Below are 115,343 nucleotides of genomic sequence, written 5' to 3'. Positions count from 1 at the left end.
TTCTTTAAAATCTTTAAATGTTCCATTTGAATGACCTAAAGATATTACAATGTTTTCCTTTTTTGCAAATTTTATTAATTCATTGAACTTTTCCACTTCAGGTGCCGCAGTAATTATTTTCACCTTATCTTTCACTTCAGGCAATCTATCTTTTGAAAAACTTGTAATATATTTTTTATTTTGTGCTCCGGATCTTTCAATATTAATAAAAGGACCTTCAAAATGAAGAAAATTAAGAACGGGATGATTAGCTTTAGAAAAATTGGCAACCACATTTTCTAAAGATTTCTTAGAGGAAGAAACAGTTGTAGGAAAAAGATAGGTTACTCCTTCTGTCCTTACGTGCTCAGCCCAATTTTCAAATTCTAATGATGATGCAGTCATGCAGTCAATACCTGCTTTTCCATGAGAGTGGGAGTCAACAAACCCTGGCATAACGATGTACCTTGGAGCAGAATTATTTTTTATAATATCCACTATAACGCCGTTTTCTATTACCACACTTCCACAATATTCTCCATCAATGGGATCAACTATTAATACTCTTTCTATAACCATGCAACCCCACCTGTGTGTTTTACCACCACTTCCCTAAAATTGACCGAAAATAAAGTATTACACCAGATGCCTTTATAACTGGTAATATGTCCGTTACCAAAAAAGTACTTACATCATTTCCAATGTAAACTGACTCTAAAACAATCCTATTTCCTAGATCTGTTGCTTTTATCAGATATTTTGCCAAATCAGATTCTTTCATGCTATCTTCTAAATATCCTTTATCTTTTAATAACAAAATTGATAAGTTTGAAATATCTCCAGGTTTCTCAACATTAATATATGTCTCTCCTGATTTAAGTATATTTCTAAGATTCCTTGCCACTTTTGTTGCCTGAGCTTTTTTTACAGCCTCCAATGCATTTGGAGTTACAATAACTAGCAAAAAAGCTATAATAGCTATTACAGCGAGAAGTTCTATTAAAGTAAATGCTTTTTTCATAATATCCCCCTAATTAAGAAATATTATCTATTCTAATATTAAATTATATCATAAAAATTTTAATTTTCCCAAAAAAATCATACTAACAAAAAAAGCCCCTATTAACAGGGGCTTTTACATATCTTTTTCTTTATTTTATTTTAATTAACTTGCTATCTTACCACCATTTTTGGAAAGTAACTGCGATTCCTGAAGCTGCTCCTCCAGGTAGTATTACTGTCTTTACTTCTGGATTAACCTTCGCTACTAAATTTATATCTATATCTCCTGCTGTATATGTTATCGTTGCTATTGCTGTTCCATTGACATCAAATTTATCTTCATAAATGTAACTAAATCCAGAAGGAATAGTATTTAAATATCCAGCGTCTTTCAACTGATTCAAACTAAGTGGCATGTTTTGTTCAACATTCACATAACTTTCTAAAGCTGCTTTGATGTTTCTAAAGTTTGCTGCTACCTGTGTTGCTTTTGCTTTTTTTACCGCGTTCAACGCAACTGGTGTAACAATACCCATTAATGATGCTATGATAGCAAGAACAATTAATAGTTCAATAAGTGTAAAACCTTTTCTCATTCTCATAAATCCACCTCCTATTTTAGCTTTTGTAGTTTTATTTTATCATACAAACAAGCTATATTGGTAATTTTTTGTAAATAAAATTATTATATTTTATTTATTTTATTAAAAAATTTTTTGTTAAAACAATTTTTTACTAATAATCACTGAAAATTACTATATCATTTTTCTTATTTAATGATTGAGTCTAATAATCGTTTTGTATCATTTGAAATAATTTATTGGTTTGATGTAAAACAATATTAAATTATGTATGGAAAAATTTACAACAAAAAAGCCCCTAATATTAGGGGCTTTTTTGTACTTTGCCTATATCCTAAATTTATATTTCAACTAACTTACCATCTTACCACCATTTTTGGAAAGTAATCGCTACCCCTGATGCTGCTGATCCATTTGCTATTACGGTTGTTACTTCCGGATTAACCTGTGCTACCAAATTCATATCTACGTCTCCTGCAGTATACGTTATCGTTGCAACAGCTATTCCGTTGTTGAAAGTATTATCAACTTCTAAACTAAATCCATCAGGTGTTCTATTTAGATATCCTTCACTTACAAGAATGTTTAAACTTTGCGGTAAAGCCTGTTTAACGTTTACATAATTTTCTATTGCTGCTTTGATGTTTTGAAAGTTCGTTGCTACTTGTGTTGCTTTTGCTTTTTTTACTGCATTCAATGCTATAGGTGTAACAACTCCCATTAATGCTGCAATGATAGCAAGAACGATCAATAATTCAATAAGTGTAAAACCTTTTCTCATCCTCATAAATCCACCTCCTATTTTAATTTTTCTGTTTTATATTTTACCACATAAAAAACAAAAAAAGCAAGTTTTTTAAATAAATTATAACTTTAAAGAATTTTTCCCTTAAAAAAACATTTATTAATACGGGTTTCTACAACTTATATTGTTAAAATACATTGATGATATTTTATTAACAAAGCAAAAATAATCTTTTTTTTCAAGTTAATTCATCAAATTCTATATTCTATAACCAATTTTTAAAGTTTCAAATGTTTTATATTAATGATAGAATAGAATAGAATAAGTTTAAAAATAACTCTCAAGGAGGTTTTAAAATGTGGAACTTTGTAAAACAAATTGACCCCGAAATATATGAAGTACTGTTAAAGGAATGGGAAAGACAGGAATATGGTCTCGAGCTTATTGCCTCAGAAAATTTTGCTTCTCTTGCCGTAATTGAAACAATGGGGAGCCTTCTTACAAACAAATATGCTGAAGGGTACCCTGGAAGAAGATACTACGGTGGTTGTGAATGGGTAGATGTTGCTGAAAGATTAGCAAGAAAAAGAGCTAAACAATTATTTAATGTAAAATATGCAAACGTCCAACCCCATTCTGGTTCTCAAGCAAATATGGGGGCCTACTTTGCAGTATCAAATCCCGGAGATACTCTCATGGGTATGTCATTAAGTCATGGGGGACACCTTACACATGGCGCTCAAGTTAATTTTTCTGGAAAATTGTACAAAGTTGTAGCGTATGGTGTTGATCCAGAAACAGAGGTTATAAACTACGATATGGTAAGAGATTTAGCTCTTACTCACAAACCAAAAGTTATTGTTGCAGGAGGAAGTGCTTATTCAAGAATTATAGATTTCAAAAAATTTAGAGAAATAGCCGATGAAGTTGGCGCATACTTAATTGTAGATATGGCACATTTTGCTGGATTAGTTGCCGCAGGTATATATCCAAATCCTGTTGAATATGCTCATATTGTAACAAGTACAACTCACAAAACATTACGTGGTCCTAGAGGTGGAATGATCTTAACAAATGACAGTGAAATATACAAAGCAATTAATAAGAGTATTTTCCCTGGAATTCAAGGTGGGCCTTTAATGCACGTTATAGCAGCAAAGGCTGTTTGTTTCAAAGAGGCATTAACAGATGAATTTAAAGAATATCAAAAACAAGTTGTTAAAAACGCAAAGAAACTTGCTCAAGAACTTGAAAAAAGAGGACTTAGAATTGTTTCAGGAGGTACAGATACACACTTAATGCTCGTAGATCTTAACCCACTTAATGTTACAGGAAAAGCTGCGGAAATAGCTCTTGGAAAATGTCATATTACAGTCAACAAAAACACTATACCAAACGAAACAAGATCACCTTTTGTTGCTAGTGGAATTAGACTTGGAACACCTGCATTAACAACAAGGGGAATGAAAGAACAGGAAATGGAAGAAATTGCCGAACTAATTGTAACTGTACTAAAAAATGTTAAAGATGAAGATGGTAATATCTCAGAAGAAATTATTGAAAAAGTACGAAAGCAAGTACTTGATCTTTGCAATAGATTTCCTCTTTACAAAGACAAAATTAAGTTATAAACTTAACATAAAAAACACGCAGCGTAGTGCTGCGTGTTTTTTTTACGCTTGTAAAACAAATTATTCTCCCACAACAAACTTAACAAATCTTGAAACTTGAATGTTTTCTCCTATTTTTGCAATTGATTCTTTTATAAGTTCTTCTACTGTTTTTTCTTCATCAAATGCAAATTTTTGCTCATATAAACAGTTTTCTTCAAAGAATTTATTTAGTTTTCCTTCAACAATTTTTTCAATTACATGCTCTGGTTTTCCAGAATCTTTTAGTTGTTCTTTGTAAATTTCTTTCTCTTTTTCTATTACATCTTGAGGTACATCTTCCCTTTTTACCCACCTTGGTGACATTGCTGCAATATGCATTGCAATTTTATTACCAAGTTCTTGAAATTCCTCTGTCCTTGCAACAAAATCGGTTTCACAATTAAGTTCTACAAGAACTCCTATCTTTTTGTTGAAGTGTACATATGATGCAATTATTCCTTCACCTGTTGCTCTAGAAGCTTTCTTTGCGGCTTTTGCTATACCTTTTTTTCTCAAAATTTCAATTGCAAGTTCCATATCACCGTTTGCTTCTTCAAGTGCTTTTTTACAATCTAACATACCAGCACCTGTCCTATCTCTCAATTCTTTAACCTGTTGTGCACTAATCGCCATCCTTTCTCCTCCCTTTTATTTTATTTAGCAACCAATTTTTAACATATTCCATTCACCTTTTAATACTCCTATATATCCAAATCCTATTTCTTTTAACATTTGTGCTACTTTTTCTACATTTTGGCCGACATCTTCAATCCTATGAGCATCTGATCCAATCGTAATAAATTCCCCACCAAGTTTCTTGTAAATTTTTAGTAAATCATACGAAGGGTTCGGCTCTCCATATTTTAACATACTAGCAGTATTCACTTCAATACCCTTTCCTTTTTCAATTACTAGTTTAAATATCTCTTCCAATATGGGATAGAGATTCTTTGAAAAAGGTTCAAAACTTTCCGAATACCTTCTTGGAAAATCAAGGTGTCCGAGAACATGATAACTATCAAATTTTGTTAGAATATTTAATATTCTTTCCAAATATTCTTTGTAACTTTTCTGAGTAACAGGTTTCGAAAATTCATGAAGTGACAAAATAACAAAATCGAAATTTTCAAGATCTATTGATATGTCAGTCACTCCGTCCCAACCTAATTCCACACCGACAGGTAAACAATACTTTTCCATTGTCCTTCTATATTCTTCAACATCAAATTTAAAATTATGTTCTCCTTTTACTACTTCAAAATGATCCGTTATTATTATATGATCAATCCCTTTTTCTTTTGCTTTTTTTAGTATATCTTCAACCTTTGCTGTTGAATCTGGAGAAAACACACTATGCAAATGATAATCTATCATATTTTATTCCCTCCTGCAACATCAACAAGAGCTTTAAACAACGGATGAGGGGCTCCTACTTTGGTCTTATACTCTGGATGATACTGAACTCCAACAAAAAATGGATGTTCATCAAGCTCTATTGCTTCCACAAAATCGGACCTTGCTGAAATAGTTAATTTATATCCTTGTTCCCCTGGTTTTTTAAATAAATCTGCATAGGCATCGACGTCAACTTCGTATCTATGTCTGTGCCTTTCATATACTATTTCCTGTCCTTTATAAACTCTACTTAAGAGAGTTCCTTGTTCAATAATGGTTTTCTGTGCACCTAATCTCATCGTACCTCCAAGATTTAATATTTTCTTTTGGGATTCCATCATATTTACTATAGGATAGGGTGTGTTTTTATCAAATTCCGTAGAATTTGCCTCTTTTAATCCTCCAACATTTCTAGCAAATTCAATTGCCATTAATTGCATTCCAAGACAAATACCAAGAATCGGTTTTTTATTCTCTCTTGCGTACTTTATAGCCTTTATTTTTCCTTCTATTCCTCTTCTACCAAATCCACCAGGAATAATTAGAGCATCAAACTGTTCAAGATAAGCCTCAATCTGGTCATCAGACATTTCCTCCAATTCCTGGGCATCTACAATAACAGGTTTTTGTGAACCAGAAAGGTAAATTGACTCTATTATGCTTTTATAAGCATCATCAGTTCCCAAATATTTTCCAATTATTGCTATTTTTAAAAGTTCAAAAGATTTTGGATAATGCCAGGTATAATTATCTCTAATTTCTAAGTTTAACTTTCTTGCCACAAGCCTATGAAGACCAAGTGAATGTAAAATGTTTGGAACTTCATACACGTTCGGAGAATCTGGAAGATTTATAACCATATTTCTAGGAACACCACTAAATAACGCTACCTTATATAAACTATTTGCATCAATAGGACCTTCAGTTCGTACAACTATAGTATCAGGGTGTATGCCTATTTTTCTTAATAATTGAGTTGATTGTTGAGTTGGTTTAGTTTTAAACTCATTTGTAGTTCTAAGAAAAGGCACATACGTTACATGGGCAAATAAAAAATTCTCTCTTCCTATTTCAAATGCAAGTTCCCTAACTGCTTCAAGAAAGACTTCTCCTTCAATATCTCCAACGGTTCCTCCTATTTCAATAACTAGAAGGTCTCCAGACATTGATTTTATTCTTTCTTTAATTTCAGCAGTAACATGAGGGACAATTTGAACAGTTGAACCTAAGTACTTTCCTTCTCGTTCTCTTTGAATCACTGAAAGATAAATTTGACCAGCTGTAATATTATTTTTCCTTGAGACATCTATACCTAGAAATCTTTCATAATGCCCAAGATCAAGATCTGCTTCATATCCATCTTCCGTTACAAAAACTTCTCCATGTTGGTTTGGATTCATTGTTCCAGCGTCTACATTCAAGTATGGATCTATTTTTAAAATATTTACATTAATTCCACTATCTTTTAAAATCCTTGCTAAAGATGCTGAAAAAATCCCTTTTCCTATACCACTTAAAACTCCTCCAGTTACTACTATAAACTTTTGAGGCACGCTCAAAATCCCTCCTTTACAAATTTATTCTACTATCTTATTTTATAATTAGTGTTGCTTTAAAGTTAAATAAAGTTACAGGTTTTATATTTTTATGATATTATATATTTGGAACGTTTCCAAATCTCTCTAATATAATAATTTACAATCGAGGTGTTACAAATGAAAAATGCTATAATACTTGCTATCGGAAATGAACTTGTTGAAGGAATTATTGTTGATACTAATTCAAAATATGTAGCAAATAAACTATTAGACTATGGTTTTAAAATAATTGCCATTAAAACCTTACCAGATGATTTAGAAATTCTTGTTCCGGAAATAAAAGAATCATTAGATAAAGCCGACTTAGTTGTAACAACTGGAGGACTTGGACCAACAAATGATGATTTAACTCGCGAAGCCATATCTCTTGCTACAGGAAAGAAGCTAATATATAACGAAAAGTTAGGAGAAAAAATCCTAAAAAAAGCAGAAGAATATTACAAAGAAGTTCCAGAAAACGTTAAAAGACAAGGATATATTTTCGAAGGAGCCATTGTTATTGAAAATCCTGTGGGAACAGCTCCAGGACAATTGTTAAAACTCGGAAACAAAACCATTATCATTCTACCTGGTCCTCCCACGGAATTACAACCTATCTTTCAAAAAATATTAAAATATCTTGAAAAAGACAATCCTATATACGTTAGAAGAATAAAAACAATAGGAATTCCGGAAGCTGTTCTCGTTGAAAAATATAAAAAAATCATATACTCGCGACCTGACATAACTGTTGCAACAATGGCAAGTTATAAATCCGGAGTTGAATTAAGATTTTCTGGAAAGTATTCGTTAAAAAATGAAATAGACAAAATCGTCCAAAAGCTTTTAGAAAAAATTTCTGAATATGTTTATGCTATTGATGAAAAAAATATTGAAGAAGTGCTTTTTGAAAAATTGAAGATGCTTGGCAAAACTGTTTCCTTTGCCGAATCTTGTACAGGAGGGCTTGTTTCTTCAATCTTCGTAAATGTTCCTGGAATTTCAAAAGTTTTTAAAGGTGCAATTGTTGCATATTCTAACGAAATAAAAGAAAAAATATTAAACGTAAAAAAAGAAACTTTGCAACAATTTGGAGCAGTTAGCAAGGAATGTGTAATGGAGATGGCAAAAGGAGTCTCCTCTTTGTTTTCTACAGACTATTCGATCGCAATTTCCGGTATAGCAGGACCTACAGGAGGCTCGAAAGAAAAACCTGTTGGTACTGTTTGGATTTGTGCTTATAAACTTGAAAGCAATGAATACTTATATGAAAAGTTCTTATTTAAAGGGAATAGGGAAATAATTAGATACAAAGCTGTTTTACATTCTTTCAATCTTCTAAGGAGGTTAATCCATGAGGAAAAAAAGAAAAATAACAATTAAGGATGTGGCAAAAAAAGCGGGGGTAGGCGTTGGAACAGTTTCAAGAGTAATTAATAATAATCCACATGTTAAAGCTCAAACCAAGGAACACGTCCTAAAAGTTATACAAGAACTTGGTTATTTGCCTAATCCACATGCAAGGAGGCTTTCAAGTGGACACACAAAAATAGTAACTACTATATTTCCTCAAATGGTTGGAGAATTTCATCAATTACTATTAAGTGGTATTGACAGTGAACTTGAAAAGGAAGGATATACTTCATTTGTTTACCCTCTATACAGTGAGAACAGGTATAACTTTGTCCGTGAAAGTTCAGATTTTGTGCTAGGAACTGATGGTTTAATAGTTGATGCATTAAATGTTGATCAACTTCTTTTACAATTTATTCCCAAAAATATGCCAGTTGTCTCTGTGGAGTACGAATCTGAAATGTATGATTCTGTTCTAGTAGATAATTATTACGGTGGAATGCTTGCAGGAGATTATCTTGCAAATTTCGACGAAGAAATTTATATTATTACTCATAAAAAAGAAGGTCAACTTGAAAGTACTGTTTTTGAAGAACGAGTAAACGGATTTATTGAATCTATCGAAAGAAAAGGAAGAAAAGTAACGCAAATTTTTGAAATCCAACTCGACTGGCTTCAAGCGTTTAACACAGCTAAAATAATCTTTTCAAATTCAAAAAAGTGTGCTATCTTTGCTGCTACTGATTACTTTGCCTTTCCTGTATTAGAATACGCAAGAGTTGTGGGGTTAGAACCAAACAAAGATTTCCACCTTTGTGGATTTGATAATCTTACACTTTCTGATATTTTAAATATTACTACTATAAAACAACCAATTGTAGAAATGGGATCAATTGCAGGTCAAATACTTCTGAGGAAAATTTTAGGTTATGTTAGAAAACCCCAAACAATTGTTTTAAAACCTGAACTTATTTTAAGAAAAACGTAAATTTTAAAAGGAGAGGTTAAATGCTTGAATTAAAACCTATAGTTTTTACAGAATATATCCAAGCTCCAATAGAAAAAGTATGGAATACTTTTGTAAATGAAAATGGTTGGGATCCATGGTTTACAGATGGAATGAAAATGGAATTAAAAGAAGGAGGAAAAATTTCCTTCAGATGGGTACGTCTCACAAATGGAGAAATAGTTACCGATAGTGGATACACCGTTTATTTAGTTCAAAATAAACTTTGGGAATTTTGGTGGTATGAATATGAAGACGGTTTTAGATCAAGAGCAACGATGAAGTTCCAGAGGGATGACAATAAAGGAACTTGGATAACAATAACAGATCACACTCTAGTTAAAAATCTAAATGAACTTGAAATAAGATACGGATGTGCGTACGGTTGGGGACAAATGATGGTATATGCTAAAACTTATATCGAAAAAGGACTGATAATTATATAAATGTTAGAATTTGGTTAGTTTTTTGGAATTTTTCACAACAATATATTGTTGTTTGGTAAATAAGTAATACAATATATTGTTTTTCTTACCAGCGGTAAGAATTTTAGATTTCCAAAACCTTAGTTTCTTACCATTTTATTTATAGACGTTACTAAATAATTCTTGGATTTAAAACAACATAGAAAAATAACCGCAATAGAAGCTTTTATATTCTAATTTTCTAAATTTCTTACCACTATCAACTACTATAACTTTCCATGGTTGCGGTAAGTTATAAAATTATATATAGCAATGTTTAGAAAGACTTTATTGATATAACTTTCCAAGAACACAACTTACCTATTATTACTACTAAAAAAGATTAAATAATAGAAAGGAATGATCTAATGATAGAAGAAATTTTAAAAAACGAACTTGACCAAGAACAATTCGATGCTGTAACAAAATCCGAGGGTAAAACACTTGTTATAGCAGGACCAGGCAGTGGAAAAACAAGAGTCATAACCTATAAAATAGCCTATTTAATTAGTAAAGGAATAAAACCATCTGAAATAATGCTCGTTACCTTCACAAAAGCAGCAGCAAAAGAAATGTTACAAAGAGCAAAACAAGTATCAAAATCAAAACTAGAAGGATTACTAGGAGGAACTTTTCACCATATCTGCAACCTATTCCTCAGAAAATATGGGACAGTTATTGGTATAAAAAACAACTTTACAATCCTAGATACAGAAGATTCAAAAGACGTCATGGAAAATGCAAGAGCACAAATAATTCCAAAATCTGAAAAAAAACGGATGCCTACAGCCAAGCAACTCCTTGCAATCAATTCATACATGAACAACACACTTTGTTCCATAAGAGAAGCTATCTCTAAATTTAACCCAGCTTTCCTTGAACACGAACATATCATAGAACAAATACTCATAAAATATCAACAAGAAAAATCTCTTCAAAATTCTCTAGACTATGATGATCTTCTAATTAATACATTACATATTCTTTCTACAAACAAAGCAATTAGACTCAAAGAGTCTTCAAGATTCAAATGGATACTTGTCGACGAATTTCAAGATACTAACATAGTTCAATTCCAAATAGCAAACCTTCTTTCAGAAGTACATGGTAACTTAATGGTTGTTGGTGATGATGCACAAAGTATCTATTCTTTCAGAGGGGCAAGATTTGAGAATGTTCTTGAGTTCCAAAAAGAAGCCAAAGTTTTTAAAATTCAAACAAACTATCGCAGTTCTCAAGAAATAGTCAATCTTATTAACGAACTCCTTCCAAAAAAAGCTATCCCTAAAGTTTTACGTGCTACACGTAAAACAGGAACAAAACCTTTTCTTGTTCAAGTCTTCGATCACTATGATGAAGCTGACTTTGTTGCTAACGAAATATTAAACTACCACAATCAAGGTATTTCATTAAACGATATAGCAGTATTATACAGGGCTCATGCTCATTCCCTTGAACTCCAACTTGAACTTTCGAAACACGGTATACCTTTTAAAATATTTTCTGGTCTAAGATTTACCGAAACAGCCCATGTAAAAGATTCTCTTGCTTTCCTTAAAGTTACAGTAAATCCATCTGAAAAAATTTCATGGACTAGATTACTTAAATTGTTATCAGGTATTGGAAAGATTAAGGCCAATAGAATAGCCGAAAGCATTGTCAAATCACAAAATCCATTCAAGGAATTAGAAAATATAAAAGAAAAAAGTGAGGAATTCAAAACAGTTAGGAAAATTATTCTGGAGAGTTTAGAATTCGAAAATCCTGGAAAAAGACTAGAAAAGTTTTATTTAGAATTTTATAGAAGCTATCTTGAACGATCGTATGATGACTACAGAGAAAGACAAGAAGATTTAGAAAGATTAATTGAAATGGCAGGATTTTACCAAAATACAGAAAATTTTCTTACAGACATCTTAATCAGTGAAAGTTACGAAATATCTCAAGTAAATGAGTTTGAAACTGACAAGGAAAAAGAAAAAGTTACTTTAACAACTGTCCATCAAGCAAAAGGACTTGAATGGAAAGTTGTTTTCATATTAAGTATAAATCCCGGGGACTTTCCACACATTATGTCTTTAAGAGAAAATAATTTAGACGAAGAAGAAAGACTATTTTATGTAGCAATTACTAGAGCAAAAGATTACCTATATTTAATTTACAGCGTCGGTGGATCTTCACGAATATTCTACGGAAATGACTACATCATGCGTCGAGGAAAAAACTTTATTGATGATATTCCTTTTCATCTTGTCGAACATCTAGAATATGGAGTGGGAAAATGATTTTTGTTGGTACAAGCGGTTATCAATTTGACGATTGGATTGGCGAAGTTTATCCAGAAAACATAAAGTCGAAAGAACTTTTAAATTACTATTGGATGCATTATGGTTTTAATACAGTCGAGCTTAATTTTACTTACTATACATTGCCAAGCTACAGATCTATAGTAACTATTTTGAGGAAACTTCCGCATAATTTTTACATTTCAGTTAAATTATATGGTAAGATTACTCATGAAAAGAATCTTGAATATCTGGATAAATTTCTCGAAAACACAAAGATACTTATGGAAGAAAATCGATTAATTGGTTATTTAGCACAATTTCCATTTTCTTTTATGAAAACAAAAGAAAACATATTATTTGTAAATTTAATAGCAGAAAAAGTCCCTAGGCTGTTCGTCGAATTCCGGCATGCTTCTTGGATTTCATTTGACTCAGAAAAATTTGAGATCGTAACAATTGATCAACCAAAATTGCCCAATTTTTATCCTTTTATTATAAAAGCAAAAAAGTTCTTATATGTAAGACTTCATGGCAGAAACAAAAATTGGTTTAAACATGATGTTAAAACAAGATACAATTATAATTACTCAACAAATGAAATGATAAAAATATGGGAAACGATAAAAAAATTTAGAGGAGATAAAGCAATCTATTTTAACAATTGTTTCAAAGGAAAAGCACTAAAGAATGCATTACTTTTTAGAAAACTTGTTGGTGGTGAAAAAATTGACATTTTTCAATAAAAAAGAACATATAGAAAGTAGTAATAGTCAAAAAAAGTGGAATGATGAAAAAGAATTTATAAAGGCCTTAAAACGTGGTGAAGAATTGGCTTATAGAAAACTATACAGAGAATATGCACCAAAAATAGGTGCTTTTGCAAGAACGTATTTTGGTACAGACGATATCGATGATGTTGTTCAAGAGGTAATGTTGAGAATTTTTAAAGGAATAAAGAAATTTAAAGGCAATTCATCATTGTCAACTTGGATTTATAGAATAACAATGAATGTTTGTAATACATTGTATGAAAAATATAAGAAGAAAAATGAAAAAGTTTTCAGTGTTCAAAATGACGAAGATGGGGAAAGAGAGATTGAAATAGTAGATCCAAGAAGAGATGTTTACAGAGAAGTTCAACAGGAACTACTGTATGAAAAAATCTTAGATATTTTGGAAAAATTACCTGAAAAAGAAAGAATTTTAATTAAACTAAGGGATATCGATGGACTTTCATACAGTGAAATTGCCAAAATTTTGGACATTCCTGAGGGAACAGTAAAAAGCAGATTACATAGTGCAAGAGAAAAACTTAAAAAGGCTTTGAAGGAGGAAGGTTTCATATGAGAATTGAAGAAGAAATTTATACTAAAGCTATTAATGCTCTTGAAAAAAGAATTTATTATAATCCAGGAAGTATGCTTGAAGAAAAGATTATTAGTCGGATAAAAAAGAAAAAAAGATTTAGTGTAGCAAGAGTGGCAGTATTAATAACAGCTATTGTAGTTATTGCTACAATTTTAGTATTCAATAACATGACTACTACCATAAAACAAAGACCGTTATACTCAGCTTACGAAAATTCTCAACAAATTCCAAAAAAATATGAGCCTATTTTGGATATAAGTCTTGTTAGTGATGGATTTTGAGAGGTGAAAAAGTGAAGAAATTTGTTGTTATATTACTTTTGTTTTCGGTTTATATTTTTGCTATAAGCTATCATGCGTATCGTTTTGTAATTGAGTACACTAAAGATGCGCAATATACAAGATATGAAGAAGTTTTTTACAAAGATGGAGATAAAATTGTTTTTGTGAAAAGTCCAAAGAAAGTTGTTTGGGTTAAGCTGGGGGAAAAATATTACATTGGAACTACAAATGAATTAAAATTATGTCCTCCCATAAAGGATTTAGAAGATATTTTCTATGACTATGCTAATTTTCATAAAATTTCCTTGGACGTTGATGGAGAAATAACAATTTCCGAGAAAGCTTTTACAATGAAAGCGATAAAAATTAATGGCATGTTAGAAAAGATTATCAGAAAATTCGAAAATGTTATTACTGAAATGATATATATATACGTTCCATCAAGGTATACGTTTGAGGATATTCTTTCGTCTTTTAAATTGATTGATAAAAGTGAGATACCTGAAAAAATATATGATGTCTTTAATTTACTCCTATGGTTTAATGTAGAATACGAAGACGATAAGTTAAAAGTGTATGCTGTAGACAAAAATGGTGAAAATGTTATATTTGAGATTTCTGATAAGAGTGGGGATTTCCAAGTTGAAAATTATTATATAACAATTCTAGAAGCTTCAGATGACACTAGGAAGGAAATAGAAGATGAAATCAGCAGTAATAATTGATGGATATGTTGATGAACCAGCAGTTTTAGGAGTACCTCCATATATAAGTACATATACCCGCTACATAGCGGGTACTTTGTTTATTAAAGGATTTGATGTTGATTATATTACAATTGATGAAATCAGAAAAAGAAACCTTTGGCAAAGGTTTAATAACTATGATGTTTTAGTTATTCTTTCTTCTATTACTGTCCCTGGAAAATACATAGGTGGTATTCCTATAAAATTGAACGAAATCAATAAAATTTTTGAATTGAATAAAAAACCTTTAAGAATTTTAACCGGTGCTTCAGTAAAAGTTGTAAATATCACAGAAATAGATGACATAGCAGAAGATTTTGTGTATTATGCTTTTGAGAAAAAAGATTATAACATTATTCGAAAAGTATCTCTTGAAGGAGCTAAGATTGTAAAGAAACATCCTAGGTATCCTGAGGTTATTTGTGAGATAGAAGTTTCTCTTGGTTGTGAACGGAGAACTTTTTGTACGTTTTGTAGTGAACCAATTTTACATCCAGGTTTTATTTCAAGACCCGTAAAAGATATTATTGATGAAATTGAAGAACTTTACAAAAACGGAGTTAAAGCTTTTAGACTTGGAAGAAGTGCAAATATACTCGCATATGGATTTGAGAAAAATAATAAAAGAATTAATGTTGCATATATTAAAGAATTATACGAAGGAATAAGAAGGGTAGCACCAGATCTAGAGGTGTTACATACAGATAATGCTAATCCAGCATTTATTGCACAGAATTATCCAGAAAGTGCAAAGGCTTTAGAAATCATTGTGAAAAATAATTCCGAAGGTGATGTTTTATCATTTGGTATAGAAAGTTTTGACGAGATTGTAAGAAGAAAAAACAATATTCAAGGTGGTATAGATGATATTGATTTTTCTATTAAATTAGTTAATGAAATTGGTGGTATTAGGGTAAATGGTGTTCCAAAATTATTACCAGGATTGAATTTTATATTCGGACTTCCGGGTGAAACAAAAAAATCATATGAATTATTATATTCAAAATTAAAACAGTATTTAGATGAGGGGATTTTACTTCGTAGAATAAATTTAAGGCAATTAATGATAGTTCAAGATACACCACTGTGGTATTTAGCTAAAAAGCGTAGAGTAAAAATTAATCATAAGTTGTTCAAGCATTACAAATACTTGATTAGAAATAATATAGATTCAGAAATGATAAAACGTGTATTTCCAAAAGGTACAGAAATAAAAAATGTTATACCCGAATTTTCTGAAGGGAATATTAAGTTTGGAAGACCACTTGGTACTTATCCTATCCTTATTGGAGTAATTGGGAGATTTAATGAAAAGAGTGATATAATTGTAATTGATCACGGAATTAGGTCAATTACAGGAATTGTAAAAAACTTAAGAGTTCATGAATTATCATTAAGTGAGCTTACGAAAATTCCAGGAATAGGAAAAAGAAAAGCAGAAGAGATAAAGAATAAATATCCAAATCTTTTGGTTAAAGATTTGATTTTAGGGTGATTAAATTGAGAATCAACTTAAGTGAATATTGTGATTTAGTTACTAGTAAAATTATTTTAGAAACATCCATTGAAATATTAAAAAAAGGGGATGTTCCTGTATTTTTTGAAACACTTTCGGAAAAATTGAAGAGTTTCTTAAATTTTGATGGTTGGACAGTTGTTGGTATCTTAGAGAACAAACCGAAATTTATCGCTTATTCAAAACATTATGAAAGATTGAATTTTGAGAAAATTGAGGAGAAAATGTCTAATAGAGAGAAATTTATTTATATGCAGGTTAAAAGTAAGAGAAGATGGAGATATATAAAAAATTTACAAAAAGAAGAAATATGGATTCCTAGGGGAAATATATTATCTTCTTGGATTGGAATTCCTCTTATATTCAAAGATATTGATGTTTACACAATTTTAAACTTGGAATATTTCACACCAAAAAAATTAACAACTAAGAATAAAATATTTTTAGATCATTTTCAAAAGAATTTTTTTGTATATGCTTCAAAATTTTTGGATATAAAAGCACTTTTTGATCAGAAATATATTGATCCTCTCACTGGACTCAAGAATAGATTTTATCTGGAAAAGGTATTTAGTGAGATAGATAACTCTGAAAAGATTGGAATTATATTCTGTGATTTAGATGGTTTTAAAAATATTAATGATAAGTATGGTCATAAATTTGGAGATGAGGTATTGAAAATAGCATCAAAAAGAATTAAAAATATTGTTAAATCTACAGATGATGTTATAAGGTATGGTGGAGATGAATTTGTTGTTTTAACAAAAAACACAGAAGGAGTAAACAAAATTATAAATAGAATTAAGCAGTTTGTTAGTAAGAGAGAAATATCTATAGATAATCAGGTGGTAAATATAGGTATATCTTGTGGTTATGCAATATTTCCAGATGAAACGAATAATCTACAAGAGGCTCTTAACATATCTGATATGAGAATGTATAAAGAAAAAGAAAAGAATAAGAATATTTACAAAAGGAGATAAAGTATTGACAACGGACTATGAAATATTTGAAAATTCAAATCTTATAGAAAAAAATTTTAAAGAATTTAAATTTAAAGAAAAACTTGGTAGATATAACATTTTTATTCTGGCAAAATATTATCCTTTGAATAGCTTTCCAGATGAAATACTTGAGAATGATGAAAGAATTTTAAGGCAAAAAATTTACAAGTTTAAAAATGGTGAAAGAGAGACAATAAATAGTTTCGCTAAAGTTATTTCAAATTTACTTAGTAAAAATATTGATAAAGATACAGTTTTTTGTGTAATACCTGCTTCTACGAAAAAAAGTAATAAAATTAGATACAAGAAATTTTCTAAACTTGTTTCGAGAAAACTAGGTATTAATAATGGTTATAAATTCTTAAGAATTTTGAAAGAAAAAAAACCTAAGCACATTTCTGGAAAAGAAGAAAACATTTTGAAATATGTAAAAATCAATTCTAAAAAAATTAAAAATAAAACAGTAATTTTATTTGATGATATCATTACAACTGGTAATTCATTTCAAAAAATAGCGGATACTCTCATTGCATATGGTGCAAAAGATGTAATTGGAGTATTTCTTGCACAAACTATAAGGAATAACGAAAAGGTTTCTTCATTAACGAGTTATAATTGTCTTTTTTATCCAAAGTTTTTTGATAACATACTAAGTAAATTAGATATGAATTTTTTTATTGGATTTTCAAACTTTTTTATAGATGACTCTTTTATTTTCACACCAGAAGAAGACAACACCCCCCTTATTTTGACTGCAAAGATATATAATAATATTCTTCAAAGAGGTGTTCCTACTTATTCCTCACTTTTCTTTGAGAGGAAATTAAGCGAAAAAGTTAATAAAACGTCTATAGACAGATATATAACAGAACTAAAAAATCTTCAGGTTTCAAAAGATAACATTTTCGCAATTTCTATCCTTTCTTCATGGCTCCATAAAATTCTTGTTAAAGAAATAGTATATGGTGGTTTAAATGAGAAAAAAGAGTGGAGAATAGCAGTTATTGAAAATGATGCTTCCTTTTCAAAGATTGCTATGGAAGATTTTTCATTGTACATGAAAAATTTATCAAGATTGTTTGATTCCACATTTCCAAAAATTAATTTAACAGTTTTTAGAGAAGAAGACGTAGATTTGTTGGAAAATAGTGAGTTAATTGAAGTTCAGTACAAGAATTTGCCGGAAATTGAAAGCGATGAAAAATTTGACCTCATTATTGATTTTGGAATGAATGTTAAGAGGAGACAATATAACATAAAGAATAATAAGTACATTAAAGTTTTTCCATTGTATTATGCTTTATCTGATAACTCTAAAGAATTTTATGATTTTGAAATTCAAAAATATACTATAAATAAGGAAAAAGAGAATTCTTTAAAATTTATCCTTGAAAATGTGTTTAGAAAGAAAGATTTTAGAGAGGGACAACTGGAATTAATATCAAATATCTTAGGAACAAAATCAGTAATTGGTCTTTTTCCTACGGGAAGTGGAAAATCACTTACATACCAATTAAGTGCTTTGTTGCAACCAGGAACCATTGTTATAGTTGATCCAATAAAGTCTTTGATGGAAGATCAAGTTAAAAAGTTAAAAGAATTAGGTATAAATTCCTGTGCATATATAAACAGTGATCAGAAAAAAGAAAACAAGGAATTAATTTTGAAAGATTTAAAATTTGGTAGATATAAATTTTTATTTATTTCTCCTGAAAGACTACAAATAAAAAGTTTTAGAAAATTATTAAATGAGATAAACTTGAAGTTACCTTTTTTGGTAATTGATGAAGCTCATTGTATCTCGGAGTGGGGACATGATTTTCGACCATCTTATTTAAACGTTTCTAAAAATTTAAAACAAATTGTAAATGACAAAAACCCTAAAATAATAGCCCTAACAGGAACAGCATCGTATGTTGTTTTAAAAGATATCCAAGAGATTTTAAATCTTAAAGATAACGTTTCAATTCTAACTCCTAAAACATTTGACAGAAAAGAATTACATATGGAGGTTATCAAAACATTTGAAAAAGAGCAAGTTTTAATAGATATTCTATATAAGAGGTTACCAAAGTTGTTAAATGTAGAAAACACTTTTGAAGTGGCTGGAATAATTTTTTCAAACACTATTTCCGGGGAAAATGGGGTTTATTCTATTTATAAAACATTAAAGAATTGTGGTTTAAAACCAGGGATTTATTCTGGTAAAAAACCAAAAAAGTTAAAAACGAAAGATTATAATAGGTACAAACAAGAAATACAATCCAAGTTTCTAAATGAGGAAATACAATTATTAGTTGCAACAAAAGCTTTTGGAATGGGAATTGATAAATCAAATATTAGATATACCATTCATTATAACCTTCCTTCATCTATTGAGTCTTTTTACCAAGAAGCAGGAAGGGCGGGAAGGGATAGGAAAAAATCATATTCTTTTTTGATTTTTACAGAAAAGAATCCCGCGCTGACTGATGTTATTCTTAATACAAAAATTTCTAATAAAATTGCTTTAAAAATATTTGAGAATTATAAATTTATAAATGATGATATTTTTTCTCAATTACATTTTCATTTTAATTCGTTTAAAGGTAAAAGTTATGAAATAGCAAAAACTCTAAATTTTTACGAAAAAATTAAGAAATACATTTCAACAATAAATGAAGGGAGTTACAAATTCATTGAGGTGAAATCTAAGGAGAATTATTTTGAAAAGATACTTTATAGACTAAACGTTTTAGGGATTATTGACAATTATACTGTGGAATATAAAGCTAATGAAAAGATATATGAATTAAAAATTTCGAAAAAAACGCAGGAAGATGTGGCTTTTAATTTAAATAAATTTTTATTTGGAGTCAAAAAAATTGAGAATATTGATAAAAGGGTAAGAGTAGAAGAAGCTATAAAGATATTAATTGACTATATGTATGAGAGAGTGGAAAAACAAAGGAGAAAAACATTATTTAATTTAGTTCAATTAGCTAGAAATGCAAGTAGTAACGAAGAAGTAAAGCGATATATTTTAAATTATTTTAATGAATCAATTTATACCAGAAAAATTATAGAAATAATTCAAAAAAAAGATGAGAGAAAATTATTGAGTTTTATAGATGAAATAAATGAAGAAGCAAGCAGAAAAGAACTGGAGTTTTTAAGCTCAAATATTGAAAGACTTTTTGAAAATTACCCAGACAATTCATATTTATATTTAATCAAAGCTCTTTTGGGGTTGAAGAACCAAAAGGAAAAAATTGTTATTAATAATCTTAGAATCTTTTCATTGTATTCAAACAAACTCTTTGTGGAAAAAGTTCTGAAAAAAATTCAAAAAATCGCAAGGAATTATTGTATGGATATTAATGAAAAGAAGTTAAAAAAATCGGAATTTAAGAAAGCAAAAGTAATATTAAGATAGTAATAATCGTTTAAGCTTTTTAAATGTGGTAATTGATATAATTACAGCAACAGTAATAGAACCAATCATAGCAAGTAAAGAAAAAAGTTTGGTTGAATAAGATGCCTGAGGATTACTTAAAAATATTAATGGAAATATTGCTCCAAAACCAGTTCCCATAGTAATACCTTCAATTGTTAGAGTCTGCCATATCCCGAAAATTTTACTCATGTTCTCGGTACTTGGAGGATTCTTTACGACAAAGTACATTCCGATTATGGAACTCATTGTAAATAGAAGGAAAGAAATAGGGAGAATAATTAAAATGAGTGGAGAAGGACTCATTTTAATAGATGAAATGAGAAACACTCCTACTACGATTAAAAAATTTAAAATAGTTGGAATGCTTATTTTAGGAACCATTAAATTAGTAAGTTTTATAGGATATGTGAGAGTAATTTTAATATTTGAAACTTCCGCAGTGGTTAGTATAGCAGTTTCAAACGCGACATAAAAAGTAGTTATAGGAATTATAGTAAAAATAGTTACAAAAGGATCTTTGTTAACAAGAGAGAAGAAAATTCCAAAGCCTATTGGATATAATATAAAGTATAAAAATTGTTCGTATCTTTTAACAGCTTTAAAGTCTTTATAAAAAATTGCTTTAAATACTGAACCTGAACCTTTGATTTTATAGTTCTTTTTAGTTTTTCTTTCAATAGATTCAAAAGCCATATTATTTGCTAAAATTGAGAAAATAATTATAAGGAAGAAAGCAGTTATAAAAGCAAAAAGTAATGTTTCAGATGAGATAAAACTCCATACTAGAAAATTGTAAGCTTTATTTGAAAAACTTAGTAAATTAGCTAGTGCTTGAAACTCCATTACATTTATGTTTTGAAAGCTTATAATAAAAAAATAAAAGAATATTGCTGAAAGAGAAATTAATAAGTTTATTTTTCTTACAATTCCTTTGTTTGCTTTTTTACCTAGTAAAATTGCAATAACTGAAGAAAAGGCTAGTAAAAAGAGAAAATGTGTGAAGATCTTAATAATTGCCAAGAATAAATTTTCTTTTGTAACTACAGAATAAGCAAGGTAGATAAAAAAGTAAAATGAAAGAACAAATATTTGTGAAATTGTTGAAACAAATATTTGATAGATTGTAAGAATTTTTCTTTTAATTGGCATTGTTAAAAGAAGTTCTATCTCTTCGTTTCTGGAAAAGGCATACATTGCCATACCAATGTATCCAATTATAAAAAACAAAGAAAGAATAGTCATCCAAAAGAGAAATAAGAGTTTAGTAATTTGTGGATCAACTGAATTTAACTTAGTAAAAAAACTTTTGGAAAAGAAAAAAACTATGATACCGAGAGGCAAGGAACCAAATAAAGATAAGATCAGGGTATTTTTGAAAGAATTGTATTTATTTTTTTTGGTTGAACTTCTTTGAGGTTGAAAGCTAGTAATACCATATTTAAGTAAAATAAAAAATTCTCTCATTATACGATCACCTCTACAATGATTCAACAATACGTTTTATATCTTCTTCTTGAGCAGTTAATTCCAAAAATAAATCTTCAAGGGTTTTGTTTTTACTACCGCTTTGTTTTTTTAAACCATCAATTGTTCCCTGAGCAATTATCTTTCCTTTATTTATTATTGCTATAACATCACACATTTTTTCTGCTATTTCGAGGATGTGAGTGGTTAAAAATATTGTTGTTCCTTGCTCTGAATATTTTTTTAAAAGTTCTTTCAATATTTTTGCACTTTTAGCGTCAAGGCCAACTGTAGGTTCATCAAGGAAAATTACTTCAGGTTTTCTCATTAACACACTAATTAGAATTAGTTTTTGCTTCATACCATGCGACATATCAGAAATTAGTTTTTCAAGATAATTTACTTCGAAAGCTTTGCAAAGCTCGTTAATTCTATTAAGTGTTTCTGAATTATTGGTGTTATATATATCCATTACAAATTCCAAGTATTCAAAACCTTTAAGATGATTATAAATCTTTGGTTCATCAGGAACAACTCCTATTCTTCTTTTTATTTCAATTTCGTTTTTTTTCATATCAAGACCTAGAATTTCGATTTCACCTTCCGTAGGTTTAAGAGTACCAGTTAACATACGAATTGTTGTGGTTTTTCCAGCTCCATTTGGTCCTAAAAAACCAAATATTTGTCCTTTGGGAACTTCTATGTTTATGTGATCAACGGCTATAAAGTCTTTGAACTTTTTGGTAAGATTTTTTGCTTTTATCATTTGTACCCCTCCAAAGTAGAAAAAGATCATTTTCTAAAATCATATATTATTCTTATATTATAAGTTTTATTTTTAAATTCGAGTGAATAGAACATAACTTTCCGTAAACCTGTATTTTTTTCACCGTTGTTTTCAACAATTGTAAAATTTTCCTCTGACAATTTTACAGAAAGCACTTTTAGTTCCTCGAAGTTATAATTAAAATTATACAAACTATCCCAGAACACATTTTCTGCATAAAGTTGTACAATTTCTTCCTGTTTAATTTTTTCATACACAATTTTTTGAGCATTTATAGTTGGAAAAATAACAGTAATTGCGATACCTAAAATTAAAATGGCAATAAGAGCTTCAATATAATTAATTTATCCCCCTCCTATCTTTCTTCAAGCCATTCTTTTGCAGTACCAACTATAAAATCTCTTTCAATTTCCACTTGTTCACCGGTTTCAAGATTACGTAATATTACTACGTCTCTTTCAAGTTCATTTTCACCAACTATAATACAAAGTTTGCAATTTAAACGTGAAGCGTGTTTTAATTGGGCACTTAAACCGCGTTCCATAGTATTAAAGACAACAGAAATCCCGATTTCACGCAATTCTTCGGATATTTTCAAAGCTTCAATTTTTGCCTTTTCTCCAAGATGAGCCACAAATATTTCATTATTCTTGATATTTTCTATGGGAATGTTTTCTTGTTTTAATGCTATTATCAATCTTTCTATACCCATTGCAAACCCTAAAGAAGGGGTGTTAGTTCCTCCTAATTCTTTTATTAACTTATCGTATCTTCCTCCTCCGCCAACAGCACTTTGAGCACCAAGTTTTCCATGGTGTATTTCAAAGATTATTCCATTATAATAATCAAGTCCTCTAACAAGTCTTGGATCTTCTTCGAAATTAATTTCCATAAGTTCTAAGAATTCTTTAGTTTTTTCATAATGATTTTTACAATCTTCACAGAGATAGTCTGTTATATTAGGAGCATTTTCTGCATATTTTGTATCTACTTTACAATCTAAAAGTCTCAAAACGTTTGTATTATATCTTTTTTTACAATCATTACATACTTTATCAAGAATATTCCTATAATATTCTTTTAGAGCTTTTCTATATTCTTGTCTATCTTTTTCACAACCTAAAGAATTAATCTTAATCTTATAATTAACAAGCCCGAGATTTTTGATGAATTTATCTGCAAGAATTATAGCTTCAACATCTGCAAGTGGAGAAGATGACCCGATCAATTCAACCCCAAATTGATGGAATTGTCTTTGTCGTCCAAGTTGAGGTCTTTCATATCTAAACATAGGTCCTATATAAAAAAGACGTTTTGGAAGACCTGTAGTAACCATTGAATTTTCAACAAACGCTCTAATGGTAGGGGCTGTTCCTTCAGGTCTGAGAGTAATACTTCTACCACCTTTATCTTCGAATGTGTACATTTCTTTTTGGACAATGTCGGTTTCTTCCCCAACACTTCTTACAAATAGTTCTGTTTGTTCAAATATAGGGGTTCTAATTTCCGAATAACCATATAATCTTGCAGTTTCTCTTGCTTTGTTTTCTATAAAGTACCAATATTTCATATCTTCCCCAAAAATATCCTCTGTGCCTTTTATTTTTTTGTACACTTTTTTTTCACCTCCAAAAGTCTTTCGTTTGCTACTTGTCTTCCTTCCTCATTTATATATTTCCAGATAACTTCTCCTTTCACTTTTAAAGCTTTTGAATACATTTCAATCGCTTTTTGACAGTTGTTTGTTCTCTCGTAAAATTTTCCTAATTCTACATAAGTATACACATGATTTGGGTTTAACTCAAGAGCTTTAAAAAGATGATATTGAGCTTTTGAAAGATTTCCAAAAGGTGTTTCAAGGTTTAATATTCCAACTAAAAGATGAGCTAGATATTGATCAGGACCGTATTTTACGGCATTTTCCGCAAATTCAAAAATTTTCTTGTAATAAATCAAAGCAAGCAAAAAATTCTTTTGGACGTAATGCCCATAAACCATCGCAGCGGCATATTGACATTTCCAATAAGTGGGGAAAGATTTTAAGAGGTTTTCAACATATTTTTTAGCTATATCTTGATATATCTTGACATTTCCGGTACCCCAAACATAAAGATCAGTATATGCAAGAACTACTTCACATTTGAAATCGAGAGGAAGTGATTGATAGTCAAGAGAATTAATTATTTTTAGAACTTTTTCTTGATTTCTTTCTCCCACAGCAATTTGAAGTTCAAGCTTAGTATATGCAAAAGAGATTATAGAAGTAATTAACAGTATACTAAAGAACAAATTTTTCAACCGCAAAACCCACTCCCCCATCATTATTTGAAACACTAATAAATCTTGCTAATGATTTAACATCTTCAGGAGCATTTGCCATAGCAACAGGAAATCCAACAATTTTCATTACTCCAACATCATTGTAATTATCTCCAAGAAACATAGTTTCTTCAGGTTTTACATTGAAGTAGTTTAATAAAAAAGATAAAGCTTCTTCTTTAGAGGCACCTCTGCCGAAAAATTCAAAAAAAGCCAACCCCTCATTTACACTGTTTTTTACTAAACTGAATTTTCCAGGAAATTTTTTTTCGATAATTTCTTTTATTTTTAAAATTTTCTCTTCTTTTCCAATTAAGACGACTTCCGCAACAACATCTTTAATAATGTGCTTTAGAACATCATCTACATAAGTTAGTCTCCAACTATTCTGTTCGATATATTTTTTGTATCCTCCTTCATGCCTTTTATCCATGTACATATCTTTTTTATCAAGAAAATCAGAAAATAGAATGTAATCAATTTTATTTTTTCGAGCGAGAAGAATAATTTCTTTTGCTATTGATGATGGAAGAGGAGATTCATACAAAATTTTGTTTTCAAAAGGCATATATATAAAAGCACCATTTTGTAATACTATTGGAACATCAAGTCCAAGTTCTTCTATATACTTTTTTGCAGAAAAATAATTTCTACCTGTTGCGATGCTTACATGGATACCTTTGTTTATTGCTTTTTTTAGAGCATTTATATTCCTTGGTGGTATATGTTTTTCATCATTCAAGAGAGTTCCATCTAGGTCACTAACAATGAGTTTAATCAATTTTTTCACCTCACAATTTCAACTTTTCCCATGTCTCCAATAACTAATCTCATAGCTTTTGGCTTTTTTTCGCTTTCAACAATTTGAACATGTTTTCCTATGAGAGAAGAGTCGATTGGATATGGCAAGTTTAAAAGTTTTACGTTATCCATGATTATACTATTTTGAATTTCGCAGTTTTCAACGATTACGTTATTCCCTATTGATGAATATGGTCCAATATAAGAATTTTTAACCACACAATTTTTCCCAATAATTACGGGACCTCTTATAGTGCTATTTATAATTTCAGTATTTTCCCCTATTGAAACTCTTCCTTGAATATCAGACGACGAGTCTGATACTCCTTTAATCTCGTGTTTTATGTAACTATCATCTAAAATTTTTCTGTTAGCTTCAATTAAATCTTCAGGTTTTCCAGTATCTTTCCACCAACCATATATTATATGACCTTTGACTTTAAAATCATTTGTAATTAAATAACCTATTGCGTCTGTTATTTCCAATTCTCCACGCCAAGAAGGTTTTATATTTTTAATTCCTTCAAATATGGTTTTTCTGAATAAATATAGTCCAATAATTGCAAGATTGGAAGGTGGTTCTTTAGGTTTTTCAATAACTTGAACTATTTCTCCATTCTTAACAACAGCAATACCAAATCTGGAAGGATCTTTTACGGGAGAAAGAAGTATAGAAGCTTGTAAGTTAGTATCTTTTTCGAATTCCTCAACAAATGGGTTAATGTTATCTAAAATTAGGTTGTCACCAAGATACATTAAAAAATCTTCGTCTCCAACAAAATCTTTTGAGATCCAAACAGCGTGAGCGAGCCCTTTGGGTTCTTCTTGAATTATATACTCCACTTTTAGACCAAAATGGTTACCGTTACCAATAAATTTCTGAAAATCTTTAATGTTTTCTGGGTTTACAACAATACCTATTTCTTCGATACCAGCATTTTTAATTTTTTCAAGGCTATAGTAAATAACGGGTTTGTTTGCAATAGGAATAAGATGTTTTGCTATTGTAAAAGTCAAAGGTCTTAATCTGGTGCCTTTACCAGCGCATAATATAAGAGCTTTCATTCTTTGCCCCCCTTTTTTACATTTACCCAATTTGATTATAACACATAGAAGATGAGCTTATTTGGTTTTTTTAAATTTTTTAAAAAATGAGATAATTAAGTTAACAAAAGTTAATTTAGAAAAATTTTTGAATGAGTTTTTAACAAATAATAGGAAACTATCAGATGTTAGAATAAAAAAACCGAGGCTGAAACTAGTAATAATAAGAACAAGAACCCAGTAATTGATAACAATAAAAGAGTATATATACAACCAAATAAAAGCCCCAACTCTATCTATAAAATTAAAATCTGGAGAGTTCATTTTAATAATTTTGTAGCTTACCCCTTTACTTGAGACATGAACTTTTATGTAATGATAAAAATAATGATTAGGATCAGTTCCAACTAGTTCGGCACCAGCTCCTCCAGTTATCAAATAAGGAACTCCATCCCAATTACCTTCAAAAAATCCATGAATATGGCCAAAAAAGAGCATAGTAACTTTGTATTTTTTAAACAGATCCAACAATTTGTTTGCATTTTTAAGATTTTTCATAGAATGTCCTGGTTGTTGTTCGAATCTGGGATCAAACAAAGGAACATGCATGAACACAAATCTGTATTTATATTGTTGAGAAAAATTGAGATTTTTTTCAAGCCATAACATTTGGTAAGGATCTACTTCTGTTTGATTGGCGTTGTTGAGTATTATGAAATATGAGTTTTTTATTGAGAAAGAATAATAAAGTGGTCCAAAAAAATTTATATAATTTTCATAACCATTATCTGAAATATCGTGATTTCCTGGAACGACTAACAAAGGAACTTTAAATTTTTTTATTTGTTTTAAAAAAAAGTCGTATTTAATAGGATTTCCATCAAAAACCATGTCACCAGTATTAATTACAAATTTTACTGTTGGATCGTTATTAATCTTTGAAATAATTTTTTCAAAAGTCGAAACAGAGTTTTTGTTATCACCAAGAACAACGAATGTAAAATCCTCAGATGTCATCTTGATTTTCATTAGGTTGTTGTATATTAAATTGTTATCATGTTTTTTTTCAATAAATGGTCTAGAAACCTTAAAAGCAGAGATGATAAAGAGCAGAAGAAAAATTGTAAAGAAAACTTTTTTCACGATAGTTCCTCCTTATCTTTTTTAATAATAACATTTAAAGACATTTATTGTAAATAATTTGAATAAATAAAAAATTTTTTGTCAGAATATTTTACATAAAATTATTATACATTATCTATATATATCTTTGAATTGCTTTTGTTTTCTGGATGAAAAAAAAATAAAAATTTTGTGTATAATTAGTAACACACAATTGGAAGGGAGGGGTATACATGAAAAAAGTATTAATTGTTATGCTTGTTTTAATTAGTATCTTAAGTTTTTCAAAAGTTACTATTGAATTTTGGCATGCTATGAGTGGATGGAGGATAGAACTTTTAGAAAACATGGCTAAGGAGTTCATGGCAACACATCCTGATATACAAATAAATGTTCAGTATACAGGATCTTACAGAGACACGTTTAACAAAACTATTGCTGCGGTAAAAGCAGGGAAGCCACCTCATGTGGTGCAAATTTATGATATTGGTACAAGAGCTATGATAGATGGAAACATTGCGGTACCAATAGGAGATTTAATTGCAAAGGATCCTTCCATTGATTTAGGAGCATTTTTACCTCAAGTACTCAATTATTACACAGTTGGAGGAAAACTTTATTCAATGCCATTTAATTCATCTAATGCAATTTTGTTCTACAACAAAACCTTTTTCAAGGAAGCAGGTCTTGATCCAAATAAACCACCAAGAACTTTTGAAGAATTAATTGAGTATAGTAGAAAGTTAGTAAAGAAAGATGAAAAAGGAAACATTATTAGATATGGTCTTACATGGCCAACACATTCATGGTTCTTTGAGCAACTTATGGCTGTTCAGAATGCTCCATTAGTAAATAATGATAACGGTAGAGGCGGTAAAAGACCAACTGAAGCAGTTTTTAACAGCCAAGCTGGGAAAAATATATTCGAATTACTTGCAAAAATGACCAAAGAAGGATTGTTAATTAATACAAAAAGGGAAGATTGGAGTGGAGCAAGACAGATATTCCTTTCTGGAAAAGCTGCTATGTTATTCTATTCAACATCTGATGTAAAATTTATTACTGAAACAGCAAGAGAAAATGGTTGGGAAGTTGGTACTGCGTTTTTACCAAAACCAGATTTGTCTGTACAAGGTGGAGTAGTAATTGGAGGAGGTTCATTGTGGATATTAAAAAATCATCCTCAAGAAGAAATTGATGCAGCATGGGAATTTGTAAAGTGGATGACTGAACCTGCACAACAGATTAAATGGCATCTTGAAACGGGGTATTTCCCAGTAAGAAAAGATGCAGTTGAACAACTCCTTATGGAGGGTTTTTATGCTGATCATCCTAATTACTTAACAGCCATCTTCCAATTATTACTTTCAAAACAAACTCCAAATACAAATGGAGCAATTATAGGAGTATTCCCAGAAACAAGAGAAATAATAGAAACAGCATATGAAAAAGTTATAAACGGAGAATTAACTGTCGATCAAGCACTCGACTGGGCAGCTAAAGAAGTGACAAGAGCGCTTAAGAAGTATAACAGACTTTATGAATAATAAATATACCGGTTGTTTACATTAAACAAAATAAATTAGCGCCCCATTTTGGGGCGCGTTTAAAAAATTAGGAGGTGTTTTATTTGAAAAGATTAACACCTTACATTCTTTTAATACCAACTTTTGTAATTATCATATTTTTTATTTATTTCCCTGCGTTTAGTTCATTCAAGTTAAGTTTCTTTCAGGAATCCCCATTTGGTGATAGGTCTATTTTTGTAGGATTGGATAATTACATTGACTTGTTTACAGATAGCGAGTATTACAAAGTTTTAAAAACAACTTTTATTTATTCATTTACAAGTGTTGGAATAACAATATTTTTAGCCTTTTTAATTTCCCAACTGTTAGTGCAAAATTTGCCGGGTACAAGAGTATTTAGAACGTTAATGTTTTCTCCATATGCTGTATCCCCAGCGATTTCTGCAACATTGTGGGCTATGCTTTTTACTCCAACCGCAGGCCTTTTGAATTATCTATTTCAAATAACCTTTAATATAAATGTAGATTGGTTAACTACAGTGCCATATGCAATGATAGCACTTATTGCCGCTACTGTTTGGAAGATGTTGCCTTTTGATTTAATCTTTTATATTGCAGCTCTTCAGAATATTCCTGATTCAATTTTAGAATCTTCAATGTTAGATGGAGCAAGTACTTGGACAAGAATGTGGCGAATAAAATTCCCGCTTGTTACTCCTATAACTTTTTATTTGTTCATCATGAATTTTACAACTACCATGTTTTCATCATTTGGTATTATTGATATTATGACTCGAGGTGGACCTCTTGGAAGTACAACGACCATGATTTATCGACTGTATCTTGATGGCTTTGCTTTTCAGGATAATGGACTTGCGGCGGCACAGTCTGTGGTTATGTTTGGAGTGATGTCGGTTATAACATATATGTATTTCAGGTTTGTAGAAAAAGGCGTACATTATCAGTGAGGTGATAATATGAGAAGAAAAAATAAAGTGTACTTTATAATTTCTGAGGTTCTTTTGGTTGTTATTACGTTCATGATGTTTTCTCCTATTTTACTTGCTTTTTTAATGAGTTTTATGAAACCTGCAGAAGTATTTAGTTTTCCTCCTAAAATTGTACCAAGCAGTTTATACTGGCAAAATTATAAGGAGGCTTTGAGACTAGTTCCACTTGGTAGAATGATTATTAATTCGGTTATAGTAGCTGTTTTTATAACTTTGGGAAAGTTAGTTACGGGTATTCTAGCAGGTTATGCTTTTTCTAATTTTAATTTTAAAGGTAAAAAAATAGCATTTTCTACTTTATTTATAACTTTGTTTTTACCTGCTGAAACGGTAATGATTGTACCTTTGTTTTTACTCATGAAAAGTTTAGGGTGGGTAAATACATATTTGGCTTTAATAATTCCATTTACTGCAAGTGCAACAAATACGTTTTTAATGAGGCAACATTTTAAGACAATTCCTCAAGAACTAAGTGATGCAGCAAGAATAGATGGAGCAACTCCTATGCAATATCTTATAAAAGTGTTATTACCACTATCAAAAGCAATGATAGGAGGTGCAGCATTAATTAACTTTGTTTATGCTTGGAATATGTATTTGTGGCCTTTAGTTATAACTATGGAGGACAAAATGAAAACAGCCCAGATTGGCGTAAAAATGCTAATTGATGCAGAAGCGGCAAACAATTGGGGAACAATAATGGCAGGTACTATGATTGTTCTTGCTCCAACTTTATTAGTTTTTTTCTTAATTCAAAATTTGTTTGTTAAAAGTTTGGTTAGCAGCGGTTTGAAGGGATAAAAAAATGGTCGGGGTGACTGGACTTGAACCAGCGACCTCTTGCGCCCCATGCAAGCGCGCTAGCCAACTGCGCTACACCCCGACTGCAAAAATAATTATATTATATTATGATTGAGATGTCAACTGACATTTAGTTTTTTGAGAAATACGATATTTATGAATATTCGGAAGAAAAAAACCTGGCCCATAAAGAGCCAGGTTTTTAAGTGGCTATTGTTCATATTTCCACATAAATAAATGTTCTTTCCTTGCTTTGTCTTTTTCCTCAGGACTTAATCCCCAATTATAATTATAAATTGCTCCCTCCCAGTCTCCATAAATTGGATTTGGAAGAACTATAAATTTTGTACCCCACATTTCTTTCATTTTATCAACAAGAGCGGCTCTCTCTTCTACACTTTTTTTCGCAAATAGCGAAGAGAAGTCGTTTAAATTGTCTCCCATTAAAAGTACAATTCTATATTTTTTTGCAACCATCTGTCTTCTGGGTTCCTTATCTGAAGTTGTTGTTCTAGTCAACACATGTTCTTCATCAGCGAATGGAAAGCCAAGCATTTTTAAATTATCTATAGTTGCTTGTTTAACGTTTTCTTTCCTATTGGTAATATAGAAAACTTCTCCGCCAGTTTTGGCAACATAATTTAAAAATTCAACAGCACCAGGAATTGCCGTTGCAAGCCTTGCTTCACACCACTCTGTCCAGCCAACTGGATACGCATGTTCTGTACCAATATGTCCGGCGTCATATGGACTGTTATTAAGGACTGTTTCATCGACATCTACAATTACCGCCCTTGTTTGCGTTGCTTCTTCTTTTAGATCCATGTCATAAATCAATTTTGCAACATTAAACGCTTGATAAGCAAGTGCTCTCATTTCTCCAGAATTTTGGTACCAAAGAATAGACATTACTAGTTGTTCATTTAAATCTTTTTGGGTGTATTTAGGTGTTAGACGAAGTTTCTGACCAACGAAAATTAAATCTGGATTTTCAAGATTATTGTACTGCACCAATTCCTCGACAGTTAAACCGTTTTCTTTAGCGATTTTCGATAAGGTATCTCCCTCTTTTACAATATAAAACTCTGTACTCAATAGAAGAGTAGCAAACAAAATGACTAATAAAACAACAATAAGTTTTTTCATAAAAGCACCTCCTTTGTAATAAAATACAAATAAAATTTTATCACACAAAGAATTTAAAAGTGAAATGAGAAAATAATAAATTTAAAAATCTAAACAAGCATAACCAGGTTTAATGTTTTTATTTTAACTCAGAAAGCAAAATTCTATTCTTTTGTTAGAATGTTTCAGTTTGTGAGTTTTTAATTTCACATTAATTTTAAATAATCATTTTAGTTAATTTTAGAAAAAGATATGGTCTACTTTTAATACTTCTTTTTTATCAGAGAATGTACTTAATGTACTTAACAAATGATAAGGTTTTGAAAGCATTGATTATTTGAGGATTTTATTATAAATTATCTTTACAAATAAGAAAGGAATTTACTGAATTTATGAGTGAATCTTTATTGCATAATCTTTCGGGGAATTTATATTAGCATTAAAAAATAATTTTTATAAGCTAAAACATTCCGTTTTATCTTCTTCTTTGGAAAAGTTAATGGAAAACAAAGGCGTGGATCTTTCGAGGTTGTTATATTTTTTTCCGTTGCAAGTGATAAAATATTTTGCTTTTTTCAAAAGAACTCCAATTTTAATAAGATTATCAAAATTGAGAGAAGACAATTTTCTTGCTTTTATTATTAGTTTTGCAGTTTTAATCCCTATCCCTGGCACTCTGATAAGTTCGTCATATGAAGCACTGTTTATTTCTATAGGAAAGAATTCCGGATGGTTAATTGCCCATTTTGTTTTTGGATCTATTTTTAGATCAAGCCTTTCAGACTTTTCGAAAAGTTCTTCTATTCGGAAATTATACAGTCTTATAAGGAAATCCGCTTGATAGAGCCTATTTTCACGTATTTGTGATTCACTTGTTGTGGGAAGTTTTTTATCATAATTTACAGCAATGTATGCTGAATAATAGACTCTTTTCAATTTATAATCTTTATATAACTTATCAGCAAAAGAAAGTATTTTCTTATCTGATTCAGGAGTTGCACCGACTATTAATTGTGTAGTTTGGCCTGCTGGAGAAAAAAGTTTCGCATGTTTGTATTTTTTTACTTCAGAAATTGTTTCAATATATTTTTTTGAAGACACAATAAGAGGTTTTTGTATAGATTCAGGTTCTTTATCTGGAGCGAGAAATTTAAGAGATTTTTTTGTTGGAAATTCAACATTTATGCTGAGTCTATCAGCGTATAATCCTGCCTCTTCAATTAGTTTTTCGTCAACCCCTGGTATAATCTTTAAATGTATATATCCATTAAATTTTTCTTTTGTTCTAAGTTTTTTTACAACTTTTATCATTTGTTCCATAGTGTAATCAGGATTTTTAATGATAGCAGAACTTAAAAAAAGACCTTTAGTATAATTTTTTTTGTAAAAGCTTATTGTAATATTTACAAGTTCATTAACAGAAAAAGTTGCGCGTGGAATGTTATTTGACTTTCTATTAATACAGTATGCGCAATCGTATATACAAGCATTTGAAAAAAGAACCTTTAAAAGAGGAACACATTTACTACTATAGCCTAAGTTTAGGAAGTTTCTGTTTTTTAGGTATATTGAGGAACAAGCAACGTCGTATTTTGCTGAGGAAATGAGGATTTTGAGTTTTTTATCCAAATTCATAATTTCCCCTCCGATGTGTATATATATATATACATATGTATATTATATCATAGTTTTAAATGCTTCAAAAGTAAAATTTAGTATAAAATGATAATGTAAGTTTGAAAGGAGGAAAAAGAAAGATGGAAATATTTGAAGGAGAAATAAAGAATGAAAATTATTTTTTGCAATTAAAAAAGGAAAGAATATCTCACGGAATAATAGTGAGAGGAAAAGTAAAGGGAAAACCAGGAAAAGTGAAATTGTTTGAAATAGATCTGGAAGGTAAATTGCTTATAAACAATTGGCAAAGCTGGGGTCCAACAAAAATAATTGATGCGAATGATGTTTTAAACATCCCAAAAGAACTTTTAAAAAAGAATGCTTTTTCTTTGAATCCGAATCCACAATTATTGTTAGAGGCAATAGTTAGTGATTACTTTGTAGGAAATGAAAATATGTTAGTTGGTTTTCTTTCTTCCAAAATAGGGCACCCATATTTTGTTATTAAACGAGGAAAAATAAAAGGCTATATAGACTATTTTAATACCGAATTTGATGATTATGTAGAAATAGAACCGATGGTTATTTTGTTTGGAAATATTGATGTTTTATTACACGTGTATGCAGAGTATGTAAAGCAGGAAATGAAACCGAACTTTTTAAATTGGAATCCCATAGGTTGGTCTAGTTGGTACTATTATTTCCAAAATCTAACTTGGGAAGATGTATTAAGAAATTTAAACTTTTCTATAAAATATCCCTTTGAAGTATTTCAAATAGACGATTCTTGGCAAAAAGATATAGGAGATTGGGAACCTAAAGAAAATTTCCCTTGTTTTAAAGAAATGGCAGAAACGATAAAAAAATTTGGTTATAAACCAGGAATTTGGCTTGCACCGTTTAGTGTTTCGGAAACCTCAAAAATATTTAAAGTACATAAAGATTGGTTAGTGAGAAATGAAGACGGAGAGCCTCTCGTTGCCTATGAAAATTGGAATAAAAGAATTTATGCACTTGATTTGACTCATCCTGAAGTGAAAAAATATCTTGAAGAACTTTTTATAAAATTAAAAGATGCAGGTTTTGATTATTTTAAAATAGATTTTCTATTTGCAGGGGCAATTCCTGGAAAAAGATATTCAAATATATCTCCCATACAAGCGTATAGAGAAGGATTGAAAATAATAAGGAAAGTGGTAGACAAGTCATTTGTTTTAGGATGTGGTGCTCCTCTTCTACCATCAATAGGTTATGTTGATGGAATGAGAATAGGACCAGATACAGCACCATTTTATAACAAAAACGCACCAGATGTTATGATTCCAAATGCGTATTATGCCTTGAGAAATGTCATAATGAGATATTTTACTAATGGTGTTTGGTGGTGGAACGATCCTGACTGTTTGTTATTGAGAAATAGTGAAACAGAACTTACAAATCAGCAAAAGAAAATGTATGCCTTAACAGCTGGTATTTTAAATAATATGATATTTGTAAGTGATGATTTAGGAAAAGATCTAGAAAACTATTTATTTTTCGCGTCGTTGAAACTTAGAAATGGAAAACCGTTCATAAAAGGAATTATGTCAAAAGGATTTGAAATAAAATCTTTTGGGACAAAAATTGGTAATGTTAAATTGCGAATTTGCCTTGAAACCGAAAAGTCGGAGTTTTATCCCGATGATGAATTTTTAAAATCACGAAGAAAAAGTTGAGCTAAAATTAATTTCAATAATTATACTTTTCTTTTATACAAAATTATTTGAATTCTATCAGAAACGTCTTCCGCAGTGTCAGAAATATCAGCTATTCTATGAACAAGTTTTTTTAGTTGTATTTTTTCAGCAAGAGGAAGATCCATAGAAAAAATTTTTCTTATAGTATTTCTTTCAATTTTATCTGTTTCATGTTCAAATTTTTCAGTGTCTGTTATTTTTAAACTGGCACTTTCAAAATCTTCAAACATTTCTCTTGCAGCGTCTTTTAATGCCAGATAAGTTTCAAGAGATTTCTGCACTAGATTTTCAAAATCTTTAAAAAGTTCTGCGGGAATTTTTAAATTTTGGAGATCTATTTCGTCTGCGACAGATTCAGCTTTATTGGCAATTTTATCAAGAGATTCAATTGTACCTAACAAATCTCCTCTAAAGTTTGGTAAGAATGCTCCAGAATACATTTCTAATTCAGCTTTCCTTCTTATTTTATCAGCTATTGTTTCTGATTTTCTTACCTCTTCTGCAAGTTCTTTTACTTTATCATTATTATTATTTTCCATACTTTGAATTAAATCTAATAATTTTTTAATTGTATCTTCTACAGCATCTAGATGTTGGTGGAATAGTTCTATAACTAGTTGTTCTTTTTTACCAAAGAATAAACTCACTTTGAACACCTCCTAGATGTTAACTTTGAAAACTCCTTTCAATAATAAGTATAGCAGAAAAGTTATAATTCCAGAAGAGACAGGTGTATTAACCCAGGCACCAATTATTTTTAAAACAATTTTTTTATTTATTAACTTTGAACCTCTTGCATAGCCAGCCCCTATAACTGCTCCAACAATTGCCTGAGATGTAGATACCGGTATTCCAAGTAAAGCGTATATCCAAACCGTTATAGATTCTCCTAATACAGCAATTGTTGCAGAAAAATAATCTAATTCTATTATTTGAGTGCCTACTGTCATCATAACTTTATAACTATAAGTTAAAACTCCAAACGCTATACTTAGGCCACCAATCAATGCAGCCATTTCAACTCCTATTTCATTTGCAAAAACCCCGGTTATGTTTGCAACATTATTTGCACCAAGAGAATACGCTCCATACGCTCCTATTATTATCGTACTAATTAAAATAATCCTTTCTTTTACATAGATTGATTTGATTTTATTAAAGGGAATAGCAAATATCTTATACGCCAGGAATCCGAAAAGCATACCTCCAATAGGCGTACCAACCCAAGCAGAAATAAGTTTTAAAATTATTCCCCAATTTACTCCACCTTCTATGAGTCCCGTTGCTATGATGGAACCAACAATTGCTTGAGAGGAAGACACAGGCACACCTAAATATGTCATAATTGTCATAGTTAAAGCAGCAGATAAAACAGATATGGATGCCATAATAATGTTCGTACTTGAAACACTACTTATTGTTTCTATACCTTTTGCCCCACCAAGGACTGCTCCAATGACAATAAAGATGGCTGATATTATCGTTGCCACCCTGTATTTAATGATTCTATTTGACACCGCTGTTCCAAAAATATTTGCAGCATCATTAGCTCCTAGGGACCAACCAAAAAAGATTGCTGGTAAGAGAAACAAGAACATTAGATCCCTCCAACATTTATACAAAGGTATCTAACAATGATATCACAAAAATTGATATTGGAAAAGAATAAAATTTGAGAATTTTTAAAGAATTTTAACAGTATTTGCCAATATTTATAAATATATACGAATATTTCTATTTTATAGAAACAATAGTTATTTTAAAAGTTTTTGTTAATAATAAATATAGAATGAGTTAAATTGTTATCTATAAAAGACGTGGCTCCTCGAGGAGCCACGTTACTTCTTTTGGTCAATCCACTAACAAGAAACAACGACAGAAGCAGATGTTTTAAAAAGAACCATTAAACCTTTATAACATTTTGTGTTAGTTTATCTATAAATGTATGGCTTTAAGGAATCTCTGTAAATTGATTCGATAGTTTTTTCATCAGCTTTAATAGGAGCCATACTTAATAGAAGTCCTAAGGATGGAGTTTCAAGAGCAAGTTTAACAAGTTTTGGTATATCATTTTCTGTAAATCCCATATCTTCTAATTTTTCGGTAACACCAAGATTAAATAACCAATTTTCTATTCCTGCAGCAATTTTTTCAGCTTCACCTGGTACACCTTTTAATCCAGGAACAATTGGAGAATAAATGTCTGCAAGTACTTCGGGTTGTGCAGAATAAATATGTTTTACAACAGCCGGTAATAACATAGCTAGTCCAAGACCATGAGCAAGATCAGGTTTTACAGCACTTAATGGATGTTCAAGAGCGTGTGTGAAATGCAAAAGCCCGTTATCAAAGGATATTCCAGCGATTGTAGATGCATAAAGCAGATAATATCTTGCAGTTAGATCATCTGGGTGTGCAACTGCTTGTGGAAGATATCTTGAAATTAGTCTAATTGCTTCTTTTGCTAAAAGAATGGAATAAGGACTTGCAACTAATGTAGTAGCAGCTTCTGTTACGTGATTAACAGCATCGATGGAGGTAAATATTGTTTGATTTTTTGGAAGTGTTTTCATAAGTTGAGGGTCATCAATAGCATATAATGGGTAAATGCAATCATATGCTAGCGCAGGCTTGTACTCTTTTTCAAGAATAGTAGCAACTGCAAATCTATCAACTTCTGTCCCTGTCCCATGTGTAGTATTTATGGCAATTATTGGTTTTGCTTTTGTTGGAATGAATTTTCCTTCATAAAGTTCTTCTGCAGTTTTATCTGTATATTCTAAAAGAACCGCAACACTTTTTGCTGCATCTATTGGGCTTCCTCCACCTATTCCGATAACTGCTTTTGCTCCTTTTTCTTTTGCCAATTTTGTAGCTTCATTAATTTGTGTAGTTGTGGGGTTTGGAGAAACATCTTCGTAAATTACATATTCAAAATTTCTTTTTTTCAGTTCTGGTTCAATAACATCCCATGCACCTGTGATTTTGTATGCAACTTTATCTGTGACAAAAATTACGTTGTTGATACCTTGTTCTTTTAAAGAGTCTAGGATATCAGCAATTTTATTGATAGCTCCTACACCAAAATAACAGGTGGTTTTACATCTTAATTCAAATACATTAAAAATATCAACTTTATTTTCCCACATAGTTTCACCTCCTGTGAATATTTTCACAAATATTATAACAGTTATTTTTACCGTTTGTGTTGTGTTTAAATTAATTAACAATGAAGATTTCGTTAATTAATTCACAAAATAATCATTTTATTGTTATTGAGAAAATATGATAAACTTGAAACAGGTAATGTTTTTAATATCTATGAACACTTTCTTTGTAAGTTTTTATGCATTTCACTATGAAAATTATGAAACGTGGTAGTTTTAAATAAAAAAGGGGTGGAAAACTTGAAAGAACTTGCTTTGAGCATAGATTGTGGAACACAAAGTCTAAGAGCAATTTTATTTGATGAAAAAGGAAATTTAGTGGATATGGAAAGAGTAAAATTTAATCCTCCGTATTTTTCAAAATATCCTGGGTGGGCCGAACAAGATCCAGAGCTTTATTGGAAATCAATGATAAAAGCTATTAGGAAATTGGAAGATAGAAATAAAAAAAGATTTAGCAAAATTATTGGTGTTACTGTAACAACTCAACGTGATACAGTTGTTTTAGTAGATGAAAATGGCAAGCCGGTTAGACCTGCTATTCTTTGGGTTGATCAAAGAAAGGCTCTTAAGAAAAATCCTTTAAATTTTTTTGAGAATATAGGTTTTGTTGTGATTAATAAAAAAAACACGGCAATTAGAGCATATAGACGGAGTAGACCAAACTGGATCAAAGAAAACGAGAAAGATATTTGGAAAAAAACACACAAATTTTTGTTACTTTCTGGTTATTTTTTATATAAACTTACGGGGCAATTTATTGATTCAAAGGCTTCACAGATCGGCCATATACCATTTGATTATAAGAACCAAAATTGGACAAAAAGTAAGCGACATTGGAGATGGAGAATTTTTGGTGTTGAAGTAGAAAAATTACCAAAATTAGTGGGCTCTTGTGAAAAAGTTGGTATTATTTCTGAAAAAGTGGCCGAAGAGACAGGAATTCCAAAAGGCATACCAATAATTACTTCAGGTTCTGACAAAGGTTGTGAAACAATAGGTGTAGGATGCTTTAATACTGATTCTGCAAGTTTGAGTTTTGGTACAACCGCAACTGTTCAAACGACTTCAAAAAGATATTTTGAAGTAATTCCTTTTATTCCGCCATATCCTGCTGTTGTACCAGGATATTATAACCCTGAAATAGAAATTTTTAGAGGATATTGGTTGATAAGTTGGTTTTTGAAAGAGTTTGGTATTACCGAAATGGAAAAAGCGAGGAAACTTGGTGTTTCACCGGAAGTTCTACTTGAACCATTGTTAAACAGTGTTCCCCCGGGTTCTCAAGGTCTTGTTTTGCATCCTATGTGGACACCTGGCATTGATATGCCAAACGCAAAAGGTGCAATAATTGGTTTTGGAGATGTTCATACAAGAGCACATGTATATAGAGCGATTGTTGAAGGTATAAATTATGCATTACGAGATGGTTTGGAACGAATAGAAAAGAGAGGGAAAGTAAAAGTAAAAAAGTTGATGGTGTCCGGAGGAGGTTCACAGAGCGAAAAAATATGTCAAATTACTGCAAATATGTTTAATTTACCTGTTCTTAAAACTCAAACTCATGAAACTGCAGGTTTAGGAGCAGCTATTTGTGTCTTTACGGGAATAGGTTACTATAACTCAATATTTGAAGCTGTGAAAAATATGGTGACTTATTCAAAAACTTATGAACCACAAAAAGATGAAGTGGAAATATACGAGGAACTTTATAATAAAGTGTATAAAAAAATCTATAAATCATTAAAAAGGATAAATATAGAAATTAAAAAAATCACAAAATATCCGGATGATTAAGTGTATTTTTGTTTACATTTATGAAAAAAGAAAATTCTTGGTTTTCCAGGCAACATATTTTCTGAAAAGATAGGAAGATTTGTGACCAGCTGGTATGAAGATCCTTTTTGCGTTTGGAAGCATTTTATAAAGGCTATCTGAGCTTTTTTTGTTTATGACTTTGTCAAAGAGTCCAGTGAACATAAGAACTTTCTGATTGACAAATTTAGCAAAAGCCATGGGATCATAATGATAACATCCAACAGGATATTTAAAAATATCAGTTATTTCTTTAAACTTTGAAATAACTTTTTCTGGATTTCCGCGCATTTTAGCACAATATTCTTCCGAATAACATCCCATTTCGTTTTTTATAGTTTTGTATTCAATTCTTATACTTTCTGTGTAGGGTGAATACCAGTTGATCCATCTCCAATTTCCTCCAGTAAATGCTAAAACTCCTTTTTTTATTCTTTTATCAACGGCCATTGAAAGAGTAGAAATCATTCCTCCAAAAGAAAATCCCATAATATACACAGGAAAATTCGATATTGATTCGATATAGTCAATGGTTCTTCTTACATCAACTACTGCCTGGTGGAAACGAACTTCACATTTTCTGGGAGAAGCAGAGTAGAATAATTCTCCACCTTTCCAATTGTCAGGAGCTCGATTTAAGTGAAATGGAAGGATTAAAAAATATGTATTAATGCCAAAATCTTTAAATTTTTCTGCAAACCACTTTAAATATAATATGTGTCCATTTCCTATCCCATGGAGGAAGATCAGATTGGCCTTTGGAGTTTTTGAAAGATATTCATGTAAAATGATCTTTTCTGACTCCTTTACTTCTGGGTTATATGGAGCGTCGAATTTTATTATATTAAATTTTTCTTTTTTTATTATCTGAGGAGAAATTTTGCTATTGATATATTCAAAAGGTAACATTTACATTCTCCTTGCTAAGAAACTAAAAATTGGTTTTAGTATGAAACAGAATTTGAAATAAGCATAACCTATCGATTAAACCATTTAATTATTTCATCTGCTACTTTTTCTTTTTCAATGTCATTTGTCATAACATGACCCGATTCTTTAAATATTTTAATTTCTCTAGTACCTGAGGAAACATTTTTATAGATATAATGTGCTGCTTTCAAAGGTACTGTTTCATCTTTTTCGGAGGCAAGAATTAGAATGTCAGATTTCACATATTTTAATCTTTTCTTAGCAATATTAATTAATTTTAAAAGATGCTTGCCTTGAAGAGGCCAGTTGTAAGACCAGTATTCATCAGCAAGATAGATAAGAGATTTATTTTCATAGTTCTTTTCGACATTTTTTCGCTCTAATTTTTTTGTGAATAAAGAAATTAAAGGTGTTAAAATTATTTTCCAATCATTAATCATAATTGCGCCCGCTATTGTAACAATTTTTGGAGAATTGACTATGCTAGACAAAATTAAAGTTAAAACACCTCCCATTGAAAGACCAGCAATGTATACTTCTTCACAGATTCCAGAAAGATCAAAATAAGAATCAAGAACTCTTCGTAACCAATCTTTCCAAGTACTTCTTAAAAAATCTTCTGAGGAAGTTCCATGTCCGGGAAGCCTGGGTATAGAAACGGAAAAACCTGCTTCGTTTAGTCTTTTACCTAGATATAACATGTCATGTGGACTACCGGTAAAACCGTGAATTAATAAAACTCCCTTTTTATTTGTACCTTTTAAAAACACGGGTTGAGAGATGTCTATTGTTTTAATATCACTTTTTAAATCAAAAAGATTCATTTATAATCACCTCTTAGTTTTGGTTTCTAAATATTATCTTATCACAAAAATGCCCTCGTAAAAATACGAGGGCATGGAGACTTTCATTTTTAATGTCTTTTTATATTATATAAATCATATTAAAGGAATACTTATAAGCCATACTATTATAGCAGCGGTTAAACCCTCGACCAATGTTCCAAAGGTTTGTAGTTTATATCCGGTTTTGACATCCATATTGGAAAATTGTGTTACTACCCAGAAATAGCTATCATTTGCATGAGATACAACCATTGATCCTGCACCTATAGCAACAACAACAAGTGCTTTAGCGATAGGTGCAGTGAACCCAAGAGGATCCATTAAAGGAGCCATAAGGGAAGCAGTCGTAATAATTGCTACAGTGGATGAACCTTGAGCACTCTTTATTGCTGCTGCGATTAAAAATGGAAGCCATATTCCAAGCTTTGCATTTGCAAGAGATTCTCCGAGAACGCTTGCAATTCCTGAATTTTGTAATACTTTTCCAAATGCTCCACCTGCACCGGTGATTAATATAATTACACCTGCATTTAAAACAGCTTTTCCAACCCAACCATTGACAGATAACATGTTTTTCTCTAGCTTTTTAGGAAGTAAAAATGCTATAAGAACGCCTATAATTAGAGCAGTAACAGGGTGACCTATAAAACCAAAGAAAGTTCTTAACGCACCGTCTCCGAAAGGTCTTGTTGGAAAGTCAGAAATTGATTTGAAAACAATTAAAATAATAGGTACTATAAGTGGTAAGAATGCTTTTTTTGAACTTGGAGCATCTTTCATTGTATTTGAAATTTCTTCTTCCGTCATATCAGGTTCTGGATCAATTTGTATTTTTGAAGCAAACTTTAAAGCGAATAACCAACCAACGATCAAAGAAGGTATAGAAACAATTAGACCCCAAATAATAACTATACCAAGATCAGCATTTAAAATTCCTGCAGCAGCTACTGGACCAGGTGTTGGTGGAACCATAGTATGTGTGGCATATAAACCTAAACTTAATGTAATGGCACTAACTGCCAAGGTAATTTTTGCTCTTTTACTCATAGCTTTGTTTAGCGGTGATAGAATTACAAATCCTGAATCACAAAAGACAGGTATTGAAACAATGTAACCTATAATTCCCATTGCAAGTGGAACATTCTTTTTTCCAGTAATTTTCAAAATAGACTCTGCCATAGTGAAAGCTCCACCAGATCTTTCAAGAAAAACACCAATAATTGTTCCAGCAACTATGACAATTCCAATAGATCCCAGAGTGCCACCAAATCCCGCAGTGATTGAAGATAAAATGTCTTTAAAATTCATACCAGACAAAAGTCCAAAAATAAACGCAGAGAATATCAAAGCGAGAAAAGGATGAAGTTTCCATCTAACAGTGGAAATTACAATGAACAGAATTGTCAAAAGTAGTAGAATAATTAACCAAACAGCCATCAATACCCCTCCTTTTGTATGATACGACACATAAAAATTATACTCTTTTGGTTAAAAAAAACAAATAACGTGATAAAATCAAAAAAAAGGAGGTGAGAAATATGGAATATTATTTAAATGAAAATAAAAAAATGGTATTTGATCACACCTATATAATGGGTATAGTTAACGTTACTCCTGACTCGTTTTTTCCAGGGAGTAGAATAAGTAAAGATAAATTGATCGACACCGTAGCAAAAATGATAAAAGATGGAGCAGAGATTATTGATGTAGGAGGCGAAAGCACTAGACCTGGAGCAGATGAAGTGCCACTTGAGGAAGAATTAAATAGAGTTGTTCCCGCTATAGAAATTATAAAAAATAAATTTGATATAATTGTTTCAGTAGATACTTATAAATCAAAAGTAGCATACGAAAGTTTAAAAGTAGGCGCAGATATTATAAATGATATTAGTGCCTTTAGGTTTGATGAAAAAATGGTTGATGTAGCTAAAAAATTTGATTGTCCAGTGATTTTGATGCACATGAAAGGTACCCCAAAAAACATGCAAAAAAACCCATTTTATGAAGATCCGATTTCAGAAATTTTCGAGTTTTTAAAAGAAAGAATAATTTTTGCTCAACAAAATGGAATAAATAAGATAATTATTGATCCAGGCATAGGTTTTGGGAAAAGATTAATTGATAACCTACTTATAATCAAACATATTAAGAAATTTAAAGAGTTGGGATATCCTATTTTATTAGGAGCAAGTAGAAAATCAATGATAGGAATGATTTTGGATCTTCCAGTTGAAGAACGTTTGGAAGGAACATTGGCAATAACTGCTGTTGGTGTTATGAATGGTGTAGATATAATTAGAGTGCACGACGTAAAAGAAAATTATAGAGTGGTCAAAGTTGTGGAAAGTATATTAAAAAGTTAGAAAATGTGAGTTTAGTCGGTTATAGGTTTGAAGAAACTGACACTTAATGCTGAAGGCAAAAAGGACTTATCAAATAAAAAAAGAAATAGTGAATGTGAATATCCTTCCAAGATTAGAATAAACCTACCAATTTTTTGTGAACATCTCGGCTTTTTTGTATATAGGATTATTTATGCATGAAATAAAAGCAATATTATAAAAATTGTATTAAAAACTAAAAAAATAGTTTTTTGTAATTGAGAATATTAAAGTGTAATTTTAATACATAAAACAGTAATTAGTGTGAAGGTGGTTATTTAAGAATGTTCATAGAACCCATTGAGAAGATAATAAATGCAAATTAAATGTAAAAACAATTGATTAGGAGGATTTTTAGAATTGAATAAAATGAGGCTTGACAAATTTCTTTCAAATGCAGGTGTTGGAAGTAGAAAAAAAGTAAAATATCTTATAAAAGATGGGCGAGTTAGAGTTGAAGGTGAAATAATTAAAAATCCTTCATTTGAGGTAGAGGAAAATCAGAAGGTCTATTTGGATAACGATGAAATAGTACCTTATCATAAAGTTTACATAGTAATGTATAAACCTGCAGGGTTTACTTCCAGTAAATCTGAATTTGAAAGGAACATATTTGAGTTTATTAATCATCCTTATTTAAAAAAACTCCATATAGTTGGAAGGTTAGACAAAGATGTAAGGGGACTTCTATTATTAACAAATGATGGAGAATTCACTCATAAAGTAATTTCCCCCAAGTCAAAAATAGAGAAAGAGTATCTTGTAAGAATAGAAGGGAAACTAACGGAAGAAAAAATTAAAATGGTTGAAAGAGGGATTGAATTAAAAAATGGAGTAAAATTTGCTCCAGCTAAAATTAAAAAAGTAAATGAAGATATGATATCGATAATTATTACAGAAGGAAAGTTCCATGAGGTGAAATTAATAACTAAAGCAATTGGGTTAATGTATAAAGAAATTGTAAGAATAAGAATAGGGAAATTAAAATTAGAAGATTTTGGGTTACATCCCGGAGAGTGGGTAGAAGTCCCTTATAAAAAGATAAGATTAGCGTTGGAAAAATAAAGATAATCTCATTTTTTCAATTTAAGCGCTCGTAAATAAAGTTTATAGAATTTTTCAATTATGTTACAAATGTTTATAATATTATTGCAAAAATTTTGGGGGGTGAAAAAGTGAGTAAAGTACCTAAAGAAATTACCTTGGAATTAGTAAGGGTAACTGAAGCTGCAGCATTAATGGCTAGTAGACATTTGGGGAGGGGGAATAAGGAAACAGTTGATAAAATTGCTAGTGATTCTATGCGGGGAATGTTAGATTACATAGATATGAAAGGAGTAGTAGTAATAGGTGAAGGAGAAAAAGACAATGCTCCTATGCTTTACATAGGCGAAAAAGTTGGAAATTGGGAAGAAGATACTCCTGAGTTGGATATAGCTGTTGATCCTATAGATGGTACTAGACTTGTGGCATACGGGCTTCCAAATGCGATTAGTGTAATTGCTGCTACAGATAGAGGGGCTATCGAATACTTACCAACTTTTTATTCCTACAAATTAGCAGTTGGGCCAGAACTTGCTGGAAAACTTGATATAAACGCGTCAATTAGGGAAAACTTACGAGTGGCAGCTGCTATCTTGAACATAGATATTTCCGAACTTACTGTGGTAATTTTAAACAGAGAAAGACATAGAGAAATCATAGAAGAGGTTAGAAGAGTAGGTGCTAGGATAAAACTAATAAGTGATGGGGATATAGCTGCCGCAATTGCAACAGCTCTTCCAGAAAGTTATGTGAATATTTACTTAGGTATAGGTGGTTCACCAGAAGCTATTTTAGCGGCAGCAGCCTTAAAATCATTAGGAGGAGAAATTCAATTAAAGTTATGGCCTATAGATGAAAATGAAAGGAATCTAATGGCAGAAAAGGGATATGACGCAAATAGAGTTTACAAAACGGATGATTTGATTAAAAGTGACAATGTTATTTTTGCGGCAACTGGAGTGACTGATGGAGATTTGCTTAGAGGAGTGAAATACACAAAAAATATTGCAATAACTGAATCATTAGTAATGAGGTCAAAAACAAAGACTTTGAGAAGAATTATTTCTCATCATAATCTCAAATACAAGACTATTCCTTTAAAATCTGAAGGTGAAGTAAGATTTTTAAATGGTAAAAAAACGACGAATAATAAGATGAAGTAAAACAGGTAAATCGGGCTTCCAATTTAATATAACTTTGTTTGGTGCCATACTCATAATGAGTATGGCTTTTTTTATTTTACTTTCTAACTCTAATTTGAATTCCTAGTTTTCTTAATATTTCTTAACAAAACTAAAAAAAATGGAAAAGATTTCAGAAGATAATAAAGGTGAAGTAGAAAAGGAGGTGATTTTCGTGAAAAAAGTTTATTTTCTTATTGTTATTTTCGCATTTTTTGGTGTAGCATTTTCGAGTACGTTGGTTATTAAAGGATCGAACACGATTTTTCCAATTGCTCAGTTGTGGATTGAAGAGTTTAAAAAGGTACATCCAAATGTTGAGATCACATTAGAAGGAGCTGGGTCTTCAACAGGAATTGCTGCATTATTTAACGGAACAACAGATATAGCAAATGCTAGTCGTTGGTTAAAAGATAAAGAGTTACAAAAAATGCATGAGTTAGGAAAGTATTTTATTCCTATAGTAATAGGATATGACGGAATAGCAATAATTGTGAATAAAAATCTCAAAATTGATGAAATTTCTATTGAAACACTTGCAAAAATATATTCTGGAAAAATAAGATATTGGAACCAAATTGATCCCAATCTTCCTAAAAAAACAATATTAGTTTACTCAAGAAATACTGCTTCAGGAACATACGAAACATTTGAAAAAATAATTTTAAAAGGCGAAAACATGGCTCCATGGGTAAGAATGGTGGAAAGTACCCAATTTGAAATACAAACAGTTGAAAAAAATCCTTATGCAATAGCATATGTAGGGGTTGGATATGTAACTGAAAAAGTAAAAGTATTAAAGGTTAATGGTGTTTTACCAACAAAAGAAAATATTCTAAGTGGGAAGTACCCTATTTCAAGACCACTATTTATGTTCATAGATGCCACTGATGGATATCCTGAGAGAGGATTAATAAAGGATTATATTACATTTGGTCTTTCGAAAAAAGGACAAGAGTTAGTAGAAAAAGCCGGTTATGTAGCAGCTTATGGATATTAAAAAGGGGGAATATTGATTGTTAAGAAATATAAGATATTTTACTCAGATGTTATTAATATTTTCTTTTGCGCTCACAGCCATTGTGGCGCTTCTTTTTCTTATATTTTTTGTTTTCAAAGAAGCTGCCCCCGCAATTAGGGAACTCGGAAAAGAACCTTTTACCAGTATTTATTGGTATCCAACTGCTAGAAAGCCAGAATTTGGAATGCTTGCATTGATTGTTGCAACACTACTTTTAACAGGTTTTTCTTCGATATTTGTTATTCCAATTGGTTATTTTGTTTCATTTTATCTGCATACTTACTCCACTCCAAGAGAAAAAAGATTCATAAAGTCGATTATTGAAATCTTATCTGGTGTTCCTTCAGTAATTATTGGAATGTTTATATTAATATATATTTCACCTATACTTTTGAAATTTGAGATTTGGTCAACAGAAAACTTTTTATTAGCAAGTATAGGTTTAATTATCCTTTCTTTACCATATACCGTTTCTTTGATGACTGAATCTTTGGATTCGGTCGATAGATCATTAGAGGAAAGCTCATTAGCACTTGGAGTTAATAAATTTCATACTACATTGAAAGTAACTTCAAAAGCAGCAATTTCAGGAATTTTGAATTCTGTAATACTTACGATTAATAGAATTATTGGTGAAACAATGGTTGTACTGCTTGTTGCAGGTGGAGCTGCTATGATTCCTTCGAGCATATTTGATCCAGTAAAACCACTAACTGCTGCAATTGCAAGTGAAATGGGTGAAGTTGCCATCGGAAGTTTACATTATCACGCCCTTTTTCTTGCAGGTCTCATTCTACTTTCAATTTCTATGTTCCTTACTTTTTTATCAAAAAGATTTAGTAGAAGGTGAGATAAATGAAGAAAGATAATGTTATTTCTATTTTGTTAAAGATGTTGTCGTATTCTATATCTTTTTTGGTTTTGATATTTTTAATCTTAGTAATTGTTAATGGAATGAAGTACTTTTCAGTAGAGTTTTTTACTTCATATCCTACTGACGGAATGAGAAATGGAGGAATTTTTCCTGCTATTCTTGGAAGTATTTACATGATACTTTTAAGTTCAATTTTTGCTATACCATTTGGAATAATTACAGGAGTTTTTCTTGCTGAATTTTCAGAAAATAAACTTTCTAAAATAATTGATTTATCTGTTACTTCACTTAGTGGTGTTCCTTCAATTGTTTTTGGTCTTTTCGGACTTTCATTGTTTTGTATAACTCTGGGATTTGGTACTTCTTTAATTGCTGGAGCACTTACTCTTTCAATAATGACTCTTCCTGTAATTTCATCTGCAACAGCGGAAGCAATATGTGCAATTCCCGTTGAATTAAAGGAATCAGCATATGCTCTAGGTTTGAAAAGGAACGAAGTAATTTTTAAGGTGTTATTACCTGCCGCAAAAAAGAGGCTTATAACAGCAGCTTTAATAGGTTTTGGAAGAACAATCGGAGAAACTGCTCCTATTCTTTTAACTGGTGCTGTTTTCTATTCCACTTCACTTCCAAAAAACATTTTTTCTCCTGTGATGACACTTCCAACACATATTTACTATCTTGTTGCTGCGTATGGCGAAAGTGCCAAGTGGATGGCTCAAGGGACCGCAAGCTTTTTAATGATATTTGTGTTAGGTATATATTTAATAGCATTTTTGGTTGGAGGTAGAAGAAATGGATAAAATAATTGAAATAAAAAATTTTAGTGCTTATTATGGAGAGAAAAAGGCCGTGAGTAATGTTACTGTGGATATTTATAAAAACAAAATTACTGCTATAATTGGACCATCAGGTTGTGGGAAGTCGACTCTTTTAAGAAGTATTAATAGAATTAATGATGAGATTCCCGGGTTTAGAATAGAGGGAAATATTTATTTTGAAGGGAAAGATATTTATAGAGATATAGATGATGTAACTTTATATAGGAAAAAAGTAGGGATGGTTTTTCAAAAACCGACGCCATTTCCCATGAGTATATACAACAATGTAGCATTTGGACCTAAAATTCATGGAATAAAAAGTAAAAGAAAACTTGATGAAATCGTTGAACAGTCTTTAAAACAAGCTTTTTTGTGGGATGAAGTTAAAGACGAACTTTCAAAACCGGGAACAGCACTTTCGGGAGGTCAACAGCAAAGATTGTGTATAGCAAGAACATTAGCAGTGGAACCTGAAGTTCTTTTGCTTGATGAACCAACATCTGCTCTTGATCCTATTGCAACGCGAAAATTGGAAATTCTTTTGGAAAAGTTATCAGAATTTTATACAATAATACTAGTTACTCATAATATTGGTCAAGCAATAAGAATATCAGAATATATGATGTTCATGTACAGAGGAGAGTTAATTGAGTTTGGGGAAACATCAGAAATTGTGAAAAATCCTAAAAATTCTTTAACTGAACAATATTTGACTGGCAAAATAGGATAAGGAGGAAATGTACATGGATACATTGCATTATGAAAGAGAGTTTTCTTTATTAAAAGCGGATATTTCAAAGATGCTTTCGCTTGTCGCAGATTCATTTGAAATGTCACTCAGCTCTTTAGAACTTATTGACCCAAATCTTGCAAGAAAAGTTTTACTTCTTGACGATGAAATAGATGCAATTAATAGGGAAATAGAGGAAAAAGTATATGAGATTATTGCAAGATATACTCCCATTTCGAAAGATTTGAGATACGTAATAACTATGATAAAATTTTCCAACAATTTGGAGAGAATTGCAGACCTTTCATGTAATGTTGCTGAGAAAACAATAGATTTATATAATAATAAACAGAGTTATAATATGCCAAAGCAAATTAAAGAAATGTTTGGAATAACTTTGAAGATGCTTCATGATACATTTTTGGCATTTTCAAAAAGGGATGTAGAACTTTCTAAAAAAATATGGTTTGAAGATCAAAAATTAGATGATATAGAAATTGAAATAAGAGGAATTGTAAAAGGAGAAAAGAATTGTGATATACTGAGTGTGTTAATTGCAAGAGATTTAGAAAGAATAGGAGATCATTTGACAAATTTGTGTGAAGAAATTATTTACATTGAAAAAGGTGAAGAAATTAAAAAAATTCTTGAGGGTGACAAAAATGAAGAGAATTCTGATAGTGGAGGATGATGTACCAATAAGAGAAGTTCTTGCTAAATTTTTAATTTCTGAAAATTATGAAGTTGAGGAAGCTGGAAGTATTTTGGAAATGAGGGAAAAACTTGAAAATGAGAAATACGATATGATCTTACTTGATATAATGCTTCCAGATGGTTTTTCGATAGATGAATTACCTGAAATAAAAATTAATTATCCAGAGATTGGAATTATAATAATTTCAGCTAGAGACAGTGATATAGACAAAATATATGGGCTTGAAATAGGTGCTGATGATTATATTACTAAGCCTTTTAATCCAAGAGAAGTGATTGCTCGGATTAAGGCATATTTTAGAAGAACAAGTAATACAGGTGAAATTTTAAGGTTTGGAAATTTAAAAATTTACTGTGATAATTATATAGTTAAAATTGGAGATAAAGAGGTTGAGCTTACGTCCAAAGAGTTTGAAATATTGTGTTTGCTTGCAAAGAATAGTAACAAAGTGTTTTCAAGGGATGAAATAATAAAAAGAGTGTGGGAGGACGAATTTATATCTGACAGAGCGGTTGACGTTCACATAAGTAATTTGAGAGATAAAATTGGAAAACACTGGATTGTTACTGTGAGGGGAATGGGTTATAGATTTAATACAAGGGGATATGATGTTTAATTTCGAAGTTTTTGACTTTTTTGATGAAATAGTTATTTTACTTGAAAAATTAAAAATAAAGAGGAGAAATAAATTAGCCGAAAAATACGGTATTAATGAATCTATTGAAATATTTTCGGTTTTTACGTTTGATAAAATTGATGAGTTGGTTGAACATATTTTCAGTGAGAAAGATTTTAAAATTCGAACCAAGATGTATTTTTTTCAAATTTCTCAGACAAGAGATGTGGTTTTATCGTATAATAGCAGCAGCAACTTATTAATAATCAAAGATGTTACTGAAATTGAAAGATTAAAGGAGGCAAAAATAAATTTTACTACAGCAGTTTCACACGAACTTTTCAATCCGTTATCGGTTATAAAGGCAAATGTTTATCTTCTTTTAGATAACAAAGAAACTGTTGAAACTGCACTTAGAGAAATTGAAAAATCGGTAAAAAGGATGGAAAGGATTATAAAACAATTAAAAATACTTTCTATGTTGGAATTAGGTCTTTATATGCCAAAGTATAATGAGATTGATATAGAGAAAGTTTTAAAAGAAGTTATAGAGGATCTTAATATGAAAATAAAAGCAAAATCGATAACTATTGAGAAGAAAATTGTTCAAAGATATTTTCGAGCAGATGGTTTTTTAATTTATACCATATTAAAGAATTTAATTTCGAATGCTGTGAAATATTCATATAAAAACTCAACTGTAAAAATAGAAACAATAGATAATATGATAATAATCGAAGACAGAGGAATAGGTATAAAGAAAGAAGAGTTGGAAAAGGTAACAGAGAGATTTTATAGGACAAAGGATGCAATAAAAATGGCAACAGGATCAGGTTTAGGTCTTTCTGTTGTAAAACATATTTGTTCAATATGTAATTATAAACTAAAAATAGAATCTAACTATATGATGGGCACCAAGGTAATTGTTGTTCTAAATACCTAATTTATTGTATTTTAATGTTTGTAAAACTAGTTACCACCATCTTTTGATTCTCTGGTTTTTTAATGATACTTTTTTTAGTATATAAACATTTCCCAGTTTGGCGTTTTCGTAAATTCTCTGTGTAGGTCTTCTAGCAATAATATTTAATATATTGAAAATAAATATTCTAGGTGAAACATATTTTTTGGTTTTGACACTTGCAAATAAGGGAATTGAGAGAAATCTAAGTAAACCTTCAATTATAAAATAAACTTGAAGACCAAAGAGATGGTAATTACCAATGTAAAAATTTAATTGGTTAAAATATGAGGCTAAATATCCTCCGGAGAAAGAGCCTATTAATCCGCCGACTCCCCCAAAAAATCCGAAAACAGCGAAGTACATAGGTGAGATTCTTTTAGCAGCTTCCATAGGAAAGATAAGCATGGAAATATTAATTGCTGCCCACCCTATTCCAGAGATAACAGCATCAAGAATTAGTCCATATGGCCAATGTTGTTCATTCATTAGTATCCAAACAAATGGAGTTATTGAAACAAAAGTTATTCCCCAAATCATAATTGTTTTATTACCAAATTTATCACTTATTTTTCCCCAAACGAAATAGAATAACATAGATATAAGAGTCATAGCAATTGTTGCATAACTGATGTAAGTAAGAGGTATGTGTAAATTTTTTAATTGATGGTATGAAAAAAATGGGGCAGTTAATAACAAAATAAAATTCCAATACATATTTGCTATTGAAAGTTTTATGAAATTTTTCTCGGTGAAAACTACTTTTAATTCACTTAGTGTTCCTAGAGTTTTTATTGGTGGATCATCAACAGGTATAAGAGAAAGAATGCCAAGAAAAGTTCCAAGGAGGGTGATTAAAATAACAAAAATATAATTCGAAGGTGCAGAAACATTGTCAATTGTGTAAGAATAAAAGTAAAAGATAATTAATGTAGAAAAAGAAATTAACATACTTCTAAGACCAAAGTAATTTCCTCTTTTTTCAGGAGGAATAACATCAGAAACAAGGGATGTCCAAGTGTTTCCTGCAAAAGATGAAAAAGCCTGGGATATAGCAAGGATTAATATTAGAATCAAAGGAGATATTTTTCCTGTTAGTAATGAGAACAATACGATAATCCACGAAAGTTTAAACGAATTGAATATCATTAATAACCTTTTACGATATTTAAATTTTTCAATGATAGCAGGTGTAATAATTTGAAAAAGTTGAAATATCATAGGGAAGGAGGCCGTAACTCCTAATAACACTTCATTGAAACCAAAATAAAGTGCAATTGAGGTAAAGATAACCCCTTGAGTTAAAATAAAGTAGAAATTTGTAAAAATTCCTTCTAATATCAAAAATTTTTCATTTTTGCCCATTATCCTTTTATAACCCCCAAAGGAATCATTCTTGCAATCTTTTTAGATAAACTCAGATAATTTGTGATTTCAATAACTTTGTCTATATCTTTGTACGCTTCCGGGGCTTCTTCAATTATAGTCTTTTTGTTCTTGCTTTTTACAATTATGCCACTTTTATGAAGTTTTGAAAGAATTTTGTTCAATTTTAATTGTCTAATTGCCTGCCTTCTTCCAAGCAATCTTCCTGCACCGTGTGCGGTAGAAGAAAAAGCAATGTTTTCTGATTCATCTGTACCAACAAGAAGATATGAAGCTGTTCCCATATCTCCAGGAATTATAACTGGTTGACCAATTTGTTTAAATTTTTGAGGAATTTCATTTCTATTAGGTCCAAATGCTCTTGTTGCTCCTTTTCTATGAATAATAACTTTCTTTAATTCGTTGTTGATAATGTGAGTTTCAAGTTTAGCAATATTGTGGGCGACATCGTAAATAAGTTGAGCAGAACTATTAAAAAGTTCACTAAGCACAATTCTAATATAATGGGTAATTATTTGTCTATTTACAAAAGCATAATTTGCTGCACAATTCATTGCAGAAAAATATTTCTGTCCTAATTCACTTTTAAATGGTGCGTAAATTAATTGTTTGTCAGGAATAGATAGATTTTTAAAAGAATTTCGCATAAGTTGAATATAATCAGTAGCAACCTGATGACCAAAACCTCGACTTCCAGTATGAATCATAATAATTATTTGGTTTTCAACAATTCCTAGTTTGTTTGCTACTTTTTTATCATAAATTTGTTCAATCATTTGGATTTCTATAAAATGATTTCCAGCGCCTAGGGTACCAAGTTCTTCTCTTCCCCTTTCGTATGCTTTGTTTGATATGTCTTTTATACTTGCTGGTGTAATATGTCCATTATCTTCAATACATTCCAAATCTTCTGGATAACCATATCCAATCTCTATTGCTCCTTTAACTCCTTTTTCGATGATGTTTTTAAAGTCTTTTTTATTGAATTTTTTAGATGTTGAACCTACTCCAACGGGAACAATTTCATAAATTTTTTGTATAAGTTTTTCTAAATGTTTTTTTACATCGTTATATAAAAGTGGAGTTTTTAAAAGTCTAACCCCACAGTTAATATCGAAACCAACTCCTCCAGGACTTATTATTCCTTCTTCGACGTCAAAGGCAGCTACTCCACCAATGGGGAAACCGTATCCCCAGTGAATATCAGGCATTCCATACGCTGCCTTAACAATTCCCGGAAGTGAAGCAACATTTTTAAGCTGTTCAATTGCTTCGGTTATTTCTTTCAATCCTTTTTCGTCGGTAAATATGTATGCATCGACTTTCATGTTTTTTTCTTTTGGAATTTCAAACACATATTTGGTAATTTTTCTGATAAAATCACCTTCTTTCGTTCCAAAGTTCAACAATTTCTTTAATTAAACTTTTTTCGGATAGAGCTTTTACGTTAAAGTATTCTTTTATAATTTTAGCAGGTCGATTTGATAAAATGAGTATCCGTTCTCCCAGCATTAATGCTTCTTTAATGTCGTGTGTAACCATTATGAGTGAAAGATCTCTATTATTCCATTCTTTAATTAAATCATTAAGTAAGTTCCACTTTATATGAATGTCCAGCGAAGAAAAAGGTTCATCTAAAAGAAGAAGATCTGGTTCGGTTACCAAAGCTCTAGAAAGATTTATTCTTTGTTTCATACCACCGCTTAATTTGTTTGGAAAGTAATCTTTAAATTCATGAATTTTCATTGATTTTAGAACATTTTCAATCTTTTTATCATCGTCTTCAACAAATTTTAAGTTTTCGTAAACTGTTTTCCAAGGAATTACGCGTGGTTCTTGAAAAACGTATCCGATTTTTTTAAAATTTTTAATAAGGATACCTTCAAATGTTTCTAACCCTGCTATTATTCTTAGAAGAGTTGTTTTACCACACCCTGAAGGGCCAAGAAGCACTAATCTTTCGCGTTTTTTCAAAGAAAAACTAATATTTTTTAAGACTTCTAATCTTCCAAATGACTTTTTAATATTTTTAAGTTCGACTACCATATTCCCAATCCCTTAAAAAATTATTGATGAAAAATTTGGATAATCTTTCAGATAGAATGCCTAATATTACTGCAAAAATGGTCAGAGCATAAACTTTCGGAACATCGACATATTGTCTTGCCCAAGCTATTTGAACTCCTATTCCGTCTTTTCCACAGAGATATTCTGAGACAAAAATTACTTTCCAAAGATTTCCAGAAACAACTTCGAAAGCGGTTAAAATAAAAGGTATGACAGACCCAAAGTATAAGTTTTTAATAATCTTCTTTTTGCTAACATTAAATACTTTAGCCATCTCAAGCAAAGATTTATCAGTATTTCTAACTCCATATGCTACTGCAAAAGTTGTATTTGGGAGCAAAGATAAAACGGTAATAAAAATAGGACCTTTTGAACTAATTCCCCATAAGAAAATTACAAGTACTAACCAAGAAATAACAGGAACTGTCTGAAAAACAGCAAAAATAGGTCTTAGCAATTCAAAACACATATCACAAATTCCCATAAAAAATCCAAAAATAAACCCCAAAATAATCGTTAGAAAAAGAGCTATAATTCCTTTATATATTGAAGATAAAAGAGAAGTCCATAAAATTTTTGTTTGTATAATTTCAATAAAAACCTTTCCTACTTGAATAGGTGTAGGTAGAACAAATGGAGAATTGATTAAAAATGATAGAACGCCCCAAGTGATAATGAAGATTAAAATACCGTAAAAAAATCTCATTTTAGATAGAATTCCTCATTTGGTACTTTGGGAAGACCTTCGGGATAAAGTTCATTCATTGTTGAAAGGAATTTATTTACATCATTTTTACATTCAGAAATAGGCACGTATCTAAATTCTATTCTTTGCATAGCATTTTTAAGAATAGGTGTTGGAATAGTTAAATATTTGCTGGTAAATTCTAAAGTTTTTTCTAGATTTTTGTTGGACCAGTTTATGCTTTCTTTAAATGTATTTTCTACGTCTTCAATAAGATTTTTATATTGAGCAATATCACCCACTACGAACAAACCAGCAATTGGAATCCCATTTTGTGAACCAGATATTTTGTTCCATTCTTTTTGGAAATCTAAAACAATTTTCCCATCGTTTACTAGGCACATAGAAACAAATGGTTCAGGTAAAGCTGCAAATTCGACTTTCCCTGCTTTAAATAACGCAACAATTTCCTGTGGGGGAGCGTAAGCAAATTTAACATCTTTATCTGGTATTAGTCCATTTGATACAAGTAAATATCGAAGTAAAACATCGACAGTTTGTCCTCTTCCATGAGCTGAATAAACTGTTTTTCCTTTAAGATCTGAGAGTGAATTGATATCTTTTTTTGCAACAAGATAAAAGACTTTCCATTCATGTACGCCGACCAATTTAATATTAATACCTTTTGTGTATAAATTTGCAGCAATAGTGATTGGTAATACTGCAAATTTAGCATAATTCGATACAATCTTTGCTATAGCTTCATCGGGGGTTCTCCAGAGTTCTATGTTAAGATTTACATAACCTTTTACAATGCCTTCTAACATAGGAGTTATAGGAACTATAGTAGGTCCAAAAGGATTTATAAACGTTAGAGAAAAAGAAAAATAAGAAATAAATACAATTAAGAAAAAAATGAAATATTTTTTCATGTGTTTCACCTCCTTTTCAATTATGAATTATACCATTATTAATTATACTGAAGTTAATGATAAAATAACTAATAGAATAAATTTCAAAGGAGGAAAAAGCAAATGGTCGTTGTTGATACTCATGCTCATTTACAAATGAGTCATTTCAAAAGTGATAGGGAAGAAATAATAGAAAGGTTCAATGAAAATGGAATATTGTTTATTATTAATGTTGGAACCAACATCACTGATAGTAGAGAAACTGTGGAACTTTCAAAGAAATATGAAAAGGTTTTTGCAGCCATAGGGGTTCACCCACATGACAGTAAAGATGTTGAAAAAAATTACATAGAGATCTTAGAAAAACTTTCGAAGAACGAAAAAGTTGTAGCAATAGGAGAGATTGGTTTAGATTATTATAGGAATTTTTCTCCTCAGGAAGTTCAACAAAAAGTATTTGTTGAGCAACTTTTACTTGCAAAGGAACTTAAATTACCTATAGTTGTTCATATTAGAGATGCATATGAAGAAGCGTACAATATATTAGAAAGTTTTGGCCCTTTTGAGAAAGGAGGAGTAATACATTCATTTAGTGCTAATAGTGAATGGGCCTTGAAATTTGTTAAGCTGGGTTTTTATTTAGGTATAAGTGGACCAATTACCTATAAAAGAAACGAGCAATTAAGAGAAGTTGTTAAACTAGTTGGAGAACAAAATATTTTATCTGAAACTGACTGTCCCTATCTTACACCACATCCATATAGAGGAAAAAGGAATGAGCCTGCCTATGTTGGCTACGTTGTTAAAAAGATAAATGATATAATAGGTTATGATGTTTCTGAAACTTTAGTAAAAAACGCAAGAAGCTTATTTGGGGTGAACTTATGATACATGCAGTAAAAGGTATTTTAGAGAAAATTGAAAACGGAAAAATTTATATTAATGTGAATGGAATAATTTATGAAGTTGTTGTAGGAAACACAGGAGATCTTGAAAGTAAGATAAATGAAGAAGTATATATATTAACAAAATTGATTGTTTCAGATGATGGACTTACTCTTTATGGGTTTTCTACTCCTGAAAGATTAAAGCTGTTTGAAAAATTAATTTCTGTGAATAAATTAGGTCCAAAAAGTGCTCTTAAAATTCTTGCATCAAATAGTGTGGAGGAAATAGTTTCTGCTATTGTAAACGAAGATGTCAGTAGATTGTCAAAAATGCCTGGTATTGGTTCTAAAACTGCAGAACGAATTATTATGGAATTAAAAGATTCATTAAAGGAGTTTGATTTAACTCTGTCAGAAATAGATAAGAAAACAATAGAAGCAATAGAAGCTTTAGTTACACTAGGATTTTCGAAAAGTCAGGCAACAAAAGCTGTTAAGAAGGCAGCTAAAAACGAAAATTCATTGGATGATATTATAAGAAAAGCTTTAAAGTATCTTAGCAACAAATAGTAAAGTGTTAGGGGGGAGTATATGAAACTTTCTAAAATTATTGAACAGATACCTGTTAAAAAGGTTTTATGGAACAGCGATTATGAAATTTCTCATGCATATACAGGAGATCTTTTGAGTATGGTTATGAAGAATGCCAAAAGTGATTCGATTTGGATTACAGTTCAAAGTCATGTAAATATTGTTGCAGTTGCTTCTATGGTGGGAATAAGAGCAATAATATTGTGTGAAGGAAAGGACTTCTCACAGGAGACAGTGGAAAAAGCAAAAGATGAAGGAATAACACTTTTGAAAAGTAATGAAAATGCTTATACAATTTCAGGAAAGTTATATGAATTAGGATTAAAATGAGGTGTGATCTACATATCCACAGTTGTTTGTCGCCGTGTTCAGATTTAACGATGGTTCCAAATGAAGTAGTGAAATATTCTCCCAAAATTGCTGCAATTTGCGATCATAATTCTGGAGAAAATGTTTTATCATTTTACAAAGTTTTTGAGAAACATTCAAAACTTCTTATTCCAGGAATAGAAATCCAGTCGGTTGAAGATGTGCATATTTTGGGGTATTTTAATAAAATTGAGAATCTTTTGAAGGTATCGAAGGTAATTGCGGAACACTTACCAAAAATCAGTTATGATCCGGAAAAGTTAGGTTATCAATTAAAGGTAAATGAACGTGATGAATTTACATCTCTTGAAACCATCCCTCTTGGATTTCCTACGGATTTACCTCTAAAAAAAGTTGTAGAATTGATAATAGAAAATTCTGGAATCCCTGTTTATGCACATATAAGTCGAAGGTTTGGTGTTTTATATCAACTTGGACTCTTTCCCGATACTTCTAAAATTAAGATTGCTGAGGTTACAAATTTAGAGGAATACAAAATTGCATGTAATCATGGATTGATTCCTATTTCTTCTTCAGATGCACATTCCCTTAATCAAATTGGTGTGAGATATAGTATAATTGAAAATGCAGTGAGTAGTATACAAGAATTTTTAATAGCATTGGTAAATGGAAAGGTGAAAACTATATGGGATTACTAACGTTAGCAGATCATGTGCAAGATATAGCAGAGAATTCCATTAAAGCTGGGGCCAAAAAAGTAGTTATAGATATTCGAGAAACGAAAGAATATTTTATATTTAAAGTAGAAGATAATGGGCCGGGGATTAAAAATGTTGATAAAGTCTTTGACCCGTTTTATACAACTAGGTCAAAAAAAATTAGAAAAGTAGGTTTGGGATTGCCATTTTTAAAACAAGCAGCTGAAATGACAGGAGGTTATGTAAAACTTGAAACCAAATTAGGTGCAGGAACGAAAGTTCTTGCTAAGTTTTGCAAAAAGCATATTGATTGTCAACCAATTGGGGATTTACCTTCTGTTTTTTTTTCTCTTTTAATGAACCAGGAAGTGGAATTTAAAATCATAAGATGTAGGGATGAAAATTGTTATGAAATAGATTCTAAGATCATAAAAGAGCATTTTGGAAAGTTAGATAGTCCATCAAAATTAAAAATTTTGAAAGACTTACTTTTTGAACTAGAAAAGAGTTTAAAGGAGGCTTAAACATGAAAAAACTTTTTGTATTGATTATGATAATTATCCTGACAGTTGTTTATTTTCCGGCAATCCTTAATTCTGTAGTTATAAAAAATTTAAAAACTATATCTCTTGAAGAATTAAAGCCTTTATATGAAAAATATATAGGCTTTGATGTGAACGAATATGCAATTAATGATATTATCTCTTCAATAAAAGCAACTGGTTATTTTTCAAATGTTACGTGGACTGAAGATATAAATGATAATCAGTTTAATCTCATAATTGAAGTTGAGGAAAATCCTCCTGTGTCACAAGTAAGTTTGGAAATAAATGGTGTGGAGTTGATTCCGAAGGAAACATTAGAAGCATCGATTACATTGAAAAAGGATAAAGCATTTAGTTTTGTTCAATTTAAGCAATCTATAGAAAATATAACAAAACTATATAAAGATGAAAATTATGTTGTGTCAAATGTTTTTTCGGAAAATAAGGATCAGTCATTTGTCTATGTTACAGGAAAAATTGAAGGCTCCAGCGTGAAATTTAGCGTAATAGAATATGCATTGTATGATATAGAGTTTGTTGGTAATATTGAAGGAATAGAAGATGTTATTGAAAGGATTAAAAAAGAGGTAAATTTAAATTTATATAAAAATTATCTGAAAAAAAATCCTCTATTCAAGTTGTTTGACAGTGAGAAAAATTATTATCCAAAAATTTCCGATATTCAAAGTCTCTTTCAAAGCTTAGCTAATTATGTTTATTTTTCGCAGTTATCAAATATTCAGTATGAAAAAGTTAATACTGAGAAGCCTTCAAAGGTTCTAAAGGTGTTTGTTGTTCAGAACCTTATAACTAGAAAACCTGTTTATATAAAGAGTATAAAAGTAAGAGGTGCGACTCTATATAAATTTGATAATTTAGCTACTACTCCAGCAACATTTACTAATGTAGATTTATTACGTATATTACAGACTATCGAAGATAAATACGATAAGGATGAATATTTCATTAATATACAGCCAGAATTAATTGAAAATGATTATGTAATAACTGTTGTAGAATATAAGTTTAGAAAATTGAATATTAGTGGAAATACTAAAACAAAAACTTATACTTTTGATGATTTAATAAAGATATCTTCTGGTGATTATGCTTCGAGAAAGGCTTTAAAAGAGACCTATGTGGAGATATATAAGACACAATTTTTTGATAGCATTGATTTTGATATAAAACCTTCTGGCGAAGATACTTTAGATGTGAATCTAATTTTAAAAGAGAAAGAGAAAAAATTTAATTTTATTGGAGGAGGAACTTGGGGGCCTCCTGGAGATGGAAAAGAATGGTACGAAGGATTTGCAGCTCAAATGCAATTGAGTGCTATTAATCCTTTTGGATATGGTCAAACCTTTAAGTCAACTCTTTCTTTAGGATTTAGCGGTAAGAATTTAAGTTTCGATTATAGTATTAGAAAACCATTTGGGTATCCTTTTTCAATTTCAACTAATTTGAGCTACTCAAGTCGTCCTAATGAAGAGTCAATAACAAATGATTCGACAGTGACAATTATCGCTACTGATCTTACTGAATTTAATTTTGATTTTTCTTTAAGTACTCTAAAGCTTAATAATATCAAATACAGTTTTGGTGGAGGGTTAAATTATAAATTCTTGGAAACTTCTATTGCCACAAATGTTAATTCTGTTGAAGTGAGTAGTTCTACTTCAACAGTGGAATATATTGGTGGTAATCTATTGTTGGGTATTAATTATGAAAATTTAGATGATTTGATTATTCCAACTGAAGGATTATATTTTTCAGTTTTGATACAAAAATATTTTGGTATTTCTGGAGATGCACCTGTTGCTTTAAAAACACAAGAGGAACTTTCTTTCCATTTTCCAATTCAAAATACTCGTTTCAGCTTGGCATCTAGGATATATGCATCTCAAGTATTTCAGAAAAGTGGGGCTGATTTAACAAACTATTTGAATGGTTTAAATTCTTTAAGAGGAGCAGAATTATCTGGAGATATGACACTTCTTTTAAATAATGAAATTAGATATGTAAATAGAGATGAACGATTTCCTTTCTACCTAGCTAGTTTTGTGGATTTTGGATACGTTGGAAGTTCGTATGATTTTTCTATACCATTTAAATGGTCAGTTGGTGTTGAGCTGGGGTTAAATGTACCAATGTTTGGTTTAATTAGAATTGGAGAAGCATATTATAATGACAATTGGAACTTCTTCTTTTTGATGGGAAAGACGTTTTGAGGAGGGGAAATGTGAAAATAAAAATAGATAGAGTTGTAATAAAGGACGGGAATATATATCTTGAGTCTGGAGAAAGCCCTTTTTATCCTGATTTTAAAGGTGGTCAGCTTGGTGATAGAGGGAAAATAGGAAATGTAAAAGTGATTGGAGTTGAAGAAATTGAAGGAAAAATATATCATAGGGTTAATACCCCATTGGAACCCGGAGAATATGATGTAACGATTGATGAAGAACATAGATTATTTATTAAACAACATCATACAGCTCAACATATTTTATCAGCTGTTTTTAGTGAATATGCTGACATTCGTACAGTAAGCTTTAAAATGGGGATGGAATATTCTACAATTGATTTGGATATTCCTTTTTTAGCTAAAGATGTCTTACAAGAAGTTGAAATCAATGCTAATAAATTGATTCAAAAATGCTTAGACGTGGAAGAACTGGTTGTGGAAAAAGAAGATTTAGATAAATTTCCTTTAAGAAAAAAGGTAAGTGATAAAATTAAAGGGAAAATAAGAATAATAAAAATAGGAGAATACGATTATTCTGCCTGTGCAGGGTATCATGTTAAAAACACAGGAGAAATAGGGTTTGTGAAGATTATAAAGACTGAAAAGGTAAAGGGAAGTCTTACAAGGGTTTATTTTGTAGCAGGTTTGAAGGCGCTAAGTTATTTTTACAAGTACACTAACATATTAAGGAATCTTTCTAAGTTGTTAACCGCTTCAATTGATGAACTTGAAGAACGAACGAAAAATCTTTTAGACAAAGTGAAGAGCTTTAATTCAAAAATTGAGAATATTTCTGAAATTTTGGCAAAAGAAAAAGCTGAGAATTTAAAAGCGATAAGAGATAGTGTTTATTATATTGAGATAGAAGAATCAATAGCAAAGTATATTCCAAAATATTTTAAAAAAGAAAATGCTTTGTTGGTGTTGTACGATGGAATAAAATTTAATTTTGTATCTTTTGGAAAGTACAATGTGAACCAATTGATAAGTAAAATTAGAGACAGAATACCAGGAAAAGGTGGCGGAGGAGAGAAAAAAGGAACATTTATTCCTGAGAAGAAAACAGATATAAATGAAATTATTGAGTTTTTGGAGGTGTAAAAATGAAAAAGTGGGTTATATTTGTTTTAGTTTCATTATTTTCAGTTTTATCAGTTTCAAATGCTCTTAAATATTTACCCGAGAAATACGAGTTTTTAATTTACATACCTGATATAGCAAAATTATATGACGAAGTGAAAAAGACAAACACAGGAGATATATTTGCTAATCAAGTTGGGCTTGAGTCGATGATTACCAGCGTTTTGGAACAACAACTCATGGTGGAGAATTATACATTAGAAGATATAGATTTATTTAAAGAGTTATTAATTGCAGGAAGTGAGAACAATTTGCTAGTTGTATTAGGACCATCAAAAAATCCACAGAAAATAAAAGAAATTTTTGAAAAATTTACAGGACAAACTTTGCCTGATAGAGTGAAAATTGTAGACGGCTACTTTATTGTTGGCGAAAATTATGGGGGAGGAGAAGTTCCACCTCGGTTGAAGGAATATTTGACGAAGAATTATTTGGGTTTAAGTTATGTAAAAATAAATGATAAAACATATGAAGCAAGTGGATATGGTTATATTGAATCAAAAAATAACACAATTTCTTTTTATCAAGAAATAGAACCTGAAAACGAAGAAACAAAAAGATTAATTGAGGAAGTATCCAATCAACAAGGTATGAATATACTTGAAGATAACAATGTAGGTGGGGATGTCTTTTTATTTGTAAACAGAAAAATTCCAGAATTTGTGCTTGATTTGTTCTCTTCAATCACAACAGAGGCATCTAATACAAACATATTGAAATTAAAAGATTTTAAAGGGACAGCGTACTTGTCTGCAGACATTTCTTCATTAATTATAAATGCATTATCCGGTGAAACTCCTTCATCTATCCCCTATTTTGGCGTAATATATTATGATTCACCAAACTGGGATCTTTTAGAGTTAGATGTAAATAGATTTGAAAACATTGGGGGTAAAAAATATGGAGTGATTACAACGGAAGAAGGTACTCCTGTCACTTATATCGGGTTAGATAATGATAAGATAGTTTTTTATGGAGTTTCTCCAGATAAGTACAAATCAGGAGATAGGAGCTTTATTGAGAATAACTATAATAACGAATATATAATGGGGTTGTTTGTAAATTTTGAACCAACTATATTTAATTTTGTGGGCATAGAAACGGAAGCATATTTAAAAGTTTATAGTTACATAAAAGATGGTAAAATTATTCAGCGAGCAATATTTAAATAATTGAGGTGAGAAAATTGAAAGGATTTAAAGAAATGACAATAACGGAAATTTTGAAGAGGGGAAAATCTTATGTAAAAGACTCTTTAGAAACAATAAATAAATTAGATGAAAAATTAAAAGCTTTTATTACTGTAAATAATAAAGCAAAGGAATTGCCGGGAAAATTTTCTGGTGTACCGATAGCAGTAAAAGACAATATTGTTACCAAAGGTTTAAGGACAACATGTGCATCAAAAATATTAAAAGAATATATCCCTCCTTATGATGCCACAGTAGTGAAAAAACTTAAACAATCTGGTTTTACTATTATTGGCAAAACAAATTTGGATGAATTTGCTATGGGTACCGGAACAGAATATTCTGCATATCAGATTACTCGAAACCCCTGGGATTTAAGTAGAGTGGCTGGGGGGAGTAGTGGGGGTTCAGCGGCGGCTGTCGCAAGTGGGGAGGTTGTAGCTGCATTGGGTAGCGATACTGGAGGTTCCATTAGACAGCCTGCCGCCTTCTGTGGAGTTATTGGATTTAAGCCAACATATGGTTTAGTTTCAAGGTATGGTTTGGTTGCTTTTGCATCTTCTTTGGATCAAATAGGTCCAATAACTAAAACAGTTAAAGATGCCGCCATTTTAATGAATGTTATTTCCGGATTTGATTCTAATGATTCTACTACTGTTGATAGAAAAGTAGAATTTACAAAATACTTAGATGAAGATTTTTCCAATGTTAAGGTTGCTTTTCCAAAGGAAGTTTTTGATGAAGGAATTGAAGATGGCGTTGCTGAGAGATTTAATGAATTTGTTAAGTTCCTTGAAGGAAAAGGTATAAAAGTAGATAAAGTAGATTTTCCTGAACTCAAATATTCGGTAGCTACATATTATATTATTGCTCCTGCCGAAGTGAGTTCTAATCTTTCAAGGTTTGATGGTATGAGATATGGAAAAAGAAACGAAGAAGAAGGACTTTTGGAGACATATTTAAAATCAAGAACAAATAACCTTGGGCCGGAAGTTATTAGAAGAATAATGATTGGGACATTTACCTTAAGTGCAGCGTATTATGATGCCTATTTTGAAAAGGCTCAAAAAGTTAGAAGATTGATAACAAACAAAATTGAGAATTTGTTTGATAAATATGATTTTATTATTACTCCAACTTCTCCTATTACCGCTTTCAAAATAGGAGAAATAAAAGATCCTTTAGTATATTATTTAATGGATATTTTTACAATACCAGCGAATCTTGCCGGTATTCCTGCAATTAATATTCCGTTTGGTTTTTCAAATAATTTACCTGTAGGAATGCAAATCATGGGTAGAAAGTTTGATGATCCTAAAGTTTTAGGATTTGCAAATTATATCGAAAAAGACAATCCAGTAGTTTTTCCTTTTAAGGAGGAGAAAAAATGAAATTTAAACCAGTAATTGGTCTTGAAATACACGTCCAGTTGAATACTAAAACTAAAGCTTTTTGTTCCTGCCCTTCAGATGTTTTTGAATTGGAACCAAATTCAGCGATATGTCCAATTTGTACAGGACAACCAGGAGCTCTTCCAGTACCCTCCGAAGAAATGTTTGAATATGGAATATTACTTGCAGCAGCTCTTAATTGTAAAATTCACGAGTATTCTAGGTTTGATCGTAAAAACTATTTTTATCCGGATCTTCCGAAAGGTTATCAAATCACACAATTTTTTTATCCACTTGCTACAGATGGATATTTGAAGGTGAAGGAAAAAAGAATAAGGATAAGAAGAATTCATTTGGAAGAAGATGCTGGAAAATTAATACATTCTTCAGAGACAATAACGGAAGCTTCACATTCTTTTGTTGATATGAATCGTTGTGGGGTCCCTCTTGCAGAAATAGTTACCGAACCAGATATTAGTTCACCTCAAGAAGCAAGGGAATTTTTGGAAAAATTGAGACAAATTCTAAGATATACTGGTGTAAGTACGGGAGATATGGAAAAAGGTGCTCTAAGATGTGATGCAAACATTTCCGTAATTGATACTGAAACAGGAATTCAGAGTAATAAAGTTGAAGTAAAAAATATGAATTCCTTTAAATTTGTAGAAAAGGCTTTGGAATATGAATATAGAAGAATTGTTTCATTGATGAAAAAAGGTGAAGAGGTAAAAAAAGAAACAAGAGGTTGGGATTTAAGTTCTAAGACTACTATTTCAATGCGTAGTAAAGAAGAAGCAAATGATTATAGATATTTCCCAGAACCTGATATACCACCCGTTATTTTTTCAAGAGATTATATTGAAAAAATAAAGGCAAAATTACCAGAATTACCTGACGAAAAATTTGAGAGATTTAAAAAAGCTTACAAATTAGGAGATTATGAAGCAGGAATATTAACATCAACGGTTCAATTGGCTGATTTTTTCGAAAGATGTGTGAAAATTACTAATAACCCGAAAGAAACTTCGAATTGGTTTTTAACGGAATTATTAAGATTTGCGAGTCCAGAGGCTGATTTTGATGAATTAAAAATCAAACCAGAGCATTTTAAAGAACTTTTTGAAATGATTGAAAAAGGAGAAATTTCCAGAAATATTGCAAAGAATGTGTTTGAAGAAACTTTTGTTTCTGGTAAAAGTCCTAGAAAAATTGTTGAAGAAAAGGGATTAAAGATCGTAGGGGATGAATCCTTAATTGAAGATATATTGAAAAAATTAATGGAAAAATATCCTGATAAAGTCCAGGAATATAAAAACGGAAAAACAGGACTTCTAGGGTTTTTTGTGGGTGGTGTGATGAGAGAAACAAAAGGAAAAGCAGATCCACGAAAAGTAAACGAGATTGCAAGAAGGTTACTTGCCGATTAGATATAAATTTTGGGGTGGTAATGTGAAAAGATGGCTTTTACTTTGTATATTAATTATCTCTGTGTTGACTTTTTCCGGTAGTTTTGTAATTTTTGATAACACATTTGTTTTAGAAAATTCACCAGTCTTGTTTTCTGTAAGTGAAAATTCCTTTGGGGTAGGTTTTTTGTACTCAACTTCAACGGTTAATTATTCTGAAACAAAAATAGGTTTCTTTACAATAAGAAAACCTTCGGAAAAGGAATCATTAGATTTTTCAGTAATGGTAGGTTCAATGTATGGAACATATATTTCTATTACATATGAGAAGTTAAGTTTTCCAATTTTTGAAAAAAGATTGGATTTTTTTGTTACAAACAAATTTAGTTTTATGTCAACAAGTTCAAAAGCATTTTATGCCATTGGACCTTTATTATTAAACTTTGAAAGTAGGTCTTTAAAGAGGGCAAATGGGATAGGATATTCGTTTTCCAGGTATTTTGCAAAATATCAGGAATTTTCAGGATATTATGTAAGGGTAAATGAAGATAATTTGATTGGTTATTTTTATCCGCTAGATGCTTCATTAGAACAAGGATTATTAGTAGGATTAGGGACAAAAGATTTTTCACAATTATATTTAAATGTAGGATTTAGACAATATTTTAACGCAGCTGACTTTAGAGGTTTCACTTTTGCTTATGTTTATGCGGAAACGCTAGATTTAAGTAAAATTAGATATTATTCAGGAATAAAATTTTTAGCTCCATTGAAAGGAGATTTAATAGTTTGGGATGGCAAAGTCTCTTTCGGAATTAATTGGTGAATTTAATGCAATTTCTTTATATATTCATATTCCCTTTTGTAAGAAAAAATGCTATTATTGTGATTTTGTTAGTTTTACAGAGGGAAGTGTAGAAAACTATATAATGGCACTTTTAAATGAGATAGATTTATATGTGCAAGAAATTAAAAGAGGGGTAAGGACTTTATATATTGGTGGAGGAACCCCAAGTTTTATTAACGAATATTATATTAAAAAAATAATTGATAAGCTATCTCCTTATTTAGAACTTGAAGAATTTACAATAGAGGTTAATCCAGATTCGTTTGATGCACATAAAGCAGAATTTTATAGAAATTTGGGAGTAAATAGAATAAGTTTGGGAATTCAATCATTTGACGACAATGTTTTAAAAAAAGCTGGTAGAACGCATTCTTCAAAACAAGCTTTGAGAGCCTACAAAATAGCAGAGAAATATTTTGATAATGTAAACGTTGATTTTATTATCGGATTACCCGGCGAAAATTGGAGAAGTATAGAAAATATCGTAGATTTTATCCGTTTTTATGTCCCTCCACATATATCCGTATATCTTCTGGAAATTCACGAAGGGACTTTCCTGGAAAAATTTTATAAAAAACTTCCGGATGAAGCCTATGAAAGGTATGATGCAATTTTGAAGTTTTTGAAGTTGTTAAGATATGAAAGATATGAAATTTCTAATTTTACTTTAAATAAAAAATACAGCAAACACAATCTTGTTTATTGGGCAAATTTAGATTATCTTGGTTTTGGGATTTCGGCAGGTGGCCATATTGGAAATATGAGATATAATAACGTATCGACATTTGAAAAATACTATACAAAATTAAAAGCGGGAAAGTTTCCTATAGAATATAAAGTGTTTAATAAATTAGAAAGAGAAACATTAGAAAGCATTTTTATGATGTTGCGAACCAAATGGGGTATTGACAGAAAGTTAATAGCCAAGTTGCCTAAATTAGATACATTTTTTCAGAAGCTTTCATCAAAGTATCGTTTTTTCGATGGTACAAAGTTGAATGATACAGGGATGGATTTTTCGAACTTATTTTTTGGAGAACTTTTGAAAACATGGGAGGAATTCTATGAGGACTAGTGTCGCAATATTATTTATAACTGTTCTTGTATTGTTCACTATTGGTTCAATAGCTATTTATAGTTTGGATTTTGCAAAAGAATATTACTATTCGAAGAATTCAAATTTGTTTGAGAAATATGTAATAAACATCATATTAGGCGTAATTGCCTTTCTTACATTTATGTTCTTTATGCCTCAAGAACTTGAAAAATATTATAGTGCTTTTTATATATTGGCGATTTCAGTGCTGATAATTCCTTTCTTTTTTCCTTCAATTAATGGTTCACATCGTTGGATAATGATTGGAAATTTTAGTTTTCAGCCTTCAGAGATTTCAAAAATATTTTTGATTTTATTTTTTTCAATTTATGTAAAAAATAATAAAGAAAAAATGAAAACCTTTCTAGTGGGTGTAGTAGAACCATTTTTATTTTTATCGCTTCCATTATTATTGATTGCGTTAGAACCAGATTTAAGTACATCAATACTTATCTTTTTAACTATTTTTACGCTGTTATACTTTGGAGGAGCAAGGTTAGTTCATTTATTTTCTGTAGTTATTTTAATTGTTTTGATTGGATTTTTGGCGATCCAATTTGGATTTGTTCATTCATATCAATTACATAGGCTTAGTTCGTATTTTTCTAATCAACTACCTTGGCAATTAGAAATAGCAATGAAAGCCATTAGTAATGGTGGTATTATAGGAACCGGTCCAGCACTAGGTAAATTTTTCTTAACTGTACCTGCTGCAGAATCAGATTTTATAATTGCAGTTATAGGGGAGAATCTAGGATTTATTGGAATTCTCGTCCTACTTACTTGTTATTTTCTTATTGCAATTTCTTTGATAAGGGTTTCTGAGGAAATCAATAATGAGGTTATAAGATATTTTACATGGGGATATACTTCTTTAATGTTTTTCCATGTAATTTTTAATACAGGTGTAGTAAGTGGCATGTTTCCTATAACGGGTATTCCTCTTCCTTTTGTAAGTTATGGAGGAAGCTCTCTTTTATCATTTTCCATAGGGCTTGGAATAATTATTTCTGTGTTTTTTAACGAACTTGAAGGAACGAAAGGTTAGTCTTTGTGTAAAAAGTTGAAGGGAGGAATCATTTTTGTCATTTTTAGAATTAGTAGTTGAAAATGTATCGAAAGTTATAAAAGGAAAAGATGAAAAGATAAAATTGGTTACCTCATGTCTTTTGGCCGGTGGTCATGTTTTGTTGGAAGATGTTCCGGGAGTTGGAAAGACTATGCTTGCAAGAGCATTAGCCAAAACTTTTGATTTAGATTTCAAGAGAGTGCAATTTACTCCAGATCTTTTACCTACAGATTTGACTGGATTATATATTTTTGAGAAAGAAACGGGGAAATTTGTCTTTAGGAAAGGTCCTATGTTTACGGATGTTTTACTTGCTGATGAAATTAACAGAGCTACTCCGAGAACCCAGTCTGCCCTTTTAGAGGCGATGGAAGAAAAACAAATTACTATTGAGGGTGTTACTCATACTCTTTCAGATATATTTTTTACCATAGCAACTCAAAATCCTTTGGAATCTGAGGGAACATTTCCGTTACCAGAAGCCCAGTTAGATAGATTTATGATTAGGACTACGATAGGTTATCCAGGAAAAGAAAGTGAAAAGAAAATACTCGAATCTCAATTTGACCACCACCCTATAGAAGATATTGCTCCGGTCATAACGAAAGCAGAATTTAGGGCAAAAATGAATGAAGTAAAAAGAGTAGAAATAAGCGAATCAGTACTTGATTACATTTTGGACATTGTTAACACTACAAGAAATCATGAAGACATAAAAGTTGGTGCAAGTCCACGTGCATCAATTGTATTAATGAAACTTTCAAGAGCATATGCGCTTCTTGAAGGAAGAGACTTCGTACTTCCAGATGACGTAAAATACTTAGCACCTTTTGTGCTAAATCATAGGATTATATTAACGATTGAAGCGAAGATCAAAAGGCTCGATCCATATGAAGTTATTAGTGATGTTTTAGAAAGGGTAAAAGTGGTGAAGTAATGTGGAAGTACAAAACATTCAGTTGATTTTTTTTACGACATTGGTGATTTTTCTTAATTTTTTAAACATTAATGGAATCAGTTTATTTTTGTTGGCAATAGTTATAGTGGAATGGGTGAATTTAAGAAAATCAATTACGCTTTTTAAAAAAATAAAAGTAAGAGCAAAATTCGAACATCAGCGTGCGTTGATAGATGAAATTGTTGAATTAATATTAGAGATTAAAACGGGAAAAAATGTAAAACTAACTATTTCTATTCCAGAATTAGCAATAAATCAAGTTGAAGCAGTTATTAAAAGAGAGAAAATGCTAACTTTTCATCATTCTTATTATACAAGGGGTAAGAAAAAAGTAGATAAGATTTTTTTACGAATGGATTCTCTCTTTTTTAAAATTATTAAAAAATTCGAAGTTGATGCAGAAATTTTTGTATTGCCGAATTTTGAAATGGTAAGATTTAATAAAGAAAAACTTCTTGAATTAATTCCAAACTTATTGAGCCATTTGAAATTACTTGAAGATCCAACTTATATAATAGGAGTTAAGGAATACAATAATGATCCTGTAAGAAAGATCCATTGGAAATTGTCGGCTAAATTTGACAATCTTTTGGTAAAAAAATATGAATATACTTCACAAGGTAAACTGTTTATTGCTTTATTTTTGAATCTTCATCCTGAGATTTTTTCCAGAAAAGCTTGGATTCCCATACTGAAAAAATACACAGAAGATATTATTTCGGGTGTGGCAGGAATAATAAAAGACGTTTCAGAAAAAAATATTTCTACTAAACTTTTAATAGATACCAAAGATGGTGTAAAGAGCGTTTTTTCAAAAAATTGGATAGTGCATTTCGATCTTTTAGCACAAGCATATGCTTCAGTAGAAACCTACAATTATGACATTTACGAAGAGATTGAAAATGAAATACAATATAACGATACTCTTCTAATAATTTCGATGTATTTAACGGAAAAAGATATACCTTATATTTTAAGGTTAAGGGAAAAGTCTTCTAAGATAATAGTTTTGATTCTTCCGTATGGTTTTAGATCATATCAAACGAAGAAGTTCAAAACTTATTTAAACATCCCACCCGATATAGTAGAGCTTCAAAGAAAAGCCTTGGTATTGCGTGAAAATAATATATTTGTTGAAGTATATAGTGAAAACACGGCATTTCAGGAGGGACTAGAGCTTGTTGATTGATATCTTAATATTGTCAGAGTTTTTCGCGGCATTTTTGAATATAGATTTATATTTTTTAATATTTCTGGCTTTAACTTTTTTTGCTTTTCAATTTAAATCGCTGAAATGGCTTTATTTTGTCGTATTTTTTGGAATGTTATTTGTTTTGAGAAATCCAATACCAGTAATTTTAGTGTATACGTATGAGAAGACAAAAAAAAGTAAGCAAGAGTTATATACATTTTTGCTTTATTTTTTAATTGTGGCTTTTTTCTATGAACTAAAAACTTTACTGATTTCTTTGTTTTTAATTTTTTTAGTAGCCTTAAAAGAGAAAAAATTTTATTATCTGCTTCTTATACCCTTGCTTTTTATACCTGTAACACTTAGTCCATATCAGAAAGTTTCTAACTTTAATGTAAAAGCTAATATGCAAATGGAACAACCTAAAAGTTCTTACGAAACTCCAGCAAATACGTATACTTCCCAAAGTATCGAGCAAAACACATCAACGGAGATAAGTGTTTCCAATTTGGAGATTAAAAAATATGACAAAGTAATTTTCCCTCTATTAATGATAATTGGAGCATTTTCCGTTCTGATTCTTATAAAGTTTACAAACAAACCTACAATAAGGATTGTACTTGGAATAATTGCTGTAGTAAGTTTTGCCTATTTTTTGTTTTTAGTTTTGTTTCCATACCTTGGAAGAAATACTACTTTGAGAGAAAATTTAACAATTGGTAATCAGGCAACAGGCAATATTGAAACTCTTCCGACGCCTTTATCTACTCCAACTTTGTCTAACTCTAAAGTTGAAAATTTAAGAAAAACTATTAATATAGTGAATTTTACGATAATATTTATTGCTATATTAGCTTCTTTAATTCTTGCAATTGTAGTTTATTTAATATGGGATGTGAAGAAGGAAAAAGTACTTAAAAAGACAAGTGAAAGAGATAAAGAATGGGAGACAACAGATACATATGAAGTTATTTTGAATTTAGATTCTGGAGATTTAATAAAACGAGTTTATTTTTATATTAGAGCAAAAATTTTTCCAGGTTATTATTATTTAACCCCTTATGAATTATCTAATCTTATAAATGATAACAAGCTTTCCTATATTACCCAACTTTTTGTAAAATCTGAATATGGCGGAAAGTTAATCAAATATGATGAAGAAAAAGTAAAAGCTTTTTTTAAGGAAATTGTGGAAAAATATACTTAATTACCAGTCAAAATATATCAAATAATTTCCTTGAGCATTTTATTCAGAAAATCAAAAGCCTTTTGCCAGAAATCTTCATTGTCAATATTTATCCCGACTTTTTTTAAAAGGTGTTCAGGTTTATTTTTTCCACCGCTTTCCAGCAGTTCAATATATTTTGGGGCAAAATTTTTACCTTCTTCTAGGTATTTTTCGTATAGTGCTATAACCAGACAGTTTGCATAGTTATATGCATAAACATAAAAAGGAGTGTGAAAAAGATGAGGAATCGTTGCCCATTCATATCTATATTCAGGGGTAATTTTCACACTGTTTCCAAACATCAATTGTAATTCTTTTTCATAGATTTTGGACAATTCTTCCCAGGTAGCCATTCCCTGAGTGTTGATGGTATTGTGAGCTTGAATTTCAAAACGTACAAACATATTTTGTCTAAACATAGTGGCGAAAATTTCTTCTAATTTTGAGGCAATAAAGTAGTTTCTTTCTTCACCGATTAGTTGATTTTTGAGTTTTTCAAAGACTAAAAATTCCCCAAAAACAGAAGCAAGTTCTGCCATGGTAAGGGGTGTATGATAGTTTAAATAAGTTTGTTTTGATGAAAGCACACCGTGTAATCCATGCCCAAGTTCATGAGCAAGCGCCATTACATCACTTATATTTCCAGTGAAATTTATTAGAATGTAAGGCTTTATTGTTGGAGAATAATATGCACAAAATGCTCCTCCTATTTTTCCCTGAGTTATATCAGAATGTATTCTTTCTTCCTCAAAAAATTCCTTTATAATGTTCCCGACTTTCTCGTCGAATTCATAATAAGCTTCTAGTACAATTTCTTTAGCTTCTTCAAATGAATATTTTTTCAAAGATTTACCTATAGGAGCATATATATCGGCAGGGGTTAATGTTTCTTTCATTACATCTGACTTCCAGTTGTAATACTTATGAACTAAATCAATATTATCTAAAGTAATATCAATGAGTTTTTTAACACTTATATCAGAGACTCTATTTTCCATATTTCTCATTGATATTGGCTCGTTATAATTTCTCAGTCGAGCTTCGGTGTCGTAATCTTTTACAACAAGATTGTATAAACCATTTATTACAATGTTATCTTTATCATATCTGTCAAGTAAGGTTTTCATGGCCTTTTTCCTTAGAGAGCTATTTGGAGATTTTCTTAAGGCTCTAACTTCACTATCCGTAAGTTTTTTTACTTGACCATCAATTTTAATTTTAAAAATATAGGAAGAAGTAATTTTTCCATATAATTCTGCTATTGCTTCTCTTCTAGAAATGCTTGTTGCTGCAAGTATTTTTTCAGCATCTTTAGAAAGTATGTGTTTTTTTTCTTCTAATATTTTTTTAATGAAATTTGAATATTCGGGAATATTTTCAGCAAGTTCTTCGAGCTTTTTGTTGGAAAGTTTTGCAAAATAGGTATTTAAAGGTGAAATAATTTCCATTATCTTTGAATAAAATTGATTGGTTAAACTGTACAGTTGTTGTGAAAAAGTATTAAGAGTGTTTTCAGAAAATAATAATTCAGTGTATTGTAAAGGTTTTGAAAGTTTGTTTAACAATTCCTCAATTTCCAAGAAAATTTGTTTAGCAGTTTCAGAGTTTATATTTTCATTTATTAAATTTTCATATTTTAATACTAAACTTTTTGCTTTTTTTAAGGAATTTTCCAAGTCTTTTCGTATAATCTTTTCATCTGGTTGCGAATAGAGAGTTTTCAAATTCCATTTCATATTAATCACCTCATTTTGTAATTTTTGTTACTTATATTTTACCATGAATGCGTGTTTAACAATATATTTAAGCGCAAAAAAATGTTAAAATAAACAGTGTTATAAATCACAAGGGGGGGTATTTATCAAGAAAACAGCGATACTTCTAATTGTAACATTGGGATTAGGTTATTTTTTTCTGTTTTTTAATGGTAGTTTTGTTTTCACAATAGAACCAATGATGTTGTTTTTGTTTTGTATCGGTTTGTTTTTGAGTGAATTGTTAGATCTAAAAGTTGGTAAATATTCTTTTATGATCGAAATTGTTATTATTCTTCCATTTTTATTATTTATTACACCAGAAACTGTTGCGATTTTAGCTGCTATTTCAAAACTAGTATTTTCTAGAAAAAATAAAATAGTTCGATCAATTTTTTCGTTTTTTATGTATTCATTTGGAACTTTTTTGTATTATTCTACAAGTTTAGATTACTTTAAGTTACCTTTATTTGTTTTTGGGATATTGTTAAGTAATTTCTTTTTATTGCTGATTTATTTTAATATTGAGACATTTAAAGAAATTATGGGTATGATCCCAAAAAGTTATTTAATACTTTTTTCCCTTTCTTTAATTATGTCTTTCGGTTATTTTTTTGCAGAAGTAAAACTTGGATATCTTTTCTATTTGTTTATTGTGTATGCATTGATTTCGTACCAATTATATGAATATGTGAGACAGTTTAATGTCAGTTTAATTGAAAAAATAGAGTTTGAAAGACTAAAAAATATTAGTGAAAGTTTGTTAAAATTAAAAAACTTGGTTTTTGAAAACGAAGAGAGAGATCTTGAAAGAAGTTTGCAAAAATTACTTGAAATTGTTTGCAAAATTTCTGGCTTTCATGTGGCAGTATTAAGTTTGTTTAACAATAACACAGGATATGTTGAAAGGATAGCTCATTTTGGTTTAACTGAAGAAGATTTCGAAAGAGCTAAGAATAACAAGCCTAAAATAAGTGAAGTTGTAAAATACTTTAACAAAAAGTTTGAAAATAATGGCGTTTATTTTATTCCTGAAGGATTGGCTTTAATAGAATCAAATATTGGTTTTATAATTTCACATGAAAGAAAAATAGATAGTGAAAGAAGCTGGGATCCGAAAGATTTACTTTTAATACCTATTAAAGACGAATTGTCCAACTTAATAGGTTATATAAGTTTGGATGTTCCTCAATCTGGGATGAGGCCCACTAAAAACGATATGAACTTGTTGAATTTTCTATCTTGGATAGTATACAAATTTTTAAGTAAAACATTGCATATAAAATATTGGTTGAATGATACAGGGGTATATTTTAAGAATGCTTCATATGTTTCTTTTATAAGGTTTTGTGAAAATAAAATTAAAGAGTCAGAAAATGTGACTTTGGCATATTTGGATATTGAGAATTACTTATTTGAAAAATTTAGAAACATGGCAATTTATTATAAAATAAGTTCTGAGAATTATATGATTTTATTTTTCAATGTTTCTAAACGTTTTGTTTTATTATATTTAGATGAAATGAATAATTTTTTAAAAGAAAAGTACTCTGATGTAAGTCTGAGTATAGGATTAGTTTACAGCAAAAAAAATCAGAAGAACATTTTTCAATTAATATACGAAGCCAAAAAAGCATTAAAAATAGCAAAAAAATCTGGTGGTGGGAGGATTCATTCTTTATGAAAAGATTTGCTATAGAATTTTCTTACGACGGTACAAATTTTTTTGGTTATCAAGGGCAGCCAAACGTTAGGACTGTTCAAGGTGAATTAGAAAATGCTTTAGAGAAAATCTTTAAACAAAGAATATATACTCAAGCTGCTGGTCGAACTGATGCAGGAGTTCATGCAAACGGACAAGTTGCAGCGTTTAATTGTCCGATAGATAGATTGACTTCAAAGGATGTAAAAAACGCTTTGAATGCTAATCTTCCAAGAGATATATACGTAAAAACAGCTTGGGAAGTAGAGAAAAATTTTAATCCAAGGTTTGCTGCTAAAAAAAGAATATATCATTATTTTATATACACAAATGAAAGGGATGTCTTTTTAAGAAATTATGTTTGGCATTTCAAATATAAGTTGAATATTGAAAAAATGAGAAAAGCTGCAAAGTTTTTGGAAGGAGAGCACGATTTTACTTCTTTTAAGAAAGGTAATGATAGGAAAAATCCTGTCAGGACAATTTATAGAATTAGAATTTTGAAACTAAAACCACATATTATTCTAATCAGAGTAGAAGGAATATCTTTTTTGAGGAGTATGGTAAGAAATATAGTTGGTTCGCTTGTTAAAGTTGGACTTGAACAGTGGTCTCCAGAGAAAATTAAAGAAGTTTTGGAACTACGTTCTAGGCAGGAAGCTGCTGGGACTGCACCTCCACATGGTTTGTATTTGTATAAAGTCATTTTTTAAAAGGAGGGAAGTATGGGTATTAAGAAAAAAAGACTTGATGTTTTGTTAGTTGAAAAGGGTCTGGTCGAAAGTCGAGAAAAAGCAAAAAGATTGATAATGGCAGGTAATGTAATTGTAAATAATGAAAGAGTGGATAAACCAGGTAAAATGTTTGATGAGAATATTGACATACGTGTAAAAGAGAAAGAAAAATATGTAAGTAGAGGTGGATATAAAATTGAAGGTGCTTGGAAAAGTTTTAAGTTTGAAATAAAAGATAAAGTAGCATGCGATATAGGAGCTTCAACTGGTGGATTTACTGACTTTTTGCTTCAGAATGGGGTAAAAAAAGTCTATTGTGTAGATGTAGGTTACGGACAATTACATTGGAAAATCAGAAACAATCCTAAAGTGATTGTCTTAGAGAGAACCAATGCTCGAGAATTAGATTTAGAAGAAAGAGTTGATCTTGTTGTTTGTGATGTTTCGTTTATTTCATTAAAAAAGATATTTCCTACTATAAAAAGGATCCTTAAATCGGAAGGTAAAGCAATAGTGTTAGTAAAACCTCAATTTGAAGCTGGAAAAAACAAAGTAGGAAAAGGTGGAATAGTTAGATCAAAAGAAATTCACAAAGAAGTTTTATATGATATAATAAAAAATGCTTTGAATAATGGTTTATGTCCAGAAAAATTGGATTTTTCCAAAATAAAAGGTACAGATGGAAATATAGAATTCTTTTTAGAATTGGCAAATAAAAATTGCGATTGCATGATTTCATTTAAAAAAATAAGTACAATTGTAAATAAAGCTTGGGAGGAATTGTCTTGAAAAAGTATGTTCTTATTTTTGTGGTTTTGTTTGGAATTATAACTTTTTCTGATATATTAAACTTTGTGCCGTACGATTATGATATATTTATTAGGTTTAGAAATAGTGCAGGTTGGTATAAAGAACTGAAAAATGTTCCTTTCGCTAAGTTTGTTTTGAATGACGAAGGCCTTTCTTTTGAATCGTATTTTTTAGGATATTTGGAGGATATTGATTATAAACATGGAACGGACAAAAATATATTTTTGTCCGCTCTTGCAAGTGATGTTTTGTTTCTTGCTAAAGGAATCGAGATATCTGTTGAAAATCTAATTTCTTTTGATGCAAATTATTATATTGAAATTTTAAAAACTTTATCAAAAGACTCGGCATTGATTTTTGAAACTAATAATTCAGATTATGTCATAAAGTATTTCTCTAATTTGATTGGATATGGTATGAAAAAAGAAGGCGATATATATATTTTAGGTGATTCTATTTTTTCAAAAAGTATAGATGATTACTTAGTATTAGCTGGAAGCAAAAATGCTTTGGAATATATGATAAATGTTTATAATTCTCCTAATCTTCAATTTAAATCAAATTCAAAGGAATATTTTAAAGATTTTGATTCAGGAAGTAAGTATTGGATAACTGGATTTTCAAAGGGAAATGCGATTCAATTGAATTTTCCTATTGAATCAACTGATGAAGGACTTGAAACAGAATATGTAAAAATTTTTGGATACGTGGAGGATTCAGTTTTAAAAATTAGTATAATCCAGAAAACCAACAAAGAAGAGCCTAAAGTGACATTTACAGAAGACTTGATGGAAGAAATACCAGTGTTGGGAAATTATTTTGCAGGAATAAGTATTGGCGATAGTTTAAATGTAATGAGGGTTCTTGAGCAATGGACGGTTACTTTAGATAGCACAAGTTTAGAAAAGTTGTATGATTTAACATCTTCAATATTAAAAAATGCAACATCAACTTTTTATATTGTAGGTGATATAGACGAATCTCCAAATTTATCTGTAGCATTTTTATTCAAACTTTCAGATGGTTTACAGGACATTGAGCGCACTATAAAAAAATATTCTGGGAGGTATGACGATACAGAAGATCAATGGATTATAGATATAACCGATGAATACAAGGTTTACTTTTATGAATTTGAGCAATTTTTTGTAGTGAGTAACATTGATAAGGAAACTTATTCCAAAAAGGCTAAAATTCAAAGATTAACAGATTTAGCCGCATATAATTATCTTGATAGAGAAAGAAATTACAATATAAAAATCTTCTTAGATTTAGGAGATTTTATTCAAAAATTTTTAGGGATTAATATCAGCTCGAAATTAATCTTCTGGGAAGAAAAAGACGGCCATTTTATAAAATATTATTTAGATATAATGTAATTGTCGATAACTTTTCTTACATCATAGAATATTTCATCAACAGACCTTTCTCCGTTGATGATAACAAAGTTTGATTTAGTATTGGAAATTTTGAGATAAGTATCTCTTACTTTTTCCAAAAAACTTCTTCCTTCAATTTCCATTCTGTCTTTCTTCTTCTTGTTTATTCTTTTTAGAGCGACTTCAACAGAAATATCGATGAAGAAAACAATGTTTGGAAAAATATTATTAGTAGCAAATCTGTTAAGAAATTCTACTGTTTCAACTCCTAAGTTTCTCGCTCCACCCTGATAGGCTATGCTGGAGTCTGCAAATCTATCCGCTAATACGAAATATCCGTTTCTAAGAGCAGGCTTTATAACTTCTTCTACTAATTGAGCTCTTGAAGCTAAAAAAAGTAATAATTCCGCTCTTTCATTTATGTCAAGTTCTTTATTTAACAATATTGAGCGGATTTTTTCACCTATTTCTGTTCCGCCAGGTTCTCTAACTTTTATAACTTTTTTTCCAAGATTTCTTAAATAATCAAAAAGCATCTCCAACTGTGTGCTTTTTCCACATCCGTCTAATCCTTCAAATGAAATGAACATATTTAATTATTACCTCCAAAAAAGCCCCCAATTCGGGGGCTTGAATTATTAAATTTCTTCTTGTTCTTCTGTATCTTCAATTTCAAATAATTCTTCTTCCTTTTCTTTTTTAGTACTTTCTGTAGTTGCTTCTTTACTTTCTTCAAATGCAACCCCTTCTTTACCTTCCAGATAAGCATCTGCAATTTTGGAAGTAATAAGTTGAATAGCTCTAATAGCATCGTCATTTCCTGGAATTATGTAATCAATTTCGTCAGGATCACAATTTGTATCAACAATTCCAACTGTGGGGATTTTGAGGAGATTTGCCTCATATATCGCATTTCTTTCTTTTTTAGGATCAACAATGTAAATTATATCAGGGATTCTGTCCATGTTTTTTAAACCGCCAAGGTTTTTTCTAAGTTTTTCTAATATTCTTTTTAATCTACTTTGTTCTTTTTTAGTGAGCTTTTCGAATTCTCCATTTGCTTCCATTTCTTCAAGTTCGATTAATTTATCAATTCTTTGTCTAATAGTTTTGAAATTGGTTAGAAGGCCACCAAGCCACCTATGATTGACATAAAAAGCGCCACATCTTTCTGCTTCTTGTTTAATAACTTGTTGAGCTTGTTTCTTGGTACCAACAAAAAGAATAGTTCCACCATCTGCTGCTTTCTCTCTAACAAAATTGTATGCTTCATCTAAAAGTTTTGATGTTTTTTGCAGATCGATGATATAAATACCTTTTCTTGCTCCGAAAATATATTCTTTCATTTTAGGGTTCCATCTTTGAGTTCTATGTCCAAAGTGTACACCCGCTTCTAAAAGTTGTTTCATTGATACAATTGGCACAAATACACACCTCCTATTTGGTTCACCCTCCACTCCCTTCTAACCAACCGACCTTTCCGGCACCGAGGTTGGAATCCAGGAGTGTGAGTTTTTTATTTGTTTATTGCTTCCTTTGCAATATTAACATACTCTCTAAAGGACTCTGGATCATTTACTGCAAGTTCTGCAAGCATTTTTCTGTTAATAGCTATACCCGCTAGTTTCAAGCCATAAATTAATTCATTGTATTTTAAACCTTCATTTCTAGCAGCTATATTTATTCTTGTTATCCAGAGTTTTCTGAAATTCCTTTTTTTCAATTTTCTTCCAACATATGCATGTTTTTTAGCTTTAATGTATGCCTGTTTTGCAAGTCTATATCTTCTGCTTAAAGCACCTCTATAACCTTTAACTGATTTCAAGAATTTTTTTCTTTTTTTTCTTGCATTAATTGCATTTTTTACACGCATCTAAATTCCTCCCTTCTTTATCTTTTCCCGAGCATTCTTAGAATTCTTTTTTTATCAGCTGGTTTAACTTCTACTTCTAATCTTAGTTTTCTAAGTGTAGATCTTCTCTTTTTTCCTGTTTTGTGCCAGGCGTAAGCTCTTCTTCTCATTATCTTGCCGTTTTTTGTTACACTAAATCTTTTAGCGGCTGACTTATGAGTTTTCATTTTATTCTTGGCCATGTTTTCCCTCCTTAATTCTTAGGTTTTAGCATCATCCACATGTCTCTTCCTTCAAGTTTGGGGGGTTTTTCTACAATTGCAATATCTTGTAAATCGGTAATTACCCTTTCTAGAATTTCTTTCCCTTTATCTGCAAATGCAAGCTCTCTTCCCCTAAACATTATTACTACCCTAACCTTGTTTCCATCTTCTAGGAACCTCTTTATATGCCTTACTTTAGTTTGATAATCGTGTTCATCAATCTTGATTCTGAATTTCATTTGTTTTACTTCGATAGTTTTTTGATTCTTTTTTGCTTTTTTTTCACGTTTGGCAAGTTCATATTTATATTTGCCGTAATCCATCATTTTTGCAACCGGAGGATTTGCATTTGGAGCTACTAATATCAGGTCAAGTTTTTTTGAATATGCTAATTCTAATGCCTCATCGGTAGGCATTATTCCTAATTGTTTCCCATTTTGATCAACTACCCGAACCTCCGGGGCTCTTATTTCTTCATTTTTAATTATTTTATCGATAATTCTCCCCTCCCAAAATAAAAATTTGGCGAGCAAGCGCCCGCCAATATTATAGCTAAATACTCTCTATTAACCCTTTCGCCTAAGAGGCTCAGGGTGGGAAGCGGGCGCTTCCACTTTCTTTCTTTTGGTGGGCCGTGTGGGACTCGAACCCACAGCCCCCTGATTAAGAGTCAGGTGCTCTACCTGTTGAGCTAACGGCCCGATCATGGTGCCCCAGGGAGGAGTCGAACCTCCATTTGCGGATTAGGAATCCGCCGTTCTATCCGTTGAACTACTGGGGCTTTTTGGCAGCCCCACGGGGAATCGAACCCCGACCTTCGGACTGAGAATCCGATGGACTAGCCGTTATCCTATGGGGCCATAATACCATATTAAATAATAACATAAAAAGTATTGTTGTCAACACTAATGACATTTTAGGAATATAAAATTTTTATTATTTTTAGTTTAACTTTTGTTCATAAAATTTCGTGAACTTGAACAGTATTTGTTGTCCCTGGCCTTCCCCAAGGTATTCCTGCAGTGATTATAACCTTATCTCCAGGACGTGTTAGACCAAGTTCTCTTGATTTTTTCATTACTTCAGAAATCATTTCATCAGTTGATAAAGTTTGATTAATTTTCACAGGGATAATTCCCCAAACTAATGATAATCTGTAATAAGTACTTTCATTTGGTGTGGGAGCCAGTATTGGAACTTTTGGGCGAAATCTTGCAACATTTATGGCAGTTTTTCCTGTACTTGTTGGTGTAATGATCAATTTAGCATTCACACTTATAGCTAAATCAAATGCTGCTTTAGAAATTGCATCTTCAATGTTCTTGATAATATAGGGTTTTTGTGTCCATGGAATTCCATTTGATTCTTTTTGCAAGTATTTTTCAGTGTTTGTTGCAACTTCATTCATTACAACTACAGCATCAATTGGATAGTTTCCAATGGAAGTTTCAGCAGAAAGCATAATTGCGTCAGTCCCATCAAAAATAGCGTTGGCAATGTCTGAAACTTCAGCTCTAGTTGGGGTTTCATTATTTATCATTGATTCTAACATTTGTGTTGCAGTTATTACAGGTTTTGCATATTTATTGGCTGTTTCAATTATTTCTTTTTGAACAATAGGAACTTGAGAAAGAGGAATTTCAACCCCAAGATCTCCACGAGCCACCATGATTCCATCGGCTTCCTTTACAATCTCTTCTAAATTTTTCAATGCTTGGGCAGTTTCAATCTTTGCTATTATTGGTATAGTATTACTTAAAGATTTGGCTAACCTAACATCCGAAGCTTTTCTTACAAAAGATAAGGCAATATAATCTATATTTTCCTCGATAGCAAGTTGAATAAATTTTTTATCTTTTTCTGTAATAGGAGATATTGATAGATCAATTCCAGGTAAATTGACTCCCCTGTGATGAGTTATAATTCCTCCCCGAATTATTTTTGTTATCACATCTTTATCAGTAGTTTTTAAAACCTCTAATTCAATTGCACCGTCGTTTATGAGAATCTTGTCATGAGTTTTAACTTCTAAAGGAAAACGAGGGTAATTTACATGAATTATTTCTTCAGTACCCAGAATGTCCTTTGTAGTTAATATTAATGTTTTTCCTTCTTTAAGATAAATTTTTTCTTCTTTTAATTTTCCTGTTCTTACTTTTGGGCCAGATAAGTCAATTAAGATTGAAAAAGGGATTTTTGTTTCACTTCTTATCTTTTTTAACCTTCTTATTCTATTTCTATGAGTCTCAAGATCATCATGCGAAGAATTTAATCTAAATACATTTACCCCTTTATTTACAAGTTTTAATAACATTTCTTCAGACTCAGTAGCTGGACCAATTGTAGCTACTATCCTCGTTTTTCTCATCATAGCTCTCACCCTTTCTGAAAAAAATTCTAACAAGTCCATAAATACTTAGAGCTATTAAAAACGTTATAAGTTCTCTATATATGTTAATAAAAAGAGGAGCTCTTATATGACAAAAAGTATTAAACGTAGAAACCAAAGCAATGCTTCCAAAGATTTCAAAAATATCTTTCCAAGGTTGAGTGGTAAACAAAACACTGATTAGTAGAAAAGGATAAAAAAGGAGTTCTTTTGTTCTTGGACGGATTATAAAAAGGTTTTCTACAGTTTCTCTAAAAACTTTTTCAAACGAAAGTATAAAACCATTGTTACCACTCCTAATTATATAATATATTCCGAAAACTAAAAATAGTAGTGCAAAAATTTTAAAAGCTTTCTTTGACTCAGTTTTTTTTCGAAACAGTGATATAAACAGCAAAATAAGGGGTAATAACCCAAGTGAAACTTTAACACCTCTATAAACTTCTATGTTATTAACATGATAAAAGTCGTATAACGATAGATTAGTGAAAATACCCAAAGTGAAAAATGCGAAAAATTTCAAAAAATTATCTTTTATCTTAAAAAAAAGCACAATAGTACCTAAAGTGGAGATTACTGAGACAAAAATAGGGTATGAGAAATAAAAAAGTAGAAATCCAAAGAGAGCGTATGGAAAATAGAAACTAACAAAAATTCCAAGTAAAATTCCAAAAAGTTTTTGATAGTAATTATTTACTATATATGGAGAAGGTTCTTCAATTTGAAAGTAATTGATAAATTTGTTATAAATAGCTTCTGTTAACTCGGTTCGGGGAACTATTATTAAATCTATACTCCTTTCAATTACAGCTCTCCACAAGCGTTTAAAAAGGGTATTCTCATTATAATTTTGTAATTCTTCAGGTTTTATGTAATGAACATTGATTATTTGGGTTTCAGGTAGCATTCTTGCAATTTCCTTTGCAAGAATTTCAGAATCATTGAATTCTAAAATTCCTAACTTTTTGTTACCAAGTTTTTTAAGAAATTCGCTTGTGTTTAAAGAAGTTATATCTTTTAATATTACATATTCAGTGTTCTTGGGTATATTTGTCGGAGAGTTATAAAAAAAGAGTGTAGGATCGTCTTGGAAAAGTATTTTTACTTTCAAATTATTAAGGTCATTAGTAAATCTGACAAAAGACAATGTAAATGCAAGTAAAATAAAAATAATCAAGCTAATATATCTAAGGGAATATCTCAATGATATTTGTTTTTGATTCATAAATCCACCTCTTCTTGTTTGGATTTACCCAGGTTTTTATATAAGGGGACTTTATTAAGATACCGCCAATGTTTATCCATTTTTTTCTATCGAAAAATTCCAAGCTTTCATTGAGGGAGTTAAAAAGTTGGATATTTTTGAAAGAAAATGTGAAGTTGCCGAAACCGTCTTCTGAATAAACTAAAAGAAGATTTTTTCCTGGTTTTAATTTGACAATACCATTACTGATTACCTTATTATTTAGTAAGATTTGAGATTTAACTGCGGAAAAATCAGAAACATTTACATTAATAGCACAGTATCCGTTAAATAATTTTTCAAAATCTATTTTTATTTTTGGTTTTGAAGTGTCTTTTACTATAACGTTCGTGATAGTAGCAATATAAGGGGTGATTTCATAAAAATTTCTATTTCCAACAAAGTTTAGAGTGCCAAACCTTGAGTTGCTTCCAAGTTCGTAAATTTCATTTTTTAATATTCTTACGGATTTTGGAACGATTATTTGCTCAGTTAAAGAAGATTCTAATCCTATTTCATCGATGGCGGAGATGAAAAAAGTGTATGTGCCTGGATTTAAAGTTCCATAGTTATCGGAAAGAGAACCGTTGATGTAGGTTTTGAGTAGTACTTTTCCTTTGTCTTCAAATCCAACTTGATAGAATCCATAATCGGGAAATGTAAAGGTTGTTAACTTTATTTTTGGTACTTCTGGTGTTATATCATATTCTCCATAGTAGATGTCGAGGTATGGGATTTCATATTCATCGAGAAAGATATTTAAATATTCTACTAACTTAGTTCTCTTTGTAAGATTTCTAACTAATATTTTGTTCTGATATATTTCAATGGGATAGTAGTCAATTATGAAATTTTCGATGAGATTTTTCTGATAGAGTTCTAATAGATTTTTAAATACTTCTTGTGGGACTCGTATAGTTCCTTTGCTACCAATTGTTTGACCATCTTCAAGAATCAATAAATTTGAAGGGATATGAGCATTAGGAATATTAATTCCTTTAAAATATTCCTTGATTTTTCCCCTGAATTTTTCAGGGGAACCTTCTATTGGATAAACTTTTCTATTAATAATGATCGAATTATCAAAAGTGTTAATATAAATGTTAATTGAAAATATCGATAAAAAAAGATTTAGTAATAGAAAAAAAACTATTGTTTTTTTCAATTAGACACCTTCCTTTACTTTTTTTATAACAAATTCAAGATCTTCTGTTAGTTTAGCTTGAACATCTATCTTTTTACCTTCATAATAAAAACTCATTCTTTTGCAATGGAGAAAATACCTTTTCAATCCGAAGTTTCTTCGAAACTCTCTATTTAATTTTCTGTCACCATACACATCATCTCCGATTACAGGATGTCCAATGTTTGAAAAATGTCTTCTTATCTGGTGTTTTCTACCGGTTTTAATTATTACATGTAATAATGAAAAAAATCCTATTTCAGTTTTAAAAATTTCTTTTGTAGTAAAAAGGGTTAGAGAATCTTTTCCTTCAATCGGCAAATCAATTTTACCAGCTTTGTTTAATTTTCCTTTTACTAAAGTTACGTATTCTTTTTCAACACTTCGGGACGAAATTATTTCACCAAGAATTCTTGCAGCTTTTGTGTTTTTTGCAACTACTAAAATTCCTGAAGTGTGTTTATCAAGTCTGTGAACCAAATGTGGTTTAAAACCCTTTTGTTGGCCGTAGTAAAGTAATCCTTCAATAAGCGTTGCGACATGAATACCTTTTCCTGGATGAAGAGGTATTCCCGAAGGTTTGTTTATCACTAATAGATCTTCATTTTCATAAATTATATCAAGTTTCATTTTGATAGGTTTTATAGTATTTTTAACTTCTCTACTATATTTCTCTAAAGATTCATTAATTTTTATTTCATCTCCAATTTCAATTTCAAACGAAGGATTTTTAACCTTTTTACCATTTACTAGTATTTTCCCCGTGCGAATAAATTTGTAAATAACAGATAATGGTAAATTTGGAAAGTTTTTTCGTAAGAATTTATCAAGCCGTGAATAATAATTTTTTTCATTGACAATCATTTTGTCACCTCAAAATATTATTGACCATTATTAATCATTAATATTATACATGAAAATATCGAATATAAAAATCTTGACAATAAGAATAGTTGTGTTAAAATAATCACGGTTTGGGTGCGTAGCTCAGTGGGAGAGCGCTTCCTTGACGCGGAAGAGGCCGCAGGTTCAATCCCTGCCGCACCCACCAGAGGGGGCAACTTGCCCCTTTGAGTTTCTGTAAGTTGGGGCGTCGTCTAACTGGCAGGACACTGGACTTTGGCTCCAGCAGTGTAGGTTCGAGTCCTACCGCCCCAGCCAGAGGGCTTTAAGCCCTCTTTTTTTGTCAGGAATGTTTTTAAAACGCACGAGAGCGTGGACGCAACAAAATGTTCACGTATTTTTCAAGACAAGTTACATATTTGAGTTTATAATAAACTTTGGAATGAAATTTAATTGCGGCGTGGCTGAAATGATTTATAAAAGTGAACAGTTTTTGAAGGGAGGGTTTAGATGCCTACTATAAACCAATTGGTTAGGTTTGGTAGAAAAGTAATAAAAGAAAAATCAAAATCTCCTGCTTTACAAGGACATCCACAAAAAAGAGGAGTCTGTATTAGGGTTTCAACAATGACACCTAAAAAACCGAATTCAGCTTTGAGAAAAATTGCCAGGGTAAGATTAAGCAATGGAATAGAAGTTACTGCTTACATTCCTGGTATTGGTCATAATTTACAGGAACACTCTGTAGTATTGATCAGAGGTGGAAGGGTTAAAGATTTGCCAGGTATTAGGTATAAAATTATACGTGGTACATTAGATGCTGCCGGAGTTGAGAATAGAAAACAATCAAGAAGTAAATATGGTACCAAAAGACCAAAGAAATAATTTGGGAGGGAAAAGTTCATGAGAAGAAGAAGAGCGGAAATTAGAAAGGTCCCACCCGATCCAATTTACAATGATGTATTAGTTTCTAAGCTTATAAATAGGGTTATGTGGGATGGAAAAAAATCAATAGCTCAAAAAATAGTATATAAAGCTATGGAAATTTTGGCTGAAAAAACAAAGAAAGAACCTCTTGAAGCATTACATCAAGCGATTGATAATGTGAGACCTTTGGTTGAAGTAAGACCGAGAAGGGTTGGTGGGGCAACATACCAAGTCCCAATTGAAGTACAAGAACCCAGAAAAACCTCATTAGCTTTAAGATGGATAGTAGAGGCTGCCAGATCCAGAAAAGGAAAACCAATGGCGGAAAAACTTGGTGAAGAATTAGTTAATGCTTTTAATAACACAGGAACAGCTATTAAAAAGAAAGAAGATGTACATAGAATGGCAGAAGCCAACAGAGCATTTGCGCACTTTAAGTGGTAAATAGGGAGGAAAGCATGAAAGAAATTCGAGCAATTTATGTTGACCTGAGAAAGTTAAGAAACATAGGAATAATGGCTCATATAGATGCAGGTAAAACAACAACTACCGAGCGTATTTTGTATTACACCGGTAGAAAACATATTCTTGGTAGTGTTGATGATGGAACTGCTACAATGGATTGGATGATTCAAGAGAAAGAACGAGGTATTACCATTGTTTCTGCAGCTACAACTTGTATGTGGAAAGATCATAGAATCAATATTATTGATACCCCTGGGCACGTTGACTTTACTATTGAAGTTGAGCGAGCTTTAAGAGTACTGGATGGAGCTATAGCTGTTTTTGATGCAGCTGCTGGAGTTGAACCACAGTCAGAAACAGTGTGGAGACAAGCTGATAAATACAATGTTCCAAGAATTGCTTTTATGAACAAGATGGATAAGATTGGTGCAGATTTTGATATGTCTGTGAAATCTATGATAGAAAGATTAGGTGCTAATCCTATTCCTATACAGATGCCCATGGGAGCTGAAGATAAATTTGAAGGTGTTATTGACTTAATTCAAATGAAAGCTATTAAATGGTTAAACGAAGATGGTACGGAGATGGTGTATGAAGAGATCCCCGAAGAATATTTAGCAAGGGCCGAAGAAATGCGAGAGGAAATGTTAGAAAAAATAGCAGAAATAGATGATGAAGTTATGGAGCTTTATTTGGAAGGAGAAGAAATTTCCCAAGAATTAATAAAGAAAGCTTTGAGAAGAGCGACAATTGAAAATAAAGCTACACCAGTTCTTTGTGGTTCAGCGAAAATGAATAAAGGAGTCCAACCATTACTTGATGCTGTTTTAGATTATTTGCCGTCACCTTTGGATATGCCACCCCTTAAAGGTTGGACTAAGGACGGTGAAGAAATAGAGATAAAACCCGATGAGAATGAACCATTTACGGCGCTTGCGTTTAAAATACAAGCTGATCCTTATGTTGGAAAGTTAACTTTCTTTAGAGTCTACAGTGGCCGACTCGAGAAAGGAAGCTATGTTTATAACTCTTCAAAAGGGAAGAAAGAAAGAGTTTCAAGGCTTATTTTCATGCATGCTGATAAAAGAGAAGATGTTGAATACGTCAGGGCAGGAGATATAGTTGCAGCTATAGGATTGAAAGAAACTAAGACTGGGGATACACTCTGCGACGAAAAAAGGCCAGTTATTTTGGAGAAAATGGAATTTCCAGAACCAGTAATTTCAATAGCAGTTGAGCCAGCTACTAAAAATGATCAAGACAAACTTTCAAGAGCTTTAACCATGTTAAGTGATGAAGATCCTTCGTTCAGAGCATATGTTGATCATGAAACTGGTGAAACTATTATTTCTGGAATGGGAGAACTTCACTTGGAGATAATTGTCGATAGACTCAAAAGAGAATTTAACACAAGTGTAAGGGTAGGAAAACCGCAGGTTGCATATAGGGAAACAATCCAAGTTCCTGCTGAAGCTGAGGGAAAATACATTAGACAAAGCGGTGGACGCGGTCAATATGGACATGTAAAGATGAGATTCGAACCATTAGAGCTAACAAAAACTTTCGAATTTGAGGATAGGACAGTTGGAGGAGTGATACCTAAGGAATATGTCCCAGCAATTGAAGAAGGAGTAAAAGAAGCTGCTCAAAGTGGATACATTGCGGGTTATCCAATGGTTGGAATAAAGGCAATATTATTGGATGGTTCATATCACGAAGTCGATTCTTCAGAAATGGCGTTTAAAATAGCTGCAAGTATGGCGTTTAAAGAGGCTCTAAGACATGCAAAACCCGTTTTACTTGAACCTATCATGAAAGTTGAAATAACGACTCCCGAAGAGTATATGGGTAATATAATAGCAGATTTAAATTCAAGAAGAGCACATATTGATTCTCTTGAAACAAAAGGACATTTAAGAATTATAAAAGCTCTTGTTCCACTTTCAGAAATGTTTGGTTATGCAACGGATTTGAGATCGTTATCACAAGGAAGAGCAACTTATACAATGGTACTTTCACATTATGATAAAGTACCTGAAAAAATTGCAGAGAAAATTTTGAAAAAATAACCACGAAATTTAAAGGAGGGTGAATTATGGCAAAAGAAAAGTTTGTGAGAAGTAAGCCTCACCTTAATGTAGGTACTATTGGACACATTGACCATGGAAAAACCACACTTACAGCGGCGATTACAAAGTACTTATCTTTGTTTGGAAGAGCAGATTATACACCATATGAACAAATCGATAAAGCTCCAGAAGAAAAACAGAGAGGAATTACCATCAACATTGCACACATTGAATATGAAACAGAAAAAAGACACTATGCACATATCGACTGTCCAGGACATGCTGACTACATTAAAAACATGATTACTGGTGCTGCTCAAATGGATGGTGCTATCCTTGTTGTTGCAGCAACGGATGGACCAATGCCACAAACAAGAGAACACGTTCTTCTTGCAAGACAAGTTAATGTTCCTGCAATGATTGTTTACATCAACAAAACAGATATGGTTGACGACGAAGAACTTATCGATCTTGTTGAAATGGAAGTAAGAGATCTTCTTAGCAAATATGAATTTCCTGGTGATGATTTACCAGTAATTAGAGGTTCTGCTCTTAAAGCAGTAGAGGCATCAGATGATCCTAATGATGAAGCTTATAACTCAATAAAAGAACTTCTTGATGCAATGGATTCATATTTCCCAGAACCACAAAGAGAAATTGATAAACCATTCCTTATGCCTGTTGAAGATGTATTCTCAATTACCGGTAGAGGAACAGTTGTTACTGGAAGAATTGAACGTGGTGTTATTAAACCCGGAGATGAAGTTGAAATCGTTGGTATGAGTTATGAAATTCAAAAAACAGTTGTTACAAGTGTTGAAATGTTCAGAAAAATTCTTGATGAAGGTATTGCAGGAGACAACGTTGGTTGTTTGTTAAGAGGTATTGATAAAGATGAAGTAGAAAGAGGACAAGTTCTTGCAAAACCAGGTTCAATTACACCTCATACAACATTCAAAGCACAAGTTTACGTTTTGAAGAAAGAAGAAGGTGGAAGACATACTCCATTCCAAAAAGGTTACAAACCACAATTCTTTATCAGAACAGCAGATGTTACTGGTGAACTTATTGACTTCCCAGCAGGAGTCGAAATGGTTATGCCAGGTGATAATGTTGAAATGACAATTAAACTTATTTACCCAGTAGCTATTGAAGAAGGAATGAGATTTGCTATTCGTGAAGGTGGAAGAACAGTTGGTGCAGGAGTTGTTACAGCAATTGTTGAGTAATAAATTTTGAGAGGGGGGTAACCCCCCCTTCTTCCTGAAATAAAAAGGGAGGGAACAAAATGCCGGGACAAAAGATAAGAATTAGGCTGAAAGCATATGATCATAAGTTGCTAGATGAATCTGCAAAAAAAATAGTTGACGTTGTAAAAGAAACAAATGCTAAAGTATCAGGGCCTATTCCTTTACCTACAGAAAGGACCCTTTATGTTGTTTTAAGATCACCTTTGAAACATAAGGATTCGAGAGAACAATTCGAAAAAAGAGTACACAAAAGATTAATTGATATTGTAGAACCTACACCAAAAACTATTGATGCACTTATGAAAATAAACCTTCCAGCTGGAGTTGACGTTGAAATCAACCTGTGATGCGAACTTGGAGGTGCTTAAGATGAAGATGATAATAGGAAGAAAAATAGGAATGACTCGAGTATTTAAAGATGACAAAGTCATTCCCGTAACAGTAATTAAAGCAGGACCGTGTTATGTAATTCAAAAGAAGACTTTAGAAACAGATGGCTACAATGCTATCCAACTTGGTTTTGAAGAAGCAAGAAAAGTTAACAAACCAATGGAAGGTGTTTTCAAAAAAGCAGGAGTAAAGCCGTTAAAAATATTGAAAGAATTTAGAGTAGAAGAACCCGAAAAATTCGAAATAGGACAAGAAATCAAAGTAGATATATTTGAAGAAGGAGACAAGATAGATATTACAGGTTGGTCCAAAGGTAGAGGATTTGCAGGTGCAATGAAAAGATGGGGTTTTAGAGGAGGACCAAAATCTCACGGTGCGAAGTTTCATAGAGAGCTCGGTTCTGTTGGTCAACACAGTGAACCTGCAAGAATTTTCAAAGGTAAAAAAATGCCAGGACAATATGGTAACGAACGTGTAACAATCTTAAATTCAGAAATTGTTAAAATTGATGTAGAGAATAACTTAATAGCAGTTAAAGGTGGAGTTCCAGGAGCGAGGGGCGGCCTTGTCCTCATAAGAGCAGCAAAAAGAGGATAAGAGCAAGCCTCGAAAATGTAGAAAAGGAGGCATAGAGAAATGGCAACGTTAGATTTGTTAAATATCCAAGGTGAAAAAGTTGGAGCTATTGAGTTAAAAGATGAAGTTTTCGCAATTGAACCAAATTTTGATTTAATGTGGCGCTATGTAGATATGCAACTTACAAATTCAAGATCAGGAACTGCTTCTACCAAAACACGCGGTGAAGTGTCGGGTGGCGGGAGAAAACCTTGGCCTCAAAAACATATGGGAAGAGCAAGACAGGGTTCTATAAGAGCTCCTCATTGGAGACACGGAGGAGTTGCTCATGGGCCAAAACCAAAAGTTTATTTTAAAAGATTGAATAAAAAAATGAAGAAACTTGCTTTAAAGTCAGCACTTTCCTTGAGGTTGAAAGAAGGAAATTTGATTGTTCTTGACGAGCTTAAGTTTGAAAGAGCAAAGACTAAAGAATTGAAAGAAATTTTGAAAAATCTTGGACTTGAAGAAAATAAAGTCCTATTTGTTCTTCCTAAGAAAGTTGAAGGTTATGAAAACGTCAAGATTTCTGGACGAAATATCCCAGGAGTGAAGGTAATTATTGCTGACAATCCTGGAACAGAAAAAGTAACAATTGATGGTTTAAATGTATATGATATATTAAATCATGATAAACTTGTGCTCATCCAGGGTACCGTCCAGAAGATTGAGGAGGTGCTCGGATAATGAAAAATTATGCAGATATTGTCATTAGACCAATTGTTAGTGAAAAAGCATATTATGCAAGAGAAGATAGAAAATATGTTTTTGAAGTTGTGAAAGATGCAAATAAAATTCAAATAAAGGAAGCAATAGAAAAACTTTTTAAAGTGAAAGTTGAAAAAGTAAACGTTATTAATGTAAAGCCAAAACCTAAAAGAGATATTAGACGAGGCGCATTGGCAAGAGAGGGATACACAAGATCGTGGAAAAAAGCAATAGTCACTCTCAAAGAAGGATATACAATTAAAGAACTTGAAGGAGAACACTAAAAGGGGTGAATAATGATGGGTCTTAGGAGATTTAAACCAACAAGCCCTGGAAGAAGACAAATGATAATTCCAGATTTTTCTGAAATTACCAAAAGAGAACCAGAAAAATCTTTAACAGTTCCTCTGAAAAAAACAGGTGGAAGAAATAATTATGGAAGAGTCACTGTTAGGTTTAGAGGCGGAGGGCATAAAAGAAGATATAGAATCATTGATTTTAAAAGAGATAAAATAAATATTCCTGCAAAAGTTGTTTCAATTGAGTACGATCCGAATCGAACCGCAAGAATAGCATTATTAGTTTATGCAGATGGAGAAAAAAGATATATACTTGCTCCTCAAGGTTTAAAGGTAGGCGATACGATTCAAAGTGGACCAGATGCTGAAATTAAGCCTGGGAACGCTTTACCACTTGAAAATATTCCTGTAGGTACAATCGTTCACAATGTTGAATTTATTCCAGGAAAAGGTGGACAAATTGCAAGATCAGCTGGTAGTTCATGTCAATTGATGGCAAAAGAAGGAAATTATGCTCTTCTCAAAATGCCATCAGGCGAATTGAGAAAGGTTCCGGTAAAATGTTATGCTACAGTAGGCGTTGTAAGTAACGAAGATCATAAAAATGAAGTTGACGGAAAAGCAGGAAGAGTTAGATGGATGGGAAGAAAACCTCATGTACGTGGTGTTGCAATGAATCCAGTGGATCACCCACATGGTGGTGGGGAAGGTAGAGGAAAAGGTCATCACCCACAAAGTCCATGGGGACAACTGGCTAAAGGATATAAAACTAGAAGAGGTAAAAAAGCGTCTGACAAACTAATAGTCAGAAGAAGAAATGGTTAATAGGGAGGTGCAACGATGGGCAGGTCCACCAAAAAGGGACCTTACGTAGATCCCAAACTTTTAAAGAAAATTAGACAATTGAATGAATCTGGCGAAAAAAAGATAATAAAAACATGGAGTAGAGCTAGTATGATTATTCCGGAAATGGTAGGGCACACAATAGCGGTGTACAATGGAATAAAACATATACCAGTTTATATAACAGAAAATATGGTTGGTCACCGATTAGGGGAATTCTCATTTACAAGGAGATTTGGAGGACACGCAGATAAATCCGCAAGCAAGGGTCAGGTTAAAAAATGAGGAGGGTGGAAACAATGCAAGTTCTAATTAAAAGAAACGGAATGAAACGATCCAAATTTCATTCTGTAAGAAAAGAAAAATTAGCAACAATGCCAATATTTGAAGCAAGAGCAGTAGCAAAATTTGTAAGAATTTCTCCAAGAAAAGCTAGGAGTGTGGCCAATTCAATTAAAGGTAAAAATGTTTCAGAAGCGTTTACAATTCTTGAATTTTCTCCTAAAAAGGCTGCACGAATTATAAAAAATGTGTTAAAATCAGCAGTGGCAAATGCAGTTAATAATCATAACCTTTCTGAAGAAAATTTATATGTGTATACATGTTATGTTAATGATGGTCCAAGGATGAAAAGGTTATGGCCAAGAGGAAGAGGTAGTGCGGATATTATACAAAAGAGAATGTCACATATAACAGTTATTGTAAGAGATAAAGAAGCCGAAAAGGCAGCTAAGGAAGAAAAGTAATAGAAAGGTGAGGTGGTAAGGTGGGTCAAAAAGTACATCCACGCGGATTTAGACTAGGTCTCACAGCCGATTGGCAAGCAACCTGGTTTAACGAAAAAAATTACGCCGAATACCTACTTGAAGACGAGGAAATAAGGAAAATAATTAAGAAAAAATACAATCATGCAGGTATAAGTGAGATTGTTATTGAAAGACCAGATTCAGAAAGAGTCATTGCAATAATTAAAAGTGCAAGACCAGGTATAATTATAGGTAAAAAAGGCGCGGAAATTACTAATTTAAGACAGGAACTTGAAAGGAAATTTAATAGAAGATTTATTATTAACATCGAAGAAATCAAAGCTCCTGAAACTGATGCACAATTGGTGGCTGAGAATGTTGCAGCGAGAATTGAGAAACGTGCATCCTACAAAGTTGTTATGAAAAGGGCAATCTCAAATGCTATGAGAAAAGGTGCTAAAGGAATTAAAATTATGGTTGCCGGAAGACTTGCAGGTGCTGAAATTGCAAGAACAGAATGGTATCTAAAAGGAAGACTTCCACTTCAAACAATTAGATCCATAATTGATTATGGTACTGCAAGAGCTGAAACAAAATATGGAACAATAGGAATAAAAGTTTGGATTTATAAAGGCGACGCCGATATCTGACGTCAAAAGGAGGTAGTTCGACATGTTAATGCCAAGAAGGGTTAAATATAGAAAACAACATCGTGGTAGAATGAAAGGGAAAGCTAAAGGAGGAACTTTGGTAAATTTTGGAGAATATGGTTTAAAAGCTATGGAATCACACTGGATAACTGCACAACAAATCGAAGCATGTAGAATTGCTATTACTAGGACTTTGAAAAAATCAGGAAAACTTTGGATAAGAATTTTTCCGGATAAGTCTTATACAAAACACCCGGCAGAGAGTAAGCTAGGAAAAGGTAAAGGAAATGTTGAAGGTTGGGTAGCGGTTGTAAAGCCTGGGAAAATTTTGTTTGAAATAGGAGGGGTAGATGAAACATTAGCGAGAGAGGCTCTTGAATATGCCGCTACAAAACTTCCAATTAGAACAAAAGTAGTAAAAAGACATGAGATAGGTGGTGAAGCAGTATGAAGGCTGCTGAACTTAGAGGATTAACAAATGAAGAGTTATTAAATCTTCTTGAAGAAAAGAAAAGAACATTAATGAATCTTAGATTCCAAAATGCCCTGGGACAACTTAATGATCACAGTCAAATATCTAAAACAAGAAAAGATATAGCACGAATCAAAACAATTCTCAGGGAAAGAGAACTGGGTGTAAGGAGGTAATCGACATGCCAAAGAAAAAACTTATAGGAGAAGTCGTGAGTAACAAGATGGATAAAACAGTTGTGGTTGCTGTAAACACATTAGTAAAACACCCGATTGTGGGGAAGTATATAAAGAGAACAAAAAAATATTACGCTCACGACGAAAATAATGAATGTCAAATAGGTGATACCGTTGAAATTATAGAATCAAGACCTTTAAGTAAACTTAAAAGATGGAGAGTGTTGAGAATAGTTGAAAAATCGATATTTGCTGATGAAAATGTGGTAGAAGATGTAGACGTGGAAGGAGGTAGTAAAGATGATAATTAATGAAAGCTACCTCAATGTTGCCGACAACTCTGGAGCAAAACAATTGAGAGTTATAAGAGTTTTAGGTGGTTCAAGAAGAAAATGGGGAACAATCGGAGATATAGTTGTGTGCAGCGTTAGAGATGCGGTACCAAATGGAGATTTGAAAAAAGGAGATGTAGTTAAAGCAGTTATAGTTAGAACAAAAAAAGAAGTTAGAAGACCAGATGGTACATATATTCGCTTTGATGATAATGCTGCTGTTGTACTTGATAAATTCAATGAGCCTAAGGGGACTCGTGTGTTTGGACCAGTTGCAAAAGAACTAAGAGAAAAAGGTTTTATGAAAATAGTCTCCTTAGCGCCTGAAGTATTTTAAGGGGTGATGTGCAGTGGCAAGAAAAATAAGAAAAGGTGATACAGTACAAGTAATTTCAGGAAAAGACAAAGGAAAAACAGGAGAGGTTATCACTGTAATTCCAAAAGAAGATAAAGTAATAGTTAGAGGTGTTAATGTCGTTAAAAGACATCAAAGGCCTAATGCTCAAATGAGGCAAGGTGGAATAATTGAAAAGGAATCACCTATATATGTTAGTAAGGTGGCACTCGTGTGTCCAAACTGTGGAAAAGCAACTAGAGTAGGATTCAGATTTCTTGAAGATGGAAGTAAAGTAAGGTATTGTAAGAAATGTGGAGAAGTCATAGACAAGTAAGGAGGAATAGAGCATGCAGTACATACCATTAAAAGAAAAGTATAGAAATGAAATTATACCAGCAATGATGAAAGAATTTGGATATAAAAATGTTCACCAAGTCCCCAGAATTGAGAAAATTGTTATCAACATGGGTATTGGTGAAGGTTCCCGAAATAAAGATGTTATAGAAATCCATGCTAAAGAGTTAGCGTTAATTGCTGGGCAGAAACCAGTTGTTACTAGAGCCAAGAAGAGTATTTCAAACTTTAAAATTAGAAAAGGAATGCCAATAGGTTTAAAAGTAACCTTAAGAGGTTTGAATATGTACAACTTTTTGTACAAACTTATTAACCTTGTATTACCAAAAGTTAGAGACTTTAGAGGTTTAAATCCAAACGGTTTTGACGGAAGGGGAAATTATTCGTTTGGTTTAACTGAACAATTAGTTTTTCCAGAGATTTCTCCAGATCAAGTCAAGAGGGTACAAGGAATGGATATAGTTATAGTTACCACTGCAAAGACTGACGATGAAGCGAGAAAATTATTGGAACTTTTCGGTTTTCCTTTTAAAAGATAATAAGGAGGTTACGATATGGCTAGAAAAGGTCTTGTTGAAAGATGGAAAAAGCCAAAAAAATTTAAAACAAGAGAATATACAAGATGTAAGATATGTGGAAGAGCACATTCTGTTTATAGAGAATTTGGAATCTGCAGAGTTTGTTTTAGAAAAATGGCCAACGAGGGAAAACTCCCGGGTGTTAGGAAGGCAACATGGTAAAAGGAGGGGAATACAATGTGGAGCGATCCAATAGCTGACATGCTCACTCGAATAAGAAATGCAAACGTCGCATTTAAAGATCAAGTAGATATACCAGCTTCTAACTTGAAGAAAGAAATAGCGGAAATTTTAAAGAGAGAAGGCTTTATATCTGGTTACACATACATAGAAGATGGAAAACAGGGAATTATAAGAATTCAAATGAAATACAAAGGAACAAGGAGAAACAGAGAGAGGGTAATTCACGGTATTGTTAGGGTATCCAAACCCGGTAGAAGAGTATATGTAAGCAAAGACAAATTACCAAAAGTTAAAAACGGTCTTGGAATTGCGATTCTAACAACTTCAAAAGGAGTTGTAACTGACAAGCAAGCGAAAGAACTTGGAGTTGGCGGAGAAGTAATCGCCTACATCTGGTAAGGAGGTGTGCTCAATGTCCCGTATAGCAAATAAACCTATTGTTATACCAAATGGTGTTGAAGTAAAAATAGAGGGAAATGTTTTAAGAGTTAAAGGTCCCAAAGGAGAGTTAAAACAAGAGTTTTTACCATATGTAAAAGTGGAAATTGATGGAAATAAAATAAACGTAAGTCCAAATCTTGAAGCAATGAAAAGAAGATCTGATCTCAAAAAAATGAAAATGTTTACTGGAACTTATTGGAGATTATTTAACAATATGGTAATTGGTGTTACAGAAGGATTTAAGAAAGAATTGGAAATAGTTGGTATAGGATATAGGGCACAACTTCAAGGTAACAAGCTTGTAATGAACCTTGGTTATGCTCATCCTGTAGAAATGGAAATTCCTTCAGATGTTAAGGTAGAAGTTCCTAGCCCAAATAAGATAATTGTAAGTGGCATAGATAAACAAAGAGTTGGACAAGTAGCAGCAGACATTCGAAGATGGAGAGAACCAAATGTTTACTCTGGAAAAGGAATTAGATATGTTGGTGAAGTTGTAAGAATGAAGGAAGGAAAGAAAGCATAAAGGGGGTACAACTGAGATGATAAAAAAAGAGAATAGGAATTGGAGAAGAAAAAAGAGACATCTAAGTATAAGAAAAAAAATATATGGAACTGCAGATAGACCAAGACTTTGTGTGTACAAAAGCGAAAAACATATTTATGCACAGATTATTGATGATGACAAAGGTCATACATTGACTTCTGCTTCCACACTTGATAAGGAGTTAAGAGAAGTCTTAAAGAAAACTTGGAACAAAGAAGCAGCACGTGAAGTAGGAAAATTGATTGGTAAAAGAGCAATTGAAAAAGGTATAAAAAAGGTAGTATTTGATAGAGGTGGTTATAGATACCACGGCAGAATTAAAGAACTCGCTGATGGTGCTAGAGAAGCCGGTTTGGAATTTTAAAGGAGGTGCACTGAATGGCAGACATTGCACAGAAAATAAAGACCACAGGAGAAGAATTCGAAGAAAGAATAGTTGAAATAAGAAGAACAACAAAGGTTACTAAAGGTGGGAAAAATCTTTCTTTTAGGGTTCTTGCTGTAGTTGGAAATAGAAATGGTAAGGTAGGTGTAGGCGTAGGAAAAGCAAGAGAAGTTCCCGATGCGATAAGGAAGGCACTTTCTGCTGCAAGAAGAAATGTATTTGTTGTTCCTATTTATAATGGAACAATTCCTCACGAAACAGTAGGTAGACAAGATGCCGCAAAGGTTCTTCTTAAACCTGCTGCACCAGGTACAGGAATCATTTCCAATGGTACAGTTCGTGCAGTAGTAGAATTAGCAGGAATTCATAATATATTGACGAAAAGTAGTGGATCAACAAATCCTGTTGTATTAGCTCAAGCAACAGTAAATGGTCTAAAGAGCCTCCTATCATTGGAAAAAGTTGCACAGCTTAGAGATATTTCTCCACAAGAAGTTATCAATGGCGTTAAAAAGGAGGGTTAAGTAAATGAAAAAGTTAAAAATAACACTTGTTAAAAGCCCAATTGGTTATAGATATGATCAGAAAGACACAGTAAAGAGGTTAGGATTAAAAAAACTTAATTCTTCAGTTATAAAAGATGATGTTCCTCAAATTAGAGGAATGGTTAGGAAAGTGAAGCACCTCGTAAAAGTAGAGGAAATTGAGGAATAAGGAGGTAATATACCATGAGATTAGATGAGCTTAAACCCACACCAGGTTCCATGAAAAAAAGAACAAGGGTAGGTAGAGGAATAGCATCTGGGAAAGGAAAAACTTCTGGAAAAGGTCATAAAGGTCAAAAATCAAGAGGAGCAGGTAAAGTAAGTCTTTGGTTTGAAGGTGGACAAACACCACTTCATAGAAGATTACCTAAATTTGGTTTTAAGAATTTTAATAAAAAGGTATATACAGTTGTAAATGTTGAACAGCTTGAAAAGTTATTTAATTCTGGAGATGAAGTAACACCAGAAAAGCTTTTGGAACTTGGTGTGATAAAGAAAATTAATGATGGAGTAAAAATCCTTGGAAATGGAGAAATAACGAAACCATTGACAGTAATTGCCCATGCCTTTAGTTCGAGTGCCAGGAGGAAGATTGAAGCCGTTGGCGGAAAAGCTGAGGTGATATAAAAATGTGGAAAGCTTTAAAAAATGCTTTTAAAATCCCTGAACTAAGAGACAGGATAATATTCACACTACTTATGTTAATAGTTTTTAGATTGGGTATTTATATACCTGTTCCTGGGGTGGACTTAAAGGCATGGGGGGCTGCGTTTGCTCAATTAGGTACTGGTACAGCAGGAGGTTTATTAAGTTTTTATGATGTATTTACTGGAGGAGCTTTTAGAAGTTTTTCCATATTCTCAATGAGTGTTACACCGTATATTAATGCTTCAATCATTTTACAATTACTTTCTTCAGTTATTCCATCTTTGAAAGAAATGCTTAAGGAAGGCGAAGAGGGAAGGAAGAAATTTCAAAGAATTACAAGGAATCTTACAGTAGTACTAGGAACTCTTCAAGCATTTGTAATTTCATTCGGTCTAGGAAGAGGCTTCCAAAATATATTGGTTGTTCCTTTATGGACGTTTACATTTGTTGCAACAGTTTCTTTGATAGCAGGTACAATGTTCTTACTTTGGATTGGAGATAGAATTACGGAAAAAGGAATAGGTAATGGTATAAGTGTGTTGATATTTGCTGGAATTGTAGCAAGATATCCTTCATATTTTAGACGAGCAGTTCTTGGTGGATTGAATATTTTTGAATGGATTTTCCTTTTGGGTGTAATGATTCTTATGGTAGTTGGAATTATATATGTTCAACAAGCTGAAAGAAGAATAATGGTACAATATGCTTCAAGGATGGTTGGAAGAAGAATATATGGAGGAACATCAACGCATATTCCTATTAAAGTAAATCACAGTGGAGTTATCCCTATAATATTCGCTTGGGCAATTGTTTCTATTCCTGTTGGTATTGCTCAACTTACAAGATCTGACACAGTTAAATCGCTATTTTCAATGACAAGTCCCGTTATAATCACTATTTATGCTGTACTTATATTCTTCTTTACATACTTCTACAGTATTGTGGTGTTTGATCCCAAAGATATAGCGGAAAATATAAAAAGTTATGGAGGATACATACCTGGTATAAGACCTGGTAAACCGACAGAACAATATATCACAAGAGTATTAAATAGGATTACTTTTGTTGGAGCGTTATTCTTGGTTATAATTGCGTTATTGCCATATTTGATTCAAGGAATTACCGGAGTTAATATTTGGCTTGGTGGTACAAGTGCATTAATTGCAGTTGGAGTTGCCTTAGATGTTGCTCAACAAATGGAAGCACACCTTATTATGAGAAATTATGAGGGATTTGTTAAAAAAGGTAAGCTCCCTGGAAGGAGATGATCACATGAATATGAACATGGTATTTTTAGGGCCTCCGGGGGCTGGTAAAGGAACATATGCAAAAGAACTAGTTAGAATACTTGAAATTCCTCACATATCAACAGGAGATATGTTCAGGGAGGCGGTTGCTTCCGGTTCTGAGCTTGGAAAAAAAGTAGAAGAAATATTGAAAAAAGGGGATCTGGTTCCTGATGATTTAACAATTTCGATTGTCAAAGAAAGACTTTCACATGAAGATTGTAAGAAAGGCTTTATCCTTGATGGATTTCCAAGAACTGTAGATCAAGCAAAAGCTTTAGACGAAATTCTCACATCTTTGGGTAGAGAACTTGGATATGCAGTATATTTTGAAGTAAGCGAAGACATAGTTGTTAAAAGAATTACAAATAGAAGGATATGTAAAAAATGCGGAAAAATTTATAATTTAATAACTTTACCTCCGAAAATAGATGGAAAATGTGATATTTGCGGAGGAGAGCTTTACCAAAGAGAAGATGACAGAGAGGAAGTAGTAAGAAACAGATACAAAGTTTATATGAATAATACATATCCCGTAATAGAATATTATCAAAAACAAAACAAACTTTTTACAATAGATGGAGCTTCTGGTGTTGATTCGGTAATAAAAGAAGTATTAAATATAATCAGAAGGTGACGACGAGATGATTTATATAAAAACTCCCGAAGAAATTGAAAAAATTAAAATAGCTTCGAGAGCAGTAGGAACGATTTTATATGAGGCAAAGAAATTGGCAGTAGATGGAGCAACGGCTTGGGATTTTGAATTTTTGGCAGATAGAATTTTGAAAGAGTTTAGATGTAAACCTGCTTTTAAAGGTTACAACGGTTATCCATATATAACCACAGTTTCAGTGAATAATGAGGTAATACACGGATTCCCTTTAAAGAAAAAAGTTTTTAAAAACGGTGATGTAGTTTCTTTGGATGTAGGAGCAGTTTTTGACGGTTATTATGGCGATGGAGCTTATACATATATAATAGGTCAAACGGATGAAAATGGTGAAAAATTAGTAAAAGTTACAAAAAAAGCTTTAGATATAGCAGTAAATAAAGTAAGAGAAGGTGTAAGATTGGGAGATATATCCTGGGCAATACAAAAATATGTTGAAGATAATGGATTTAATGTAGTTAGAGATTTTGTGGGACATGGTGTTGGAAGGTCCCTACATGAGGATCCACAGATACCTAATTATGGAAGACAAGGAACAGGTATAATACTTAAAGCGGGTATGACGCTTGCTATAGAACCAATGGTGACTGAAGGCGGCTGGCACGTAGAAATTTTGGAAGATGGTTGGACTGTGGTAACGAGAGATGGGAAAAGAGCGGCGCATTTTGAACACACAGTATTAGTAAAGAAAAATGGAGCGGAAGTTTTGACCCTGAGGGGTGATGCATTTGTCGAATAAGGATGATATTATTAAAATGGAAGGCACTATTGTGGAAGCTTTGCCTAACGCAATGTTCCGAGTTGAACTTGAGAATGGCCACAAAATTTTAGCACATATTAGTGGGAAAATGAGGAAAAATTTCATAAGGCTTGTGCCTGGAGATAAAGTAATTGTTGAACTTACTATTTATGATTTAACAAAAGGAAGAATAGTATACAGAAAAAAGGTATAGAAGAAAGGAGAGTGTAACAAATGAAAGTACAATCTTCTGTCAAAAAAAGATGCGAGCATTGTAAAATTATCAGAAGAAAAGGAAGAGTATATGTAATTTGTAAAGTTAATCCAAAGCATAATCAGAAGCAAGGTTGAGGAGGGAGATAGATGGCTCGTATTGTTGGTGTCGAAATACCTAATAATAAAAAGGTAGAAATAGCTCTTACATATATATATGGCATTGGAAGAACTAGAGCAAAGCAAATTTGTGAAGCTACGAATATAGATCCAAACAAGAAAGTTAGAGAATTAGGAGATGAAGAAATAAGTAAAATAGCAAATTACATCCAGCAAAACTTTAAAGTAGAAGGAGAATTAAGATCAGAAGTAATGTCTAATATTAAGAGATTAATAGATATAGGATGTTACAGAGGATTGAGACACAAGCTTGGTTTACCAGTGAGAGGCCAAAAAACTAAATCGAATGCAAGAACAAGAAAAGGTCCAAGACCAAGTAGAATAAAGAAGAAAAAATAAGGAGGGAAATAAATGGCTAAAAAAACTCGTAGGTCATCAACGAAGAAAAAAAGAAAAATTGCCATTGATCATGGAGTAGTTCACATAAAATCCACTTACAATAATACAATCGTAACTTTAACAGATCCGGATGGAAAAGTAATTATTTGGGGAAGTGGAGGTACAGCAGGTTTTGAAGGCACAAGGAAAGGCACACCGTATGCTGCCCAACTTGCTGCTGATCAAGTTGCTAAAGAAGCCGTAAGACTTGGTATAAAAAAAGTTGATATTCTTGTAAAAGGTCCAGGTTCTGGGAGAGAAGCAGCAATCAGAACGTTCCAAGCAGCAGGGCTAGAAATTGGAACTATAAAAGATGTAACACCGATACCATTTAATGGCTGTAGGCCTAAGAAGAAAAGAGTTTAAGGGAGGGAAATAAATGGCTAGATATACAGGTCCACAATGTAAACTTTGCAGACGCGAAGGAATGAAGTTGTACCTGAAAGGGGAAAGATGTTTCACAGATAAATGTTCATTTGATAAGAGACCATTTGCACCTGGAGATCATGGAAGGGATAGAAAAAAATTGACACAATATGGAATCCAATTAAGAGCTAAACAAACTATGAAGAGAATTTATGGTGTGCTTGAAACACAATTTAGAAGATATTATGAAAAAGCTTCTAAACAGTCAGGGGATACTCGTGAAAACTTAGTCCTTCAGGTTGAAAGAAGACTCGATAACGTAGTTTATAGATTAGGTTTTGCTGTTAATAGAACAACAGCAAGACAACTTGTAAATCATGGACATTTCCTTGTAAATGGCAGAAAAGTGACGATCCCATCTTACCAAGTAAGACCTGGTGATGTTATCGAAGTGAGAGAAAAAAGTAGAAGTATCGAACCCATTAAAAACGCGATTGAAATTAATAGGGATAAGAATAGAATGCCATGGGTTTCAGTAGATTACGAAAATTTCAAAGGAGTATATGAAAGACATCCAAAATTAGAAGAAGTTATCGATCTTCCAGTTGATGTACAAGCAATTATCGAATTGTATTCGAGGTGATGAATTATGGAATTTGTTATGCCAAAGAAACTTAAAATGGAGGAACACAGTGAGGCAAACGATTATTATTATGCTCGGTTTGTATTAGCTCCACTTGAAAAGGGTTATGCAATTACGATAGGTAATACTTTGAGAAGGGTTCTTCTTTCATCGATTCCATCTTTAGCAATAACTGATGTAAGATTTGTTAGACCAGAAAAGTATCATGAATTTGATACTGTAGATGGGGTAAAGGAAGACATAATAGAAATTTTATTGAATCTCAAGAAAGTCCAACTAAAGATGGAAGATTATGTTGAGGAACCTGTCAAGCTCAGGATACAACATAAAGGTGAAGGCGAGATAAAAGCTAAAGATATTGAAACTCCAGCAGGTATAACAGTTACAAATCCTGACCTTCACATTGCAACATTAAACGAAGACGCAGATATTGAAATTGAAATGTACGCAACTATTGGAAAAGGTTTTGTGCCTGCAGCTGAAAGAGTTGAAAGACCTGAAATAGGTTGGATTGTATTGGATGGAGTATATAACCCTGTATTAAAGGTTAATTGGCGTTCTGAGAATGTTCGTGTTGGAAAGAAAACAGATTTTGATAAGTTGATACTTGAAGTATGGACAAAGAAAAACATTGAACCTATTGATGCAATGAGACAAGCTGTTAAAATAATCAATGATCATTTCAAGATAATTGAAGAAAGTTTTGTGGATATAGAAGAGGGTCCAGTTTCAGTTGAAGCAACAACAGATTACTCTGAAGAGATCAAAGATGAAGACGAAATTTTAAGTAGAAAAATTGATGAACTCGATTTATCTATGAGAGCATTAAATTGTTTAAAACGTGACAAGATTGAGACTATAGGTGATTTGATTAGTAGAGGAGAAGAAGAACTTTTGAAAATTAAAAATTTTGGGCAAAAGTCCCTTGATGAAGTAAAACAAAAGTTAGTAGAAAAGTTTGGACTCACATTTGGAAAGGGGGACAAATAAATGAGGCACCGAGTTAAAAGACATAGAATAGGAAGATATGGAAGCCATAGAAAAGCTACACTAAGAAATTTAGCAAAAGAAATTATCGAACACGGAAGTATAATTACAACAACTCCCAAAGCAAAAGCAGTACAAATATTTTTTGAAAAATTAATGACAAAAGCTATAAAAGCGAAAAAAGCAGATGATAAGGTAAAAAGTGTTGCACTTAGAAGAGAGATTTTCAAACAAATTGGAGATAGAAGAATGGTTAATAAACTTGTAGATGAGATTGCTCCAAAATATCTAGAAAGGCCTGGAGGATATACTGCTATATATAAAGTTGGTCCTAGAAGAGGCGATGGAGCAGAGATGTCCTTAATTAAACTTGTTGAAGATTAAATAGATGGGGGTGTTCCCCCTTTTTTACTCTTATGAGGAGGTGTAGCATGGAAATCAAGGAAGTTAGCGTGGAAAAGAATATCGTAACAAAAGAATATTTATTTAATAAAAGCGAAATCGAATCAGCTGAGAAAAAAGTTTTGACTGAATTAAATAGAAAATATACTGTTGAAGGATTCAGAAAGGGTAAGGTTCCTCTTTCTGTATTTAAAATTAGATTTGGAAAAGATTTTTATGATGTTTTCGTTTTCGAAAAGTTAGTTGATTTAATTTATGATTCCGTAAAGAATGAACCGAATTTGCTGCTCATTCCAGAAATTGTTAGTAAAGAAGTTTCAAAAGAAGAAGCAAAAATAATAGTTAACTTACATAAAAAGCCGGTTGCAAATGTGGATTTCGGGAAAATTAAAGTCAAAATAGCAGACAAAGAAGAAATTCTAGAGAATTATGTGGAAATAAGAATGAAGTCTTTGCAGGATGAACATGCTGTTATAGAACCTAAAGAAGATCCAGCGGAATATGATGATCTTGTTAGAGTGAAAATAACTGTTACCAATGTTGAGACAGGAAAAGTATTAATTGATGGTAACGAAGATGAGTTTGTTTTGTATAAAGAAGATGAAAGGCCTATTATTAGAAATTTAGTGGGCCACAAAAAGGGAGAAATAGTGGAATTTGATAGAGAATTTGAGAAAGAAGACAAGGAAAATAATTTAAAATATCATTATAAAATAGAGATCTTGGAGGTTTATAAAAGAAATTTACCAGAAATTACTGATGATTTTGTAAAAACTACCCTTACTGAAATGCATTTGGAGACAGTTGAACAGTTAAAAGAAAAGTTTAGAGAGGAAGGGGAAAAGATTTACAATAGAGAAGTGAAAAGTTCAGTAAGGGAACAAATTCTTGCTGCACTTCCCAAAGCAACTGATTTGTTTATTTCAGACAAAACTATAGACTATGCAGTAAGGCTTGTTGTTGCTAATATGAAAGAAGAAAACAAATATAATGATTTTGTAAAGAAATATGAGACTGAAGAAAAAGCTATCGAAAATCTTAAAGAGTACTATGTAACAGAGTTGAAAAAGGAAACAGCAATTGAAAAAATCGCAAAAGAAAATAACATTGAGAAAAAAGCCAGTGATCAGGAATTAGAAAAATATGCAGAATTACTCGCGCCGTATTGGGGGATTAGTATAGAAAGGGCAAAAGTAATAGTTAAGGAAAAACCGGAAGTTCGAGCGGAAGTGGAGAATATGATTTTTGTCGATAAAGTTTTAGATAAAATCTCAGAATTTGTTGAGAAAGAAACTGTTTATATAAACAGAGAAGGTGAGGAAAATGAAAAAGAATGAGATTGATCAGGTTGTGCCAATAGTTATAGAAAGTACTGGAAGATATGAACGGGCGTACGATATTTATTCAAGACTTTTAAAGGATAGAATAATATTTTTAGGAAGTGTGATAGATGACAACGTAGCAAATTTGGTTGTAGCACAGTTATTATTTTTAGAAGCTGAGGATCCCGATAAAGATATTCAGTTGTATATTAATTCACCTGGTGGTTCTGTAAGTGCGGGATTAGCAATTTACGATACTATGCAGTATGTAAAATGTGATATTACAACCATTTGTATTGGTCAAGCAGCTTCAATGGGTGCAGTTCTTTTAGCTGGCGGAACTAAAGGAAAAAGATTTTCTCTTCCAAATAGTAGGATAATGATTCATCAACCATTGGGAGGAGCAGAAGGCCCAGCAAAAGATGTAGAGATTCTTGCAAAAGAATTGTTGAGAATTAAATCGAAAATTAATGAAATTTTAAGTTTTCATACCGGTCAGCCGATTGAAAAGATCGAAAAGGATACAGATCGAGATTTCTTTATGACAGCGGAAGAAGCTCTTGAATATGGAATTATCGATAAAGTTATTAGACCGGAAGACAGGAAATAAATATGATATAATTTTGGTAGAGTCATTTTTAAAGGAGGTAAAAGAAAATGTCAGGTCATAACAAATGGGCAAATATAAAGCACAGGAAAGCAGCCCAGGATGCTAAGAAGTCGAAAATTTTTACGAAATTAATCAGAGAAATTATTGTAGCCGCAAAAGAAGGTGGAGGAGATCCAGAAACAAATCCAAGATTAAGAGCAGTTCTTGAAAGAGCAAGAGCAGCAAATATGCCTAAAGATACAATTGAAAAATCAATTAAAAAAGGTACAGGAGAATTAGAAGGGGTAGATTATCAAGAAATAATTTATGAAGCTTATGCCCCTGCAGGTGTTGCTTTATATATTTATGCTATGACTGATAACAAAAATAGAACAGCACAAGAATTGAGACATCTTTTGAGTAAGCATGGCGGATCACTTGCAGAAAGCGGTTCAGTTGCATGGCTTTTTGATAGAAAAGGTGTCATTGAAATTCCAAAAGAAAAAGTAGCTGATTTTGAGGAATTCGCAATGGTCGCAATTGATGCAGGTGCTGAAGATATTATAGAAGATGATCCCATTCAAGTTATTACAGCACCAGATATGTTGACTGAAGTTAAAACAAAGTTGGAAGAAAATGGATATGTTGGGGAAGCAAAAGTGACATTTATTCCAAAAAATACGGTAAAAATTACCGGTGCAGATGCGGAAAAAGTCCTAAAATTAATAAGTGTTCTTGAAGATAACGACGATGTACAAGAAGTTTATGCAAATTTTGATATTGATGATGCTGAAATGGAAAAAATAATGTCAAAGTTGGAAGGATAAAATGAAAAAGGTAATATTTTTACTTACACTTATTTTGTTTTCAATTTCGGTGTTTGCCAACTTTGTAAATTTTTGGGTTGATCCTTTCTTTCAAAGTTATGGTTTTAGCATTAGTCAAAGTATGTCGTTTTGGAAAATAAATGCCCTGCTTCGATATAGTTTAGAAACGTCCTGGAAGCAGGGCTTTGCTTTTGTTATTCCGAAAACCCCGGAGATACAGTTTGAACTTTTTTCTGAAAGGTACGCTGTAGAGTATGGTTCCTTTCATAAAGATATTCCTTTTTCTACCTTTGTTAATCCGTATAGTGAAGGTTTGAATTTAAAATGGGGATTTATAGGCTTTTATGGAAACTACCAGTATTTTTTTTCTAACAATATTGATTTTATGATTTCAAAGAATTTTGTTAATCTGGGTTTAAAATTTGGCCAATATAATTTCTTTATTGGAAAAAATTCAAGCGAAACGGCTTTGGGAATCGATATAAATGGATTTGTGATTTATTTGAAGGATTCTATAAAAATGGGTTTAAATTTAAAATATAAAGATTCTGCTTTATTTCTCTTACCATTCGACAAAAAATTAGGATTTGTATTGAGAAATAAAGATAATTACTTGTTTTTAACAGATAAAGAAGTAACTGTTTTTGTAAATTGGGGGCAATTAGGCATTTATGGAAAATTCCAGAAAGATTTCAAAAGTTTTAGAATAGAATTCCCTGTTTGGTAAAAAGAGAACGGGTTTTAAAGAGCAATTTGTTGTAAAAAAAGCTAGTTTAGTATGCATTTAAATAATTTTTTTCACTTTCAAAGGTGTAAGAGGTAATAAATAATATCTGAATTTGTAATTTTCAACCAAGGGAGGATTTTTATCCCCAAGAAAGTTTGAGGTGGTTGTTTGTTCTGGCTGAGTTTAGCTTTTGTTATAGATCAAATTACCAAGTATTTTGCAAATGAATTTTGGAGATACTCTCCAACCAAGCTACTAGGGTTTTTCTATCTAACCTATGCCACGAACAAAGGCATAGCATTTGGTTTGTTTGCAAATTCAAGAGAAATAGTAGTTTATTTAACTTTGATAATAACCCTTGGAATTGCTATGGTTCCTTTGTTTAAAAAATTATCTTTTTTTTCAAATATGTTTTTAGGTTTTATTGTTGGAGGTTCATTAGGTAATATAGTCGATAGAATTAGGTTTGGTTATGTTGTTGACTTTATTACTATGCCTTATTGGCCGACCATTTATAACCTTGCCGATTTTTTTATTCTCATAGGTGCAATAGGTCTTACAATAACTATTCTTCGGAGGCGAGATGTTGGAAATTCAAGTAACGGCAAGAGAAGTGGGATGGAGATTAGACAAGTACGTTCAGGAGAAAGCTCCGGATTGGATCTCGAGGACATTTATACAGAAAGCGATAAAGAAAGGCGAAGTCAGAGTTAATAATGAAGTAAAAAAACCAAGTTATAAACTAAAACTTGGTGATATTGTTGCTTTAAATTTACCTGAAAGACCAAAAACTGTTGAAATTTTGCCAGAAAATATACCATTAAAAATTCTCTATGAAGATAAAGATATTATAGTTGTAAATAAAGATCCGGGAATAATTGTTCATCCAACTCCTTCTATATCTTCTGGAACACTGGTTAATGCTTTAATGTATCATTGTAAAGATTTACAAGGAATAAGTGGAGAACTAAGACCAGGTATTGTTCACAGATTAGATAAAGATACAAGTGGTGTGATTGTAGTTGCCAAAAATGATAAAGCACATCAAAGTCTATCCCAACAATTCAAAGATAGAGTTACCGAAAAAGTATATGCTGCAATTGTACATGGTATTATAAAAAAAGATTATGGGACCATTGAAGTATCGCTTGCAAGGAATCCTGTAGTTAGAACAAAAATGGCTCCTCTTGAATGGGGAAAAAATGCATTAACTTATTACAAAGTTTTAAAACGTTTTGGTATAGGGACTTTAGTTCTAGTTTTTCCAAAAACAGGAAGAACCCACCAAATAAGAGTTCACATGAAGTATATTGGTCATCCTTTGCTAGGTGATGAGTTGTATGGAAAAGGTCAAAAAGATGCCGTATATGGGGCAAAAAGACAAATGCTTCATGCATTGAAACTCTCCTTCTTTCATCCTACAACAAAAGAAAAGATGACCTTCGTTGCTCCCCTCCCGGAAGATTTTAAAAATGTCCTTCGAATCTTGTCTGAAATCAAAAATAAATAATTTTAATGAGTTGAATTTTTTAATTTTAATATTTGATTATGATATAATAAGAGAAATATTTTTGAGAAAAATTCACTTAATTGACTTTCTTTGTTAATAAGGAGGTGTTGTTATGGAAAAATCGGAAATTTTCGAAATTGTTAGGAAAGAGGGTATTAGATTTATAAGGCTTCAATTTTCAGACATCAATGGAACTTTAAAAAATGTAGAAATTCCCGTTAATGATTTAGAAAGAGCAATTGATAGAGGAATAATGTTTGATGGTTCTTCGATCGAAGGGTTTGTAAGAATTGATGAATCAGACATGTATTTGAAACCAGATGTTTCAACTTTTGCTATTTTACCCTGGACTCTAGAAGGTCAGAAGAGTGCCAGATTAATATGTGATGTACTAAAAGCCGATGGAACACCTTTTGAAGGGGACCCACGATATAGATTAAAGAGGGTAATGGAAAAGGCTAAAGATATGGGATATGTTCCTCATACAGGCCCAGAAGTGGAGTTTTTTCTCATCCCAAGAAAAAACGGGAAAACCGTATTTGAATTTCTAGATGTAGGAGGTTATTTTGATTTGTTACCAGTTGATGTTGCTGAAAATTTAAGGAGTGAAGTAGCGGTAATGCTTGAAGAGATGAGAATAGATGTAGAAGCAACTCATCATGAAGTTGCTCCTTCACAACACGAAGTAGATTTTAGATATAGTAATGCTCTTATTTCAGCGGATGCTGTCCAAACAGTCAAACTTGTGATAAAAACACTGGCTGTAAATAACAATCTTCATGCTACTTTTATGCCAAAACCATTTTTTGGTGTGAACGGGAGTGGTATGCATATTCATATGAGTTTATTTTCAAGGGATTTGCAAAAAAATGTTTTTTATGATGAAGTAAAAGAAGATATTTCAAATGATATGAGATATTTTATTGGCGGAATAATAAAACATGCAAGGGCAGTTACTGCGATAACTAATCCAACTGTGAATAGTTACAAGAGACTCGTTCCCGGTTATGAAGCCCCTGTAAATATCGCGTGGTCTCTTGGAAATCGTTCAGCTTTAATAAGAGTACCTATGGCTCGTGGTATGGGCACAAGGTTGGAATATCGAGCCCCTGATCCATCTTGTAATCCTTATTTGGCCTTTGCAGTTTTAATTGCCGCGGGTTTAGATGGAATAGAAAACAAGATTGAACCACCAAAACCTGTTGACAAAAATATTTATAAGATGGATGAAAAAGAAAGAGATAACTATGATATTAAAACTCTTCCAAAAAATTTAGAAGAAGCCCTGAAAGAGGCAGAGAGAGATCCTTTAATTAAGGAAGTTTTGGGAGAACATATTTTCAATAAGTTCATGGAACTAAAGTGGAAAGAATGGGAGGAATTTTCTATATATGTAACTGATTGGGAACGAAATAAATATGAAAATCTATAAGGAGGCTTAAGCCTCCTTATTTTTTTCTCTAAATTCATCATTACTGGAAAGTTCCAGATAATAGTTGACCATTTTGTTAAAATAAATTACAATAAAAATGAAATTTATAATATTGTGATAATAATAGGTTTCATTTCTAAAAAATTAGATAAGGAGGGGAAAGATATGAAGAAATTCTGGAAAAAAGTGATGTTATTTGCATTAATGACACTTCCATTAATAATGTCTGCAGTAGGTAATTTTACA

Annotated in this window: 126 protein-coding genes and 6 tRNA genes (1 of these 132 running past the window's edge); 91 read left to right on the top strand and 41 right to left on the bottom strand. The window is 31.6% G+C overall.

Going from position 1 to position 115,343, the window contains the following annotated elements; translation table 11 throughout:
• The 4 genes from nagA to BUB65_RS06990 all read right to left on the bottom strand — a co-directional run.
• On the bottom strand, window positions 1-558 hold the 5' portion of the coding sequence (nagA, locus tag BUB65_RS07005; protein ID WP_073073549.1) for an N-acetylglucosamine-6-phosphate deacetylase. It extends 504 nt beyond the left edge of the window; 558 of the gene's 1,062 nt are visible here — the first part of the coding sequence; the start codon lies at window positions 556-558; its stop codon lies off the left edge, out of view.
• A gap of 19 nt (window positions 559-577) precedes the next feature.
• Window positions 578-1,000: a type II secretion system protein gene (locus BUB65_RS07000; RefSeq protein WP_073073547.1), complete on the bottom strand. Its 423-nt coding sequence runs from the start codon at window positions 998-1,000 to the stop codon at window positions 578-580.
• A 157-nt stretch (window positions 1,001-1,157) separates the two neighbouring features.
• Complete coding sequence (locus tag BUB65_RS06995; RefSeq protein ID WP_073073544.1) at window positions 1,158-1,583, bottom strand: competence type IV pilus major pilin ComGC; 426 nt, start codon at window positions 1,581-1,583, stop codon at window positions 1,158-1,160.
• A gap of 343 nt (window positions 1,584-1,926) precedes the next feature.
• Window positions 1,927-2,349 (bottom strand): type II secretion system protein, encoded by a 423-nt coding sequence (locus BUB65_RS06990; protein WP_234946843.1) that lies wholly within the window; start codon window positions 2,347-2,349, stop codon window positions 1,927-1,929.
• Between the two features lie 314 nt (window positions 2,350-2,663).
• Between BUB65_RS06990 and glyA the strand changes: the two genes are divergently transcribed.
• Window positions 2,664-3,938 (top strand): serine hydroxymethyltransferase, encoded by a 1,275-nt coding sequence (gene glyA / locus BUB65_RS06985; RefSeq protein WP_073073541.1) that lies wholly within the window; start codon window positions 2,664-2,666, stop codon window positions 3,936-3,938.
• 60 nt (window positions 3,939-3,998) lie between these two features.
• On the opposite strand, the gene tsf is transcribed toward glyA, so the two are convergent.
• Genes tsf through BUB65_RS06970 form a run of 3 tightly spaced genes read right to left on the bottom strand, consistent with a single transcriptional unit; the run spans window position 3,999 to window position 6,907 of the window.
• A complete protein-coding gene (gene tsf / locus BUB65_RS06980; protein WP_073073538.1) occupies window positions 3,999-4,592 on the bottom strand; it encodes a translation elongation factor Ts in 594 nt (197 codons plus the stop codon).
• Between the two features lie 24 nt (window positions 4,593-4,616).
• A complete protein-coding gene (locus BUB65_RS06975; protein WP_073073535.1) occupies window positions 4,617-5,333 on the bottom strand; it encodes a histidinol-phosphatase HisJ family protein in 717 nt (238 codons plus the stop codon).
• The gene (locus BUB65_RS06970) at window positions 5,330-6,907 is read right to left on the bottom strand and encodes a CTP synthase (protein WP_073073533.1); all 1,578 of its coding nucleotides are present in this window, start codon (window positions 6,905-6,907) and stop codon (window positions 5,330-5,332) included. Before BUB65_RS06970 ends, BUB65_RS06975 begins: the two co-directional genes overlap by 4 nt.
• Before the next feature lie 162 nt (window positions 6,908-7,069).
• Between BUB65_RS06970 and BUB65_RS06965 the strand changes: the two genes are divergently transcribed.
• From BUB65_RS06965 to BUB65_RS06915, 11 genes are all read left to right on the top strand, one after another.
• Entirely contained in the window at window positions 7,070-8,314 is a 1,245-nt protein-coding gene (locus tag BUB65_RS06965) for a competence/damage-inducible protein A (protein WP_073073531.1), read from the top strand.
• Window positions 8,286-9,272: a LacI family DNA-binding transcriptional regulator gene (locus BUB65_RS06960; RefSeq protein WP_073073528.1), complete on the top strand. Its 987-nt coding sequence runs from the start codon at window positions 8,286-8,288 to the stop codon at window positions 9,270-9,272. Before BUB65_RS06965 ends, BUB65_RS06960 begins: the two co-directional genes overlap by 29 nt.
• 20 nt (window positions 9,273-9,292) lie before the next feature.
• Window positions 9,293-9,736 (top strand): SRPBCC family protein, encoded by a 444-nt coding sequence (locus tag BUB65_RS06955; protein ID WP_073073526.1) that lies wholly within the window; start codon window positions 9,293-9,295, stop codon window positions 9,734-9,736.
• A 386-nt stretch (window positions 9,737-10,122) separates the two neighbouring features.
• Window positions 10,123-12,039 carry an ATP-dependent helicase gene (locus BUB65_RS06950; protein WP_073073523.1) on the top strand — a complete coding sequence of 639 codons (1,917 nt, stop codon included), beginning with the start codon at window positions 10,123-10,125 and terminating at the stop codon, window positions 12,037-12,039.
• Window positions 12,036-12,785: a DUF72 domain-containing protein gene (locus BUB65_RS06945; protein WP_073073520.1), complete on the top strand. Its 750-nt coding sequence runs from the start codon at window positions 12,036-12,038 to the stop codon at window positions 12,783-12,785. Before BUB65_RS06950 ends, BUB65_RS06945 begins: the two co-directional genes overlap by 4 nt.
• Window positions 12,769-13,389: an RNA polymerase sigma factor gene (locus BUB65_RS06940; protein WP_234946842.1), complete on the top strand. Its 621-nt coding sequence runs from the start codon at window positions 12,769-12,771 to the stop codon at window positions 13,387-13,389. The genes BUB65_RS06945 and BUB65_RS06940 overlap by 17 nt, the downstream gene beginning before the upstream one ends.
• The gene (locus BUB65_RS06935; RefSeq protein WP_073073518.1) at window positions 13,386-13,691 is read left to right on the top strand and encodes a hypothetical protein; all 306 of its coding nucleotides are present in this window, start codon (window positions 13,386-13,388) and stop codon (window positions 13,689-13,691) included. The genes BUB65_RS06940 and BUB65_RS06935 overlap by 4 nt, the downstream gene beginning before the upstream one ends.
• 11 nt (window positions 13,692-13,702) lie before the next feature.
• Window positions 13,703-14,416 (top strand): hypothetical protein, encoded by a 714-nt coding sequence (locus BUB65_RS06930; protein WP_073073516.1) that lies wholly within the window; start codon window positions 13,703-13,705, stop codon window positions 14,414-14,416.
• Window positions 14,394-15,932 carry a radical SAM protein gene (locus BUB65_RS06925; RefSeq protein WP_073073513.1) on the top strand — a complete coding sequence of 513 codons (1,539 nt, stop codon included), beginning with the start codon at window positions 14,394-14,396 and terminating at the stop codon, window positions 15,930-15,932. The genes BUB65_RS06930 and BUB65_RS06925 overlap by 23 nt, the downstream gene beginning before the upstream one ends.
• A gap of 5 nt (window positions 15,933-15,937) precedes the next feature.
• A complete protein-coding gene (locus BUB65_RS06920; RefSeq protein ID WP_234946841.1) occupies window positions 15,938-16,936 on the top strand; it encodes a GGDEF domain-containing protein in 999 nt (332 codons plus the stop codon).
• 4 nt (window positions 16,937-16,940) lie between these two features.
• Window positions 16,941-20,372, top strand: coding sequence for a RecQ family ATP-dependent DNA helicase (locus tag BUB65_RS06915; protein WP_073073511.1), 3,432 nt, complete (start codon window positions 16,941-16,943; stop codon window positions 20,370-20,372).
• On the opposite strand, the gene BUB65_RS06910 is transcribed toward BUB65_RS06915, so the two are convergent.
• The 7 genes from BUB65_RS06910 to BUB65_RS06880 form a co-directional block, all read right to left on the bottom strand.
• A complete protein-coding gene (locus BUB65_RS06910; RefSeq protein WP_073073509.1) occupies window positions 20,364-21,857 on the bottom strand; it encodes a hypothetical protein in 1,494 nt (497 codons plus the stop codon). The genes BUB65_RS06915 and BUB65_RS06910 overlap by 9 nt on opposite strands.
• Window positions 21,858-21,870: 13 nt before the next feature.
• Complete coding sequence (locus BUB65_RS06905; protein ID WP_073073505.1) at window positions 21,871-22,623, bottom strand: ABC transporter ATP-binding protein; 753 nt, start codon at window positions 22,621-22,623, stop codon at window positions 21,871-21,873.
• A 376-nt stretch (window positions 22,624-22,999) separates the two neighbouring features.
• On the bottom strand, window positions 23,000-24,259 hold the full coding sequence (hisS, locus tag BUB65_RS06900) for a histidine--tRNA ligase (protein WP_073073504.1): 1,260 nt from the start codon (window positions 24,257-24,259) through the stop codon (window positions 23,000-23,002).
• Window positions 24,244-24,942: a tetratricopeptide repeat protein gene (locus tag BUB65_RS06895; RefSeq protein ID WP_234946839.1), complete on the bottom strand. Its 699-nt coding sequence runs from the start codon at window positions 24,940-24,942 to the stop codon at window positions 24,244-24,246. The genes hisS and BUB65_RS06895 overlap by 16 nt, the downstream gene beginning before the upstream one ends.
• Window positions 24,923-25,753 (bottom strand): Cof-type HAD-IIB family hydrolase, encoded by an 831-nt coding sequence (locus BUB65_RS06890; protein WP_234946837.1) that lies wholly within the window; start codon window positions 25,751-25,753, stop codon window positions 24,923-24,925. The genes BUB65_RS06895 and BUB65_RS06890 overlap by 20 nt, the downstream gene beginning before the upstream one ends.
• On the bottom strand, window positions 25,750-26,829 hold the full coding sequence (locus BUB65_RS06885) for a glucose-1-phosphate thymidylyltransferase (RefSeq protein WP_073073498.1): 1,080 nt from the start codon (window positions 26,827-26,829) through the stop codon (window positions 25,750-25,752). Before BUB65_RS06885 ends, BUB65_RS06890 begins: the two co-directional genes overlap by 4 nt.
• 57 nt (window positions 26,830-26,886) lie before the next feature.
• Window positions 26,887-27,951, bottom strand: a complete 1,065-nt coding sequence (locus BUB65_RS06880) for a metallophosphoesterase family protein (protein ID WP_073073497.1) — start codon at window positions 27,949-27,951, stop codon at window positions 26,887-26,889.
• Window positions 27,952-28,163: 212 nt separating this feature from the next.
• On the opposite strand from BUB65_RS06880, the gene BUB65_RS06875 reads away from it, so the two are divergent.
• The 3 genes from BUB65_RS06875 to BUB65_RS06865 all read left to right on the top strand — a co-directional run bounded on the left by BUB65_RS06875 (window position 28,164) and on the right by BUB65_RS06865 (window position 31,270).
• On the top strand, window positions 28,164-29,477 hold the full coding sequence (locus BUB65_RS06875) for an ABC transporter substrate-binding protein (RefSeq protein WP_073073496.1): 1,314 nt from the start codon (window positions 28,164-28,166) through the stop codon (window positions 29,475-29,477).
• A gap of 83 nt (window positions 29,478-29,560) precedes the next feature.
• On the top strand, window positions 29,561-30,427 hold the full coding sequence (locus tag BUB65_RS06870; RefSeq protein ID WP_073073494.1) for a carbohydrate ABC transporter permease: 867 nt from the start codon (window positions 29,561-29,563) through the stop codon (window positions 30,425-30,427).
• A gap of 9 nt (window positions 30,428-30,436) precedes the next feature.
• Entirely contained in the window at window positions 30,437-31,270 is an 834-nt protein-coding gene (locus BUB65_RS06865; RefSeq protein ID WP_073073492.1) for a carbohydrate ABC transporter permease, read from the top strand.
• Window positions 31,271-31,275: 5 nt separating this feature from the next.
• On the opposite strand, the gene BUB65_RS06860 is transcribed toward BUB65_RS06865, so the two are convergent.
• The 3 genes from BUB65_RS06860 to BUB65_RS06850 all read right to left on the bottom strand — a co-directional run bounded on the left by BUB65_RS06860 (window position 31,276) and on the right by BUB65_RS06850 (window position 34,030).
• A tRNA-Pro gene (locus tag BUB65_RS06860) sits at window positions 31,276-31,352 on the bottom strand.
• Window positions 31,353-31,480: 128 nt separating this feature from the next.
• Window positions 31,481-32,416: a 5'-nucleotidase, lipoprotein e(P4) family gene (locus tag BUB65_RS06855; protein ID WP_073073490.1), complete on the bottom strand. Its 936-nt coding sequence runs from the start codon at window positions 32,414-32,416 to the stop codon at window positions 31,481-31,483.
• A gap of 432 nt (window positions 32,417-32,848) precedes the next feature.
• The gene (locus tag BUB65_RS06850) at window positions 32,849-34,030 is read right to left on the bottom strand and encodes a putative DNA modification/repair radical SAM protein (RefSeq protein ID WP_073073488.1); all 1,182 of its coding nucleotides are present in this window, start codon (window positions 34,028-34,030) and stop codon (window positions 32,849-32,851) included.
• Between the two features lie 122 nt (window positions 34,031-34,152).
• On the opposite strand from BUB65_RS06850, the gene BUB65_RS06845 reads away from it, so the two are divergent.
• The gene (locus BUB65_RS06845) at window positions 34,153-35,727 is read left to right on the top strand and encodes a glycoside hydrolase family 36 protein (protein ID WP_234946835.1); all 1,575 of its coding nucleotides are present in this window, start codon (window positions 34,153-34,155) and stop codon (window positions 35,725-35,727) included.
• Window positions 35,728-35,747: 20 nt separating this feature from the next.
• On the opposite strand, the gene BUB65_RS06840 is transcribed toward BUB65_RS06845, so the two are convergent.
• The 3 genes from BUB65_RS06840 to BUB65_RS06830 form a co-directional block, all read right to left on the bottom strand.
• Window positions 35,748-36,395 carry a TIGR00153 family protein gene (locus BUB65_RS06840; RefSeq protein WP_073073486.1) on the bottom strand — a complete coding sequence of 216 codons (648 nt, stop codon included), beginning with the start codon at window positions 36,393-36,395 and terminating at the stop codon, window positions 35,748-35,750.
• Window positions 36,396-36,407: 12 nt separating this feature from the next.
• On the bottom strand, window positions 36,408-37,346 hold the full coding sequence (locus BUB65_RS06835; RefSeq protein ID WP_073073483.1) for an inorganic phosphate transporter: 939 nt from the start codon (window positions 37,344-37,346) through the stop codon (window positions 36,408-36,410).
• Window positions 37,347-37,679: 333 nt separating this feature from the next.
• A complete protein-coding gene (locus tag BUB65_RS06830; RefSeq protein ID WP_073073481.1) occupies window positions 37,680-38,897 on the bottom strand; it encodes an iron-containing alcohol dehydrogenase in 1,218 nt (405 codons plus the stop codon).
• A 258-nt stretch (window positions 38,898-39,155) separates the two neighbouring features.
• On the opposite strand from BUB65_RS06830, the gene BUB65_RS06825 reads away from it, so the two are divergent.
• A complete protein-coding gene (locus tag BUB65_RS06825) occupies window positions 39,156-40,712 on the top strand; it encodes an FGGY-family carbohydrate kinase (protein ID WP_073073480.1) in 1,557 nt (518 codons plus the stop codon).
• An 18-nt stretch (window positions 40,713-40,730) separates the two neighbouring features.
• On the opposite strand, the gene BUB65_RS06820 is transcribed toward BUB65_RS06825, so the two are convergent.
• The 3 genes from BUB65_RS06820 to BUB65_RS06810 form a co-directional block, all read right to left on the bottom strand.
• On the bottom strand, window positions 40,731-41,639 hold the full coding sequence (locus tag BUB65_RS06820; protein ID WP_143606714.1) for an alpha/beta hydrolase family protein: 909 nt from the start codon (window positions 41,637-41,639) through the stop codon (window positions 40,731-40,733).
• A gap of 68 nt (window positions 41,640-41,707) precedes the next feature.
• Window positions 41,708-42,484 (bottom strand): alpha/beta hydrolase, encoded by a 777-nt coding sequence (locus BUB65_RS06815; RefSeq protein WP_073073477.1) that lies wholly within the window; start codon window positions 42,482-42,484, stop codon window positions 41,708-41,710.
• Between the two features lie 114 nt (window positions 42,485-42,598).
• Window positions 42,599-43,942: a GntP family permease gene (locus BUB65_RS06810; RefSeq protein ID WP_073073475.1), complete on the bottom strand. Its 1,344-nt coding sequence runs from the start codon at window positions 43,940-43,942 to the stop codon at window positions 42,599-42,601.
• Between the two features lie 101 nt (window positions 43,943-44,043).
• Between BUB65_RS06810 and folP the strand changes: the two genes are divergently transcribed.
• The 10 genes from folP (at window position 44,044) to BUB65_RS06760 (ending at window position 52,831) form a co-directional block, all read left to right on the top strand.
• Window positions 44,044-44,868 (top strand): dihydropteroate synthase, encoded by an 825-nt coding sequence (folP, locus tag BUB65_RS06805; RefSeq protein ID WP_073073473.1) that lies wholly within the window; start codon window positions 44,044-44,046, stop codon window positions 44,866-44,868.
• A gap of 387 nt (window positions 44,869-45,255) precedes the next feature.
• On the top strand, window positions 45,256-45,951 hold the full coding sequence (locus BUB65_RS06800; RefSeq protein WP_073073684.1) for a pseudouridine synthase: 696 nt from the start codon (window positions 45,256-45,258) through the stop codon (window positions 45,949-45,951).
• 110 nt (window positions 45,952-46,061) lie between these two features.
• Window positions 46,062-47,093: a class II fructose-bisphosphatase gene (glpX, locus tag BUB65_RS06795; RefSeq protein WP_073073471.1), complete on the top strand. Its 1,032-nt coding sequence runs from the start codon at window positions 46,062-46,064 to the stop codon at window positions 47,091-47,093.
• Between the two features lie 193 nt (window positions 47,094-47,286).
• On the top strand, window positions 47,287-48,111 hold the full coding sequence (locus BUB65_RS06790) for a phosphate ABC transporter substrate-binding protein PstS (RefSeq protein ID WP_234946833.1): 825 nt from the start codon (window positions 47,287-47,289) through the stop codon (window positions 48,109-48,111).
• 16 nt (window positions 48,112-48,127) lie between these two features.
• Window positions 48,128-48,982, top strand: a complete 855-nt coding sequence (locus tag BUB65_RS06785; protein ID WP_234946828.1) for a PstC family ABC transporter permease — start codon at window positions 48,128-48,130, stop codon at window positions 48,980-48,982.
• A 5-nt stretch (window positions 48,983-48,987) separates the two neighbouring features.
• On the top strand, window positions 48,988-49,809 hold the full coding sequence (pstA, locus tag BUB65_RS06780) for a phosphate ABC transporter permease PstA (protein WP_073073467.1): 822 nt from the start codon (window positions 48,988-48,990) through the stop codon (window positions 49,807-49,809).
• Window positions 49,802-50,557, top strand: coding sequence for a phosphate ABC transporter ATP-binding protein PstB (pstB, locus tag BUB65_RS06775; RefSeq protein WP_073073465.1), 756 nt, complete (start codon window positions 49,802-49,804; stop codon window positions 50,555-50,557). The genes pstA and pstB overlap by 8 nt, the downstream gene beginning before the upstream one ends.
• 13 nt (window positions 50,558-50,570) lie before the next feature.
• Window positions 50,571-51,248, top strand: a complete 678-nt coding sequence (gene phoU, locus BUB65_RS06770) for a phosphate signaling complex protein PhoU (protein WP_073073464.1) — start codon at window positions 50,571-50,573, stop codon at window positions 51,246-51,248.
• Window positions 51,220-51,888, top strand: a complete 669-nt coding sequence (locus BUB65_RS06765; protein WP_073073463.1) for a response regulator transcription factor — start codon at window positions 51,220-51,222, stop codon at window positions 51,886-51,888. The genes phoU and BUB65_RS06765 overlap by 29 nt, the downstream gene beginning before the upstream one ends.
• The gene (locus tag BUB65_RS06760) at window positions 51,881-52,831 is read left to right on the top strand and encodes a sensor histidine kinase (RefSeq protein ID WP_073073462.1); all 951 of its coding nucleotides are present in this window, start codon (window positions 51,881-51,883) and stop codon (window positions 52,829-52,831) included. The genes BUB65_RS06765 and BUB65_RS06760 overlap by 8 nt, the downstream gene beginning before the upstream one ends.
• A 30-nt stretch (window positions 52,832-52,861) precedes the next feature.
• Here the strand turns inward: BUB65_RS06760 and BUB65_RS06755 are convergent, their stop codons facing one another.
• Genes BUB65_RS06755 through BUB65_RS06735 form a run of 5 tightly spaced genes read right to left on the bottom strand, consistent with a single transcriptional unit; the run spans window position 52,862 to window position 57,919 of the window.
• Entirely contained in the window at window positions 52,862-54,214 is a 1,353-nt protein-coding gene (locus BUB65_RS06755) for an MFS transporter (RefSeq protein ID WP_073073461.1), read from the bottom strand.
• Window positions 54,214-55,563 (bottom strand): RtcB family protein, encoded by a 1,350-nt coding sequence (locus BUB65_RS06750; RefSeq protein ID WP_073073682.1) that lies wholly within the window; start codon window positions 55,561-55,563, stop codon window positions 54,214-54,216. Before BUB65_RS06750 ends, BUB65_RS06755 begins: the two co-directional genes overlap by 1 nt.
• Before the next feature lie 52 nt (window positions 55,564-55,615).
• Window positions 55,616-56,281: an ABC transporter ATP-binding protein gene (locus tag BUB65_RS06745; protein ID WP_073073460.1), complete on the bottom strand. Its 666-nt coding sequence runs from the start codon at window positions 56,279-56,281 to the stop codon at window positions 55,616-55,618.
• On the bottom strand, window positions 56,265-57,008 hold the full coding sequence (locus BUB65_RS06740) for an ABC transporter permease (protein WP_073073459.1): 744 nt from the start codon (window positions 57,006-57,008) through the stop codon (window positions 56,265-56,267). Before BUB65_RS06740 ends, BUB65_RS06745 begins: the two co-directional genes overlap by 17 nt.
• Window positions 57,005-57,919 (bottom strand): ABC transporter substrate-binding protein, encoded by a 915-nt coding sequence (locus BUB65_RS06735; protein ID WP_073073458.1) that lies wholly within the window; start codon window positions 57,917-57,919, stop codon window positions 57,005-57,007. Before BUB65_RS06735 ends, BUB65_RS06740 begins: the two co-directional genes overlap by 4 nt.
• A gap of 102 nt (window positions 57,920-58,021) precedes the next feature.
• Here BUB65_RS06735 and BUB65_RS06730 point away from each other — a divergent pair, with 102 nt between their 5' ends.
• From BUB65_RS06730 to BUB65_RS06655, 16 genes are read left to right on the top strand one after another with little or no spacing between them, the layout of a single operon-like run.
• Complete coding sequence (locus tag BUB65_RS06730) at window positions 58,022-58,786, top strand: TatD family hydrolase (RefSeq protein ID WP_073073457.1); 765 nt, start codon at window positions 58,022-58,024, stop codon at window positions 58,784-58,786.
• Window positions 58,783-59,355: a Holliday junction branch migration protein RuvA gene (gene ruvA / locus BUB65_RS06725; RefSeq protein ID WP_073073456.1), complete on the top strand. Its 573-nt coding sequence runs from the start codon at window positions 58,783-58,785 to the stop codon at window positions 59,353-59,355. The genes BUB65_RS06730 and ruvA overlap by 4 nt, the downstream gene beginning before the upstream one ends.
• Before the next feature lie 21 nt (window positions 59,356-59,376).
• Entirely contained in the window at window positions 59,377-59,706 is a 330-nt protein-coding gene (locus BUB65_RS06720; protein WP_073073455.1) for an iron-sulfur binding hydrogenase, read from the top strand.
• Complete coding sequence (locus tag BUB65_RS06715) at window positions 59,703-60,404, top strand: PHP-associated domain-containing protein (protein ID WP_073073454.1); 702 nt, start codon at window positions 59,703-59,705, stop codon at window positions 60,402-60,404. The genes BUB65_RS06720 and BUB65_RS06715 overlap by 4 nt, the downstream gene beginning before the upstream one ends.
• Window positions 60,392-60,928 carry an ATP-binding protein gene (locus BUB65_RS06710; protein WP_073073453.1) on the top strand — a complete coding sequence of 179 codons (537 nt, stop codon included), beginning with the start codon at window positions 60,392-60,394 and terminating at the stop codon, window positions 60,926-60,928. The genes BUB65_RS06715 and BUB65_RS06710 overlap by 13 nt, the downstream gene beginning before the upstream one ends.
• Before the next feature lie 2 nt (window positions 60,929-60,930).
• Window positions 60,931-63,180: a BamA/OMP85 family outer membrane protein gene (locus tag BUB65_RS06705; RefSeq protein WP_073073452.1), complete on the top strand. Its 2,250-nt coding sequence runs from the start codon at window positions 60,931-60,933 to the stop codon at window positions 63,178-63,180.
• An 11-nt stretch (window positions 63,181-63,191) separates the two neighbouring features.
• Window positions 63,192-64,295: an alanyl-tRNA editing protein gene (locus BUB65_RS06700; protein WP_073073451.1), complete on the top strand. Its 1,104-nt coding sequence runs from the start codon at window positions 63,192-63,194 to the stop codon at window positions 64,293-64,295.
• A gap of 2 nt (window positions 64,296-64,297) precedes the next feature.
• Window positions 64,298-65,506, top strand: a complete 1,209-nt coding sequence (locus BUB65_RS06695) for a hypothetical protein (protein ID WP_073073450.1) — start codon at window positions 64,298-64,300, stop codon at window positions 65,504-65,506.
• Between the two features lie 32 nt (window positions 65,507-65,538).
• Window positions 65,539-66,915 carry an Asp-tRNA(Asn)/Glu-tRNA(Gln) amidotransferase subunit GatA gene (gene gatA / locus BUB65_RS06690; RefSeq protein ID WP_073073681.1) on the top strand — a complete coding sequence of 459 codons (1,377 nt, stop codon included), beginning with the start codon at window positions 65,539-65,541 and terminating at the stop codon, window positions 66,913-66,915.
• Complete coding sequence (gene gatB / locus BUB65_RS06685; RefSeq protein WP_073073449.1) at window positions 66,912-68,342, top strand: Asp-tRNA(Asn)/Glu-tRNA(Gln) amidotransferase subunit GatB; 1,431 nt, start codon at window positions 66,912-66,914, stop codon at window positions 68,340-68,342. The genes gatA and gatB overlap by 4 nt, the downstream gene beginning before the upstream one ends.
• A gap of 22 nt (window positions 68,343-68,364) precedes the next feature.
• A complete protein-coding gene (locus BUB65_RS06680; RefSeq protein WP_073073448.1) occupies window positions 68,365-69,147 on the top strand; it encodes a hypothetical protein in 783 nt (260 codons plus the stop codon).
• Window positions 69,116-70,243 carry a radical SAM family heme chaperone HemW gene (gene hemW, locus BUB65_RS06675; RefSeq protein WP_073073447.1) on the top strand — a complete coding sequence of 376 codons (1,128 nt, stop codon included), beginning with the start codon at window positions 69,116-69,118 and terminating at the stop codon, window positions 70,241-70,243. The genes BUB65_RS06680 and hemW overlap by 32 nt, the downstream gene beginning before the upstream one ends.
• Window positions 70,233-71,312: an FtsW/RodA/SpoVE family cell cycle protein gene (locus tag BUB65_RS06670; protein WP_073073446.1), complete on the top strand. Its 1,080-nt coding sequence runs from the start codon at window positions 70,233-70,235 to the stop codon at window positions 71,310-71,312. The genes hemW and BUB65_RS06670 overlap by 11 nt, the downstream gene beginning before the upstream one ends.
• Before the next feature lie 34 nt (window positions 71,313-71,346).
• Window positions 71,347-72,270 carry an AAA family ATPase gene (locus BUB65_RS06665; RefSeq protein ID WP_073073445.1) on the top strand — a complete coding sequence of 308 codons (924 nt, stop codon included), beginning with the start codon at window positions 71,347-71,349 and terminating at the stop codon, window positions 72,268-72,270.
• Between the two features lies 1 nt (window position 72,271).
• Window positions 72,272-73,480, top strand: a complete 1,209-nt coding sequence (locus BUB65_RS06660; RefSeq protein ID WP_073073444.1) for a DUF58 domain-containing protein — start codon at window positions 72,272-72,274, stop codon at window positions 73,478-73,480.
• Window positions 73,470-74,690 (top strand): hypothetical protein, encoded by a 1,221-nt coding sequence (locus BUB65_RS06655; protein ID WP_073073443.1) that lies wholly within the window; start codon window positions 73,470-73,472, stop codon window positions 74,688-74,690. The genes BUB65_RS06660 and BUB65_RS06655 overlap by 11 nt, the downstream gene beginning before the upstream one ends.
• Before the next feature lie 17 nt (window positions 74,691-74,707).
• On the opposite strand, the gene BUB65_RS06650 is transcribed toward BUB65_RS06655, so the two are convergent.
• Window positions 74,708-76,447, bottom strand: a complete 1,740-nt coding sequence (locus BUB65_RS06650; protein WP_073073441.1) for a M3 family oligoendopeptidase — start codon at window positions 76,445-76,447, stop codon at window positions 74,708-74,710.
• 250 nt (window positions 76,448-76,697) lie between these two features.
• Here BUB65_RS06650 and BUB65_RS06645 point away from each other — a divergent pair, with 250 nt between their 5' ends.
• The 4 genes from BUB65_RS06645 to BUB65_RS06630 are packed head-to-tail and all read left to right on the top strand — an operon-like array spanning window position 76,698 to window position 81,090.
• Window positions 76,698-78,149 carry a GAF domain-containing protein gene (locus BUB65_RS06645; RefSeq protein ID WP_143606712.1) on the top strand — a complete coding sequence of 484 codons (1,452 nt, stop codon included), beginning with the start codon at window positions 76,698-76,700 and terminating at the stop codon, window positions 78,147-78,149.
• Entirely contained in the window at window positions 78,146-78,880 is a 735-nt protein-coding gene (truA, locus tag BUB65_RS06640) for a tRNA pseudouridine(38-40) synthase TruA (RefSeq protein ID WP_073073436.1), read from the top strand. The genes BUB65_RS06645 and truA overlap by 4 nt, the downstream gene beginning before the upstream one ends.
• Before the next feature lie 12 nt (window positions 78,881-78,892).
• Window positions 78,893-79,690: a TlyA family RNA methyltransferase gene (locus BUB65_RS06635; protein ID WP_073073433.1), complete on the top strand. Its 798-nt coding sequence runs from the start codon at window positions 78,893-78,895 to the stop codon at window positions 79,688-79,690.
• Window positions 79,687-81,090 carry a hypothetical protein gene (locus tag BUB65_RS06630; protein WP_073073431.1) on the top strand — a complete coding sequence of 468 codons (1,404 nt, stop codon included), beginning with the start codon at window positions 79,687-79,689 and terminating at the stop codon, window positions 81,088-81,090. Before BUB65_RS06635 ends, BUB65_RS06630 begins: the two co-directional genes overlap by 4 nt.
• On the opposite strand, the gene tmk is transcribed toward BUB65_RS06630, so the two are convergent.
• The 12 genes from tmk to BUB65_RS06570 all read right to left on the bottom strand — a co-directional run bounded on the left by tmk (window position 81,072) and on the right by BUB65_RS06570 (window position 88,884).
• A complete protein-coding gene (tmk, locus tag BUB65_RS06625) occupies window positions 81,072-81,680 on the bottom strand; it encodes a dTMP kinase (protein ID WP_073073429.1) in 609 nt (202 codons plus the stop codon). The two genes, BUB65_RS06630 and tmk, sit on opposite strands and share 19 nt — an antisense overlap.
• Before the next feature lie 48 nt (window positions 81,681-81,728).
• Window positions 81,729-82,514: a 30S ribosomal protein S2 gene (rpsB, locus tag BUB65_RS06620; RefSeq protein ID WP_073073426.1), complete on the bottom strand. Its 786-nt coding sequence runs from the start codon at window positions 82,512-82,514 to the stop codon at window positions 81,729-81,731.
• Between the two features lie 92 nt (window positions 82,515-82,606).
• Window positions 82,607-82,963: a 50S ribosomal protein L20 gene (gene rplT, locus BUB65_RS06615; RefSeq protein ID WP_073073423.1), complete on the bottom strand. Its 357-nt coding sequence runs from the start codon at window positions 82,961-82,963 to the stop codon at window positions 82,607-82,609.
• 17 nt (window positions 82,964-82,980) lie between these two features.
• A complete protein-coding gene (gene rpmI / locus BUB65_RS06610; RefSeq protein ID WP_073073421.1) occupies window positions 82,981-83,184 on the bottom strand; it encodes a 50S ribosomal protein L35 in 204 nt (67 codons plus the stop codon).
• An 11-nt stretch (window positions 83,185-83,195) separates the two neighbouring features.
• Window positions 83,196-83,738: a translation initiation factor IF-3 gene (infC, locus tag BUB65_RS06605; RefSeq protein ID WP_234946826.1), complete on the bottom strand. Its 543-nt coding sequence runs from the start codon at window positions 83,736-83,738 to the stop codon at window positions 83,196-83,198.
• A 92-nt stretch (window positions 83,739-83,830) separates the two neighbouring features.
• Window positions 83,831-83,906 (bottom strand) — tRNA-Lys (locus tag BUB65_RS06600).
• A gap of 5 nt (window positions 83,907-83,911) precedes the next feature.
• Window positions 83,912-83,986: transfer RNA gene (locus BUB65_RS06595), tRNA-Arg, on the bottom strand.
• A 4-nt stretch (window positions 83,987-83,990) separates the two neighbouring features.
• A tRNA-Glu gene (locus BUB65_RS06590) sits at window positions 83,991-84,065 on the bottom strand.
• A gap of 98 nt (window positions 84,066-84,163) precedes the next feature.
• Window positions 84,164-85,573 (bottom strand): pyruvate kinase, encoded by a 1,410-nt coding sequence (pyk, locus tag BUB65_RS06585; RefSeq protein ID WP_073073418.1) that lies wholly within the window; start codon window positions 85,571-85,573, stop codon window positions 84,164-84,166.
• Window positions 85,530-86,819: a DUF5693 family protein gene (locus tag BUB65_RS06580; RefSeq protein WP_073073416.1), complete on the bottom strand. Its 1,290-nt coding sequence runs from the start codon at window positions 86,817-86,819 to the stop codon at window positions 85,530-85,532. Before BUB65_RS06580 ends, pyk begins: the two co-directional genes overlap by 44 nt.
• Window positions 86,782-88,002 (bottom strand): hypothetical protein, encoded by a 1,221-nt coding sequence (locus BUB65_RS06575; RefSeq protein WP_073073414.1) that lies wholly within the window; start codon window positions 88,000-88,002, stop codon window positions 86,782-86,784. Before BUB65_RS06575 ends, BUB65_RS06580 begins: the two co-directional genes overlap by 38 nt.
• Window positions 88,003-88,884, bottom strand: coding sequence for an RluA family pseudouridine synthase (locus BUB65_RS06570; protein WP_073073412.1), 882 nt, complete (start codon window positions 88,882-88,884; stop codon window positions 88,003-88,005).
• Between the two features lie 112 nt (window positions 88,885-88,996).
• Here BUB65_RS06570 and BUB65_RS06565 point away from each other — a divergent pair.
• The 44 genes from BUB65_RS06565 to glnA all read left to right on the top strand — a co-directional run bounded on the left by BUB65_RS06565 (window position 88,997) and on the right by glnA (window position 115,097).
• Window positions 88,997-89,071 (top strand) — tRNA-Val (locus tag BUB65_RS06565).
• Between the two features lie 35 nt (window positions 89,072-89,106).
• Window positions 89,107-89,181 (top strand) — tRNA-Gln (locus tag BUB65_RS06560).
• A gap of 192 nt (window positions 89,182-89,373) precedes the next feature.
• Window positions 89,374-89,748: a 30S ribosomal protein S12 gene (gene rpsL / locus BUB65_RS06555; protein WP_073073409.1), complete on the top strand. Its 375-nt coding sequence runs from the start codon at window positions 89,374-89,376 to the stop codon at window positions 89,746-89,748.
• 18 nt (window positions 89,749-89,766) lie between these two features.
• The gene (gene rpsG / locus BUB65_RS06550; RefSeq protein ID WP_073073407.1) at window positions 89,767-90,234 is read left to right on the top strand and encodes a 30S ribosomal protein S7; all 468 of its coding nucleotides are present in this window, start codon (window positions 89,767-89,769) and stop codon (window positions 90,232-90,234) included.
• A gap of 14 nt (window positions 90,235-90,248) precedes the next feature.
• Window positions 90,249-92,324, top strand: a complete 2,076-nt coding sequence (fusA, locus tag BUB65_RS06545; protein WP_073073405.1) for an elongation factor G — start codon at window positions 90,249-90,251, stop codon at window positions 92,322-92,324.
• Window positions 92,325-92,350: 26 nt separating this feature from the next.
• A complete protein-coding gene (gene tuf / locus BUB65_RS06540) occupies window positions 92,351-93,553 on the top strand; it encodes an elongation factor Tu (RefSeq protein ID WP_073073403.1) in 1,203 nt (400 codons plus the stop codon).
• A 59-nt stretch (window positions 93,554-93,612) separates the two neighbouring features.
• Window positions 93,613-93,921 (top strand): 30S ribosomal protein S10, encoded by a 309-nt coding sequence (gene rpsJ, locus BUB65_RS06535; protein WP_073073401.1) that lies wholly within the window; start codon window positions 93,613-93,615, stop codon window positions 93,919-93,921.
• A gap of 22 nt (window positions 93,922-93,943) precedes the next feature.
• Window positions 93,944-94,561 (top strand): 50S ribosomal protein L3, encoded by a 618-nt coding sequence (rplC, locus tag BUB65_RS06530; protein ID WP_073073400.1) that lies wholly within the window; start codon window positions 93,944-93,946, stop codon window positions 94,559-94,561.
• Window positions 94,562-94,600: 39 nt separating this feature from the next.
• Window positions 94,601-95,266 carry a 50S ribosomal protein L4 gene (gene rplD, locus BUB65_RS06525; protein ID WP_073073398.1) on the top strand — a complete coding sequence of 222 codons (666 nt, stop codon included), beginning with the start codon at window positions 94,601-94,603 and terminating at the stop codon, window positions 95,264-95,266.
• Window positions 95,266-95,571 carry a 50S ribosomal protein L23 gene (gene rplW / locus BUB65_RS06520; RefSeq protein ID WP_073073396.1) on the top strand — a complete coding sequence of 102 codons (306 nt, stop codon included), beginning with the start codon at window positions 95,266-95,268 and terminating at the stop codon, window positions 95,569-95,571. The genes rplD and rplW overlap by 1 nt, the downstream gene beginning before the upstream one ends.
• A gap of 15 nt (window positions 95,572-95,586) precedes the next feature.
• Window positions 95,587-96,411, top strand: a complete 825-nt coding sequence (gene rplB / locus BUB65_RS06515) for a 50S ribosomal protein L2 (protein WP_073073384.1) — start codon at window positions 95,587-95,589, stop codon at window positions 96,409-96,411.
• Between the two features lie 15 nt (window positions 96,412-96,426).
• Window positions 96,427-96,714 carry a 30S ribosomal protein S19 gene (rpsS, locus tag BUB65_RS06510; RefSeq protein WP_073073383.1) on the top strand — a complete coding sequence of 96 codons (288 nt, stop codon included), beginning with the start codon at window positions 96,427-96,429 and terminating at the stop codon, window positions 96,712-96,714.
• A 14-nt stretch (window positions 96,715-96,728) separates the two neighbouring features.
• Entirely contained in the window at window positions 96,729-97,175 is a 447-nt protein-coding gene (gene rplV, locus BUB65_RS06505) for a 50S ribosomal protein L22 (RefSeq protein WP_073073382.1), read from the top strand.
• Between the two features lie 20 nt (window positions 97,176-97,195).
• Window positions 97,196-97,825, top strand: coding sequence for a 30S ribosomal protein S3 (rpsC, locus tag BUB65_RS06500; RefSeq protein WP_073073381.1), 630 nt, complete (start codon window positions 97,196-97,198; stop codon window positions 97,823-97,825).
• A 22-nt stretch (window positions 97,826-97,847) separates the two neighbouring features.
• A complete protein-coding gene (gene rplP / locus BUB65_RS06495) occupies window positions 97,848-98,276 on the top strand; it encodes a 50S ribosomal protein L16 (RefSeq protein ID WP_073073380.1) in 429 nt (142 codons plus the stop codon).
• A complete protein-coding gene (gene rpmC, locus BUB65_RS06490; protein ID WP_073073379.1) occupies window positions 98,273-98,473 on the top strand; it encodes a 50S ribosomal protein L29 in 201 nt (66 codons plus the stop codon). Before rplP ends, rpmC begins: the two co-directional genes overlap by 4 nt.
• A 5-nt stretch (window positions 98,474-98,478) precedes the next feature.
• Window positions 98,479-98,784 carry a 30S ribosomal protein S17 gene (rpsQ, locus tag BUB65_RS06485; protein WP_073073378.1) on the top strand — a complete coding sequence of 102 codons (306 nt, stop codon included), beginning with the start codon at window positions 98,479-98,481 and terminating at the stop codon, window positions 98,782-98,784.
• Window positions 98,774-99,142 carry a 50S ribosomal protein L14 gene (gene rplN / locus BUB65_RS06480; RefSeq protein WP_073073377.1) on the top strand — a complete coding sequence of 123 codons (369 nt, stop codon included), beginning with the start codon at window positions 98,774-98,776 and terminating at the stop codon, window positions 99,140-99,142. Before rpsQ ends, rplN begins: the two co-directional genes overlap by 11 nt.
• Window positions 99,143-99,155: 13 nt before the next feature.
• The gene (rplX, locus tag BUB65_RS06475; RefSeq protein ID WP_073073376.1) at window positions 99,156-99,476 is read left to right on the top strand and encodes a 50S ribosomal protein L24; all 321 of its coding nucleotides are present in this window, start codon (window positions 99,156-99,158) and stop codon (window positions 99,474-99,476) included.
• 13 nt (window positions 99,477-99,489) lie between these two features.
• The gene (rplE, locus tag BUB65_RS06470) at window positions 99,490-100,035 is read left to right on the top strand and encodes a 50S ribosomal protein L5 (RefSeq protein WP_073073375.1); all 546 of its coding nucleotides are present in this window, start codon (window positions 99,490-99,492) and stop codon (window positions 100,033-100,035) included.
• Window positions 100,036-100,050: 15 nt separating this feature from the next.
• The gene (locus BUB65_RS06465; protein ID WP_004101463.1) at window positions 100,051-100,236 is read left to right on the top strand and encodes a type Z 30S ribosomal protein S14; all 186 of its coding nucleotides are present in this window, start codon (window positions 100,051-100,053) and stop codon (window positions 100,234-100,236) included.
• A 15-nt stretch (window positions 100,237-100,251) separates the two neighbouring features.
• The gene (rpsH, locus tag BUB65_RS06460) at window positions 100,252-100,656 is read left to right on the top strand and encodes a 30S ribosomal protein S8 (RefSeq protein WP_073073374.1); all 405 of its coding nucleotides are present in this window, start codon (window positions 100,252-100,254) and stop codon (window positions 100,654-100,656) included.
• 13 nt (window positions 100,657-100,669) lie between these two features.
• A complete protein-coding gene (rplF, locus tag BUB65_RS06455) occupies window positions 100,670-101,224 on the top strand; it encodes a 50S ribosomal protein L6 (protein ID WP_073073373.1) in 555 nt (184 codons plus the stop codon).
• Between the two features lie 16 nt (window positions 101,225-101,240).
• Window positions 101,241-101,609 (top strand): 50S ribosomal protein L18, encoded by a 369-nt coding sequence (rplR, locus tag BUB65_RS06450; RefSeq protein WP_073073372.1) that lies wholly within the window; start codon window positions 101,241-101,243, stop codon window positions 101,607-101,609.
• A gap of 14 nt (window positions 101,610-101,623) precedes the next feature.
• On the top strand, window positions 101,624-102,154 hold the full coding sequence (gene rpsE / locus BUB65_RS06445) for a 30S ribosomal protein S5 (RefSeq protein WP_073073371.1): 531 nt from the start codon (window positions 101,624-101,626) through the stop codon (window positions 102,152-102,154).
• Window positions 102,155-102,158: 4 nt separating this feature from the next.
• Window positions 102,159-102,344 (top strand): 50S ribosomal protein L30, encoded by a 186-nt coding sequence (gene rpmD, locus BUB65_RS06440; protein ID WP_073073370.1) that lies wholly within the window; start codon window positions 102,159-102,161, stop codon window positions 102,342-102,344.
• Between the two features lie 14 nt (window positions 102,345-102,358).
• Entirely contained in the window at window positions 102,359-102,802 is a 444-nt protein-coding gene (gene rplO / locus BUB65_RS06435) for a 50S ribosomal protein L15 (protein WP_073073369.1), read from the top strand.
• Between the two features lie 2 nt (window positions 102,803-102,804).
• Window positions 102,805-104,091, top strand: coding sequence for a preprotein translocase subunit SecY (secY, locus tag BUB65_RS06430; RefSeq protein ID WP_073073368.1), 1,287 nt, complete (start codon window positions 102,805-102,807; stop codon window positions 104,089-104,091).
• A gap of 10 nt (window positions 104,092-104,101) precedes the next feature.
• A complete protein-coding gene (locus tag BUB65_RS06425; RefSeq protein WP_084728069.1) occupies window positions 104,102-104,746 on the top strand; it encodes an adenylate kinase in 645 nt (214 codons plus the stop codon).
• A 7-nt stretch (window positions 104,747-104,753) separates the two neighbouring features.
• The gene (gene map, locus BUB65_RS06420) at window positions 104,754-105,521 is read left to right on the top strand and encodes a type I methionyl aminopeptidase (protein WP_073073366.1); all 768 of its coding nucleotides are present in this window, start codon (window positions 104,754-104,756) and stop codon (window positions 105,519-105,521) included.
• Window positions 105,505-105,735, top strand: a complete 231-nt coding sequence (gene infA / locus BUB65_RS06415) for a translation initiation factor IF-1 (RefSeq protein ID WP_143606710.1) — start codon at window positions 105,505-105,507, stop codon at window positions 105,733-105,735. The genes map and infA overlap by 17 nt, the downstream gene beginning before the upstream one ends.
• A 20-nt stretch (window positions 105,736-105,755) precedes the next feature.
• Window positions 105,756-105,872, top strand: a complete 117-nt coding sequence (gene rpmJ / locus BUB65_RS06410) for a 50S ribosomal protein L36 (RefSeq protein WP_073073364.1) — start codon at window positions 105,756-105,758, stop codon at window positions 105,870-105,872.
• A 12-nt stretch (window positions 105,873-105,884) separates the two neighbouring features.
• Window positions 105,885-106,253: a 30S ribosomal protein S13 gene (rpsM, locus tag BUB65_RS06405; RefSeq protein ID WP_073073363.1), complete on the top strand. Its 369-nt coding sequence runs from the start codon at window positions 105,885-105,887 to the stop codon at window positions 106,251-106,253.
• Window positions 106,254-106,265: 12 nt separating this feature from the next.
• Complete coding sequence (rpsK, locus tag BUB65_RS06400) at window positions 106,266-106,658, top strand: 30S ribosomal protein S11 (protein ID WP_073073362.1); 393 nt, start codon at window positions 106,266-106,268, stop codon at window positions 106,656-106,658.
• 13 nt (window positions 106,659-106,671) lie between these two features.
• Window positions 106,672-107,301: a 30S ribosomal protein S4 gene (gene rpsD, locus BUB65_RS06395; protein ID WP_073073361.1), complete on the top strand. Its 630-nt coding sequence runs from the start codon at window positions 106,672-106,674 to the stop codon at window positions 107,299-107,301.
• Between the two features lie 6 nt (window positions 107,302-107,307).
• Entirely contained in the window at window positions 107,308-108,291 is a 984-nt protein-coding gene (locus BUB65_RS06390) for a DNA-directed RNA polymerase subunit alpha (RefSeq protein ID WP_073073360.1), read from the top strand.
• Window positions 108,292-108,672 (top strand): 50S ribosomal protein L17, encoded by a 381-nt coding sequence (rplQ, locus tag BUB65_RS06385; RefSeq protein WP_073073359.1) that lies wholly within the window; start codon window positions 108,292-108,294, stop codon window positions 108,670-108,672. It begins immediately after the preceding gene.
• A gap of 47 nt (window positions 108,673-108,719) precedes the next feature.
• Window positions 108,720-110,027 (top strand): trigger factor, encoded by a 1,308-nt coding sequence (locus tag BUB65_RS06380; RefSeq protein WP_073073358.1) that lies wholly within the window; start codon window positions 108,720-108,722, stop codon window positions 110,025-110,027.
• Window positions 110,014-110,622 carry an ATP-dependent Clp endopeptidase proteolytic subunit ClpP gene (clpP, locus tag BUB65_RS06375; protein ID WP_073073357.1) on the top strand — a complete coding sequence of 203 codons (609 nt, stop codon included), beginning with the start codon at window positions 110,014-110,016 and terminating at the stop codon, window positions 110,620-110,622. The genes BUB65_RS06380 and clpP overlap by 14 nt, the downstream gene beginning before the upstream one ends.
• A gap of 47 nt (window positions 110,623-110,669) precedes the next feature.
• Window positions 110,670-111,428 carry a YebC/PmpR family DNA-binding transcriptional regulator gene (locus BUB65_RS06370; RefSeq protein WP_073073356.1) on the top strand — a complete coding sequence of 253 codons (759 nt, stop codon included), beginning with the start codon at window positions 110,670-110,672 and terminating at the stop codon, window positions 111,426-111,428.
• Between the two features lies 1 nt (window position 111,429).
• Window positions 111,430-112,155 (top strand): hypothetical protein, encoded by a 726-nt coding sequence (locus BUB65_RS06365; protein WP_073073355.1) that lies wholly within the window; start codon window positions 111,430-111,432, stop codon window positions 112,153-112,155.
• A 168-nt stretch (window positions 112,156-112,323) separates the two neighbouring features.
• Window positions 112,324-112,869 (top strand): signal peptidase II, encoded by a 546-nt coding sequence (gene lspA, locus BUB65_RS06360; RefSeq protein ID WP_073073354.1) that lies wholly within the window; start codon window positions 112,324-112,326, stop codon window positions 112,867-112,869.
• Window positions 112,769-113,665, top strand: a complete 897-nt coding sequence (locus BUB65_RS06355) for an RluA family pseudouridine synthase (RefSeq protein WP_084728061.1) — start codon at window positions 112,769-112,771, stop codon at window positions 113,663-113,665. Before lspA ends, BUB65_RS06355 begins: the two co-directional genes overlap by 101 nt.
• A gap of 112 nt (window positions 113,666-113,777) precedes the next feature.
• A complete protein-coding gene (glnA, locus tag BUB65_RS06350; protein WP_073073351.1) occupies window positions 113,778-115,097 on the top strand; it encodes a type I glutamate--ammonia ligase in 1,320 nt (439 codons plus the stop codon).
• The last annotated feature ends 246 nt before the right edge of the window (window positions 115,098-115,343 follow it).

It is taken from the genome of Thermosipho atlanticus DSM 15807 (assembly GCF_900129985.1).
GTDB lineage: Bacteria > Thermotogota > Thermotogae > Thermotogales > Fervidobacteriaceae > Thermosipho_A > Thermosipho_A atlanticus.
Note: the sequence above shows the minus strand (reverse complement) of the source record. Positions and strands in the feature narration are given on the sequence as shown.

Excerpts from the sequence above, each read along its gene's own strand:
- BUB65_RS07000 (WP_073073547.1), bottom strand. The coding sequence starts at position 1,000 with ATGAAAAAAGCATTTACTTTAATAGAACTTCTCGCTGTAATAGCTATT.
- BUB65_RS06995 (WP_073073544.1), bottom strand. The coding sequence starts at position 1,583 with ATGAGAATGAGAAAAGGTTTTACACTTATTGAACTATTAATTGTTCTT.
- BUB65_RS06990 (WP_234946843.1), bottom strand. The coding sequence starts at position 2,349 with ATGAGGATGAGAAAAGGTTTTACACTTATTGAATTATTGATCGTTCTT.
- glyA (WP_073073541.1), top strand. The coding sequence starts at position 2,664 with ATGTGGAACTTTGTAAAACAAATTGACCCCGAAATATATGAAGTACTG.
- tsf (WP_073073538.1), bottom strand. The coding sequence starts at position 4,592 with ATGGCGATTAGTGCACAACAGGTTAAAGAATTGAGAGATAGGACAGGT.
- BUB65_RS06975 (WP_073073535.1), bottom strand. The coding sequence starts at position 5,333 with ATGATAGATTATCATTTGCATAGTGTGTTTTCTCCAGATTCAACAGCA.
- BUB65_RS06965 (WP_073073531.1), top strand. The coding sequence starts at position 7,070 with ATGAAAAATGCTATAATACTTGCTATCGGAAATGAACTTGTTGAAGGA.
- BUB65_RS06960 (WP_073073528.1), top strand. The coding sequence starts at position 8,286 with ATGAGGAAAAAAAGAAAAATAACAATTAAGGATGTGGCAAAAAAAGCG.
- BUB65_RS06955 (WP_073073526.1), top strand. The coding sequence starts at position 9,293 with ATGCTTGAATTAAAACCTATAGTTTTTACAGAATATATCCAAGCTCCA.
- BUB65_RS06950 (WP_073073523.1), top strand. The coding sequence starts at position 10,123 with ATGATAGAAGAAATTTTAAAAAACGAACTTGACCAAGAACAATTCGAT.
- BUB65_RS06945 (WP_073073520.1), top strand. The coding sequence starts at position 12,036 with ATGATTTTTGTTGGTACAAGCGGTTATCAATTTGACGATTGGATTGGC.
- BUB65_RS06935 (WP_073073518.1), top strand. The coding sequence starts at position 13,386 with ATGAGAATTGAAGAAGAAATTTATACTAAAGCTATTAATGCTCTTGAA.
- BUB65_RS06925 (WP_073073513.1), top strand. The coding sequence starts at position 14,394 with ATGAAATCAGCAGTAATAATTGATGGATATGTTGATGAACCAGCAGTT.
- BUB65_RS06910 (WP_073073509.1), bottom strand. The coding sequence starts at position 21,857 with ATGAGAGAATTTTTTATTTTACTTAAATATGGTATTACTAGCTTTCAA.
- BUB65_RS06905 (WP_073073505.1), bottom strand. The coding sequence starts at position 22,623 with ATGATAAAAGCAAAAAATCTTACCAAAAAGTTCAAAGACTTTATAGCC.
- BUB65_RS06885 (WP_073073498.1), bottom strand. The coding sequence starts at position 26,829 with ATGAAAGCTCTTATATTATGCGCTGGTAAAGGCACCAGATTAAGACCT.
- BUB65_RS06875 (WP_073073496.1), top strand. The coding sequence starts at position 28,164 with ATGAAAAAAGTATTAATTGTTATGCTTGTTTTAATTAGTATCTTAAGT.
- BUB65_RS06865 (WP_073073492.1), top strand. The coding sequence starts at position 30,437 with ATGAGAAGAAAAAATAAAGTGTACTTTATAATTTCTGAGGTTCTTTTG.
- BUB65_RS06855 (WP_073073490.1), bottom strand. The coding sequence starts at position 32,416 with ATGAAAAAACTTATTGTTGTTTTATTAGTCATTTTGTTTGCTACTCTT.
- BUB65_RS06850 (WP_073073488.1), bottom strand. The coding sequence starts at position 34,030 with ATGAATTTGGATAAAAAACTCAAAATCCTCATTTCCTCAGCAAAATAC.
- BUB65_RS06845 (WP_234946835.1), top strand. The coding sequence starts at position 34,153 with ATGGAAATATTTGAAGGAGAAATAAAGAATGAAAATTATTTTTTGCAA.
- BUB65_RS06835 (WP_073073483.1), bottom strand. The coding sequence starts at position 37,346 with ATGTTCTTGTTTCTCTTACCAGCAATCTTTTTTGGTTGGTCCCTAGGA.
- BUB65_RS06830 (WP_073073481.1), bottom strand. The coding sequence starts at position 38,897 with ATGTGGGAAAATAAAGTTGATATTTTTAATGTATTTGAATTAAGATGT.
- BUB65_RS06820 (WP_143606714.1), bottom strand. The coding sequence starts at position 41,639 with ATGTTACCTTTTGAATATATCAATAGCAAAATTTCTCCTCAGATAATA.
- BUB65_RS06815 (WP_073073477.1), bottom strand. The coding sequence starts at position 42,484 with ATGAATCTTTTTGATTTAAAAAGTGATATTAAAACAATAGACATCTCT.
- BUB65_RS06810 (WP_073073475.1), bottom strand. The coding sequence starts at position 43,942 with ATGGCTGTTTGGTTAATTATTCTACTACTTTTGACAATTCTGTTCATT.
- folP (WP_073073473.1), top strand. The coding sequence starts at position 44,044 with ATGGAATATTATTTAAATGAAAATAAAAAAATGGTATTTGATCACACC.
- BUB65_RS06800 (WP_073073684.1), top strand. The coding sequence starts at position 45,256 with ATGAGGCTTGACAAATTTCTTTCAAATGCAGGTGTTGGAAGTAGAAAA.
- pstA (WP_073073467.1), top strand. The coding sequence starts at position 48,988 with ATGAAGAAAGATAATGTTATTTCTATTTTGTTAAAGATGTTGTCGTAT.
- pstB (WP_073073465.1), top strand. The coding sequence starts at position 49,802 with ATGGATAAAATAATTGAAATAAAAAATTTTAGTGCTTATTATGGAGAG.
- phoU (WP_073073464.1), top strand. The coding sequence starts at position 50,571 with ATGGATACATTGCATTATGAAAGAGAGTTTTCTTTATTAAAAGCGGAT.
- BUB65_RS06765 (WP_073073463.1), top strand. The coding sequence starts at position 51,220 with ATGAAGAGAATTCTGATAGTGGAGGATGATGTACCAATAAGAGAAGTT.
- BUB65_RS06760 (WP_073073462.1), top strand. The coding sequence starts at position 51,881 with ATGTTTAATTTCGAAGTTTTTGACTTTTTTGATGAAATAGTTATTTTA.
- BUB65_RS06755 (WP_073073461.1), bottom strand. The coding sequence starts at position 54,214 with ATGGGCAAAAATGAAAAATTTTTGATATTAGAAGGAATTTTTACAAAT.
- BUB65_RS06750 (WP_073073682.1), bottom strand. The coding sequence starts at position 55,563 with ATGAAAGTCGATGCATACATATTTACCGACGAAAAAGGATTGAAAGAA.
- BUB65_RS06745 (WP_073073460.1), bottom strand. The coding sequence starts at position 56,281 with ATGGTAGTCGAACTTAAAAATATTAAAAAGTCATTTGGAAGATTAGAA.
- BUB65_RS06740 (WP_073073459.1), bottom strand. The coding sequence starts at position 57,008 with ATGAGATTTTTTTACGGTATTTTAATCTTCATTATCACTTGGGGCGTT.
- BUB65_RS06735 (WP_073073458.1), bottom strand. The coding sequence starts at position 57,919 with ATGAAAAAATATTTCATTTTTTTCTTAATTGTATTTATTTCTTATTTT.
- BUB65_RS06730 (WP_073073457.1), top strand. The coding sequence starts at position 58,022 with ATGGTCGTTGTTGATACTCATGCTCATTTACAAATGAGTCATTTCAAA.
- ruvA (WP_073073456.1), top strand. The coding sequence starts at position 58,783 with ATGATACATGCAGTAAAAGGTATTTTAGAGAAAATTGAAAACGGAAAA.
- BUB65_RS06720 (WP_073073455.1), top strand. The coding sequence starts at position 59,377 with ATGAAACTTTCTAAAATTATTGAACAGATACCTGTTAAAAAGGTTTTA.
- BUB65_RS06715 (WP_073073454.1), top strand. The coding sequence starts at position 59,703 with ATGAGGTGTGATCTACATATCCACAGTTGTTTGTCGCCGTGTTCAGAT.
- BUB65_RS06710 (WP_073073453.1), top strand. The coding sequence starts at position 60,392 with ATGGGATTACTAACGTTAGCAGATCATGTGCAAGATATAGCAGAGAAT.
- BUB65_RS06705 (WP_073073452.1), top strand. The coding sequence starts at position 60,931 with ATGAAAAAACTTTTTGTATTGATTATGATAATTATCCTGACAGTTGTT.
- BUB65_RS06695 (WP_073073450.1), top strand. The coding sequence starts at position 64,298 with ATGAAAAAGTGGGTTATATTTGTTTTAGTTTCATTATTTTCAGTTTTA.
- gatA (WP_073073681.1), top strand. The coding sequence starts at position 65,539 with ATGACAATAACGGAAATTTTGAAGAGGGGAAAATCTTATGTAAAAGAC.
- gatB (WP_073073449.1), top strand. The coding sequence starts at position 66,912 with ATGAAATTTAAACCAGTAATTGGTCTTGAAATACACGTCCAGTTGAAT.
- hemW (WP_073073447.1), top strand. The coding sequence starts at position 69,116 with ATGGCAAAGTCTCTTTCGGAATTAATTGGTGAATTTAATGCAATTTCT.
- BUB65_RS06670 (WP_073073446.1), top strand. The coding sequence starts at position 70,233 with ATGAGGACTAGTGTCGCAATATTATTTATAACTGTTCTTGTATTGTTC.
- BUB65_RS06650 (WP_073073441.1), bottom strand. The coding sequence starts at position 76,447 with ATGAAATGGAATTTGAAAACTCTCTATTCGCAACCAGATGAAAAGATT.
- truA (WP_073073436.1), top strand. The coding sequence starts at position 78,146 with ATGAAAAGATTTGCTATAGAATTTTCTTACGACGGTACAAATTTTTTT.
- BUB65_RS06635 (WP_073073433.1), top strand. The coding sequence starts at position 78,893 with ATGGGTATTAAGAAAAAAAGACTTGATGTTTTGTTAGTTGAAAAGGGT.
- tmk (WP_073073429.1), bottom strand. The coding sequence starts at position 81,680 with ATGTTCATTTCATTTGAAGGATTAGACGGATGTGGAAAAAGCACACAG.
- rplT (WP_073073423.1), bottom strand. The coding sequence starts at position 82,963 with ATGCGTGTAAAAAATGCAATTAATGCAAGAAAAAAAAGAAAAAAATTC.
- rpmI (WP_073073421.1), bottom strand. The coding sequence starts at position 83,184 with ATGGCCAAGAATAAAATGAAAACTCATAAGTCAGCCGCTAAAAGATTT.
- pyk (WP_073073418.1), bottom strand. The coding sequence starts at position 85,573 with ATGAGAAAAACGAGGATAGTAGCTACAATTGGTCCAGCTACTGAGTCT.
- BUB65_RS06580 (WP_073073416.1), bottom strand. The coding sequence starts at position 86,819 with ATGAATCAAAAACAAATATCATTGAGATATTCCCTTAGATATATTAGC.
- BUB65_RS06570 (WP_073073412.1), bottom strand. The coding sequence starts at position 88,884 with ATGATTGTCAATGAAAAAAATTATTATTCACGGCTTGATAAATTCTTA.
- rpsL (WP_073073409.1), top strand. The coding sequence starts at position 89,374 with ATGCCTACTATAAACCAATTGGTTAGGTTTGGTAGAAAAGTAATAAAA.
- rpsG (WP_073073407.1), top strand. The coding sequence starts at position 89,767 with ATGAGAAGAAGAAGAGCGGAAATTAGAAAGGTCCCACCCGATCCAATT.
- fusA (WP_073073405.1), top strand. The coding sequence starts at position 90,249 with ATGAAAGAAATTCGAGCAATTTATGTTGACCTGAGAAAGTTAAGAAAC.
- tuf (WP_073073403.1), top strand. The coding sequence starts at position 92,351 with ATGGCAAAAGAAAAGTTTGTGAGAAGTAAGCCTCACCTTAATGTAGGT.
- rpsJ (WP_073073401.1), top strand. The coding sequence starts at position 93,613 with ATGCCGGGACAAAAGATAAGAATTAGGCTGAAAGCATATGATCATAAG.
- rplC (WP_073073400.1), top strand. The coding sequence starts at position 93,944 with ATGAAGATGATAATAGGAAGAAAAATAGGAATGACTCGAGTATTTAAA.
- rplD (WP_073073398.1), top strand. The coding sequence starts at position 94,601 with ATGGCAACGTTAGATTTGTTAAATATCCAAGGTGAAAAAGTTGGAGCT.
- rplW (WP_073073396.1), top strand. The coding sequence starts at position 95,266 with ATGAAAAATTATGCAGATATTGTCATTAGACCAATTGTTAGTGAAAAA.
- rplB (WP_073073384.1), top strand. The coding sequence starts at position 95,587 with ATGGGTCTTAGGAGATTTAAACCAACAAGCCCTGGAAGAAGACAAATG.
- rpsS (WP_073073383.1), top strand. The coding sequence starts at position 96,427 with ATGGGCAGGTCCACCAAAAAGGGACCTTACGTAGATCCCAAACTTTTA.
- rplV (WP_073073382.1), top strand. The coding sequence starts at position 96,729 with ATGCAAGTTCTAATTAAAAGAAACGGAATGAAACGATCCAAATTTCAT.
- rplP (WP_073073380.1), top strand. The coding sequence starts at position 97,848 with ATGTTAATGCCAAGAAGGGTTAAATATAGAAAACAACATCGTGGTAGA.
- rpmC (WP_073073379.1), top strand. The coding sequence starts at position 98,273 with ATGAAGGCTGCTGAACTTAGAGGATTAACAAATGAAGAGTTATTAAAT.
- rpsQ (WP_073073378.1), top strand. The coding sequence starts at position 98,479 with ATGCCAAAGAAAAAACTTATAGGAGAAGTCGTGAGTAACAAGATGGAT.
- rplN (WP_073073377.1), top strand. The coding sequence starts at position 98,774 with ATGATAATTAATGAAAGCTACCTCAATGTTGCCGACAACTCTGGAGCA.
- rplE (WP_073073375.1), top strand. The coding sequence starts at position 99,490 with ATGCAGTACATACCATTAAAAGAAAAGTATAGAAATGAAATTATACCA.
- BUB65_RS06465 (WP_004101463.1), top strand. The coding sequence starts at position 100,051 with ATGGCTAGAAAAGGTCTTGTTGAAAGATGGAAAAAGCCAAAAAAATTT.
- rpsH (WP_073073374.1), top strand. The coding sequence starts at position 100,252 with ATGTGGAGCGATCCAATAGCTGACATGCTCACTCGAATAAGAAATGCA.
- rplF (WP_073073373.1), top strand. The coding sequence starts at position 100,670 with ATGTCCCGTATAGCAAATAAACCTATTGTTATACCAAATGGTGTTGAA.
- rplR (WP_073073372.1), top strand. The coding sequence starts at position 101,241 with ATGATAAAAAAAGAGAATAGGAATTGGAGAAGAAAAAAGAGACATCTA.
- rpsE (WP_073073371.1), top strand. The coding sequence starts at position 101,624 with ATGGCAGACATTGCACAGAAAATAAAGACCACAGGAGAAGAATTCGAA.
- rpmD (WP_073073370.1), top strand. The coding sequence starts at position 102,159 with ATGAAAAAGTTAAAAATAACACTTGTTAAAAGCCCAATTGGTTATAGA.
- rplO (WP_073073369.1), top strand. The coding sequence starts at position 102,359 with ATGAGATTAGATGAGCTTAAACCCACACCAGGTTCCATGAAAAAAAGA.
- secY (WP_073073368.1), top strand. The coding sequence starts at position 102,805 with ATGTGGAAAGCTTTAAAAAATGCTTTTAAAATCCCTGAACTAAGAGAC.
- BUB65_RS06425 (WP_084728069.1), top strand. The coding sequence starts at position 104,102 with ATGAACATGGTATTTTTAGGGCCTCCGGGGGCTGGTAAAGGAACATAT.
- map (WP_073073366.1), top strand. The coding sequence starts at position 104,754 with ATGATTTATATAAAAACTCCCGAAGAAATTGAAAAAATTAAAATAGCT.
- infA (WP_143606710.1), top strand. The coding sequence starts at position 105,505 with ATGCATTTGTCGAATAAGGATGATATTATTAAAATGGAAGGCACTATT.
- rpmJ (WP_073073364.1), top strand. The coding sequence starts at position 105,756 with ATGAAAGTACAATCTTCTGTCAAAAAAAGATGCGAGCATTGTAAAATT.
- rpsM (WP_073073363.1), top strand. The coding sequence starts at position 105,885 with ATGGCTCGTATTGTTGGTGTCGAAATACCTAATAATAAAAAGGTAGAA.
- rpsK (WP_073073362.1), top strand. The coding sequence starts at position 106,266 with ATGGCTAAAAAAACTCGTAGGTCATCAACGAAGAAAAAAAGAAAAATT.
- rpsD (WP_073073361.1), top strand. The coding sequence starts at position 106,672 with ATGGCTAGATATACAGGTCCACAATGTAAACTTTGCAGACGCGAAGGA.
- BUB65_RS06390 (WP_073073360.1), top strand. The coding sequence starts at position 107,308 with ATGGAATTTGTTATGCCAAAGAAACTTAAAATGGAGGAACACAGTGAG.
- rplQ (WP_073073359.1), top strand. The coding sequence starts at position 108,292 with ATGAGGCACCGAGTTAAAAGACATAGAATAGGAAGATATGGAAGCCAT.
- BUB65_RS06380 (WP_073073358.1), top strand. The coding sequence starts at position 108,720 with ATGGAAATCAAGGAAGTTAGCGTGGAAAAGAATATCGTAACAAAAGAA.
- clpP (WP_073073357.1), top strand. The coding sequence starts at position 110,014 with ATGAAAAAGAATGAGATTGATCAGGTTGTGCCAATAGTTATAGAAAGT.
- BUB65_RS06370 (WP_073073356.1), top strand. The coding sequence starts at position 110,670 with ATGTCAGGTCATAACAAATGGGCAAATATAAAGCACAGGAAAGCAGCC.
- BUB65_RS06365 (WP_073073355.1), top strand. The coding sequence starts at position 111,430 with ATGAAAAAGGTAATATTTTTACTTACACTTATTTTGTTTTCAATTTCG.
- glnA (WP_073073351.1), top strand. The coding sequence starts at position 113,778 with ATGGAAAAATCGGAAATTTTCGAAATTGTTAGGAAAGAGGGTATTAGA.